Origin of the sequence: Candidatus Halobonum tyrrellensis G22, assembly GCF_000495475.1 — an archaeon.
In the GTDB taxonomy this organism is placed as follows: Archaea; Halobacteriota; Halobacteria; order Halobacteriales; family Haloferacaceae; genus Halobonum; species Halobonum tyrrellense.
This window is the reverse complement of the sequence record NZ_ASGZ01000057.1, coordinates 1-81,229: the sequence shown is the minus strand read 5'-3', so window position 1 is coordinate 81,229 and position 81,229 is coordinate 1. Positions and strand designations below refer to the sequence as shown.

Sequence of the window (81,229 nt, the reverse complement as noted above, 5' to 3'; positions counted from 1 at the left end):
CGGCGGGTCCCCGCCCCGCCACCGCGCGCTCGCGGCGCGCGAGCACCGCCTCCGGGTCGCCCGGGTCGGACACGGCGCGCTACCGCGTCCCCGTCCCGGGTTCGGTTCCCGCCCCGGGGTCGGGTCCGGCCGCCGGCGTCGACGCCGACACCGACACGGCCTCCCCCCGTTCGGGCGCGTACGCGTCGTAGCCGTCGTCGCGGAGTTTCGCCGCGAACTCGCCACAGCGGTCGCCGTGGTTGACGAGCACCGCGGCGTCGCGGTAGGCGTCGAGGAAGTCGAGCAGTCCCTCGCGGTCGGCGTGCGCGGAGAAGTCGTACTGTTCGACGCGGGCGCTGACGGGCATCACGCGCCCGTCTATCTCCGCGCGGCCGGTCTCCAGCAGGCTCCGCCCGGGCGTGCCCTCGACCTGATAGCCGGTCATCGCCACCTTGTTCGTCGGGTTCGCGCGTATCTCGGGGATGTACGTCATCGCGGGACCGCCCGAGAGCATCCCGCTCGTGGTGACGATGGCGGCGTTCTGCTCGGCGATCCGTCGCCGCTGGCCGTTCCGGCCGGTGACGAACCGGGCGTGCGACTTCGCGCGCGCGAACGCCTCCGGGTCGCGGAGGAACGCGGGGTAGTTCGCGAGCATCCGCGTCACGTCCTTCCCCATCCCGTCGACGTAACACGGGATGTCGTACGCCTCACACACCATGAGCATCTCCTGGGTGCGGCCGATACCGAACGCGGGGACGACGGCGGTACCGCCCTCCCACAGCGTCTCCTCGACGCTGCGGGCGAACCGCGCTTCCACCTCCTCGCGGGGGTCGTGAGCCACGTCGGAGTAGGTGCTCTCACACACCACCGCGTCCGCGTCGGGACGGGCGGTCGTTCCGGGGACGAGCCGCTGGTTCGCCGTGTGGAAGTCCGCGGTGTAGAGCAGTCGCGCGTCGCCGTCGTCGACGAGGACGTGCGCGCTCCCGGGGATGTGGCCCGCGTCGTAGAACGTCACCTCGTAGCCGGCGGCCGCGAACGACTCGCGGTAGCCGTGCGTCTCCGACACCTCGGTGACTCGTTTCACGTCCGCCTCGGTGAACGGACACCGGAGGGTGCCGCCGTGGAGTTTCAGCGTGTCGCGCGCGAGCGTGAGCGCGAGTTCCTGCGTCGGCGGCGTCCAGTGGACCGGCGGCGGGTCCCGGCCCGAGAGGAGCGCGGGCACCGCCCCGGCGTGGTCGAGGTGGCCGTGGCTCACCACCACCGCGTCGGGGTCGGGCGACCCCACGGGGTACTGGGGCGGGTTCTCGGCCAGCGAGCCGAAGTCGAGGAGGAGCGAGTCGTCGACGAGCAGCGCCGACCGTCCCACCTCGCGCGCGCCGCCGAGGAACTCGATGTTCATACCCCCCGTCGTCGCCGCGGCCGCTTGCCTCCGTCGGTCGGAGGTGTCGGCCACACCACATAACTGTGAGCGGACTCAATCGCCCCCGTGACCGCCGAACGCGCAGACAGCGACGCCGAACCGTCGCCGGGTCGACGCGGGTTCCTCCGCGCGGCCGCGGGTGTGAGTGCGGGCGCACTGGGTGTCGGTGCGGCGACGACGGGCACCGCGAGCGCCCAAGAGGATACGATCACCGACGAGGGGGCGTTCCCGGCGGACGCGCCGACGCTCGGCAACTCCGACTACACCGGGATGTTCGTCCACGTCGGAGGGATCAACCAAGAGGCCTCGACCGCCGACGTGAGCGGCTGCGAGTTCGTCGAGAGCGACGACGCCGTCGTCGCGTACGACGTCACGCTCATCGACCGCGCGTCGCCCGACACGCCGCAGGCGGACACGATCATGTTCGCGTCCGTCGGCAGCGACGCCGTCGAGTTCGGCCGGCTGTTCATCGTCACCGGCCAGCAGTCGTGCAACTCCGACCGGGTGCAGGTCGCACTCGAGCAAGTGGGGTCGGCCGACATCCGCGACGTCTCCGAGAACCAGAGCGCGCCCCGGACCGACACCTCCGACGGCGGCGCGACGAACACCACCGGTCCCGGCTTCGGGCTGGGCGCCGCGGCCGCGGGGCTGCTCGGCGCGGGCGAACTCCTCCGCCGGCGCGGCTGAGAGCCGAACGACGGGACTTATGCCGCTCGCCGCGACAGCGGTGGGTGATGCGACCTGCCCTCCCGCTCGCCCTCCTCGTTGTTCTCGCGGCGCTCGCCGGCTGTGGCGCGGTCCCGGGGCTGGGCGCCCCGCCGAGCGACGAACGCGCGGTCGCCGTCCGCGCCGACGCGAGCGAGTACGTCGCCACGGCGGGGAGCTACCGCTTCAAGCTTGACGGACGCGTCAGCGCCGCCGACGGCGCCGCCTCGCGGACGGTCCGGGTCGGCGCGGCCGGGAACGTCTCGCTCGCCCGGCGGGTGCTGGGCACGAACGCGACGACCGGGGGGCGGAGCCGCCGGTCGGTCGTCGACGGCTACACCGCCTACACCGAGTGTGCGCCGCCGTGGGACGGCTGGGCGGTCGAGACGCTCGACCGCGAGCGGTCGTGGCGCACCCACACCCCGCTCGGCCGACAGCTGGCGCTGTTGAACCGGACGAACGTCTACTGGAACGGGACCGAGACGGTGGACGGCACCGAGGCCCGCGTCATCGTCGGCTACCCGTCGGCGCGGGCGCTCCGCGGGGTGGCGAGCGAGCGCGGCGGCGCGAGCGACCTGCCCACGTCGGGCGTACGGAACGTCACCGTCCGCCTGTGGGTCGCCGACGACGGCCGACCCGTGCGGTCGGTCGTCGACGTCGAGGTGCGCGCGGACGGCGCGAGCGCGAACGCGCGGCTCGCGACCGACTACCGCGGGTTCGGCGCGCCCGTGTCGGTGTCGGTACCGAACCCGACCGGTGACGACCGGTACGAACTCGGCTGTCCGGGGTCGTGAGCCGCGCTGCTCGCGCCGCCCGCGTCGGCCCGGAGAGCCGAGCGTGCTCCGGCGGACGACCCTCCGGCTACTCGGGGTTGAACTGCGCCATCGCCGAGCGAACGTCCTCCCGCTGCCCGATGAGGGTGACGCGGTCGCCGACCTGGAGCGTGAAGTCGGCGTCGGGGACGTTGACGTCGCCGTCGCGCGCGACGAGCGCGATCAGGCTCCCGCCGGGGAGTTCGGGTCCGATGTCGCGGACGGTCAGGCCCGCCATCTCCTCGGAGGTGACCTCCACCTCCTGGACGTCGCCGGTGCGGCCGACCTGGCCCATCCAGTTGGCGAGCGCGGGCCGCTCGATGTAGTCGTCGAGCGTCTGGGCGGTGGCGAGCACCGACGAGACGGTGGTGACGCCGAGCTCCTCGAACGCGTCGACGTTGTTCGGGTTGTTCACCCGCGCGAGGATCGTCTCGGGGTCGAACGACGAGTCCGACAGCTGCGCGATCAGGAGGTTGGAGTCGTCGTCGCCGGTCGTGGCCACGACGACCCGCGACTTCTCCCCCCCGGCGGCGCGCAACACGTCGACGTCCGTCCCGTCGCCGATGTGGACGGTGTGGCCCTCGTTGCGGGCGGTCTGTACCTGTGTCTCGTCGTTCTCGATGATGACGACGTTCTCTCCGCGGTCTTCGAGGCGTTCGGCGAGCGTGCGGCCCACCTTCCCGCCTCCGACGATGATTACACGCATGGGTATGACGTCGAGCGCTTCCGCGATGCGGCGGGCGAACCCGCCTTCGAGGACGACCGTCACTAGGATGACGAGGAACACCGTCCCCACGAGGGCGTCCGCCGCTTCGGACATCCCCGCGTTGGTGAGTTCGACGGCGAACAGCGTCGCCACGGACGCGGGGATGATCCCGCGCGGGCCGACGAACGACATGAACAACTTCTCGTTTCTGGTGAATCGGTCGCCGACAGCCGAGACGAACACCAGAGCCGGACGGATGACGAAGACCACCGCGACGACGACCGCGATTCCGCCGAGTCCGAGCGCGAGGAGGTCCTCGAACTGGAGCAGCGCCGCGAGCGCGATGAACACGAACGAGAGGACGAGCAGCGTCACGTCGCCCTTGAAGTCCGTGATGTCCTCCTCGTAGGGCACGTCGGCGTTGCCCAGGATGATGCCCGCGGTCGCACACGCCGCGATGCCCGCCTCGCGGACGATGATCTCCGCGCCGCCGTACGAGACCAGCGCGCCCGCGAGTACGAGCAGGCGGGCGTTCTGGGGGGCGTTCCCGGGCGAGAGGTCGACGTACCGGAGACCGTAGTAGACGAGCGCCGCGACGGCGATGCCGACGACGACGCCCGTGCCGAGCCGTTCGACGAACAGCGTCAACAGCGCGCCCGGGGCGCGCGTCCCGGTGATGATCGCCTCGTAGATGACGACCGCCATGATCGCGGCGGTCACGTCGTTGACGATCCCTTCGGTCTCCAGCGCCGCCTCCACCCGGTCGCGGGCGGGGACGACTTCGAGGATGGGCGCGATCACCGTCGGCCCGGTGGCGACGAGGAGCGCGCCGATCAGTCCGGCGACGAACCAGTCGACGCCGAGCGCGTAGTAGACGACCGCGGTCGTGCCGACGAACGCGATGGCGGCGCCGACGGTGACGAGTTTGAGCGTCGCGGTCGGCGCCTCGCGTATCCGGTCGGCGCGGAGGTGGAACGCCCCCTCGAAGACGATGATCGCGACGGAGAGGCCGACGATGGTCGACAGCCCGGTCGCGCCGAACGTCTCGGCGGTGATGACGCCGAGCACCTCCGGTCCGAGGAGAATCCCCGCGGTGATCAGGAAGATGATACTCGGGACCTGAAACCGGTCCGAGAGCACCTGAGCTGTCACGCCGACGCCGAGGATGGCGGCGACGAGCGCTATCAGCTCACCCGCACCCGCTGCCATCGGGGACCGTAGCCTCCATGCCCGGGCCTGCGTCGGGAACCGATAAAAGTCCGGCTACTCCGGTTCGGTACACGAAGAATTCAGGGTTCGTAAAACATCTCTACCTCGTCGGCGTAGCGATCGAGAATATTTCGGCGCTTCTTTTTCATCGTGGGTGTCAACAGTCCGTTTTCCTCGGTGAACTCCTCCGGGACGACTCGGAACTGCTTGATCCGCTCGTGTTCCTCGAAGCCGGCGTTCACGCGGTCGATCTCCCGCTGGACCAGTTCGCGCACCCGGTCGTCGCGACAGCGCGCGCGCCGGTCGTCGGGGAGGTCGTACCCCTCGCGGTCGGCCCACGCCTCGACGGCGGGGAACTTCGGGACGACGAGCGCGCTCACGAACTTCCGGGCGTCGCCGAGCACTATCGCCTGCTCGACGTACTCCGAGTCCGCGAACGCGTCCTCGATGGCACCCGGGGGGACGTACTTACCCGTCGAGAGCTTCAGCAACTGCTTGGCCCGTTCGCGGAACGCGACGTAGCCGTCCGGGCGAAGTTCCACGACGTCGCCCGTCCGGAACCAGCCGTCGTCGTCGAAGGCGGCGTCCGTCTCCGCCGGGAGGTTGCGGTAGCCCCGGAACACGTTCGGTCCCTTCACGAGCAGTTCCCCGACTTCACCCGCCGCGTCGTCGGGGTCGCCCGCGACCGTCGAGTCGACTCGCACGTCGACGCCGACGACCGGCGGGCCGATGGTGCCGACCTTCGGCTCCTCGGGCGGGTTGACCGCGAGGACGGGCGACGTCTCGGTCAGCCCGTAGCCTTCGAGGATGGGAACGCCCATCGCCTGGTACAGTTCACACAGGTCCGCCGACAGCGACCCGCCGCCGGAGATGAAGAACGCTATCTCGCCGCCGAGCGCCTCCTTCACCGACGAGAAGACCAGACGGTCCGCGAGCGCGTAGCGCGCGCGCAGCGACGGCGAGGGGTCGTCCGCCCGGTAGTGTTCGCGGCCCACGTCGGTCGCCCACTCGAACACCCGCTTCGTGAGCCGCGAGCCGCCCGCCTGCTCGCGGATGGCGTCGTACAGTTTCTCGTACACCCGGGGGACGCTCGTCGCCGTCGTCGGGCGGACCAGCCCGAAGTCCTCCCGGAGCGTGTTGGGCGACTCGGCGTACGCGACGGTCGCCCCCGCCGCGAACAGCATGAAGTGACCCGCCAGCCGCTCGAACACGTGTGCGAGGGGGAGAAACGACAGTGCGGTGGTCGACTCGTCGATGACCGGCGTCTCCCGCGCCGCCTTGTCGGGGCGGTCGCCGAACCGCCTGAGACACTGGTCGACGTTCGCGAGGAAGTTGCCGTGGGTGAGTTCCGCCCCCTTCGGCGTCCCGGTCGTGCCGGAGGTGTAGATGAGGCTCGCGAGGTCCGTGCGGTCGCGGTCGACCACCCAGTCGTCGGCGTCCGCGTCGGGGTCGGCGCCCGCGGACGCGCCCAGGTCGTACAGTTCCGCGAGCGTGTACACGTCGTCGCGGTCGTGGGGGTCGCCGTCGACCAGGACGACGAACTCCAAATCGAGGTCGTCCTCGACGGCGAACACCCGGTCGAGTAAGTCGCGGTTCTCGACGACGACGCCCGTCGCCCCGGGGTCGCCGAGCAGGTGGCGGACCTGCCGCTCGGAGGAGGAGGTGTAGACGGTGGTCGTCACCGCGCCCGCGCCCAACACCGCGAAGTCGGCGTGCGCCCACTCCATCCGGGTGTTCGAGAACAGCCCCACCCGGTCGCCGGGGGCGACGCCCAACTCGCGGAAACCCGCCGAGAGGCGGCGGACGACCCCCCGCATTCGGCCGTACGTCACGTCCGCGTAGTCGCCGTCGGGCGCGGCGTCGAGAACGCCGCCGGCGACGAGCGAGCGGTCGTACACGTCCCCCTTGTACCGCTGGGCGACTCGGTCGGCGTGCCGCCGGGCGGCCGCGTCGAACGTCGCCGCGAGCGACTCCCGGGTGACCCCCGGGTCGTACTCCCGTTCGGCGTCGCGCCAGTCCATGGCGTACGGGAGACGGTCGGAGCATAAAAGCGCAAGCTACCCGTTACACGTTGCTCGGCGTTGTTTTCGACGCCCCGCGTCACTCCTCCTGGCGGTCGAGGTAGTCGAGGTAGGCGAGCACCCCCCGGGTGTTCAGCCGCTCCTCCTCGCGGGCCTTCTCCTCGCCCCAGACGTCGATCAGCCGTTCGGGCGCGTTGGCGGCGAAGTGGTCGAGCACCGCCGCGTCGTCGAGGTCCGCGCGCCTCCGCTTGACCGCCTCCACCCACTCGACCAGCGTGCGCTTGTAGCCCGCGAGCAGGTCGTCGTCGAACTCCCGGGGACCGAAGTGGCCGAAACAGAGCACCCGCGGGTCCAACTCGCGGATCGTGTCCACGTCCTCGTTGCAGCCGTGGAGGTCGAACCGCGCGGGCGGCGACGTCTGGTGGATCAGGTCGTACCTCGGGACGTAGAGCCCCGCGGCGTCGCCCGTGAACACGACGTCGTCCCCCCGGTCGTGGTACACCACCTGGTGGGGGGCGTGACCCGGCGCGGCGTGGACGTCGACCGTGCGGTCGCCGAGGTCGACCGAGTCGCCGTCGACGAGGCTCTCGACCCGACTCTCGGGAATCGGTTTCGGGTCGACGTAGTGGCGCCACTGGTCGCCGACGGCGCGCTTGGTGCCCTCGACCAGTTGTGCGGGGTCGACCAGGTGGGGCGCGCCCGCCTCGTGGACGTACACCTCGGCGTTCGGGAACTCCTCGGCGAGGAAACCCGCGCCGCCCGCGTGGTCGAGGTGGACGTGCGTCAGGAGGACGGCCGCGGGTCGGACGCCCAGGTCGTCGAGGGCGTCGGTGAGGTACTCGCGGTTCGTCCCGAGACCGGTGTCGACCACCGCGGGACGGTCGGCGTCGACGACGTAGACGGAGCCGTAGCCGGCGGTGTCGTACAGGCCGAGGTCGACGTAGTAGAGGTCGGTACACTCCGGGACCGGTTCGACGTCGCCGGGGTCCATACCCGGAGACCGGCGCGTCGCTCCAAAAGCGTTCTCACGGGCGTTCGGGTTCGGGTTCGGGTCCGGGTTCGACCCGAACCGGAGGTGTTCGGCGGGGCGACCACATCGGGGACCGGGCGGAGGGCGGACGGCGGACGCGGGGTGCGGCCGTCGCCCGACTACGCGTTCACGTCCGGGCCGTCCTGGACGAACCGGATGGTGAATCGGTCGTAGCCGCCGTAGGCGGTCTCGAGCGAGCCGAGCCACCAGTTCCACCGTTCGATGGGGTCGTAGTCGTCGGGCGCGTCGGCCATGTTCTCGATGACGTCCTCGACCGAGAGTTCGTGTTCGCGGTCCGCCTCCACCTTGCCGGAGTCGGCGAGGTCCCTCGCCTGTCGCGTGATCACCCGGCGGTCGGAGTCGTCGCCGCCGAACTCGCGTTCGAGCGCCGCCATCAGTTCTCGACTGTCCACGTGACCCTTTCGCACTCCACGCTTTTTAGTTCGCCGGCTCCGTGTCGGACGTTCGCACGACCGCCGTCCGACGCGGGCGCCGGGGAGAGCGAAACCGGCCGTCGAGCGGGTTCAGGCGTCCGATTCGGACACGTCGGGGAGGGCGGCGGGCGTCGCCTGCCGGAACGGGGCGGGGCGGTCGGCGCGGGTCTCCGTCCCGAGCGCGTACGAGAGCCAGTCACCGACGCGCCACGCGACGGTGTCGGTCGAGGCGTCCTGGAGGCTGATCGTGAGCCGGCGGTACTTCTCGGGCGCGCCGTCGCGGTCGGGGTCCGGGCCGCGGAGCCGGAAGCACGAACAGCCGTCGGGGTCGGGGTCGTCGCGGACGCGGACCACCACGTCCGCGTCGGCCTCGTCGTCGATGCGGCGGAACGACACCGACGGGAGTTCGTCGGCCGCCTCGACGTAGCGGAGCGCGCGGTCGACCGCCGCGTCCGTCGCCTCGGCCTCAGCGGTCCCGCTCGTGTCGACGTAGACGGCGAGCGTCCGGTTCGCCCAGGGGTACGCGCGCTCGGTCGCGTTCGGTTTCGGCGTGGTGGCGACGGCCATCTCGGGCTGCATCACGTCCAGCGGCGCGTCGCCGTGACGGAGACCGAGCGCGTGGCCCAACTCGTGTTTCAGCACGCGCACGGTCGAGTCCTCGTCGAGACCGGCGCGTATCTTGACGGTCGCGGGGCGCCGCACCCGGTCGGCGGCGATGGGCGCACAGCCGACCGCGTGTTTCGTGCCGGCGCACGACTCGATGGCGCCGACGAACCGGACGACGATGTCGGGGTCGTCCGCGTCGGGGTCGACGCGGAGGTCGGCGGCGTAGCCGACGTACGGCTCGGCGTTCTCCGACCAGAACGACGCCGCCTCCCGTACCGCCGGCGTCATGTTCGCGTCCGTCCCGGGCGTCTCGACGGCCACGGTGAGGCTCCGCTCGCCCCACGGACTCGGCCGGTCGGGCACGGGCACGTCGGGCGCCGCCGTCGCCGTCGCGTTCCCGGTCGGCTCGGTCGCCGTCGCGGTCCCCAGTTCCGCCGGTGCGCGGGTGGCGACACACCCGGCTGTCACCAGCAGGAGGGCGAGGACGGCTGCGAGCGCCCGGGAACGGCTCATTCGACTCGAATCTAGCCAACCGGTATGAAAACGCTGCTGTCTAGAGAATCAGTACCGATATTCGGCGTGTATCAAGAGGCGTCAGTGGAGGTCGCGGCCCGTCGTCGCGAGCGCGGCCGCTCGCGGGGGTGAGCGGCTGAGGGGAGTAAGCCCCCTTCGGTTCGGCCCGACATTCGGCTGAGCGTCCGCGCCGTCCCCGGACTACCTTCGGGGGCGTGCGCCGCCCCCTGGCGCGGACTTGCACCGGCGAGGATTCGCCGTTCCACCCGTCCCCGGCGGTCGACCCTCGGCGGGTTAGCTCCCTCCCCTCGCGGGTCGGTTCGCACGCCTCATCGGTCGCGCCGGGCGGTCTCGTTTCTGTTCCAGAGCCGGCCGTCTCCGACCCCGGACTTGCGTCCGGTCGCCCGTCCGGTTCGGTGGGGGGACTTTCCTCATGCCCCGTCGCTGTCGGTCGGGGGCACGGGGGTCGGGCTCCCTCTGCCGGTCCCGCTACGCCGGTCGACGGGTTAAGCGGTTCGCCCCGGACCGGCGGCCGTGGCTCGCCACCCGCCCGCCACGGGGCGTCACCGCCCGGCTACCCCGGTCGGTCCCCGCGAGATTCGGATCATCACGGTCCCTAACGCCGAGGGAAGGGTTGAAGTTTCGGCGGACGTTGGTACGTCTATATGTCCGAGGCACAGGCCGTGCGACTGACGTACGACGACGGGGCCCGTGCGGTCGAACTCGCCCGGGAAGCGGTCGAATCGTACGTCATGCACGGTCAACGAGAACAGCCCGGTAGCATGCGCGACGCCTTCTACGCTCGGACGGGGGCGTTCGTGAGACTCCAGTCGACCCGCGGACGCGGCCGGATGCGCGGCTGTGCGGGGTCGTACCAGGGGTCGGACCAGCTCGGTCACGCCATCGTCGACGCCGCGATCAAGGCCGCCTCCGCCGACACCGGCGGCTCGGAGGTCGAACGGAAGGAACTCGACTCGATCACGGTGTCGGTCTGTATCGTCTCGGAGGTCACGCTGACCGCCGACCCCGCCGCCGACCTGGAACTCGGCCGGCACGGGGTCGCCATCGACAACGCCGGCAACCACGGCTGGCTCTACCCGACCATCCCGGTCGAGAACGGCTGGAGCAAAGAGCAGTTCCTCTCGCGGGTCTGCCGGAAGGCGAAGCTCTCGCCGACCGCCTGGCAGGACGACGACACCATGGTGACGCTCATCGACGGCCAGGTGTTCCGCGAGCGCGCCGACGGCGGTAGCGTCGAGCAGGTCTGAGCGGCGGGTCGGACCGACGGCGAGCGACGGGTTCTCGCGCGGTTCCGCGGCGACCAGCGGAGCGTCCGCCGGCGGCGCGGCGGCCGTCGCCGGCCGGTTCCGCGAGCGCGGTGACCGCCGACGCCGGGCGGTGCGTCCCGTTCGACCGCCTACCGCGCGACGAGGAAGACGCCGAGGACCGTCAGCCCGATACCGACCACCTTCGTCGCCGACAGCGACTCGTCGAGGAAGGCGACGCTCAAGAGCGAACTGAACACGAGAAACGAGCCGTACACCGGCGTGACGACGCTGACCGGGCCGGTCGCGAGCGCGCGGTAGTACGCGAGGATGCCGACCGAGAGGGCGACGCCCGCGCCCGCGACGTACACCGCGTACTCGCCGGTGAGACCGCCGACCACGTCGTCGCCGCGGACGAGAGTCACCGCGAGCGCCGTGACGGCGAGCATCGTGTTCGCGCCGAGGGCGACGACGTTGCTCGGGAGGTGGTTCGTCGCGACGCTGGCGAGCGGGGTGAACACCGAGTAGCCGACGAGCGCGACCAGCGCCCAACCGAGGTAGTTCATGCACCGGCTTGGGGAGTCGGACCCAGGGGGGTTGCGGTAGCGGCGAACGGTCATCGAAGTGGGGTGGTACCGAGGCCCACGCTCGGGGTAGCGTTTTTCCCGTCCGCCGCGTAGCCGTCGTCGATGTCGTCCGCTCCCGGGTGGCCGTGGCGCGCCCCCCCCCGGGAGCGGCGGGTCCCGCCCGCGGCGGCGCCGTACCGCCTCCGCGGCGACGAGCGCGAACGCCTCCGTGCGGGGCTGTGACGCGATGGCGCGCGCGTTCCGAGGGAACGCTTAAAACTGTCCGGCGGGAATCGGACACCATGCAACACGTGAAGGTGCCGCAGGACCGCATCGGTGCGGTCATCGGGGAAGGGGGTGAGACGATGCGCGAGATCGAGGAGCGCGCCGACGTGCGCCTCGACATCGACTCGGAGTCCGGGTCGGTCGCCATCGACACCGTGGGCGACCCCGTCGCCGGGATGGTCGCGCCGGACATCGTCCGCGCGATCGGTCGCGGCTTCACCCCCGAGTCGGCGCTGTCGCTGCTCGAACACGACCTCCGGCGGTTCGACCTGATCGACCTGGCGAGCGAGACGCGCAACAAGAACGACCTCCAGCGGCAGAAGGGCCGGCTGATCGGCGAGAACGGCCGGACGCGACAGCTCATGGAGGAGCTGTCGGGCGCGGAAGTCGTGATCAAGGGGTCGACGCTGGGCATCATCGGCCAGTCCGAGGAGGTCGACGCGGTCCGGCGCGCGGCCGGGATGATCCTCGACGGCGCGCCCCACGGCGCGGTGTACAGCTTCCTCGAACGCAAACACAACGAACTCCACGGCGCGCCCGACCTCGCGCCGCCGAACGCGGACGAGACCCGGTAGTCGTCCCGTCGCCCGCCCTCGGGTCGCCTCCGTTTTCGGGGCGGACCCGGACGGTCCGGCGCCGCGGCGCCGACTTCCGAGCTCGACTCCCGCCGCTACCCGAACCCCTCGCCGTCGATGTGCTCGCCCGGGACGCCGATCCGCTTTGCGGTCCGGGTGATCCCGTTGACCATCGCGGTGACGCCGCAGGCGTACACCTCCAGGTTCCCGGGGTCGATCCGCGCGTCGATGTCGTACGCAGGCTCCGACTGTCGGTACTGTGCGAACCGCCCGAGGTCGTCGTCGTCGACGGCGTCGGCGTCGAGGTACTTGACGAACGTCCGCTGGACGTACTCGGTCTCCCCCTTCCACCCCGACAGCAGCGTCTCCCGCGAGAGCGTCGGGACGAAGTGGAAGTTGTCGTGTTCCGCCTCCAGCGACTCGAACGCGTCGCGGTACGACAGGTCGTCCTCCCAGCCGGCGCCGAGGAACAGCCAGTAGTCGCGCTCCTCGCCGTCGACCGTGTCGCGGCCCTCCTCGAACGCGTACCGGATCATGCTGTGGAGCGGCGCGACGCCGGTGCCGGTGGCGAGCATCGCCACGTCCCGCTCGGAGGGTTCGTTCGGGACGAACTCGCCGTTCGGCCCGCGGACGGTCAACTGGTCGCCCACCGACAGGTCCTCGAACAGGTCGGTCGTGAGGTCCCCGCCGGGTACCCGCCGGATGCACAGTTCCACCTCGTCGTCGTTGGGCGAACTCGCGACCGAGTAGGGCCGGGGGGTGCCCGCGAACCGGACCGTGAGGTACTGGCCGGGGACGAAGTCGAAGTCGGGGTCGTCGACGGTGAAGCGGATCCGGAGCAAGGAGGGGTACGACCGGTCGTGCCGGCCGGCGAGCGTCGAGAGCTTCGCCGCGCGCAGCCCGTGCGACTCCTCCAGCAGGCGTCTGACCCCGTCCCAGTCGACGGCGGGGTCGCCCTCGGGGTCCGAGACCAGGTCGGGGTGGTCGGCGTCCATCAACAGCAGCGCGGCGCGTTCTTCGACCTCGGCGGTGCGGTCGCGGTCGACCGGTTCGACCGCCGTGACCTCGGCGGTGTCGGTGACGAGCGGGAGCGCCTCCGCGGCCTCGTGGGCGGAGTTGTGTTCGCGAACCGGCATTCGTACGGTCCGCTAGGCGCCTACCGACGGGTCACTCTTCCGGCCCTACCGGCGCCGCTCGTGGCCGGGACCGCCGAACGTCCGGACGCTCGGACGCTCGGGCAGGTGGGCAGTCGGACAGCGGGCCGGCGGGCCTGTATATAAACCACCGTGGGACACGTTGCCACGAGTCGACAGCGGGTGCGTGCGGGTCGCTCGCGTTCCGGCTACGACAGGTTTTTATAGAACCGAGAACAATCACCGACCGTCATGTCTCAACGCCAGCGGATGGGCAATCAGCCCATGATCGTACTCTCGGAGGAGAGCCAGCGCACGTCCGGCAAGGACGCGCAGTCGATGAACATCACGGCCGGCAAGGCCGTCGCCGAGTCCGTGCGGACCACGCTCGGTCCGAAGGGGATGGACAAGATGCTCGTGGACTCCTCGGGCGGAGTCGTCGTCACGAACGACGGCGTCACCATCCTGAAGGAGATGGACATCGACCACCCCGCCGCCAACATGATCGTCGAGGTCAGCGAGACCCAGGAGGACGAGGTCGGCGACGGCACCACGACCGCCGTCGTCATCGCCGGGGAACTCCTCGACCAGGCCGAGGAACTCCTCGACTCCGACGTCCACGCGACGACGATCGCTCAGGGGTACCGACAGGCCGCCGAGAAGGCCAAAGAGACCCTCGAAGACAAGGCGATCGACGTCTCCGCGGACGACCGCGACACGCTCGAGAAGATCGCCTCCACCGCGATGACGGGCAAGGGCGCCGAGTCCGCCCGCGACCGTCTCGCGGAGCTCGTGGTCGACGCGGTCCTCGCGGTCCGCGACGACGACGGCAGCATCGACACGGACAACGTCTCCGTCGAGACGGTCGTCGGCGGTAACATCGGCAACTCCGAACTCGTCGAGGGCGTCATCGTCGACAAGGAGCGCGTCAACGAGAACATGCCGTACATGGTCGAGGACGCCAACGTCGCGCTGTACGACGGCGCCCTCGAGGTCAAGGAGACGGAGATCGACGCCGAGGTCAACGTCACCGACCCCGACCAGCTCCAGCAGTTCCTCGACCAGGAGGAGAAGCAGCTCCGCCAGATGGTCGACCAGCTCAAGGACGCGGGCGCGGACGTCGTGTTCGTCGGTGACGGCATCGACGACATGGCCCAGCACTACCTCGCGCAGGAGGGCATCCTCGCGGTGCGGCGCGCGAAGGACTCCGACCTCAAGCGGCTCGCCCGCTCGACGGGCGCCCGCGTGGTCGCCAGCCTCGACGACATCGAGAGCGACGACCTCGGCTTCGCCGGCTCGGTCGGCCAGAAGGACATCGGCGGCGACGAGCGCATCTTCGTCGAGGACGTCGAGGACGCCAAGTCGGTCACGCTCATCCTCCGCGGCGGCACCGAGCACGTCGTCGACGAGGTCGAGCGCGCGGTCGACGACTCGCTCGGCGTCGTGCGGACGACGCTCGACGACGGCCAGGTGCTCCCCGGCGGCGGCGCGCCCGAGGCCGAACTCGCGCTCGAACTCCGCGACTTCGCGGACTCCGTGGGCGGCCGCGAGCAGCTCGCGGTCGAGGCGTTCGCCGACGCGCTGGAGGTCATCCCGCGCACGCTCGCCGAGAACGCCGGTCTCGACCCGATCGACTCGCTGGTCGACCTGCGCTCGCAGCACGACGGCGGCGCGTTCGGCGCCGGTCTCGACGCGTACACCGGCGACATCATCGACATGGAGAGCGAGGGTGTCGTCGAACCGCTCCGCGTGAAGACGCAGGCCATCGAGTCGGCCACCGAGGCGGCGGTCATGATCCTCCGCATCGACGACGTCATCGCCGCGGGCGACCTCAAGGGCGGCGGCTCCGACGACGGCGGCGACGAGGAGATGCCGCCGGGCGGCGGCGGCGGCATGGGCGGCATGGGCGGCATGGGCGGCATGGGCGGCGCGATGTGAAGCAGGCGACGACGTAGCTCACACCACCCACACCGACCTCCCGTCGCACAGCCTCGATCCGAACGTCCGCGAGCCTCCGAGAACTCGCGTTTTTTACGAAGTCCGACGACCGGCGAGCGGCGGCGCCGACCCGACCGTTCAGCCGCCGAACAGTCCGCCGAGCCACAGCACCACGAGGGCCGACTGGACGAACAGCCCCGCGACGAACGCGAGCAGCCGCGCCCGCCGTCCCGCGCCGGGGGCGGGCGTCTCGTCGGAGAGCGCCGCGCGCACCTCGGGTCCGCTCCGTCGCTCGGTTCCCGATCCCCGCTCGCCCCCGACCCGCCCGCCCGTCGCGCCGCGGCTCCCGCCGGTGAGGAACGCGACGGTGAGCACGCCGGCCGCCAGCGTCGACGCCGCGAGGACGCCGACGCCGGGACCGACGCCCACGGCCCAGCCGACGCCGGCGGCGGCGCAGACCCCGACCGCCGGGTAGGCGACGGCGTCGCGGGCGTACCCGAGGTAGCGCGCGCGGCGTCGGTTCACGTCCCCGCCTGCGGGCGGCGCGGGCAAACCCCTTCCCCTTTCCTCCGCCCCGACCCTCCCTCCGGATCCGCGACCGTCGCCGCTTTGCCCCCGCGACGACACCGGCTGGTATGAGCGACTCATCACGGTCCGTAGCCGAGTTCGACCGGGCGGACGCGACGGCGGTCGCGGCCGACCACGCCGCCGCGCTCGACCGCCTCGCGGCCGACCTCGACGGCGGGACGCCGGCCGACGACGGGTCGTGGCGGCCGGTCGTCGCGGGTCCGCTCGTCCGCCCTACCGCCGACGACTACGACGACGCCCGCCGGGTGTGGAACGGGACGGTCGACCGCCACCCCGCGGCGGTCGCGTACGCGGGCGACGCTCGCGACGTGATGCGGGTCGTGGCGGCCGCCCGCGAGACGGGACTGGGCGTCGCGCTCCGGGCGGGCGGCCACTCGGTCGCCGGCACCTCCGTCGCCGACGGCGCCCTCGTCCTCGACTGCTCGCGGCTGGACCGGGTCGCGGTCGACCCGGACGACCGAACCGCGGTCGTCGGCCCGGGAGCGACGTGGGGTGACCTCGACGCCGCGGCGGACGAGTTCGGTCTCGCCACGCCGGGCGGCGTCGACCCCGATACGGGCGTGGCGGGCCTGACGCTCGGCGGCGGGACGGGCTATCTCACCCGCGGGTACGGTCTCGCCTGCGACCGCCTCCGCCGGGTCGACCTCGTGACCGCCGACGGCGACCGGGTCACCGCGGCCGCCGACCGGAACCCCGACCTGTTCCGCGCGCTCCGCGGCGGCGGCGGCAACTTCGGCGCCGCCGTCGAGTTGGAGTTCGACCTCGTTTCCCTGCCGGGTCCGCTCGCGATGTGTGACACCTGGTACCCGTTCGCGGCCGCCGGCGACGTGTTACGGGAGTACCGCGCGCTCACCGCCGACGCCGACCGCGAGACGAACGTCTCGCCGTACGTCGCGCGCGTTCCCGACGACCCCGACTCCGCCTTCCCGGCCGACGCCGCGGGCGACCTCGCGGTCTGCGTCCTCGGCGCGTACGCGGGCGACGCCGACCGCGGGCGCGCGCGCCTCCGACCGTATCGGAACCTGGGGTCGGTCGACCCGCTGTACGACCACGCCGCGACGGTGCCGTACCCCGAACTCCAGTCGTACCTCGCCGACGAGGGCGGCGCGGGCGAGCGCCACTACTGGAAGTCGCTCGCGGTCGACCGCCTGACCGACGGCCTCGTGGACCTCGTACTCGAGCGCTCGCGCGCGCTCCCGAGCGACCGCTCCACCGTCGTCGTCTGGCCGCTCGGCGGCGCGGTGGCGGACCTGTCGCCCGACGAGACCGCGTTCCCGCGGCGGGACGCGAACTACGTCCTCAACTTCGAGGCGGCGTGGAGCGACCCCGCGGCCGACGACCGCCACGTCGCGTGGGCGCGCGAGAGCGTCGCCGCGGTCCGCGAGTCGGGGGGGAGCGGCGTCCTCCCCAACTTCCCGGGGAGCGGCACCGGCGACGACGCGGCGCGGGCGCTGTACCTCGACAACTACGGCTGGCTCCGCGACGTGAAGACCGACCGCGACCCCGAGAACGTGTTCGGGCCGAGCGGGCGTCTCGACCCGCGACCCCGGTAGTCCGCGGTCGACGGCGGCTGACGACGCAGGCCCGCGGTCGAGAGCGGGTCGGCGTCGCTCGCGGCCGGAAACGCCCGCGGACGGCTACGGGGTCACCGACGTATGCGGCGCGACCCGTCGCGCGGCGGGCACGGTCGAGTCGTCGTCCGCGTCGGGCAGGCCGACCGCGATGGTGTGCTCGCCCGGCCCGTACGTCCCGGTCGTCGCGTCGAGGAGTTCCTGCTGGTCGACGGTGTCCACCGAGAACGTCGCGCCGGGCATCGAGTGGACCGCGAGCGACAGCGTCACGTTCGAACAGCCGTCGGCGACCGCGAACGACACCGACGCGGTGCCGTTCTCCTCGACGACGTGCCCGTAGTCGACGCACTCGCGGACCTCCGCGCTCGGCCACGCGGAGCCGCGGTCGGTGACGCCCGCGCCGGCGACGCCGAACGCGAACCGGAGCAGGCGGTCCTGTTTCGCGTACAGGCGGTCGGCCGAGAGGTTCTCGATGGGGTGGCCGGCGACGAAGTCGACTTGGTAGCGGGTCGCCTCGGCACCCGCGACGACGAGGTCAGCCGTCACGCGCTCGTCGGCGGCGAAGACGCCGTGCGTGTACGTCCCCGGGTCGAGCCCGTCGGTGGGGAACTCGAAGGCGACCTGTCTGCTCTCGCCGGGTCCGAGCGTCACCGTCTCGTTCACCCCGACCGGTTCGGGGGTTCCGTCGCCGTCGGCGTCGATCCGGTACTCGACGGTCCACGTCCCCGTCAAGTCGCCCCAGTTCGAGACGTTCGCCTCCGCCGTGACCGTCTCCCCGCGCACGACGACCGACGGCGAGTCGAGCGCGAACACCGACAGGTCGGTCGCGGGCGGGTCGGGCTCTCTCACGTCGAGTTCGAACGTCAGACTGCTGTTCCGGGTGAACACGCCGTGGACGTACGTCCCGGGGTCGAGGTCGGCGGTCGGGTAGTCGAACGCGACCCGCCGGTGTTCACCGCGAGCGAGCGTCACGGTCCGGTTCAGCCCGACCGACTCGGGGGTTCCGTCCCGGTCGACGTCGAACCGGTACTCGACGGTCTGTGTTCCCGTGGCCTCGCCTTCGTTCCATATCGTCGCCGTCGTCGTCAGCGTGTCGCCGCGCACGACGGTCGCGGACGTGCCGGCGGTGGTGACCGTGAAGTTCGTCTCGGGCGGGTCTTCGACCGAGAGTCGCCCCCCTACGCGCTCGTCGTCGGTGAACGCCGCGTACCGGTACTCCCCCCGCTCGACGCCGGCGGTGGGGAACGCGAAGGTGAGGTTCCGCCGCTCGCCGGGCGCGAGCGTCATCGTCTCGTTCAGCCCCACGGGGTCGGGCGTCCCGTCGGCGTCGACGTCGACCCGGAACCCGACGGTCTGGGTGCCCGCGGTCTCGCCGGTGTTCGTGACGTTCATCCGCACCCTCGCGGTCTCGCCGGGCGCCACTCGCCGGGGGACGTCCAGCCTCACGATGTCGAAGAGGGGCGGCGACGGGACGTCGCGGATCGGGTCGACCAACGGGTGGGAGTCGGTGTTGTTCTCGGCCAGTTCGTACGGGGAGTCGCAGAGTCCGTCGCCGTCCGCGTCCTCGCAGGTCCGGCTGAACCCGTCGTCGTCTCCGTAGAAGTTGCCCGCGACGGTGTCGCCGCCGACGACGTTCTCGCCCGGCCGTGGCGTGACGTTCCACCGGTTCGCCCCGACCGACTCGTTCGGGCGCGCCTCGACGGTGACCGGGTCGTCCGCGCGGACCAGGTTGTCGTAGATCAGGTTCGACGCCGACCCGTAGAGACCGATCCCCTCGGACCCGACGCGGTTCCCGCGGACGACGGCGCCGTCGGTGTCGAAGAGGGCGAGTCGGTACGCGGGGTCGTTGTCGACCACCTCACTGTCGTCGCTGTCGACCAGGACGACGCCGCCCGTGTTCGCTCGGACCACCACGGAACTGCTGTTGGCGAACCGGACGGAACCGCGGGAGCGGACCGTGTTGTTCACGAACCGGGTCTCGGGCGCGTCCGTGAAGTTCGCCGGAGGGCTGTAGATGCCGCCGAACGTGCTGTTGTGGACGACCGTCGCGCGCCCGGAGACCCGGAGACCGGGATCGCCGAGGCTGGTGAGGTTCTCGACCCGGTTCCGGTCGCCGGTGATAGACGTAGCGTACCGGATATCGTCGCCGGTTCCCGCGACGCTGTCGACGAGCAAGTTGTCGTCGCCGACGACCTCGAACACCCCCCTCACGCGGGTGACGTTCCGGACGGTGTTGTTCGAGCCGACCACCTCGACGGTCGGCCAGACCCGCGAGGTGAGGTGGACGTCCGCGAGCGTGCTCCGCGAGACGTTCCGGAACGCGACTCCGCGCGTGGTGACCTCGCCCGACCCCAGACTCTCGACGCGGACCGTGACGTTCGTCACCGTGACGTTCGTCAGAGACTCGGTCCCGCCGACCAGCACCGCCGCCGACTCGCGGTACCCGGGCGGCAGCGACGAGGAGTCGTCGGGGGACGTCCGCTCGACCGCGTACCCGTTCCCGTCGAGGGTCACGTCGCTCGCTTCGACGGTGAGACACGTGGAACCCAAGACGCTGAGGTTCGCGCGCAACTCGTACGCGCCCGGTTCGACGATGGTCGTACACGCGGTGACCCCCGTCGGCGCCGCGCTCGCGGTCCCGACCGCGGTCAGGCTCACGCCCGCAGCGGCCGCCGAGACGACGAGGACGACCGACGCCGCGAGTGCGAGCGCGCCGCGCGCCCGGCTCGTGTCGTGTGTCACCATGTCGTAGTCGACGGGAACTCGTCGTATTAACTAGCTAGACTGTTCCTCCGCACCGCGGGCAGTCGGCCGGGTCGACGCTTACCTGTGCATCGTTAACGTACCAACTAGATGAGTCCTACCGTTCGGATGCGTCCGCCGGACGCGGTCGGCGACGGGGACGACGGACGGCGTCACTTCCACGGCGGTCCGAACGGGCACCAGAACTACGGTGTCGAACGTCCCCGAGGGAGTATGGACACCAACGTGCTCGTCACCGGCCCGGCGGGTCCCGTCGGCACCGCCGTCACCGACCACCTCGCGGGCGACGACTCGCCGTACGAGTTCACGCTGCTCGACGTGGAGGAACTCGACGACCCGCCGGCCGGAGCCGAGACGGTCGTCGCGGACGTCCGCGAGTACGACGAGATCCGACCCCACTTCGAGGGACAGGACGCCGTGGTCCACCTCGCGCGGGTGCCCGGGATGGGCGGGTCGGGGGCGCGCGACGTCGGCTGGTCGGAACCGTTCGCCGACAACCTCGAAGGGATCTCCAACGTCTACGAGGCGGCGGTCGACGCCGGACTCGACAGCGTCCTCTGGGCCTCCTCGAACCACGCGGTCGGCATGGTCGAGGTGCGGAACGAACCCGACTGCTATCACGACGGCGAGGTGCTCGCGGGCCACGACGAACCCCACCGCCCCGACTCGCTGTACGGCGTGACGAAGGCGTACGGCGAGGACCTCGGCCGCCTCGCGGCGGAGGCGCACGGCGTGTGCTTTTACGGGCTCCGGATCGGCGCGGTCCGCGACCCCGAGTACGACCACCCGTACGGCGACGCCGAACGCGGCGTCGATCGGGGCGACTGGGAACGGGGGAGCGACGAGTACGACGAGCAGGTCGCGCGGATGAAGGCGCTCTGGCAGTCCCGGCGCGACCTCGCGCATCTGGTCGACCGCTGTCTCCGCGACGAGTCGGTCGAGTGGGACCACTTCTACGGGCTGAGCGGTAACAGCCGACGGTGGCTCGACGACGCCGACCACGCCCGCGAGACCATCGGCTACGAACCCGAAGACGACGGCGAGGAGTGGGACGGGCCGCCGGAGTGAAGAACCTCGCTCGTCGGCCCTCAAACTCTTAAGCTACCATATGTGATATCGGGGAGAGTGGTATTATTTACCATCTAATATCTATCTACGCTCATATGGCCAAGCGAGAAATCGCCCAAGAGATCGGCGAACAAGTCTCGGGGATCGCTGTTGAGGTGGGGAAGGATATAGGAAGCGAAGTGAAGGACGAAGCGAAGAAAGCCGGGAAGGAGGCCGGGCGCGAAGTAGTCAGAGAGACAATCAAAGTAGTTCAGCCGCGCATTGAAGAGGGGGTAAAAGAGTTCATCAACACCCGGATCGGGAAGGAGGAAGAGTAGTGCTGAGCGGAGTTGTGGTGGCTGGCGGCAAATTTCTCGCAAAGGAAGCGGTGAGACAGCTCGCGATAACCACGCTGACCTCTGTTCGTGCCAGCGTCTTTGATGCATCGGAGACAGCCAGCAACAAGGAACAACTATCTGGAAAGGAGGAAGAGCCGAATGTTTCGGTTGACCAGGCAGTAGCGACCGTCCGAGCGCAGGCTGAATCACTCCCCCCACTCTCGGAGACGGAGTGGTCCGAAAAGGAGTTGAATAGTCTTTCTGAGGATTTATTCGCAGAGTACCTATCTAAGTCCATTTATGCAGATGATGACCTCGACGATATAACACCTCTTCATAATATGATTCCTCCGAATGAGTATCAGATCAAATCGGATGAATTCACTGCGTATGTAAGGATACAGAAACGAAATAGCTCCGTGGCCCAACTGAAGTGGTCCAACCTTCAGACAGATATTGCTACCTCATTACAGGCGTTTGAGATAGATCCAACATTTACGATACTATTCACTACGTCTTCGGTGGACGAACTCGACCGGGTTGAGTGTCTGGCCAACTACGGGGTACTGATATTTGATGGCGACACAGTTCGACGACTTCTCACCGATGACGGTCTACTTCCACCGCATCGAAACAAGAGGTAACGGCCAGCGAGGGATTCGAACGACCCGAACGTCGCCCGCCGGCGCTCGCTCGTTCCGTCGTTCAACGCCCGCGCGAGTCTGCTTGCTCGCGGCGCTCGTCGCTCCGCTTGTCGCGCGAGAGTTCGCGAAAACCGGGCGGCGAGGGATTTGAACCACGGTCGTTCCGCTCGCTGGCGCTCGCTCCACTCCCTACCTCAAATCCCTCTTGCAGAACGGCTTCGGTCGCTCACTCCGTTCGCGACACGGAACACGGGCGGCGAGGGATTTGAACCCCCGACCTTTTGGTCCGGAACCAAACGTTCTGTCCGCTGAACTAGCCGCCCTCACGTCCACGTATCACACCTCCCGGGTTAAGCCTTCGGAAAACTCACCTGCCCCTCGCGACCGACCGCTACGGGAGCGGGGAGCGACAGTCCGGCGGCTCGGAGGTCACATCGAGCGGCGACGAATGGTCGAGAAGGAACCGGGGGAGCGGGAGCGAAGCGAACCGCGTCAGGGCGCCTCGCCGGTCTCGATCGAGAAGTCGGCCTTCGGGTACGCGACGCAGGTCAGCGTGTAGCCGTCGTCGAGTTCGGTCTCGTCGAGCATCTGCTGGTTGTCGTGGACGACGTAGTCCTCGGCGTTGCCGCCGGAGGTGATCTGACCGGCACACGAGACGCACTGGCCCTGCCGGCAGGCGTACGGGAGGTCCCAGCCCTCGTCTTCGCCCTGGTCGAGGATCGGCTCGTTGTTGGCGAGTTCGACCGTCTCGCCCTGTTTGGCGAACTCCACCTCGAAGTACTCCACCTCGTCTTCGGGGATGTCCGCGGGACTCGACGACCCGCCGTCGCCGCCCTCCTCGCCCTCTTCGAGTTCGCCCTCCTCGCCGCTCGGGACCGCGCCCGCGGCGGCGCCGCCGCCGATCGCGCGGTTACCGGGTTCGGGGAAGTCCGTCTCGGGCACCGTCGAGGCCCGCCGCTCGAGCACCTCGTTCGAGACGTCCGCGGTCGGCTCCCAGCCGGTCCCGCGGGCGAAGTGCAGGGCGGCGAACCCCAGCGCGAGGCCGGCCCCGAACACGACTGCCACCGGGTCTACCATGAAGCCGGCTACGAAGTGGGGGATAACAAGGGTTGTGATTCCCCCGGCGACCGAGGGCGGGCGACCGCCGACCGGGGGACCGGATGGCGGTCACGCCGTCGAAGCGGCCGCGGGATCCTGCGGGGCTCCGAGCGACGAACAGTCGCCGTCGATACGGCCGGTGTAACTCGACGAACAGTGCCACTGGTCGCCGTCGACGACCCAGACGACGCGCGTTCCGTACGCGTCGAGACCGAGACCACCCCTGGCCCCGCCGCTCGGTTCGACCGCGAGTCGGTAGCGGACGCCGGTTCGACACGTCCCGTTCGTCGGGCCGTCGCTCTCGACGTCGACGTGGACGCGGAAGGTGCTGAGGTCAGCCCCCTCCGGGGACGTCCGCTCGACCCACGCCGAGAGGGTCGCGTTCGCGGTTCGCGTCGGAACGAACCCCTCGGTTTCGTACATTCCGCCGACCCCGCCGGTGTCGAGGTTCGAGGCACAGCCGGCGGCCAACACCTCGAACTCGACGACCCGGAGGTCGGTAGCGCCGGTCCGGTCGGTGACGCCCGGGAGAGCGGTCGCGGCGGGCGCGACGACCGGACCCGCCGCGACGCCGACGATCAGACAACAGCAGGCGACGCCGAGGAGCCGCGGTATCGAACTGGAAGCCACACCGGGGTGTGGCTCACCGTCCCGAAAGCACTGTCGTCCCGCGGCGGCTACTCCGTCCGCTGAACCTCGTGGCGGCCGAACCCGTAGCGCAGGCGGTTCGCCAGCCGCCGGGCGAACCGGTCGTCGCGCGAGCCGAACCGCTCGGCGAGCGCCTGGTACACCAGCGGCATCGGCACCTCCTGTTCGAGCGCCTCCTGTACCGTCCACGTCCCGGTCGACCCGCCCTCGACCCGGTCGGCCACGTCGCCGAGGTCGGTACCCTCCTCGCGGAACGCCTCCTCACAGAGTTCGAGCAGCCACGACCGGATGACGGCGCCGTTGTTCCACGTCCGCGCGACCGACTCCAGGTCGAGGTCGTACTCGCCGCGGTGGAGGAGTTCGAACCCCTCCCCGTACGCCTGCATCAGCGCGTACTCCACGCCGTTGTGGACCATCTTCACGTAGTGACCCGACCCCGCCGGTCCCATCCGGTCGTGACCCTCGGGTCCGGTCGCCACCGCGTCGAAGACGGGCGTCATCGCCTCGTACGCCCACTCGGGGCCGCCCACCATCAGCGAGAAGCCGAGGTCCGCGCCCGCGGGGCCGCCCGAGGTGCCGCAGTCGAGGTACGCCGCCGGGCACGACTCCGCGCGCCGGACCGAGTCGGAGAAGTGGGAGTTGCCGCCGTCGACCACCACGTCCCGGTCGGTGAGGTGGGGTTCGAGCCTCGACAGCGTCGTGTCCACCGCGTCGCCCGCGGGCACCATCATCCAGATCCGCTTGCCCTCGGCGTCGGCGGCGTCGTCGCCGTCGGCGGATTCGCCGACCTCGTCGTCGAGGCGGTCGCAGACGTCGCCGATGGAGTCGGCGGCCATCGCGCCGCTCTCGACGGCCGCGGCGGTCGCCTCGGGGTCGAGGTCGTACGCCACCACGTCGTGACCCGCCGCCAGCACCCGGTCGACCACGATCCGCCCCATCCGGCCGAGACCGACCACGCCGAGTTGCATGCTCATACCCGCCGGGTCGGTGAGGCGGCCCGTAGCCGTTGCGGTTCGGGCGCTCGCCGGCCCCGACGGGAGCGTGTGAGTCGCGAGTCGCGCCGTCACGCCCCCTCGAACTCGTCCTCCCACCGGAAGACGCCGTCCCGTTGGAGGGTCTCGCCGTCGACGAGCAGTCGACCGCCGTCCGACACGTCGGCGATCATGTCGACGTGGACCGCCGAGTCGTTGCCCGCCTCGCCGTCGGGCAGGCAGGCGTCGTACGCCCGGCCGAGCGCGAGGTGGACCGTCCCGCCCATCTTCTCGTCGAACAGGACCGAGTCGGTGAATCGGTCGATGCCGCGGTTCATCCCGACCCCGAGTTCGCCGAGTCGGCGCGCACCCGCGTCGGTGTCGAGCACCGACGCGACGGCCTCCTCGCCCCGGTCGGCCGCGAAGTCGACCACCTCGCCGCCCTCGAAGGTGAGGCTGACGCCCTCGACGCGCCGGGCGTCGATGGTCATCGGCACGTCGAAGTACACCTCGCCCTCGGGGTCGGCGGGCGCGGTGAACACCTCGCCCGACGGCAGGTTGTGCGAGTCGTACGCGACCGACGCCGCGGAGTTGACCGCGGTGCGCCCCTCGATGGACATCGTCAGGTCGGTGCGCTCCGTCTCGATCCGGACCTCGCTCCCCCCGTCGAACGCCTCCTTCACCCGCGCCATCTCGTCGGCCAGCGACTCCCAGTCGCGGAGGACGGCGTCGTAGACGAACTCGCGGTACGCCTCGTAGGACATCCCCGCCCGTTGGGCGGCCGCCCGCGTCGGGTGGACCGTGCTCACCCAGTCGGTGTCCATCCGCGCCTCGCGGACCGCCTCGCCCACACGCCGCGCCGCCCGCCGGGTCCCGTCGGGTACGTCCGCGGTGGCGGCCGTGTTGCGCGACCCCCCGAGGCGCAACACCGCGTCGGCGGTCTCGTACAGCGCGAGTTCGTGCTCCGGCGTCGCGAACTCGCCGTCGTGCGCGCGGAGGTACGCCCGGTCCATCTCCGCGGAGTCGTACGTCGTGACGACGTTCGCGCCGACCGCGCCGAGTTCGGCCGCGACCGCCACCCCGAGGTCGTGTGCGCCCTCGCCGACGCTCACGACCACGTCGTCGCCCGCCTCGACCCGTGCGCTCCACCCCACGAGCACCGCCGCGTGCTCCCGTACGCGCTCGTCCATACCCGCGGGTCGGCGTGCCGGCCGGTAAACCCGCCGGTCGCGGCGGTCGTCGGTCGGTTCCGTCGGGCGTCCCCGCGTCCGCTACGACGCCGGCGCGTGGACCGCGTCGAGTTGGCCCGCTGTCGGCGCGTTCGTGATCACCACGGTCCGCCCGCGCCGCTCCACTCGGAACGCGTCGGCGAACGGCCCGTCGGGCACCTCGAACACGCCCGCGCGCACCCGCTCGGCGCCGAGCGACCGGAGCGTCGCGCGGTAGCCGTCGGCGAACTCGGTCGCGTCGGCCGCGGTGTCCCACCGGAGCGCCCAGACGTAGCCGTACTCGGCCGACTCGCCCGTCCCGCTGCGGTAGGGGACGAGTCGGTCGCCCGCCCACCCGGTCGACAGCGGGTGGGAGTAGTTGTACGGCGAGTAGGCGACGTCGTCAGTCCGGAGGTGCGACCGGTTTATCGTCGCCTGCGCCCGGAACATGGCGTACACGCCGGTCTCGCCCAGCCGCTCGGTGGTCCGCGGCAGGTCGAACCGCGACCAGCCCGCGGCCGAGCGGTCGGCGACCGACACCGCCGCCACCCCCTCCTCCGGGTAGCGCTCGGGGTGGATCGTCTGTTCGGTGCTCGCGGGGGGGTCGGCGTACGCCTCGTTCACCGCTGCCCACCCGCCGCGCTCGCGCAGACGGTGGACGAACCCCGGCCCGTCGGCGTACGGCTGGTAGATGTACGTGAACAGCCCCCGGTCGACCGAAGCGGTCGAGCCGTCGGAGCCGTTCGAGTTGTCCGCATCGGCCGACGCGGGCGTCGCGATACACGACCAGTTCGCCTCACAGCGCTGTTCGTACAGCGTCTCGACGTAGCGCGCGTCGCCCTCGGTCAGCCCGTCGTGTGCGAGGGCGGCGTCGCGCGACCCCGCGCCGGCGATCCCGAACCGCTGGTCTTGAAGCGCGTGGACGAGTTCGTGCGCGAGCGTCCCGCGGTCCATCGACGGCCGCGCCGAATCGGAGACCACCACGATCCGGTCGTTCGCGGGCGTGTAGTAGCCCGCGACCGACCCGCCGTAGAGCGCGTCGAACGCGCCGCTCACGTTCTCCCCCTCGCCGACCACGAGGGCGGCCTCCCACACCTGGTTGTGCCAGGCGTGGTACGCGCCCGACCGCCCGCCGGTGAACACCGAACGGGTGCGGTACTCCTCGCGGCCGATCACCTCCACGGGCACCCGCCGGTCGAACTCCAGGCCGCGTATCCGCTCGACGCGCGCCATCGTCCGCGCGACGAACAGCCGACGCTCGCGCGCGGTCAGCCCGTCCGACTGGTCGACGTCGATGCTCTCGTTGTACCAGACGCCGTCCTCGAAACCGATCCGGTCGGTCGCCGGGTCCTCGGGCCACTGCCACCCGTCGCGGAGCGACGGCTGGGCCGCGGGGGCGGCACAGCCCGCGAGGACGAACAGGAGCGCCGCCGCGACGGCTGCGGCTGCGTGTCGCACGGACGACTCGACGGGAGCGGACGGAAAAGCGTTGTCGGCGTATCGTCGGGGCCGCGGGGCGGCGCGTCCGCGGCGTCCGCGTTCCGGCGGCGTCCGTGCGGGAGGTCGGTCTCGTGTCGGTCCGACGCTCAGCGGAAGCGCGCGAGCAGGCCCGCGAGCGCGACCGCAAGCGCCGCGACGGCGAACCCGAACCCGGCGCCGGTCGTGGTCGTCTCGGCTCCGGTCGGCGTCTCGCTGGTCGTCGGGTCGGCGGTCGTGGTCGGCTCCGTCTCCGTCGGCTCCCGGGTCGCCGTGTCGTCCGCCGCGGTCGTCTCCGTCTCCGTCGGCTCTCGGGTGGTCGTCGTCGCGTTCGTCGGCGAGAGCGACGGCCGGATGTCGCTCACCGCCGCGGCGTCGGGGCCGTTGACGACCGTGACGCGGGTGCCGTTCTGCTCGATGGCGAACGTGTCGGCGAACGAGCCGTCGGGTATCTCGTAGTACCCCTCTTCGGTCTCCTCGACGTCGTGAGCGTCGAGTATCCGCACGTACGTCTCCCGGAACTCGGTCGCGTCCGACTCGGTGTCCCACTCGGTCACCCAGACGTAGCCGTGCCCCGCGTCCTCGCCCGTCCCGTTGTGGTACGGGAACACCCGGTCGTTCCCCCACCCCGCCGAGGGCGCGGCGTCGTAGTTGTACGCGTCGTACTCGGAGGTGGTCTCGAACAGCCCCGACGGGTTCACCGTGTCCGCGCCGTACTCGCGCGCCTGGTACCAGAACATCGCGTAGATCGACGCCTCACCCGCCGTGTCGGAGCCGTTCTCGCCGAGGCTCGAGTAGGTCTGCCAGCCGTCGCGCGCCGTGCTGTTGAACGCGATGGGAACCGGCTCCTCGTCGGTCACGTGGATGACCTGCTCGGTCGAGTTCGGGGGGTTGCGGAACCGCCGTTCGAACCCGTCCCACCCCCTCTCCTCGACGACGTCGGCGACGTACACCGGCCCGTCGGAGTAGGGGTTGAAGATGGTGAGGTAGACGCCGAGGTTGAAGTCGGCGCCGCTCCCGCTCCCGCCCGACTCGGCCGGTTTGACGCACGACCACTCGTCGCCACAGCGCTGGGAGTAGCGCGCCTCGATGTAGTTGGCCTCGCCCTCGACGACCCCGTCGACCGCGAGTTCGCCGTCCTGGGTGTCGGCGCGGTAGGCGGCGTCGGTCAGGTCGTACCGCTGGTCTTGGAGCGCGTGGACGAGTTCGTGGACCAGCGTGGCGTTGTTGACCGTCGGCGTGTCGGGGTCGTCCGTGATCACCTTGATCTCGTCGTCGACCGGCGAGTAGTAGCCCGCGACCGACGACCCGGTGGTCTCGCCGAGCGCGGACGACGACCCGGTCGACTCGCCGACGATGAACAGCGCCTCCCACACCTGGTCGTTCCAGTGGTCGAACTCGGTCGTGTTCGTCGACTCCGACCCGGAGCTATTCCGGTACTCGTCGCGGGAGATGACCTCGACCGGGACGGTCTGGTTGAACTCCGCCTCGCGGAGGTACTCGACGCGCGCCATCGACCGCGCGACGAACGCCTCGGTCTCCGCCTCCGAGAGACCGTCCGACTGGTCGACATCGATGCTCTCGTTGTACCAGTAGCCGTTCTCCCAGCCGATCACGTCCTCCTCGGGGTCGTCCGGCGCGTTTACCTGTGGCGCCTCACCCGCCGACGCCGTCGCGACCGCGGCGGACCCGTTCGCGGACACCGACGCCGCGAGCGCCGCGGGGAACGTCGCCGAGAGAACCAGCGAGACGACGACGACGAACGAGAGGGCACGTACCACCGAACGGGACGGGGCCGAGCGTCGCATATCCGCGAATGGCACCGGGGGTGTAAGTACCTTGTCCGACGGGCGTGCGATGGTGGTACGCCGACCGCAGCGTCGTCGCGTGCGTCGGACGACGACCCCAAGGCCGTCGACCGGGGAGCGTCGTCGCGGACCGCCCGCCCGCACTCACCATGCCGGACGCACGGACGTTTACGGGAGCGGCCGACGTACGCCCGCGTATGTCCGACGCAGCGTCGCCCCCCGCGGCGTTCGACCCCGACCGCACCGCCGTCGTCGTCGTCGACATGCAGAACGGGTTCTGTCACCCCGACGGGAGCCTCCACGCGCCCGCGAGCGAAGCCGCTATCGACCCGGTCGCCGCGCTCGTCGGCCGGGCGCACGACGCCGGCACCCCCGTGATATACACCCGCGACGTCCACCCGCCCGGGCAGTTCGACGACACCCACTACTACGACGAGTTCGAGCGGTGGGGGGAACACGTCGTGGAAGGTACGTGGGAGGCGGACCTCGTCGACGACCTCCCGACCGACGACGCGGCCCACGTCGTCGAGAAACACACGTACGACGCCTTCTACCGCACCGACCTCGACGGCTGGCTCGACAGCCACGGGGTCGACGACCTCCTGATCTGCGGCACGCTCGCCAACGTCTGCGTCCTCCACACCGCCGGCTCCGCGGGTCTCCGCGACTACCGACCCGTGGTGGTCGCGGACGCCCTCGGCTACATCGAGGCGGACCACCGGGCGTACGCGGTCGACCACGCCGACTGGCTGTTTGGCGAGACGACGACGCTCGACGAGGTTCGGTTCGAGTAGCGCGGGACGGCCGAGGGTTCAAACGGGAGGGGGCGACCACCGACCGCGTGCGCTGACTCCCGCCGCGGGGCGCGCCGCCGTAGTGCGACGCCCGCGCCCCGCGTGGAACCGCGTTTCGAGGCGGACGGATCGACGGCGTCGCCGTGTCAGCCCCCGAGAACCGCGGACCGACCGGCCCCCGCTCACTCCTCGGAGTCGGCCCTCGACTCGGAGTCGCCCCCCGACTCGGCGTCGAACCCCTCGGGGAGGAGGTTCTCCGGGTCGCGGTGGGTGAACACCACCCGCCGGTCGTCGTCGAGCGGCCGGACGTACGTCCGCATCTCGCCCGCCTCGGCCGCCCGCCGGAGCATCGTCCGCGCCTCCGAGCGGGCGTAGTACAGCGGGAAGACGACCGCCGCTCCCGCCTCGGCGGCCGTCATCGCGACGACGAGGAACACCACGTCCGCCTCCTCCGCGCGGTAGGCGTCGTACCCGTCGAACGTCGCGTCCGCGACGAGGTCCTCTACCGCGTCGAACTCGTCGTTCGGGACGAGCACGTCGAGACCGACCCGGTCGGACTCCGCGTCGGCCGACGCCGTCGGGAGCGCGGTCACGTCGCCCGGGTGGAGCGTCACCACCTCCCAGCCGGCGTCGCGGTACTCCGCCGCCGTCGCCTCCGTCTCGTCCGTGACCTCCTCCCAGAACTCCTCGACGCCAACGAGCGGGTGACTGCCGGCCATACGCGTCGTCGCGTCGCCGCGGAGGAAAAGCCGTCGTCCCCGGCGCCGCGGGGACGGACCGTCCGACTACCGACCGCCGGGCGCCGACCGGACGTTCTCGCCGACCGGGTCGCCGAACGCCTCGTCGTCGCCGCGGCCGTCGTAGGCGACGCGCCCGCGGACCAGCGTCAGCGACGGGAACACGCCGTCGCGCCCCTCGAACGGCGTCCACCCGCAGTTGGAGTGGAGGTCGGAACCGCGTATCGGCCGGGGATCGTCGAGGTCCACGAGCACCAGGTCGGCGTCCCGGCCCGTCTCGACCCGGCCCTTCCGCGGCAGGTCGAACACGTCGGCGGGGGTCGCGGCGGTCAGGTCGCGCACCCGCTCGACCCCGAGACGGCCCTCGCGCGCCTCGTTCAACAGCAGCGGCAGCATCGTCTCCACGCCGGGGACGCCCGACGGCGCGCTCCAGACGTCGGCGTCCTTCTCGGCGCGCGTGTGGGGCGCGTGGTCGGTGGCGACGATGTCGACGGTGCCGTCGGCGACCCGGTCGAACAGCGCCTCCCGGCGCGCTTCGTCGCGCAACGGCGGGTTCATCCGGCCGAGCGTTCCGAGTTCGCTCAGGTCGTCCCGCGAGAGCAGCAGGTGGTGCGGCGTCACCTCGCAGGTGGCGCCGCCCGCGCTCGCCGCGTCGACTCCCTCGGGCGTCGAGGTGTGGGCGATGTGGACGTCCGCGGCCGCGTCCGAACTGACGTCGAGCGCGTGTTCCACCGCCGCCGCCTCCGCCTCGGGGGTGCGGTAGGCGCTCCACGCGTCGGCGTCGTCGCCGTCGCGCGCGGACTGGTCGAACAGGTCGGCGTCCTCGGCGTGGACGGTCACCGTGACGCCCTCGGCGCCCGCGCGTTCGACGGCGTCGGCGAACAGGTCCGCCTCGATACCCATCTCGCCGGTCGAGTCGGCGAGGAACACCTCACCGAGCGCGAACAGCGGCCGGTCGAACAGCGAGTCGGGGTCCCACTCGGGCGTGACGCCGCCGTTGATACCGTAGTCGACCAGCGAGTCGGCGGCCAGACCGGCCTTGTCGTCGAACGCCGCGCCGGTCACCGTCGGCGGGTCGGTGTTCGGCTGGTCGACCACCGTGGTCACGCCGCCCGCGGCGGCCGACCGCGAACCGGTGGTCCAGTCCTCCTTGTGGGGGTAGCCGGGCACCCGGAAGTGGACGTGCGCGTCGACGGCGCCCGGGAGGAGGTGGTGTCCCCCGACGTCGACGACCCGTTCGTCGCCGTTCGGGTCGAGCCCCGACTCGACGGCGGCTATCTCCCCGCCGTCGACCCGGACGTCCCGGACCCGCCCGTCCGCGAGCGTGGCGTCTCGAAAGAGCATCTGTCTCTACCCGCCGCTCGCCGCGACGGGCCGTAAGTGTCGCGGGTCGCGGCGGCCGTACGCAGCCGCCGGTGTCGCCCGCGTGGTCCCGCCGGGCGCCACCTCACCCGTCGGACGCCGTCTCGTCGCCGCCGTCGCTGCTGTCGCCGCCGGCACCGCTGTCGCCGTCGACACCAGCCGCCGACCCCTCGCTCGCGTCGAGCGGAACCTCGCGTACGTCCGCCCGCTCGACCGTCCGCCCGGCGACGAACGCGCGTTCGATAGCGTCGCGGACCCGCTCCGGCTTCCGGGGGCCGCCGGCGTCCGCGACCGAGTCCACGGAGTCGGGGTCGAGCGGGACGCCGAGCGCGCCGTACACCGGCACCAGCACGTCCCGGAGCGCCGCCCGCTCGGCGACGACGACGCAGCCCGCGACCAGCGCCGCCCCTCGCCGCACCCGCTGGGCGACGCCCGCGACCTTCCCGCCGCCGACCGCACGGACCGAGTGGGCGCCCGGACAGAACGAGTCGGGCGGCTCGCCCGCGGCCACGTCGGCGCCGACGCCCGCGAGCGCGTCGACGAGCGTGTCGACCGCCGCCGTGTAACGGTCGTCCAGCCCCGACCGCGGGTCGGCGAGCGGGACCGCGTGCGCGAACGCCAGCGTCGTTCCGGCGTACGCCACCGCGCGCCCGCCGACCGAGCGCTCGACCGGCGGGAACCCCCGCTCGCGCGCCGCCCGCTTCGCGCGCTCGTAGCCGGGTTCGGTCGCGTCCCGCCGACCGAACGCGAGTTGTCTGCCCGGCGCCCAGACGCGCAGCGCCGGGACGCCCGTCCCCGCGGCCGCCGCGAGCACCGCGGCCGTGGCTTTCAGGTCGGCGTCGCGGGTCGCCCGCCGGCCGCGGTACACCCGGATCACGGCCGCGGGTCGGACCCGCGGAGCCTAAGCGCTTCCGTCCCCCACCGGACGCATGGACGACCGGACGGCCGCGAGCGGGCCGACCGACGCCACGGACGGCGGTCGTGGAGCCGGTGCCGGGGGGTCCGACGCGGCGGACGCGACCGTCGGGGACGCGTCGGCCGGCGCCGACCCGGTCGGGCTCCCGGCCGACGCGCTCGCGCCGTTCCCCCGCTTCTCGCTGTACAACTCGCCGTACCCCGCTCACGACCGCGGGCGCGCGGTCGACCTCTACCCGACCGACGGGGTGGGCCACTCGCCGGTCGCGGGCGAGGTGCTCGACACGCGGACGGTGCGGTGTCCCGACCGGTCGTACGCGGTCGACCACGACCACCTGATCCTGCTCGACGCGGGCGCGTACACCGCTCGGGTGCTCCACGTCGACCCCGCGGTGTCGGCGGGCGACCGGGTCGGCGTCGGCGACCCGCTGGGCGAGACGGTGCGTTCGGGCTTCTTCGGCGCGTGGGTCGACGACCACGTCCACGTCGAGTTCCGCGACCCGGCTCTCGACCCGTACCGCGCGTCGGGGTCGCTCCCGCTCGCGGTCGACGTACCCGTCCGGCCGGTCGCGTGGGACGGCCGGGGGACCGTCGTGGAGACGGGCGACAGCTACGCCCTGCTCGACGCGCCGGGTCCCGACGGGGCGGCGAGCGACGCCGACCCGGCGTACGCCGCGCTGGCGTCGGCCGACGGCCGCCCGCTCGACGGCGGCCTCGCCCACTACGGCACCGGCGGGACGTTCGGGCCGCCCGCGGCGTCGGACCGCGAGGCGGCCGGCGGGGACGGCCCGGCCGGTTCGGAGCCCGACGGCGTCGAACTCCTCGGCGAACGGGTCGGAACCGCCGACGGACGCGACGTGGCGTGGGGGGACGTCGCGGTGTGTGCGAACGGCGAGCGGGTCACGGGGCTGTCGCTGTTCGCCGCGCGCGGCGACTGGGGGACGAAACTCGTCACGCGCCCGGAGGCGGGCGACCCGGAGTTCGCGGTCGGCGACGAGGTCCGGGTGTCGGTCGAGCGGGTCGACGACCCGGTTCGACTGGCGTGAGACGGCGTTACGCCAGCAGGAACGCCCCCAGCAGGACGCCCCCGAGACCGGCCGCGACCCCGGCGAGCGAGGTCCGCGCCATCCGGTAGAGCGTCGCCCCGGGCGGTCGGTCGGAGACGACCACCGGGTCGACGCCCGCCCCGTCGGCGCGCCCCACGACCGTCACCTCGTCGCCCGGCGACGCCCGGCGTTCGGTGTACCGGCGCGTCCCGAGCGAGAGCGCGCGGGCGAGCGGTGCGAGCGGGCGGGGCGGGTCGCGCCAGACGGTCGAGGCGGGGACGGCCGTCACGGCGCGTTCGCACCGGGCGACCCGTTCGGGCGGGTCGTCGTCCGGGCCGACCGTCGCGACGGTCCGTTCGTCGAGCACGACCGACCCCGCGGGCGCGGTGACGGGGACGGCCGCGGCCGCCGTCCGCACGCGGAACCCGTCGCCGCCGGCGGTCTCGTGGACGGTCACGTACCACGGGAGCAGGACGGGCGAGAGTCGGCGCTCCTCGACGGCGTACCGGAGCGCGACGCAGTCGACGCCGCTGAACGGCGCGACGAGCGGGTCGGCGTCGCCGCGGCGGGTCTCGCCCGCGACGCGGACGAGCGTCCCGTCGGCGACGCCGTCGAGCGAGTCCGCGTCGCTCGCACGAACCACCGCGCTCGCGCGCCAGACGTACCGGGCGCAGACGGCGAGGACGACGGCGCCGACGAGGACCATCGCGGCGCCGAACGGCACGGCGGGGTCGGACTGGAGCGCGGGGAGGGACACACCTCGGGTGGGCCGACGGGGGAGGTAAAACCCCGGTCCCGCCCGCCTCGCCCGCGCTGGCCCCCCGCCCCCCGGCTCAGACGAACCGGATCCCGCCTTCGCTGTCGAGCACGCGCCGGACCGACCCCCACAGCGACACGAGCGTGTAGTCGCCGGTCACCCCCTCGATGTCGCTCTCGCGGGTTATCTCCAGGTCGAACCCCTCGCCCGACGCGGAGATGACGTGGGTCGCCCCCTCAGCCTCGGGGTCGGCGACGAGTCTCGACCGGGTGTCGTCCAGCCCGAGCGACGCGAGCGCGACCGCGGCGTGGGAGTTGAAGTTGCGGGGGAACCGCTCGCAGAGGCCGCGCGTCGGTCCCTCGTAGATGACGGTCCGGCCGTCGACGTCGTCGGGCGAGCCGTCGGTGTAGCTCCAGTCGAGGTGGTCGGGCGCCTTCGTCGCGTCGACGGCCACCGAGTCGAGTTCGTCGCGGGCGTCGTAGAGGCCGTCGATGCCGAGCAGCGCCGCGTGCGGCAGGTACACCCGGGTGCCGTTGGCCGCCGCCGCGTCGGTCAGCCGCGCCTCGACGTCGGGGTCGACGAACGCCGACCCCGACAGCACCAGCAGGTCGGCGGCTTCGAGCGCTCGCTCCCCCAACTCGCCGACCGCGGCGGGGGTCGCCCCCTCGACCACGAGGTCGACCGGGCGGTCGGTCAGAACCGCCGGGTCCGTCGTCTCCACGCCGTCCGGGAGGTCGCCGGTCGGCGTCCGCACGAGGACGTACTCGACCTCGAAGTCGGGCGCGTCCGCGACGTACGCCGCGAGCGCGCGGTTGATCCGCCCGTACCCGACCAGCCCCAGCGTGTGCGGCCGTGACACACACACGGGTTTCCGGCGGGCGGCTTAGCCGTGTCGCCTACGTGCCGCCGGCGCGTCGTCGGTACCCGCCCGCGACCGTGCGCCGGCGGACGTGCGTCGGCCAGGGACCGCTTTTGTCGGTCCGCGCCCATCTCGTCCCTCATGGACCGCCGTCTCCGACTCGTCGTCGTCGTCCTGGTCGCCGTCGCTCTCGTCGCGGTCGGGGCGTTCGGGGTCGCCGTCTACGGGTTCCTCCGGCCGAACCCCGACTCGTACGCCCACACCTACGAGTACCGCGCGTACGTCCAGCCGACCGCGACGCTGTCGAACGTCACGCTGTACCTCCCGTTACCCGTCGAAAACGGCACCAGCCCCGCGGGCGACGCGCTCGCGGGCGGGTCGGCCGCGGTGACCGACGCGCCGCCCGACTGGGAGTTCGCCGTCGAGAACACCACCTACGGGCCGATGCTCGCGTTGCGGTTCGACGAGTTGGAGCCGAACTACGACACCCGCCCGCCGCCCCGTCCCCTCACCCCCGGCGAGGGGACGGCGACCCCCGGACTCGGACCCGCGAGCGGGACCGGAACCCGAACGCCGGTCACGACGCTCGACTACTACCTCGTCGGGGTGCGGTGGGCGAGCGACGACCCGGTCGACACCCGCGACCCGGCGGGGAGCGAGCCGGTGCTGTCGCCGCGGCTGAACGCGACGACCGTGGAGTGTGGCGAGTTGGAGGCGCCGGGCGCCACCTGCCGGCGGTTCGGCACGCGGTACTTCCTCTCGTACGACGCGCCCGCGAACGCGACCGCCGACCTGCTCGTGACCTACGAGGGGCGCAACGAGTGGTTCGCCGGCGGCTGGACGGGCAACTCCTTCGAGGAGTCGGCCGGCGTCGCGGTCCGCGGCGGCGGTCCCGGGTGGGTCGCCGCGACGGGCAACGAGACGGTCGGCGTCGGGGCGTACCGCGGCGCGCCCGACCCGGCGGTCGTCGCCGGCGGCGCGGACGCGGTCGGCGGGACGGACGCCGCCCACGGCGCGAGCGCCGCCCGCGAGGCGGCCGTCGACGGTCCCGGGAGCTAGCGGCGGCGCGTACGCCCCGGAGCGGGGCGCGAACGCGCCTGCGAGCTTTCGACGGCCTTTTCTCCCGCGGCCGAGTCCGTCCCCGTAATGGCAGAGTTCATGGTCGTCGCCGGCGACGAAACCGGCGACACCCGGCAGTTCGACGTGGACGGACAGGACGCGAACCGCTTCCTCGGCCGAGAGATCGGCGACGAAGTCGACGGCACGGCGATCGGCGCCGACGGCCTGACGCTCGAACTGACGGGCGGCTCCGACACCGCGGGCCGACCGATGCGCGAGAACGTCCCCGGCACCAGCCTGAAGGAACTGCTGCTCGACGGCGGCGTCGGCTACACGCCCGCCCGCGACGGCGAGCGCAAGCGCGTCACCGTCCGCGGCCGCGAGGTCAGCGAGGAGACGGTCCAGATCAACGCGCGCGTCGGCGGCGGGACGCTCGCGGACGCCCTCGACGACGAGGAGTCCGAGGGCGACGCGGATGCGGACGCGGACGACGACGACGAGTAAACTTTCCTCGCCGCCCTCCTACCACTACCCGTGCCAGACAGGATCGCCAGCGACGCCGACGGCGTCACCACCCACCGCGCACGGCTCGCCCGCTCGGGCGGCACCCGCCTCCCGTGTCTCCGCCTCCCCGACGGTCTCGGGGTGGAGGCGGGCGACGAGATACGCCTGGTGCTCGACGGGACGCGCTATCACGCCCGCGTGGCCGGCGACGCCTCCGGTCTGCTGGTTCGCGGGGCGTACGACAACCGCCGGCTCGTGCGCGAGAACACCGGAGAGGGGGAGAACCGCCTCGTCGAGTGGTGCCGCGAGCACGACAGGGAACCCGACGACGCCGTCGACCTCGACGCGGTCGACCCGGGCCACCTCTACGGCCTGCGCGTCCCGGGCGAGCGGACGGTGTACGAGGTGTCGAAGCGGCCGAACAGTAGCCTCCAGGACATCGCCGACTCGCTGTACGACGACTCGGGGTAGCGACGCGCGGTGACGCGGGCGTCACCGGCGGTCCGACGAGCAGTCCTTTTAGGGCTCGACGCACCATCCGCGGTATGAGCGACAGCGAGAGCAAACTCGACGAGTTCCTCGCCGGCGAGCGACTCGACGACGTGGCCATCTTCCTCACCCACGACTTCCTCGACGCGCAGGGGAAGATAGCCAACATGGGCGAGAGCGTCGACAACGGCGTCGTCCTCGTCGTCCCCGGCGACGACGGCCGGCAGGCGTTCGCCTCCGGCACCGGGATGGACCCGATGGCGTTCGCGCGGGAGGCGATGGACGAGGAGGGCGTGATCCACCCCGACCTCGGGGGCGGGGAGTGCCCCAACGCGGTCGAGGACCCCGAGGCGGACCACGACGTGGAGTTCCTGTTCGCGTTCGGAGAGGCACGGAACGAGGAGGTCGGCGGCCTCTACGAGGAGGGCGACGTGATGCACGCGTACGCCCACTGTTCGTGCGGCACCGACTACTCGCACAAGTGGCTGATGGGGACGCGCGAGCGGGGCGATACCGCCGGCGACGCGGCGTAACGACCGGCGGAGAGCCGGCCGTCCGAACCCGTTCCGTCCGCGCCGTCAACTCGTCCGGTCGGCGCGGCTACTCCCTCCCGCGGCGCTCGTCGTCCGAGCGGTCCGCGTCGGTCCCGCCGTCGACCGGGTCCGTCCGGTCGTCGCCCCGGCTACCGGCGGCGTCGCCGGTCGATCCCTCCCGGGGCGAGTCGACCGGGTCCGACGAGTCTGCCGGGGTCGCCGAGTCCGACGAGTCCACGGAGTCCGCCGCGTCGGACGCCGCCGGGTTCTCACCCACCTCCGGCGCGCCGTCGTCGGCGGCGGGCGGCGCGCCCGGCGTCTCGTCGGACGGGAGCCCCGCAGTGTCGCGCGTCGCGGGCGACACCTCCCCGCCGCGGACGAGGTCCGGCAGGACGAGGCGGGCCGCCTGCACCACCAAGACCAGCAGCAGCGGCGCGAGGAACAGCCCGTACCACCCGAAGAGGACCGGGCCGAGGATGTACGCGAACATCACCATCCCGACGTGGAGACCACGGCCCGAGATGTACGGCCGCAAGACGAGTTCGGGTACGGTGTCGACGACGACGAACGCGACGACGAGAAACAGCACCGGGAACCACAGCAGCGCCGGGTCGTCCAGCGCCGCCTGCACCCCGAGGTACAGCCCGATGGGGACGTAGACGACCTTGATCCCGACGACCGGGATGAGGCTGCCGACGCCCGTCAGCAGACCCAGAAGCGTCGCCGCGGGGAACGCGATGCTCGCCGGCGCGACCAGGTCGACCGCGTTGTAGGTGATGGCGGCGACGATGGCGATGGCGAACGCGGTGAGGATGTTGCCGAAGTACAGCGTCTGGAGGTCGCGGTCGACCGCGGTCGCGTACGCGTGGGCGGTCGAGTCGCGGCCGACGAGCGAGCGGAACCACGCCGCCGCCCGCTGGTCGTCGCGCAGCAGGAAGAACGCGAGCGCGAGCACGACGAACAGGTAGATGAGCCCCGCCGCGAGCGCGCTGACGTAGCTCGCGGCGGCGCCCACCACCGAACTCACCGACCCCGCCGACACCTCGGATAGCTGGCTCGGCAGCGACGAGACGAGCGACCCGAGGTCGCTGGTGATCACCGTCTCCCCGAGGTACGGCTGGAGGAACTCGACGTACGCGGGGCTGTCGGCGAGCAGCCCCTGTAACTGGTCGACGCCCACCAGCACCGTGTACCCCATCAACAGCAGTATCGGGAGCGCGATGGCGACGAGCGCCCCGGCCGCCGTGAGGGTGGGGGAACTCGACCGACGGGCGATCTGACGGTAGATGGGCCTGGTCGCGTAGTAGACGAACAGACCGAGGAGGAACACGCCGACGAACGCGTAGAGCACGTACGCCACGACGGCCGCGAGCAGGGCGACGACCAGCCACCACGCGACGCGCGACCGGTCGAACTCCGTGTCGACTGGGATACTCATCGGACGGACGAGGGCGCGGAGCCCCTCAAATCCCCCGGCCGTCGCGGCCGACCCGACGTTTATGTAACTCCGCCGACGAAATCGGCCGATGGTCAGGTGGAACGCCGCCGTGTTCGAGGCGAGTACCCGACGGCTCCTCCGCGACCTCGCGGTGACGGCGCTCGTCTCCCTCGTCCCGGTTCTCGACGCCGCCAACGGGCTGTCCGTCTCGTGGCCGGCGGTCGGCGCCGGCGTCGCCGTCAGCGGCGTCGCGGCCGGACTGGTCGCCACCTCGACCGGCCGCCGACTCGACGCGTGGGGCGGGCGGACGACCCTGCCCGAGCGAACCCCGCTGGTCGGCGTCCTCGCCCTCCCCGTCGTCGCCTGAGCGGTGGTCCGGCGGCTGGGGGTCCCGCTCGGCGTGCTCAACAGTGTCCTCCTCGGAACCGCGGGGGCGATGCTCGCGATACAGGCCGGCCGGGTCCTCCGCCGAGTCGCAGGCGGTCGGTCCCGCGTCGCGGCGTGACCCGCGCCGGTCGCCGAGCGCGGGTCCGGGCGTCGGTGTGACCCGCCGACTACGACTCCCGGAGCGACGCCGAGAAGTACGCGCCCGCGTCGGCGTCCGACCCGCGCGAGAGGGGCCGGAGGGCGTCGGCGCCGCAGTCGCCGCAGGCGGGCGGCCGCTCCGGGGCGGCGTGGACGGTTCCGCACGCCTCACAGACGAAGAAGTTCGGGACGAGCACGACCGGGAGTCGGCGCCGGTCGGACAAAACGTCGCGCCGTCGTCGGTCGACCGGTCGACCGGGCGCCGGCGACCGTCGGTCGTCGGGTCCGCGCCGACCCCGAACTCAGGGTTCGAGGACGACCCGGAACCGCGCCTCGTTGTCGACCATCCGGTCGTACGCCTCCTCGACCTCCGAGAGGGGGAACGTCTCGACCTCGGGGGTGATCTCGCGGAGCGCGCTGAACTCCAGCGTGTCCTGGGAGTCGCGTGCGTCGCCGGACGCCCACCCGGAGACCGACCGGCGAGCCCCGATCAACTGCTGGACGTCGGCCTCGACGGGGTCGCCGGGGACGCCCACGATGACCACCTCGCCGTCGGTGCCGAGACCGCCGACCGTCGCCTCGATGGCGTCCGCGACCGGCGCGGTGGCGAGCACGACGCTCGCGCCGCCGAGTTCTTCGAGCGCCTCCGCGGGGTCCGTCTCGGCGGTGTCGACGAAGTGGTCCGCGCCGAGGTCCGTCGCCAGTTCCTCCTTGTCGGCCGAGTGAGACAGCGCGACCGTCTCGAAGCCGGCGGCGTGTGCGTACTGGACGCCGAGGTGGCCGAGTCCGCCCACCCCGAGCACCGCGACGAGGTCGCCCGGATCCGCGTCGGTGTTCCGGAGCGCGTTGAACGTCGTGATCCCCGCACACAGCAGCGGCGCGGCGTCGACGGCGTCCAACTCGTCGGGGATCGCCGCGACCGCCTCCGCGGGCGCGGTGGTGTACTCGGCGTAGCCGCCGTCGAACGTGATCCCGGTGATCTCGGCGTTCTCGCACTGCTGGAAGTCGCCGCGGCGGCACGCCTCGCAGGTGAAACAGTGGCCGCCGTGCCAGCCGACGCCCACCCGGTCGCCCTCGGCCCACTGGTCGACGTCGTCGCCGACCGCGTCGATACGGCCCGCGATCTCGTGGCCGGGGATCCGGGGGTAGTCGATGCCGGGGTAGCCCGTCTCCTTGACGAACACGTCGCTGTGACAGATCCCGCACGCCTCCACCTCGACGCGAACCTCCCCCGCCTCCGGGTCGGGCACGTCGCGTTCGACGTGTTCGAAGTCGCCGCCCTTCTCCGGTACTTCCACTGCCCTCATGCGTCGCTCACCTCTCGTCGGGTCGACATAACGAATACGGGTACGGGCGTGAGCCGGATAGCTCTGCGGGCCGCGGAACCGACACCGGGTCAGTCGAGTCGGTCCCGTCCGGCGGGATCGTTTCGAGTCGGTCCCGTTCGGCGGGGTTACTCCGCGCCGGCGTCCGCAGTCTCGGCGGCGGCCTCGTCATCGGCCTCGGCTTCGGCTTCGGCCTCCGCCCGTTCGGCGACCCGTTCGAACGCCGCGAGGATGACGCGCTTGGTGGCGCGACCCTCGGAGGTCCAGTGGCGGGCGTAGTCGAGCATGTCGTCGTACACGTCGGGCTTACAGCCCGAGGCTTTGGGGTGGCCGCCGCCGTCCACCTGCCGCGCCACCTCGTGACACCGCTCGAACGACTCCGACCCGCGGATCGAGGCGCTCCCCGACGGTTTCACGACCACCGCGGCGTCGGCTCCCCGCTCGCGGAGTTCGTCCGCCACCTCGTTCTGCGAACACCGACCGTAGGTGACGCCGACCGTCCACGCGCCCACCTCGTGGCTCTCGGCGCGTTCGACCGCCTTCGCGATCAGCCGCTCCTTCTCGACGCGGCGCTCGGCGACGTACGCCTCGGCCGCGGGCGGGAGGTCCGCGCCGTACGCGCCGACGACGGCGGCGTACTCCTCGGCGTCGGTCCAGTAGGCGTAGTCCGCGAGGTCGTCGCTCCGGTCGTCCTCGTTGAGCCAGAGGTCGTGGTCGCGGGTGACCGCGGCGAGTTCGCGGAACCGGTCGGGGAACTCGTAGTCGAGCGACCGGAGCGTCACGTCGGTCGAACACTCCTCGTCGCTCTCGCCCACCACGAGGTCGATATCCAGCCCCGCGACCCCCGCCGCGAGGTCGTCGTCCCACTGGTGGTGGTCGAACCACCGCACCGCGCCCGCGCGCTCGACGACCGTCCGCAGGTCGGCCTCGACGTACTCGAACTCGTCGGGGCAGATGTCACAGACGAACACGTCGGTGCCGGGGTCGAGATACTCCGCGACGTAGCCGAGGTCCTCCTCGAACGAGTGGGGTCCCGACGGGAGGAGCGCGACCGACGACTCGGGCAGGTCCTCGTCCGTCCCGTCGTCCCCGTCCGCCTCGGCGGCTTCGACGGCTCCGCTCGCCTCGGCGGCGACCGGGTCGTCCCCGTCGCCACTCTCGTCGTCCGCGTCCGTCACCGTCCGTTCGAGGCGGGCGAGGAACGGGTCGGGGTCGAGCGCGGCGCCGTACGCCTCCCGGATCAGCGCGATACAGCCCAGTCCGTCGGCGTCGGAGTCGGTGACGACGACCGCCTCCGCGCCCGACAGCGCCTCCCTCGCGCGCTCCTCCGCGCGGTCCTCGTCGAGCGAGTCGGGGTAGAAGAATCCCTTCCCGGGGAGCTTCGACCGTCGCTCCAGCGAGAGGGTGTCCGTGTCGATGAGTGCGTCGTCCATACCGGTCGGACGCGACCGGGCGTGAAAACTCCGGTGTTGTGGGTCGTCTCGGGCGCTCGCCAGGGTCCGACCGCGCTCCGTCCGAGCCGACCCCGGACCGGCCGCGGTCCACCCCGCTCAGGCGCCGCGGGTCGTCGGCTCGCCGTCCCCCTCCAACTGTCGGACGGTGAGCACCGGAACCGGACAGGTCCGGACGACCCGTTCGGCGACGCTACCGATCAGGAAGCGGTTCTCGCCGTGCCGCCCCCGGGTGCCCGTGGCGACCAGGTCGGCGTCGATCTCGCGGGCGTAGTCGCCGATCTCGTTGGGCGGCCGACCCTCGCGGACGACCGCGGTCACGTCGCCCGCCGAGCGCTTCTGTACGTCGACGATCGCCGACCCGCCGCGCTCCTGGAGTGCGTTGCGCATGTCCGTCCGGACCGCCTCCGGCGAGGAGTCCACCTCGCCCGAGTCGACGACGTACAGCGCGTGGACCGCGGCGTCGAACTTCTCCGCCAGATCGAGCGCCACGTCCACCGCCCGCCCCACGCTGTCGGACCCGTCCGTGGCGATGACGATGGTGTCGAACACGCCGATCCCTTCCGGCGGTCGACGCTTAAAGCTCCCCGTCCGTTCGGCCGCGTCGCCGCGGGCCGAGTGAGCGACTCGGGCGGCCGCCGCCCCCGGATCGGCTCCGGGACGAGGGGAACACCTTTCACTCACTCCGACCCAGTGGCGGTCATGAGCATCGAAGTCGAACGCGTGCTGGTCCCCGTCGACGGGAGCGACGAGTCGCTCGACGCCGTCGACTACGGGGTCGCCATCGCCGACCGCTACGGCGCGGAGGTGCACGCGGTGTACGTGCTCGGTGAGGAGGTGGTCCGCGCCATCGAGACCGACGCGGTCGACGAGGGTGAGGTCGCCGACGACACCGAGTCGTTCACCGACACCGTCCGCGAGACCGGCGCGGCGGCGGGCGTCGAGGTGGTCACCTCCATCGCGTACGGCTTCTCCACCCAGCGGAAGTCCCGCCACCCCGGGTCGGTGATCCTCGACACCGCAGACGCCGTCGAGGCCGACTTCCTCGTCGTCCCGCGGGAGCCCACGAGCGGCGGACCCGCCGAGGTGCTGGAGAAGGCCGCCGAGTACGTCCTGCTGTACGCCAGCCAACCCGTCCTCTCGGTGTGAGACCGACCCACCGGTTTGGACACCGTCTCCGTCCAGTCGGAGTACAGGGGTGTCGTGCTCGCCAACGCGACGGGGGCGACGTTCGCCGACTCGGGGTTCAACGGTCTCGTGACTCGGTTCCGGTCGAGCGACGACAACACGATCCGGAACAGCACCGGCGTTCGGGTCTCCATCGACGCGGAGTCGAGCGAGAACACGATCCGCGGCAACTCACTCTACCCCGAGCGAACGAGCATCGCTGGCGAGTCGAACCTCGTCTACGACAACCGGATCACCGTGCCCGCCAACGAGTCGCTCGGCGACTCCGTCTCGGGGAACAACACGTGGAACGTCTCCGCGCGGTCCGGCGAGAACATCGTCGACGGCGACAGCCACGGCGGCAACTACTACGTCAACGAGGCGGGGACGGGCTACAGCCAGACGTGTGCGGACGCCGACGGCGACGGGTTCTGCGACGAGCCCCTCCGGATCAACGACAGCAACACGGACTACCTCCCGCTCGCGGAGCCGAGTAACGACACCGCACAACCCGGCGACGGCGGCAACGACTCGGGGACGAACGACACCTACTACCAGGTCGACTTCGTCGCGGGTCAGCCCATCGACGAACTCGGCGAGGAGGGGCTGTACGCCGACGAGGACCGCCTGCTGCGGTTCGCGTTCGGCGAGACGGGCGAGGCCATCAGCGAGAAGGACTCCGCGTGGGCCAACGAGTCCATCCGGTCGGCCGTCGAGTACGGCCACGTCGTCGAACGCGACGACGGCACCGCGAGCGTGACGTTCACCGTCGCCGACGGCGAGAGCGTGACGCTGTCGCTGGTGACCTACTCGATGCCTGCTGATGAGTTCTCGATGGACACCGTCGACCAACAGGTTCTCCTCGACGCCACCACCGAGACGTACGGTCCCGGCGAGCACACCATCACGGTGAGCCTGCCCGACGACGCGGACGACTCGGAGAGCGACGAGGAGACGGGAAGACGAAAGGACGACTCGGAGAGCGACGAGGAGACCGGGAGACGAGGAGGGGACTCGGGGACCGACCCCCTCGCGGACTCACTCCTCGTCTTCGACCGAGTCGACCAGACGCGCCGTCATCTCCAACTCGAACGACTCGGCGTCGCTGGTCTCGAAGCCGACGTTCTTGTACAGCGCGACCGCGGGCCGGTTCCACCGCTCGACGGTGAGCCACACCTTCTCGACGCCCGTGGCCGCGCCGTGTGCGAGCAGCGCCTCGATCAGTCGGGTGCCGATGCCGGCGCCCTGATACGCCTGGAGCACGAAGATCGCGAGTTCGAACGAGCCGTCGTCGCGGACCAGCGTGGCGTGGCCCGCGGCGTCGTCGCCGTCCCACGCGACGACGTTCCGGCAGTCGCCGCCGAGGATCGTCTCCAGCCACGACCGGACCGCCGACTCGCCGTTCGGCGGGATACCCTGCGCGCGGTCCGTCGGGTCGAACGCCTCGTACATCGCAACGAGCGCCTCGAACTCCGCCTCGTCGCCGGTGTACGCGCGCACCTCGATATCGCGGCCCTCGGCGTCCTCGAACCGCACCGGCGGCTCCGGGAACCGACCCGTCGGCTCGTCCGGATAGACGCGCTCGCTCATCTGACGAGGGTCACCGAGACCTGCGAGTTGAGCAGGACGAACTGGGCTATCTGGCCGAGCGATATCTTCCCCATCGGGCTGCGCCGCCCGCCCCCGAGGGCGATCCGGTCGAACCCCTCCGACTCCGCGATGTCGACCAGTCGGCTACCGGCGTCGCCCTCGACGCGGCGCACGTCGGCGTCGAGGTCCGCCTCGGCGAGGACCGACCGGACGCGCGCCTCGACGTCGTCGTACGTCCGGTCGGCGCTGGGGTTGTCCACCACCGCGACCGTGAGGTCGTCGCCGGCCGTCCGCGCGCGCTCCACCGTGGTTTCGAGCGCGGTGAACGAGTCGTCGCTCCCCCCGATCCCCAGCAGGATTTTCATGCCGGTCGGTGGGAAGCGCCGGACAAAAAGCGTGCCGCCGCTCGCCGCCCCCGGCGCGGCGACCGGGCGGCCGCCTCCGACGCCCGGGAACGGGTTTTTGAGGGCGGGCCGGGTACGGCTCTCCATGGCAGACGACGCCGGGGACGACCCCGCGACGGAGCGGACGGGCGAGACCCCCGACGACGCGACACCCGCCGACGGCGAGGCGGACGCCGGCGCGGCGGGGGCGGACGGAGACGAGACCACGGCGACGGGGGCGAGCGCGGCCGCGGAGCCGAGCGACGGGGCGGACGCCGAGGCGGCCGACGACCGGTCGGGGGCGGACGCGGCGAGCGACGGCTCCCCCCCGGGACCGGACGTGGGCGCGGACGCGCCGGGGGACGTCCCCCGCGACGTCCGGAAGTACGACCGGTTCCAGAAGATGGACCGCGCGGAGTACGACCGGGTCAACGAGTTCCTCCGCGACCGGACGTACGTGACCGCGCGGGAGTGGGCCATCGCACGGCTGTGTGCGGACTTCCGGACGGAGACGGGCGTCGAGATGACCAAGATCGGCGAGAACCTCCCCCGACTGGTGCCGTTCATGACCGACACGTACACGCCCCAAGCCGTGAACCAGGCGCGCGCCTCCTTCGAGGAGAAGGTGCGGAAGGCTGGCGCGACGTTCCTCTACGGCGCGATGTGCGGCTTCTTCACCGCCGAGGACCTCGACGACATGATGTACGAGGTGACCGAGGTGGCGAAGTTCCTCCTGGAAGTCGAGGGTGTGGACCTCGCCGTCGAGGAGGAACTCGCCGCCGAGGACCGCATCTCGACGGTGATGCGCGACGTGCGCGAGGCGAGCGCGGAGGTCCGCGGCGAGGAGGTCAAGTGCCCCGAGTGCGGGCACGTCCACGAACCCTGACCCGCCGGCCCGGACGCCGGGGCGGTCGCTCCGGTCACCGCCCCTGCCGACCCGCACGCCGGGACGGCCCGCGGGACGCGCCACTTTTCACTCCGGCCGGTAACCGACTGTAGTATGGCCGCCCCCGAGTTCGACATCGTCCCGCCGGAGACCATCCGCGACGGCTCCGCGACCGACGCGTACTTCCTCCGGACCGAGGAGACGCTCCGGCACGCCGAGCGGAACCCGACCGTGGTCGCCGAGGTGACCGCCGACCAGTTCCCCGCCGGCGAGTTCGAACTGCTCGCGGGCGTGAAGGACGCCGCGGCGCTGCTGGCGGGGCTCGACGACGCGGTGACGGTCGACGCGCTCCCCGAGGGGACGCTGTTCGACGGCGGCCCGGTGATGCGGCTCGAGGGACCGTACCGCTCGTTCGCCCGGTTCGAAACCTCCCTCCTGGGCTTCCTCTCGCACGCGTCGGGGGTGGCGACCGCCGCCCTGAACTGTCGCCGCGCGGCGCCCGAGTCGGACCTGCTGTCGTTCGGCGCCCGGCACGTCCACCCGAGTATCGCGGGGATGATCGAGCGGAGCGCGCTGCTGGCGGGGTTCGACGGCTTCTCGCACGTCGCGGCGGGCGAACTCCTCGACCGGGAGGCGTCGGGGACGATGCCGCACGCGCTCGTCATCTGCTTCGGCCGGGGCGAACAGGAGGCGGCGTGGCGCGCGTTCGACGAGGCGGTGCCCGCCGACACCCCGCGGGTCGCGCTGTGTGACACCTACTCCGACGAGAAGGACGAGGTCGTGCGGGCGGTCGAGACGCTCGGCGACGACCTCGACGGCGTCAGACTCGACACCACCGCCTCGCGCCGCGGCGACTTCCGGCACATCCTCCGGGAAGTCGAGTGGGAACTCGACGCCCGGGAGATGGACGGCGTCGACGTGTTCGTCTCCGGCGGGCTGGGCCCCGCGGAGCTCCGCGCGTTGCGCGACGTGGCCGACGGCTTCGGCGTCGGCGGCTACGTCTCGAACGCCGACCCGGTCGACTTCGCGCTCGACATCGTCGAAGTCGAGGGCGAACCCTGTGCGAAACGCGGGAAGCTCTCGGGCGCGAAGGAGGTGTACCGCACCGCCGACGGCGGCCACGCGGTCGGCCTCCGCGACCGGGACGGACCCGACGGCGCGGAGGCGTTGCTCGAACCGCTGGTGCGCGACGGCGACGTGGTACGGGAGTTCTCCATCGAGGCGGCGGCCGACCGGGCGCTCGCGGACGCCGAGCGGACGGGGTTCGGGTCCGGGGCGGCGGAGTGAGGCCGGGGAGACGGACCGCCGGCCGCAGGCCGCCGCGACGCCCCGCTACTCCTCGCCCGTCGCGTCCGTCCCGGTCGTCGACCCCGCCGAGTGGGTCGACTCCGCCTCGACCGACTCGGCGTCCGCGGACGGCTCCGGCTCCGGGCGGGTAACGTACTCGTGGAGGTCGTCGCCGGTCACGTCCAGCCCCTGCCGGGAGAAGAACGAGGCGACGTTCCGGCAGTCGCGGTCGAGGAAGTCGTCGGCGTTCGGGTGGTGGACGGTGATCGCCTGCCCGAGGTCGATGACGAACAGTTCGCCCTCGTGGATGATCAGGTTGTACTCCGAGAGGTCGCCGTGGATCAGCCCCGCCGAGTAGAGCCGACGCATGTACTCGCGGACCACCTCGTACGCCGTCTCGGGGTTCTCGACGGTCACCTCGGCCAGCCGGCGCGCGCGGTCGTCGGCGTGGCCGACGAGGTCCATCACGAGCACGTTCCGCTGGACCGCGATCGGTTCGGGGACGCGCACGCCCGCCCGCTTCGCCCGCCGGAGGGTGGCGAACTCCTTGCGGACCCACGCGAGCACGACCGCCTTCTTGTCGCCGCCGATCCCCTCGAACCGGGGGTCGCCCTCGAGGTAGTCGCGCATCTGCCGGAAGTTCGAGGTGTTGATCCGGTACACCTTCACCGCGAGTTCGTGGTCGTCGTCGCCGAGCGCCTCGTAGACGTTCGCCTCCTTCCCCGTCGAGACTGGTCCGCCGAACGCGGCGATGTGGCCGTCCTGGACGAGTTTGTACAGCGCAGCGAGCGTCGCGTCGTCGAACACCGCCGCCTCGACTTTGAACTGCTCGGTGTTCTTGATCCGCTCGCGGAACTGGTTGAACGCGTGGTCCTGGCGGCGGGCGATGCGGTCGGCCTCGTCGTCCGAGACGTCCAGTTCCTCCCACTCGTCGCCGGGGACGTCCGACTCCTCGGGGTCGGTCAGGCCGAACTCGCCGCGTTCGCCGCTCATCGTCGCACCTTCGACCCCCGGCCATGAAAAGCCTCGCCAGTCCGGCCGCGGGTCGCGCTCCCGACTCCACGGCGAGCGCCCCCGCTCACGGCGACCGGCGCTCGCGGCCCGGACGGCCGTCGCTCGGCGTCGCCCCGCGGCTCACCGGAGGTGGCCTGCGTCGCGGAGCTGTTCCGCCTCGCTCTGCTCGTAGCGGCAGGTGATGTCGCCCTTCTCGTCTTGCCAGTCCCACGGCTCGACGAGCACCACGTCGCCCTCGCGGATCCAGACGCGCTTCTGCATCCGGCCGGGGATGCGCGCGGTCCGCTCGGCGCCGTCGGCACACCGGACCTCGACGCGGTTCGCCCCGAGCATCTCCGTCACCTCGGCGAACACCTCGTCGTCGTCGGGCATCCGGAGTTCGGTCGTCCGGGAGTCGTCGTCGCCCATACCCGCCGGGTTCGACGCGTCCGATGTAAAGTCAGCGCATGCCGCCCCCGTCGTCCGTCCCACGCTCCGCGCGCCCGCCGCCCGACCGCCGCACGCCCGCCGCCCGACCGCCGGCGTTTTCACGCGTCGGGGGTACCGCCGAGTATGTTCGAGAGACTCGGAACGGCCGGCGTGGGCGGTCTCGTCCTGCTGCTGGCGGGACTGGTGGTCATCGCCGTCGACTCGCTGATAGTCGCCGGCGGGATGGCGCTGATGCTGATCGGACTCGGGCTGGTGGTCAAGGGGTTCGCGAGCAACCTGATGCAGCAGTTCGGCTTCGCGTGACCGGGTCGCGGTCCCGGTCGACGCGGGCGCGGGGCCGCGCCGCCCGGCGGTGAGCGCTCGGTCCCGCAGTTTCCGTCACTCGTCGCCGGCGTCGGTTCCGGCCGCCCGGAGCACCTCGCGGCCGGGCGCGATCAACTCGTCGAGGTACTCCGCGAGCGCGCCCTTCGCGTCGGCGGGGTGGAGTTCGCCGGACTCGAGGTCGCCGGCGAGCGCCTCGTAGTCGTCGTACTTCAGGTCGCCGCCGTACTCCTCGGGGCGTTCGACCACGACGGTCTCGAACCGCGGGAACACGTGGTAGCGGAATATCTCCAAGACGGGGTTCTCGCGGTCGTTCCCCTCGCCGTCGGGGTCGGGGTCGCGCGTCGGCGGACAGAACGCCGCGTTCACCTTCTCCTCGATGGCCTCCGTGGAGTCCTCCATCGACAGCGAGACGCCGGACGACGACGACATCTTCCCCACGCCGGTCGTGAGGTCGGCGATGATCGGCGTGTGGAGACACGGCCGCGCCTCGTAGCGGTGGTCGCTCTCGCCGTCGTCGATGCCGGAAACGACTTCGCGGTGGAGCATGTGGACCTTCCGCTGGTCGGTCCCGCCGACCGCGAGGTCCAGATCGAGGTAGACGATGTCGAGCGCCTGCATCAGCGGGTAGACCACGTGGCTCACCTTCGCGGTGTCGCCGCCCTGGATCTCGGCCATCGCGCGCTGGGCGCGGTTGAGCGTGGTCGACAGTTCGAGTTCGTGGAGGTCGAGGGCGTACGGCTCGTCGAGTTCGAACTCCGAGCCGAGGACGAACTCGGTGCGGTCCTCGGAGAGCCCGTACGCGACGAACTGCTCGCGCATCCGCTCGGCGGTGTCGCGGATCTCCGCGAACGTCCCCTTGTCGTTGAGGTAGGCGTGAACGTCGGCGAGCAGGACGACCACCTCGAAGCCCAACTCCTGGAGGTCGATCAGCTTGTTCGCCGTCAGCATGTGCCCGATGTGGAGGACGCCCGACGGCTCGTACCCGACGTACACCCGCTTGCCCTCGGGGTCGTCGGCCAGCGCGCGTACCTCCTCCTCGGTGACCACCTCGGAGACGTTCCGGGTGAGCCGCTCGTAGGCGTCCGTACTCATACTCGGAGATCCGCCGTGCGCCGATTACGTCTTTCGGATGTGTGTGACGGCGCCCGACGGACGACCCGGGGCGCCCCACGCCGGCGGGACGGCCGGCCGCGGACGCGAGCGAGTAGCGCCCGACGAGCCGGCTCACCTCGTCGTTTATCGGGTTCGTACTAATCCGCCCCGCAACGTCGGTTCGGGCACCCATGTCCTCCGCCACCGCCGCACCGCCCCTCCTCGGCGCGGTGCGGGGGGTCGCCTTCCGGCTCGCCGTCGCGATGGCGCCGGCGAATCTGCTCGTGGTGGCGGTCGGTCCGCTGGCGCCGGCCGACCTGCCGCTGGTCGCCGCACTCGTCGTCGGCAACGTCACGGCGCTCGTGGTCGGGCACGACTACGCCGCCGAGGAGTGAGCGTCGGAACACGGCTGCGGAGCGGCCGAACGGGCGGCCTACTCCAGCCGGTCGACCACGGCGTCGGCGTCGTACGCCAGCGTGAGCGACCGCGAGCGTCCCCTCCCGTCCACCTCGGCGTACTCCGTCTCGATGATGCCGAGTTGGTCGAGTTTGTTGACGATCTCCGAGTAGCGCGTGTAGCCCAGGTCGGTGCGCTCGTGGAACGCCTCGTACACCGCGCCCGCCTGCTCGCCGTCGTTGTCGGCGATGACGGCCACGAGCGCGCGCTCGGAGTCCGAGAGCCCCCGGAGGCTCCGCGAGAGGTGGACGTACTTCGACTTGTCGTACGCCGACTCGACGTCGTCGACGGACACCGTCTTCGACGCGCGCATCTCGGCGTTCAGCCCCGCGCGGTGGAGCAGGTCGATCCCGACCCGGAGGTCGCCCGACTCCGCGGTGAGGTCGGCCACCCGGTCGAGTTCGGGCGCGCCGAGCACCCCGTCGTGGAAGCCGCGGTCGGCGCGCTCGCGGAGGATGTCGACGATCTCGTCGACGTCGTACACCGGGAAGTACACCTCCTCCGGGCGGAACACCGACTGGACGCGCGAGTCGAGACCGTCGACCACGTCGAGCGCCAGGTCCGACGAGATGCAGATCACGCCGATCTTCGCGCCCGGGTGGGCCTCGTGGGCGCGCAACAGCGAGTAGAGCGTGTCCGACGCCTCGTTCTCGTAGAAGAGGTAGTTCACGTCGTCGAGCGCGACCACGAGCACGTCGTCCCGTTCGACCAGGCGGTCGGCGATCTGGCCGAACAGTTTCTTGAACGAGATGCCCGACGAGGGCGGCTCGTAGTCGAACAGCCCCTCGAACACCCGCGAGAACACCGCGTAGCGCGTCGAGTCCACCTGACAGTTGACGTGGACCGCCCGCACGTCCGTCTGGGCGCGCAGTTCCGAGAACAGTTTCTGGACCGACGTGGTCTTGCCGGTGCCGGGCGGCCCGCGCACCACGGTGTTGAGCGGGCGCGACCCCCGCGCGGCGGGCCGGAGCGCGTACTTCAGCGACTCCAGTTGGGTCTCCCGGTGACGGAACGTCTCGGGGACGTAGTCCACCTCGAAGACGTGTTCGTCGCGGAACACCGACTCGTCCCACGACAACATCCCCTCGTCGTCTCCGGGCATCGTACCTGAGAGGTGTCGCGTCCGGACACTTAACGATTCCCCGACAGCGCACCGGAACTGAAAGTGGTCGTATCGCCGCCCCTTCGGCGGGTCTCTTCGAGTACCAGTTTCAGTTTCGCACCGGTCGATCCCGGGTCGGCCCGGCTAGAACTTCCCCAACAGTCGGTCGTAGAACCCCGCCCGGCCGGGCGACTCGCCCGCCTCGCCCGCCCCGGGGTCGCTCGCGCCCGCCGAATCGCCGGAGCAGGCCGGGTCGGCCCGGTCCTCGCCGTCGCGCGCCTCCCGCGCCAACTTCTCCACGATGAGTTCCGGCGTCGACCGCGCGAGGTGGCCCTTCCGCGGCGAGCGGTTCACCACCAGTTCGCCGTCCTCCAGCCCGACCGCCTCGATGCCGTCGACCGCCACGTCGAACGCCGCCGCCTCGCGGATCTGTCGGGCGAGGTGGGAGACGAACACCGCGGTCGCCCCCTGGTCGTCGAGCGCCTCCAGAATCCCGGCGATGATCTTCGCGGACGCCCCCGGCTCGGTGATCGATTCGAGTTCGTCGACGAGGACGAGCCGCCCCGCCGCGCCGTCGACCAGGTCGCCGAAGTCCCGCAGCGTCGACTCGAACGCGCCCGCGTCGAGCGTCCCCTGCGACTTGGCGTAGTAGTGGAGCTCCGAGACGCGCCGCAGCCGGAGCGACTCGGCCGGGACGGGCAACCCCATGTGCGCGAGCGTGACGACCAGCCCGACGAGGTCGAGCGTCGACGTCTTCCCGCCGGAGTTGACGCCCGACAGCAGCGTCACCCCCGACACCTCGTAGTCGACCGGGTCCACCTCCTCGAACGGCACGTCGAGCAGCGGCGACCGCCCGCCCTCGATCCGGAACCCCCCGCGACCCCGTCCGTCACTCTCGGTCGCCACGCCGGGTTCGGCGGCCGCCGGCGCGTCCGCACGCTCCGAAGCCGTGGTAGCGGCCTCGCTCTCGACGAACTCGGGGACGACGCAGTCGAAGTCGTCGGCGAACCGAGCGACGGCGAGCTCCACGTCGAGTTCGAGCGCCTCGCGCACCAACTCGTCGACGTCGCCGCGGAGCGCCCCCAGGTCGGCCGCGAGGTCGGACTTGAGCTTCGCGGCCCGGCGGTCGCGGGCGGCCTTGAGTTCGGTCCGCAGCCGCGAGAGGGGTTCGTCGTTGTACTCGACGGGGAACGTGGGTTCGCCCGCGAACACCCGCTCGGTGAACTCCGCCTCCCCCTCCGCGAGGTCGAGCGCGTCGGCCATGTGCGTGCGCGCGTCGCCGATGGCCTCGTCGTACTCGTCGGAGAGCTCCCGCGAGAGCAGCGAGTCGACGCGCGCCCCCTGTTCGACCAGCGAGAGGAAGTCGCGACCCTCGATGGTGACGTTCCGCTCGCCGATGGCGTCCCGCAGGCGGTCGTTGGCGACCGACGCCGCGGTCGACGCCGCCGCGTCGAGGTCGTCGACCGCCGTCGACAGCCGGTCGAGTTCGCCGTCGCCGACCACGCCGCCGTCGTCGGTCACGCGCGCGAGCGCGTCCCGCAGGACGTCGAGGTCGCAGGCGGGGTCGAGTCCGGCGGCCTCGTGGGTGTCCGCCGCGGCGTGGAGGCGGTCGCGGTTCGTCGCGAAGAAGGCGAGCAGCCGCTCGGGCACCACCTCCTCGGGGTGCTCCTCGGCGTCGGGGAGCACCCGCACGTCGCCGTCGACGTCGACGCCGGCGAACGCCTCGTCGAGCGCGACCACGGTGGAGTACGACCGCGCGAGCTCCGCCAGCCCGCGGCGGTCCTCGACCACCTCGACCGACAGTTCCGGGAAGGCCGCTTCCGCCTCGGCGTACCGCTCGGCGTCGGCGGTGGCGACCGCCCGCTCGCGGACCCGCAGCCCCCGCGGCTCCGTCAGCGGTTCGACGCCGCCGAGCGCCGCGAGGACGGCCTCGTCGGGGTCGCGCTCGACCGCCCGGGCGGCCCACTCGCGCACCTCCTCGATCCGCGAGCGGGTGGGGCTGGGGTACAGCGTTTCCAGCCGCTTGGCCGCGTAGTCGGTGACCGTCCGCTCCTGGAGCAGGCCGAGCGCGTCGGCGGCGAGTTCCTGCGCGCGGTCGGTCGCAGCCCACCCCCCGGGGTCGTCGTGGCGGCGGCGGATCGCGCCGCGGGCGATGGCGGCGGCTCGCCCCTCCGAGAGCCCCTCCGCCCGCGCGAGCCGAGCGACGTCCCCGTCCCGGAGCGCCGCCTCGGCCCCGTCGAGGTCGGCGAGCGCGGCGGCCGTCTTCTCGCCCACGCCCGGAACCGACGTGAACTCCATTCACCACCGCGTTCGCCGCTCGGCTAGAAAAACGTTCGCGCCCCGCAGCCCGTTCCGAGCGCGGGACTTTTGCGCCGCCGGACCCACCGGACGGTCATGGACGACGAGGTTGCGGCGAAGGCGGCGGCCGCGCGGGAGGCGCTCGCCGAGCGCGACGGCGTCCTCGTCGCGTTCTCCGGCGGCGTGGACTCGAGCGTGGTCGCCGCGCTCGCACACGACGCGCTCGGCGACGACGCGGTGGCGTGTACCGCACGCAGCGAGACGCTCCCCGCGGAGGAACTCGACGACGCGAAGCGGGTCGCCGCCGACGTCGGGGTGCGCCACGAACTCGTGACGTTCTCGGAACTCGACGACCCCGACTTCGTGGCCAACGGCGACGACCGGTGTTACCACTGCCGGACGATGCGGCTCTCGCGGATGTACGAGGCCGCGCGCGAGCGCGGCCTCTCGACGGTGTGTGACGGCACGAACGCCTCCGACCCCGGCGAGGGGCACCGCCCCGGTCTCCGGGCGGTCGACGAACTCGACGTCTACTCGCCGCTGCTCGACGCCGGCATCACGAAAGCCGAGGTCCGACAGATCGCCGCCGACTACGGGCTGGACGTGGCGGAGAAACCCTCGATGGCGTGTCTCTCCTCGCGGATCCCGACCGGGCTCGAAGTGACCGAAGAGCGGCTGACCCGGATCGAGAAGGCCGAACGGCTCCTCCGGACGTGGGGGTTCTCGCAGTTCCGCGTGCGCGACCACGACGGGCTCGCGCGGATCGAGGTGGGCGCCGAGGAACTCGACGCGGCGCTGAACCCCGACTTCGCCGCCGCCGCCCGCGAGCACCTGAGCGACCTGGGGTTCGACCACGTCACCCTCGACCTGTCGGGCTACCGGACGGGGAGCGTCTCGCCCGCCGACGCGAGCGCCGAGGCCGACGACGACACCGACGGAGCGACGGGTCCGACGGCCGGCGGCGACCCCGACGCGGGCGGGGACGGAGAGACGAACGACCTGTTCTCGCGGGAGTACCCCTCCCCGTCGTCGGACGACTGACCGGTTGGGCAGGGCGCCGACGCCCGAGTCGGGTGCGGGCCGGTCTCAGTTCCCGGTCCACCGCAGGATGAGCAGCGTCGCCTCGAAGAGGACGATCATCGTCGCCGCGACGATGATGGAGGCGAACCCGGTCGGGTCGGCGGCGATGAACGTGAACGCCAGCCCGAGGAACGCGCCCCAAAAGAGGAGGCGGCGCTGTTCCATCCACACCCGCGAGACGACGTTCATCATCACCGCCAACTGCATGAACAGCGGGATCTGGAACACGATGGCGAAGTAGCCCATCATCAGCAAGATCAGGTTGAACGTGTCGTTCAGCCCGAACGCGAGGATCGCGCTCTGGCGGGTGTAGCTGATGAAGTAGTCGAAGACGAACGGCAGGACCGCGACGTGCGCGAACGCCGCGCCGACGACCCCGAGGACGAAACTCGTCGGGATGGCCGCGAGGTAGTAGCGGCGCTCGTTCGGGAACAGGCCGGGGCGCATGAACAGGTACGTCTGGTAGACGAACACCGGCAGTCCGACGAGCAGGCCGGCCAGGCCCGCCACCTTGAGTTTGGCGAGGACGAACTCCAGCGGGCCGTACACGTGCGGCGTGTACTCCTGAAAGCCGATGTGGGTGTCCCAGAAGAAGCGGATGATCTCCGTGGCGCTCGGCACCGTCGGCGACACCGACCCGACGAACAGCACGGCGAGCGAGACGACGGCGCCGATGACGAACACGACGCTGAGCCGGCGCATCATCTCCTCGATGTGCTCGGTCAGCGGCATCTCCTCGTCGGAGTCGGGGCCGCCGCCGCCCAGCGAGTCGAACCCCTCGTTCACCGCGTCCATCCCCTTCTGGGCGGCCGTGGTCGCGGTCTGTTCGATGCCGCCGTCGCCCGTGGCGGTCGGCTGGTCGGCCGGCGCCCCCGCGTCCGCGTTCGTGTTCGCCGGACGAACCACCTCCTCGGGTCCGCGGTCCGCCCGGCCGGGCGCGCGCCCGGTGTCGCCCTCGACGGGCGACGGCGCGTCGACGCCGGTCGGCGCGTCGCCGACGCCCGCGTCCGTCGCCGTATCCGGGTCCTCGGTCGGACCGACCGCGGGCGGGTTCGCGTCGCCGTCGGCGTCCGTGTCGTCGGCGTCCACGGTCGGCTCCGTGTCGGTGGTGTCCGTCTCCCCGTCCGCCCGCGGGTCGCCACTATCGTCGGCGTCCGGACCGACCACCTCCCGCGGGTCGATGACGGCGTCCGGGTCGTCGTGGGCGGTAGTCCACTCCTCCGTTCCCGTCGGGTCCTCGTCGTCTTTGTCGGAGTCCGACGGATCCGGGTCGTCGTCTCCGTCGGCGTCGTCTACGTCCTCCGCGGCGTCCGTATCCTCCGCCGCGTCGGGGTCCGACGGGTCCCGGTCTCGCTCCTCCTCGGGTTCGGGGGTGGACGACGCCTCCCGGTCCGCGTCCGCCTCGTCCGACCCGGACCCGCCGTCGGCGCCGTCGCTGGGCGTCGGCTCCTCGGCGGGGTCCGAGTCGTCGCTCATCTACCCGACCTACACCCGCGGGTAGTTATAGGCCTTTTCCGATGCGGCGACGCCTGACTGTGGGACGGCAACGTACCGCACGGCCCGGCGGGGTGAAAAGGTTGATAACTGCGAGGCGTCCGCTGTACACGTATGTCGAGCGCGCTCGACGAGGACACCCAGCAGACGCTGGCGGAGGGGCGGGAGACCGCCGGCGCGATGCTCCGCGCCGCCCAGAAGGACCTCCAGAAGGTGTTCATCGTCTTCGTCGTCGGGCTCATGGGCTCGTTCTACTTCCTCCGGGAGATCGGCTGGGGGTTCCTCAAGCGCGTCACGAAAGCGCGGCTGGACGCCGTCGCCGCCGGCGAGGTGAACATCATCGCACAGACCCCCTTCGACGTGGTCCTCCTCCAAGCGAAGATCGGACTCGCGGTGGGGATCATCCTCGCGTTACCCCTCTTCATCTACTTCGCCCGCGACGCGCTCCGCGAACGCGGCGCGTGGCCGCAGACGCCGGTCGCGCGGTGGAAACTCGCGCTGATCTTCCTGGCCGCCGTCGGCCTGTTCGCGGTCGGGGTCGCGTACGGCTACCTCGTGTTCTTCCCGTTCATGTTCGCGTTCCTCGCGAACAACGCGCTGTCGGCGGGGATCCAGCCCAACTACTCGATCGTGAAGTGGGCGCAGTTCATCCTGCTTCTCACCTTCTCGTTCGGCTTCGCCGCCCAGATGCCGCTGGCGATCACCGCGCTGTCGTACGCCGAGATCATCCCCTACGAGACGTTCCGCGAGAAGTGGCGCTACGCGGTCGTGCTCATCTTCGTCTTCGGCGCGTTCTTCTCGCCGCCCGACCCGTTCACGCAGATCATGTGGGCGGTGCCGCTCCTCCTTTTGTACGGCGCGTCGCTCTACTTCGCGAAGGTGGTCGTCACCGCCCGCCGGGGGAGCGAGCGGATCGACGCCGGCGCGACGTTCCGCCGCCACTGGAACGTCATCTGTGCGGTCGCGGTGGCCGCGGCCGCCGCCGTCTATCTGTTTTACGCCTACCGGGGACCGGGCGTCGTCAACCGGTTCGCGCGGTACGTCACCGCCTACCGGATGCTCCCGGTGACGGAGACGTCGCGGTACCTCCTCGCGGCGGTCGCGGCGCTGGTGGTGGCCCTGCTCGCGCTGGCGTACTTCGTCTACGCGGAACTCGACGCCGCGGCGGGTGCGACCGGCCGGGCGGGCGACCCGACCGCGATCGACCTCTCGGCGCTCGACGCCGACGGCGTGCGCGCGGCGCCGTCCGAGGCGTTCGAGACGATGAGCGAGGAGGAGTCGCTCGCGGCCGCCGAGTCCGCCATCGAGGCGGGCGAGAAACCGAAGGCGCGGGCGATCCTCGACCGCTGGGACGAGGTCCACGCGGGCGGCGACGCCGACCCGACGGGCGACGCCCCCGCGGACACCGGCCCGCCGAAGGACCTCCTCGACAGCGGCGGCGGTCTCGCCGCGGTCCGACGCGGGGCGGGGTTCGTCGACTGGCGCGGCCGGTTCGGCTCGCTGTGGAACGTCCTGCTCGGGATCGCCGTCGTCGTGTTCGCCGCGGGCTACGCGCTGGTCGAGCGGCCGGGACTCGCCGACCGACTGCTCGCGGAGTTCGGCACCAGCGCGGCCGCCCTCACGGCCGCGCTCCCCGTCGCGGGGACCGCCGCGCTCGGACTGTTCGCGGCCGCGGGGCTGGCGCTCGCGGCGCTACTGGGCGGCGGGCTGGCGCTCTACTTCGCGTACGTCGCCGGCACCGACCCCGACGCCGTGGATATCGAAGCGCTGTCGGCCGACGAGGTGCGTCGCGCGCCCGACGCCGTCTTCGCGGGCGTCTCCGAGCGGCGGGCGAGCTTCCTCGCCGACCGCGCCGCGAGCGCGGGCGACTCCGCGAAGGCGCGAGCGGTCCTCGACCGGTACGACGACGCCGAGGCGGCCCGGGGCGCCCGGTCGGAGGAGGGCGGGTCGGCGGCCGGCGGCGAGGGCGTCCCCGGCGCCGCCGACGACATCGGCGACCGCACCTCCCGCGCCACCGGGACGCTGTTGGAGGGGCTGACCGACGGCGACTCCGACGAGGACGACATCGGCGGCTACTACGAGGACCTGGCGTTCATCGCCGCGGCGCTCCGCTCGCGGGCGTTCGTCCTCGTGGCCGTCTTCGGTATCGTCCTCGTCGCGGTGTTCGCGTCGCTGTACCTCGGCGGCATCGGCGTCGTCCGGCAGGCGTTCGTCGGCCGCCTCCCCGAGCAGGTGGTCGGGCCGGAGGCGGAGAACTTCGCGGTGATCGTGCTCCACCCCGTGGAGGCGCTCATCTTCGAGGTGAAGATATCGACGCTGTTGGCCGGCATCGCCACGCTCCCCGTGGCGGCGTTCTTCGCGTGGCCCGCGCTCCGCGAACGCGGATTCGTTCGCGGGCGGCGCGGCGTCATCTTCGGGTGGGCCGCCGCGCTCCTCGTGGGGCTTGTGGGCGGACTCGCCTTCGGCGCCTACTACGTCGCCCCCGCGGTCATCTCGTGGCTGGTCGGCGACGCGCTCCGCGCCGAGATGGTGATCAGCTACCGCATCAGCGACTTCTTCTGGCTCGTCTTCTTCACGACCGCCGGGATCGGTCTGCTCGTCGACATCCCCGTGTTGATGGTGCTACTCAACACCGCGGGGGTCCCCTACCGGGTGATGCGCTCGCGGTGGCGGGAGGTCACCGTCGGCCTCCTGCTGGTGGCGGCGCTGTTCACCCCCGCGGACGTGATCACGATGTTCCTCGTGACGGTGCCGCTGATGGCGGCGTACGGCGTCGGTCTCGGCGCGCTGTTCGTACTCACGCTGGGCGGTCGCCGCGACCTGGCCGAACCGACGGTCGGCGCCGCACGCGACTGACCGACTCGGCGCCCCGCTCGCGCCTTCGAACCTGCCTCCCGGCGCCGGTACCGGCCACGTTCCGTCGTCTCCCCGACCGATTCGTCCGGTCGGCCGGGAACGATCCCGGTATGTAACCTAGAACGTGTGTTTAAGCTGTCGTACACGATCGTTCACTCGGGAGAGGCGCGCGCCGGTCGGTCGGTCGGCTCGGCACCGGCGCTTCGACCCCACGAACCCATGTCACCAGACCAATCGGGAGCCACCGACGGTGCGGCGGATCGGACGGACCGCGCGGAGCGAACACCGCGGACGGCGGACGCGGAGGCGGTGACGGACGCGGAAGCGGCGACGGACGCGGCGCGAACCGAGTTCGACGGGTCGGCCCTGGTCGAGGCGGTCGAGCGACTCAGCGTCGGCCGGCGGTCGATACTGAAGGCGGTCGGCGTCGGCGCGGCCGCCTCGCTGGCGAGCGGAACCGCGACGGCCGAGTCGGAACCCGCCGCCAGGGGTGTCGCCGCGAGCCACACCGACGGTCACGAGCGGCGTATCGACCCCTACTACGGCTACAGTTCCCCCAACGGCGACGAGGAGTTGCCCGCGGAGTTACAGCCCGACCACGAGGTGTCGTGTCTGATCAGTTTCCCCGGCGAGGGGGAGATGCGACCGCCGTACTTCTACTTCGACCCGGTCGGCCTCCACGTCCAGCCCGGAGACATCGTCCGGTTCAACCTCGTCACGCCCGACCACGCCGTCACCTTCTACCACCCCGGGTTCGGCCGCCAACAGCGGGTTCCCGACGGCGTTCCCCCCGTCTCGTCGCCGATCATCAGCGGCGGCGGCTTCTGGCTGTACGAGTTCACCGAACCCGGGCTGTACGACGCGAACTGCCCGCCCCACGAGATATTCGGGATGGTGGTCCGCATCCTGGTTGGCGACCCCGACCCCGTCCCCGACTGGGAGGGGTCGTTCGAGGGGCCGGGCCGGCCGCCGGAGACCGGTCCCAGCCTCGGCGAACTCCTCGGTATCGACGAGTGGCCGATGCTGTCGCCCGCGCAGGTGCTCGACGCGGACGCGCTCGACCCCGCGAACGTCGCCGCCGAGGGGAGCGTGGCGTGGAGCGACGTGACCGCGGAACTCCTCTCCGGCGGCGGAGACGGCGGAAGCGAGCCGACGAGCTACCAGGTGGACTTCGTCGCGGGCGAGCCAATCGAGGAACTCGGCGAGGAGGGGCTGTACGCCGAACAGGACCGCCTGCTCCGCTACGCCTGGGGCAACACCGACGAGGGGGTCACCGACCGCGGGTCGGCGTGGGCCAGCGAGGACGTACGGGACTGTCTGGAGAGCTACGGCCACGTCGTCCTCGACGACGGGCGGGCGCACGTGACGTTCACCGTCGCCGACGGCTGTGAACTCACGCTGTCGCTCGCGGTCCACTCGCTGCCCGGCGGCGAGTTCAGCGAGGCGACCGCGGACGAACAGGAACTGCTGGACTACACGACCCGGACGTACGGGCCCGGCGAGCACACCGTCTCGGTCGACCTGCCCGAGTAGCGCGGCCGCCCGCGCTCTCCTTTCTCTCCGCCCGTCCACCTCCCTCACCGGTACGCCGCGTCCGTGGCCGTCGACACCCCCGCGTGCGGCGGCGGACGGCCGTTCGCCGCGTTCGATAAGATTCAACTAGTCGCGGGGGAATCTCCGGGTATGCCCAAGATAAGCGTCGAGATCCCCGCGGAACTGCTCGCGGACCTCGACGACCACGTCGGCGACGACGGCAAGTTCGTCAACCGCAGCGACGCGGTCCGCGCGTCGGTCCGGAAGACGCTGGATATGCTCGACGAGATAGACGCCCGCCACGGCCGTCTCGACGGCGACGACGAGGGCGGGGCGTGAGCACCGCACGCGCCCCCCGACCGCTCGGGGTGCCGCTGGCGGCGGTAGTGCTGACCGCGCTGTTCGTCACCGCGCTGGTGACCGCGCAGGTCATCTCCGCGAAACTCCTCTCGGTGGGGCTGCCGCTCCTCGGGGCGGTCACCGCCCCCGGCGGGACGCTCGCGTACGCGGTGACGTTCTTCGCCTCCGACTGCCTGTCGGAACTGTACGGCAAGCGCTACGCCCAGCAGGTGGTCAACGTCGCGTTCGCGATGAACTTCGTTCTCCTCGGCTTGGTGTTCGCGACCATCGCGATCCCCGCGGCGCAGGGGTCGGTCGACCCCGACGCGTTCGCCACCGTGCTCGGTCTCTCGGGCAACGTCGTGTTGGGGTCGCTCTGTGCGTACGTGCTGAGCCAGAACTGGGACGTGATCGCCTTCCACCGGATCCGCGAGGCGACCGACGGCGCGTCGCTGTGGCTCCGTAACGTCGGGTCGACGGCCACCAGCCAACTGATCGACACGGTCGTGTTCACGCTGGTCGCGTTCGTCGTCGCGCCCGCCGTCTTCGGTGTCGGGACGGCGCTCCCGACGAGCGTGGTCTGGTCGCTGATCGTCGGGCAGTACGCCCTCAAACTCCTGATCGCGGTGATCGACACGCCGCTGGTGTACGCCGCCGTCGGCTTCGTCCGGCGGGACGACGGGTCCGACGTCGCCGCCGCGAGCGACTGAGCGTCAGTCGCGGTCGACCCGTTCGGCGAAGCCGAACCGCGGTTTCAGGTCCGTCACGCGCGCCTCGACGGTCTCGCCCGCCTCGGTGCCGGCGACGAACAGGGTGTAGCCGTCGACCTTCGCGATGCCGTCGCCCTCGTCGCCCGTCTCCGTCACCTCGACCGTCAGCGTCTCGCCCTCACGAACGGGCGCGTCGGTCCGGCCCTTGGCGATGAGGTAGCGCTCGGACGACTGTTTCCGGCTGGCGTCGGGGGTGTACGCGCGGACGTACTGGAACTCGCGTCCGACGTCCTCGCGGAACGCCTCCAGGTCCGGCCCGTCGAACACCTTGACGACGAAGTCGCCGCCCGGCTTCAGGAGGTCGAGCGCCGTCTCGAACGCCTGCCGGGCGAGGTGGACCGACCGCGCGTGGTCGAGCGAGTACTCGCCGGTCATGTTCGGCGCCATGTCAGAGACGACGACGTCGGCGGGCCGGTCGCTCTCGCTCGCGCCGAGTTCGGCGCGGAGGCGCGCGCGGGTTCGCTCCTCCGTCATGTCGCCGCGGACGGTCGACGCCTGGTGGTCCTCCAGGTCGTCGATCCGCTGGAGGTCGACGCCGACGACTCGGCCCGAGGCGCCCGCGGCTTCGGCGGCGACCTGGAGCCACCCGCCGGGGGCCGCCCCCAGGTCGACGACGGTGTCGCCCGCCGAGAGCACGTCCGCCTCGGCGTCGATCTGTTTCAGCTTGTACGCCGACCGCGCGCGGTAGCCCTGCTGTTTCGCCTTGTTGTAGTACTCGTCACGTCCGGACATGGTCTCCCCCCGACGTCCCGAACGGGCGCGCGAGCGCCGCGCACGGAGACGAAATCGGTCGCATACCCCGTCGAACGCCGCCCACCGGGATAGACGTGACGCACCCCGTCGACGACCGGGTGTCGCTCCCGCCGTTCGAGACGCTCGAGTCGCTCGCGGCGACGGCGATGGCCGAGAGTCTCCCCGCGCCGTCGGCGACGAGAGCGCCGTGGGACGGACCGCCGGCCGGGCGTGACGGGCGGGAGAAACCGGACAGCGGCCGACCGACGCGCCCGCGAACGCCGAGAACCGGGTATCTTTTTACCGGGACAGCCGTAGCCGCGTCCATGTTCAAGGCCATCGTGAGCGCGTCCACCCTCCGGGACGCGCTCGACTCGGTGAGCGTGCTGGTCGACGAGTGCAAGCTCCGGCTCGAGGAGGACGAACTCGCCATCCGGGCGGTCGACCCGGCGAACGTCGGGATGGTCGACCTGGCGCTCGAAGCGGCCGCGTTCGAGTCGTACGAGGCCGACGGTGGCGTCATCGGGGTCAACCTGAACCGACTCGAAGACATCGTCGGGATGGCCAACTCGGGCGACCTGGTCCAACTGGAACTCGACGAGGAGACCCGCAAGCTCCACATCCAGATCGAGGAGCTGAGTTACACGCTCGCGCTGATCGACCCCGACTCGATCCGCGAGGAGCCGGACATCCCGGATCTGGACCTGCCCGCCGAGATCGTCCTGGAGGGCGCACAGATTGGCCGCGGGATCACCGCCGCGGACATGGTGAGCGACCACATCCGCCTCCGCGTCGACACCGACGCGGAGGCGTTCTTCATCGAGGCGGAGGGCGACACCGACGACGTCGACCTCAAACTGGAGCGCGACGACCTGATCGACCTCCAGTCGGGGCCCGCCGACTCGCTGTTCAGCCTCGACTACCTCAAGGACATGAACAAGGCCATCCCGAGCGACGCGGAGGTGCGGGTCGAACTCGGCGAGGAGTTCCCCGTCAAACTCCACTACGAGTTCGGCGAGGGGATGGGCCAGGTCACGTACATGCTCGCACCGCGGATCCAGAGCGACTGACGCCGCGGGCGCCGCCGACCGGGTGACCGGCCCGCACACCGACGCCACGCTTTTGCCGTCGCCGGCCGCCCGGCCGGCGTGGCCGACAGCCGCGACCCGTCCGCCGCCGTCGAGTTCGACACGGCGGTCTGGTTCGACCTCGACGGCACGCTCGTGACGGTCGGCGACTACGCCGCGGTCGTCGACCGCGCCTGCGTCGAGGCGGGCGTCGACCCCGACGCGCCGGGGAGCGCGTACGACGACCGCTTCGTCGCGGCGTTCGAGGCGCTCGCGGACGACCCCTACCGGCGGGCGGCGACCGGCGCGCTCGCCGAACTCGACGCCGACCCCGACGCGTTCGTCGCGGCGCTCCGCGAGGCGGAGTTCGCGGCCGCCGAGACGTCGCCCGCGCTCCGCGAGCGACTCGCCCGGCTGGCGGCCGACGACCGCTACGCGGTGGGCGTGCTCACCGACGGTCTCCCCGGGTGGCAGGCCGGGAAACTGGAGCGGGTCGGGCTGGCCGGCTACGTCGACGCGACGCTCGCCAGCTACGAGGTGGGCGCGCACAAGCCCGACCCCGCGGCGTTCGTACGCGCCGAGGAACGCCTCCCCGCCGACGACCGGGTGATGGTGGGCGACGACCCCGAGGCGGACGTGGCGGCCGCGCGCGCCCGCGGCTGGCGCGCGTTCGAAGTCGACGGTCCCGACGCGGCGGCGGCAGTGCTCGACGCGCTCGACTCACTCTGAGGGCGGCCCGCGGTCGGCGGAGCCGGCGCCGCGCCGCCGCTCGGCGGCGAGCCACGCGAGCACCGGGAGGAGGACCACCGCGCCCGCGACGAACGGCGACCAGTAGGCGAGGACGTACGCGACGCCCGCGAGCGGCGGGCCGACCGTCCGGCCGAGGCTACCCGCCCCCTGGGTGACGCCGAAGGCGGCGCCCTGCGTCTCGTCGCTCGCGCGCGTCGACACCAGCGTCGACAGCGAGACGGAGAGCGCGCCGTTGCCGAACGACAGCAGGAACCCGGCGAACAGCAGCGCGACCAGCCCGCCGGTGAGCCACGCCGGCCCGCCGACGGCGGGGAGGAGCCGCCCCACGTCGGGCGAGAAGGGGAGGAGTGCGAGCGCGGCCGCCAGCGAGACCCCGCCCGCGAGCGCCAGGCTGACCGCGCCGAGTCGGCGTTCGAGTCGCCCCACGAGCACTCCCTGATTCACCGTGCCGAGGACGCCGATGTAGGTGAGAAACAGCGCGGCGCCGGTCGCGTCGTAGCCGTAGAAGTCGGCCGCGAACGGGATGAACATCACCTGAATCCCCGCGAACGCCAGCGAGACGAGGAAGAACGCGGTCACGAGCGGCCGGAGGTCGGCGTCCGCGAGCGCGCTCCGGAACTGGCCGACCAGCGAGACGCGCTCGGCCGCGGGTCGCGTCCGCTCCGGCTCCCGGAGGACGACCGTCGCGGCGACGGCCGCCGACACCGACAGCCCCGCGGCGAGGAAGCTGGGCAGCGAGAAGCGCGTCGCCGGGACGAACGACGGGAGGAACTCGCGCGCCGCGGCGACGACGGGGTCGCTGGCGGCGACGCCGCCGAGCGCCGGCCCGAAGACGAACCCCAGCGAGAACGCCGCGCCCACGAGGCCGAGCGCGCCCGCCCGCCGCTCGCGCGGTGTGACGTCGGCGACGTACGCCTGCGCGGCGGCGATGTTGCCGCCCGCGGCGCCCGCGAGCGTCCGCGAGGCGAACAGCGTCGCCAGCGCGGCCGTCGTGCCCGCGACCGCCTCCACCTCCGCCGCCAGCCCGAACACCGTCCACGCGACCGCCGCGACGACGACCGACAGCGTGATGACGGGCCGGCGGCCCCGACGGTCGGAGAGCCGTCCGAGCGTCGGCGCGGCGAGGAACTGCGCGAGCGAGTACGACGCGGCCAGCAGACCGATGAACACGTCGCTGACGCCGAACGACCGGACGTAGAAGGGGAGCACCGGGATGACGACGCCGAATCCGAGCAGGTCGAGGAAGACGACGCCGATCACGACCGCGACCGCGCGGCGCGACCCGGTCGGGACCTCGGCCTCGGATGCGGTCGCGGCGCGGGGAGTCGACACGGGTGGACGTGGACGCTCGCGGCCGTATCGCTTCCGGTCGGGGAGGTCGGGTGGAGCGGCGCACGGGCGACCCGGTACCTCCGCGGTGACGGGGCGACCGCGGAGTGAGCGGCCGCGAGCCGCGCCCGTCGGGCTACCGGTGGCGGTCGATGACGCGCTTTGCGGCCTGCGCCTTCTCCTTCCAGCCGTAGCCCGCCTCGTACACGTGGCGTTTGCTGTCGACGAGCGCCTCCGGACTCGCCTCCTCGAAGCCGCCGCGGTCCCACGCGCCCGACTGCCGGAGCCACTCGACGGCGTGTTCGCGCGTCTCCTCCCACGAGAGCCCGACCATCTCGTACCACGCCACGACCGCGAACAGCGCGTTGTCGTGACAGCCGGGGTACGACCCCTCGCGGTAGATGGTCGCCATCGGCTCGCGCGTGGGCTCGGACACCGACTCGCGGTACGCCTCGGCGGTGAGGAGTTCGAGCCCCGCGTCGGTCTCGCGGACCCGCCCCTCCCGCGTCAGGAGGTCGAGCGCGGCGCGGTGGAGCCCCGACCACTCGTCGTGGACCGCGTGTCTGAGCGCCTCCTCGGTGACGGTCTCGTCGGTCAACACGACCAGGAGGTCCGTGTACGCCTTCTCGACGCTGTTCCACTCGGTCCCCTCGAACTCGCAGTCGGCGTCGTGGAGGCTGTTGGTGGTGCGGCAGCCGGGACAGGGGTACGCGAACCGGGGCACTGCTGGGTTCGATCCAGGGCGTACCGGACCTTATCTCCCGTGGTCTCCGCGCCGCGCCGCACGGCTCCGCGCCGTTCTACTCCGCGCCGCTCGGGCGGCCGCCGTCGCGGACGAACCCCCACGCCGCGGGTCGACGCGGGTCGCCGCCGGCGCGGCCGACCGCCGGGGGGACCGTCGCGCTTAACCGAACCGCTCACACAGGGACAGACAGCTATGGACCCGCTGTCGGCGCGGTACCCGTTCCTGTCGAGCGCCCGCGACGCCGTCCGCGGGGCGGACGTCGACCTGACGGAGCTCGTCGCGGCGGGCGACCCCGCGGTCGACCGCGGGCGCGAGCGGGTCGAGCGGGCGCTCGTCGAGGGGACGACCGAACCCGAGACGCCCGACGCGTGGGACGACCGCGAGGAACTGCTGTCGTACCCCATCGCCCGGATCCTCGTCTCGCTGCTCGACTCGCCCGCCGCCGTCGAGAAGTACGCCGGCGCCGAGGCGCGGACCGCCCACGCGCGGTTCACCGCCGACGCCGAACGCGAGCGACGCGAGGGCCGCGCGCGCACCGCGGGCGAGGCGAGCGCGTCGGACGCCGTCGGCTCCGCCGACTCGGCGAACGCGACGCGGGCGAGTCCCGACCTCGACACGTTCCTCCGGGAGTTCGACCTCGCGGGGACGACCCGCGCGGAGGAGGGGTACGGCGGTCCCGTCCCCCGGTGGTTCCGGCTGGGCGTCGGGTCGTACCTCCGGTACGTCGACGCCGACTGGGGCGACGGCTGGCGGCTGGTCAACCGCGAACTGTTCGACGGCGAGGTGCGGGTCGAGCGCGAGGAACTGTACCGCCTGCTCCGGGAGGCGGTCCGCGAACGGGTCGCGGAGGGACTGCCGTTCGAGGGCGTCGACGACGCCGTCGCGGCCGACCTCGAAGCCGAGATATCCGACCTGCGCGACCTGCTCGCGGACCGGACCGCGCGCGTCGACGTGAGCGTGGTCGCGCCCGAGCAGTTCCCGCCGTGTCTCGCCCGCCTGCTCGACCGGGCGCGGGCGGGCGAGGAACTCGACGCCGTCGGCCGGTTCGCGCTGCTGTCGTTCCTCGCGGAGTTGGGTCTCACCGCGGCGGAGACGACCGAGTTGACCGGCCTCCCCGCCGACGAGGTGGCGGGGCGGTTCGGCTTCCTCCGCGACGAGTCGGGCGCGCAGTACCCCGCGCCCTCCTGTGAGACGCTCGGCGCGTACGGGCTCTGCGAGAACGAGGGGAACCACCGCGCGGTCGCCCCCCACCCGCTGTCGTACTACGCGAAGCGGGTCGCCGAGACCGATACGGTCACCGACTGGCGCGACCGCGCGGAGCGGACGGACGACGGCCGCGCCGACGCCTGAGACGGCGGAAGCGACCGAGACGACGGAAACGACCGAGACGCGAGAGACGACCCGGAGAGCGACCGCCGAGAACGGGGCGAGAGCGGAGCACGACGCGGGCGAGCGGACCCCGAGCGGGCGGCGTCGACCGGATCGACGCCCCCGCCGCGTCAGCGCCGGTCGATGAACAGCCCCGCGGCCGCCATCATGACGACGAACAGCGCGACGATGCCGACGATGAGGTACGCACCGGGCAGCGAGAGGAGATGGTCGGTCGTGTAGGTGATCCCGACCGCGACGAGGAGGGCGATGTACACGACGACGGCGCCGAGGGAGACGAGTATCTTCCGGCGCATCTCCGCGTCGATATCCATGCCGACGGCTTCCGCAGGCCGTGGCAAAAGCGCTTCGAAGCACCCACGCGCCGCGCCCGTTCCGTCCGGTGCCGGTCACTGCCCGGGAGCGGCCCGCGAGACGGCCGCCGCGGGTCGTTCGCTGGCCGCCGTCGTGGCCCCGCAGAGCGGCCGTATTCGGGGGCCGAGGCCCGGCCGAATCCGACCCCGACCGCCTCTGCGTTCGACCGCTATACCCGCCCGAGCCGCCCGATATCCGCCGTTCTACCTTCGACCCGAAACGAGGGTTTAGGTAGCTCGGGCGCGTAGTATCGGTCGATACGGGATGACGCACTCAGCATACACATCCGCGTCCGCCGCCCGTAGGAGCCTGCCCGCCGACGGCCTCACCGGCCGCGCGGAACGGGCCCGCCGGGAGCCGATGACGGTGCGGGCGCTCCGCGACGACACGTACCTCGTGGACACCGACGGCGCCACCTACGTCGTCGACCTCGACGACCGGTCGTGCACCTGCCCGGACCACGCGCTCAGGGGAGCGCGGTGTAAACACCTCCGCCGGGTCGCCATCGAGGTGAACGAGCGACTCGTCCCCCCGCCGGGCAAGCGGGCGGGCGCCTGCGCGGTCTGTGGCGCCCGCGTGTTCGTCCCCGTGGGCGATGACGGCAGTCACCTCTGTCGGATCCACCGCCCCGACCGCGGCGAGTTCGTTCGCGACCGCGAGACGAGCAAACTCCTGCTCGTCACGCGCGTCACCGACGAACGCGCCGACGAACGGCGGACCGAGAGCGGACGGCCGATCGACGAGTTCGAGTCGAACGCCGACTACGGCGGGCACGAACCCGTCGTCGAGGCGGTGTACGTCGCCGGCCGGCGGCCGGTCGACGGCCGCCTCGACGTGGCGGGCGAGCGGCGATACGGCTTCCCCGCCTCGCGGCTCCGTCGGCTTCCCGACGGCGAGGCGCCCGACTACGCGGTCGTCGGGGTCTGAGTCGGGCGTCCAGGGGGGACGTACGCGCCGAGGCGCCGACGCGGAGACTCACAGCATCTCGGCCGCCTCGTCCGCCGAGAGCACGCCCTGTTCGACCGCGTTGAGCACCTCCGCCGCCGAGCGGTCGCTCTCGGACTCCTCGCTCGCGACCTTCAGGTCGTCGATGGTCTCCCCCGAATCGAGCGCGAACTCCCGCTTCACCCGGTAGTTACCGCCGTCGGTCACGTGGAGTTCGTCGGGGTGGAAGAAGTACCAGTCCTCGCGGTCGAAGCGGACCCCGATCTTGGGGTTGGCGCCGAAGTTGCGCGCGAAGTAGACGAGCGCCTCCACCTCCTCCCCCCGGAGGTAGATGGGGTCGCCCGACGACGACTTGGCCTCCACCGCGTAGAACGTCCGGCCGTCGCCCGCGAGCACGTCCGGCAGTTCGCGGTCGGTCGACGACCCGCTGGCGGGCGCGCGCATCACCGCGAACCCCGCGGCGTCGAGCCTGTTGACGAGTTCGCGCTCCCGACGGTCGCCCTTCGGATTGCCCGGCATCGTGCGTCTACTCGCGGTGGGGCGGCGACGGCGATAAAGGGGACGGAAGCGGGGCGAAAGTGAACCGCGTCGGCCGCCCGGGCTACTCCCCGCCGACGAGTTCGTCCACGAGCGCCTCGGGGTCGAACCGCCGGAGGTCGTCGTACCCCTGTCCCGTACCGAGGAACAGGACGGGCTTGCCCGTGACGTACGCGATGGAGATGGCGGCGCCGCCCGAGGAGTCGGCGTCGGCCTTCGTCAACACCGCGCCGTCGATGGCGGCCGCCTCGTCGAACTTCTTCGCGCGCTGGACCGCGTCCTGGCCCGCGACCGCCTCGTCGACGAACAGCGTGAGGTCGGGGTCGACGACGCGGTCGATCTTCTCCAACTGCGCCATCAGGTCGTTCGAGGTGTGGAGCCGACCCGCTGTGTCGCCGAGCACCACGTCGACGTCGTGCGCCTCGGCGTACTCGACGGCGTCGTACAGCACCGCGGCCGGGTCGCCGCCCTGCTCGTGGGAGATAAGTTTCCCGTCGAGGCGGTCGGCGTGCTCGCGGATCTGCTCGTTCGCGCCCGCCCGGTAGGTGTCGCCGTTCGCCATCACCGACGAGTAGCCGCGTGCGTCGAGCCACCGGGTGAACTTGGCGATGCTCGTCGTCTTGCCGACGCCGTTGACGCCGGTGAACACGACGGTGACGGGTTTCTCCGCCTGCGCCAGTCGCTCCTCGAAGTCGAACTGCCCGACGCTGATCACGTCGAGCAGCGCGTCGTGGAGCGCGTTCGTGACGAGTTCCTCGGTGGTGTCAACCTGCGCGCGCGCCTCGCCGAGCATCTTCTCGCGGATGGTCGCGAGCATCTCCTCGGCGACGCTCAGCTCCACGTCGGATTCGAGCAGGGCCATCTCGAGGTTCCACAGCGGCTCCTCCAAGTCCTCCTCCTCGATGATGATCCGGCCCGTCGCGAACGCCTTCGCCCGCTGGAACCGGCTCGCGGCCGACTCCTCCTCCTCCGGCTCCGACTCGGACTCGTCGGCGTCCGAGCGGTCGGTGACCGCCGAGGCGGCCGCCGGGGTGTTCGCGGTCGACTCCTCGTCCCCCTCGGCGGGGGCGCTCCGCTCGTCGGGCTGACGGCCGGACTCGTCGGCCGCGTCGGACGGCGCGTCCGAGCGGTCGGTCTCGACGGCGCCCGCGCCCACGTCGGGACCGGCGGAGCCCGGACCCGAATCGGGCGTCGACTCCGCCGACGCCGGGGAGGACTCGTCGGTCGCCGGCGACGCCGCGTCCGTCTCGGCGTCCGCGCTCGCGTCGGCGTCGGTGTCCTCCTCGTCGGCCCGCTCGGCCTTCTCCTCTAGGTCCTCGGCGGTGTCCTTGCGGAACGAGGAGAGCTTGTCCTTCAGCCCGTCGAACATCGCGTTACTCGCCCTCGTCGCCCTCGCCGCTCATCTGCTGCATCTGTTGCATCTGCTGTTGCTGCATCTGCTGTTGCATCTGCTGGGCCTGCTGTTCGAGTTCGTCGCTCTCGGCTTCCAGCTCCGACTTCTCCTCGCGGAGCTCCTCGATCCGGTCGTCGAGCGCGTCGCGCTTGCGTTCGAGCGTGTCGACGGCGTCGTCCTCCTCCTGTTCTGCGGCGTAGCCGCCGCCGAGGGAGACGACCACCTCGTCGATGTCCTCCAGTTCCGCGCGGACGTACGCGCCGCCGCCGAGCGGCACCTGCACCGTCGACCCGGTGTCGAGCGTGCCGAGCGCCTCGATGGCGTCGTCGATGTCGCGCTGCTCCTGGCGGACGTCCTCGATGTCGCCGTCGACCGCCTCGATCTCCTCGTCGAGCGCCTGCAGTTCCTGCGAGAGCTGCTGGAGCTGCTGTTGACCCGGACCGCCGCCACCCATGCTCATTCGGCGGTCACCTCGTTGAGCGTCACCTGGGTGCGCTTGAGGCCGTGCTCCGCGCCGAACCGCGAGAGCACGTGCTCGCGTGCCACGTTCTCGTTGGTCGCATCGACGACCCGGGAGAACTCCCGGGGTCCGTCGCGCGTCTGGAACTCGCCGCTCACGGTGAACTGGCTCATTGGCCCGAATTCGACCCGGGAGCCGGAAGTACCTTCCGACTCGGCTATCCGCGCCGCGGGCGCCGGTCGGGGAGTCGGACCCGTCGAAAACCGCGGGTACCGGGCGCGGGCGGCGGGGAGACTCAGTCGATGAAGCCGAGCGTGTCCTCGATGCGGCCGATCTCCGGGCCGGTGGTGTCCTCGCCGACGACGTAGCCGCCGTCGTTCGCGAGGAGTCCCGACCCGACGAGCGGCGCGCCGTAGTTGACCGTGCCGAGGTCGGCGTACACGTCGAGGTGGTCCTCGACCGCCTCCAGTTCGGGTTCGCGCGACTGGGGGTGACACAGCACGCCGCCGTTGTTCGCCACCGCGGCCGTACCGACGGTGTTGACGTCGGCGAGCGACCCCCGCTCGACGGGCACGTCGAGCGTCTCCGCGACCACGGAGACGGCCTCGTCGGTCGCCTCGGGGTGGACGTACGCGCCGTAGTCGTTCGCGAGGACGACGTTGCCCGCGGCGTTCAGCCGCCCGGGCAGGCGCGCGACGGCGTCGCCGGTCGCGTCTTCTATCGTGTCGATCTCGCGGTCGGTCGCCTGCCGGGAGACGAGCGTGCCGTTCTCGTTACCCGCCGCGAGCGCGCCCACGGTGCCGGAGCCGCCGACGGTGGTGCGCGTCGGCTCCAGTCCGAACTCGGCGGCGAGCGACTCGACCAGGTCGTCGTCGGCGTCCGGCCGGACCAACAGACAGTCGCCCGAGACGTGCGCGTAGACGCCGACGTACGACGAACCAGTGAAGGAAGCGCGGAGCACGCGAGACCGCTTACGCGGGTTCGGCCTCGACGACGACGTCGCCGTCCTCGTCGAAGCGCGCCGCGCGGAGGCGGACCTTGCTCGGCGGGTTCTGTCGGCCGCGTTCCCAGACGGTCTCGTTGACCGCGGGGTCGAGCCGTACCTCGTCCTCCTCGACGGAGAAGTGCTTGGCGAGGTGCCGGCGGACCAGCGCCATCGCGCGGTCGCCGCGTTCCTGTTTGGGCGCCTGCTTGGCGTCGCGGAGGGGGACGGTGACGACCCGCTCCTCGAAGTCGTTGGCGCTCATCTACTCGTCGGTGTTCGAGCGCCGCCAGTGGCGTCGCTTCGGGTTGCGCGTGACTTCCATGTCGGTCTTCATCATCACCCACGCCGGGACGCGGCTGTTCTGCCGCTCCAGTTTGGCGAGCCGCTTCTTCTTCGACTTCGTCTTCTTGGTCATGGTATCGGTCGAGTTAGCCGTCGGGGCATAAATTCTTGTCCATCCGCCCGTGTCCGGCCGCGCCGGGCCGTCGACCCTCCCGCTCGTCGACGCGAGCGCCGGCCCGGGGGACGCCGACCCCGTCTCGGGCGCGAGCGGGGCGGGCGGTTCGACCCGACGGTGACTGGCCGCTCCGACGCGGACGACCGGCCGGTCGGAACGGCGACTCAGTCGCCGAACGGCCCCATCCCGCCCATGCCGCCGCCACCGCCGCCCTGCTGTTCGAGCTTCTTCATCATCCGCTGCATGTCGCCGTCGCCCATGCCCGAGAACTGTTCGAGCGTGCGCTTCATCATCCCGTGCTGTTCGAGCAGTTCCTCCAACCGGTCGGGGTCGACGCCCGACCCGCGGCAGATCCGCGCCTTCCGCTCGGCGCCGATGACGCTCGGCCGTTCCAGCTCCTCGTCGGTCATCGAGTCCATCAGCACCTCGAACTTGCGCATCCGGTCTTGGGTCACGTCCATCGCGTCGTCCGGAAGCTGGTCCATCATCCCGCCGCCCAGCCCGGGGATCATGTCGAGCACCTGGTCGAGCGGACCCATCCGGTCCATCGCGCGCATCTGGTTGCGCATGTCCTCGAGGGTGAACTCCCCCTCCATCATCTCCTCGGGGTCCCAGTCCTCCTCCGCCTCCTGGGTCTCCTCCATCGCGCGCTCGACCCGCTCGGAGAGCTGTTTGAGGTCGCCCATCCCCAGGAGTCGGGAGATGAACCCGTTGGGTTCGAACCGCTCGATGTCCTGGACCGTCTCGCCCGTTCCGAGGAACGCGATGGAGGAGTCGGTCTCGTTGACGGCGGTGAGCGCCCCCCCGCCTTTCGCGGTCCCGTCGAGCTTGGTGATCATCACGCCGTCGATGCCGATCGACGACTCGAACTGCTTGGCCTGGTCTTTCGCCCCCTGGCCGATCGCGGCGTCGAGCACGAGCAGCGAGCGGTCGGGGTCGACCACGCCGTCGATCTCCTCGATCTCGGCGATCAGGTCGTCTTCGAGCGCGTGTCGGCCCGCGGTGTCGACGATGTGGACCTCCGCGTCCGCGGTGGCCTCCAGCCCGTCGCGGGCGATCCGGACGGGGTCGTCGGCGTCGGGGTCGCCGTAGAAGTCGACCTCCGCGCGCTCGCACATCTGCTTGGCCTGGTCGTACGCGCCCGGCCGGAACGTGTCCGTCTGGATCACCGCGGGGCGGAGCCCCTTCTTCGAGAACCACCACGCCATCTTCGCCGCCGAGGTGGTCTTGCCCGACCCCTGCAGTCCCGCGAGCAGGATCGTCTGGTTCTCAAGCGGGATCTCGGTGGACTCGCCGATCAGGTCCACCATCTCCTCGTAGACGATCTTGAGCACGTGGTCGCGCGCCGTCGTGCCGCCCGGCGGCTCCTCCTCTAAGGCCCTGGTCTCGATGCTGTTCGACAGCTCCATCACGAGCGAGGTGTCGACGTCGGCCGACAGCAGCGAGCGCTGGATCTCGCGGACTACCTCTTCGACGTCTTCCTCGGAGAGGCGGGACTTCCCGCGGAGTTTGTCCATCGTCCCCCGGAGGGAACTCCCGAGGTCGTCGAGTACCATTTGCCCGGGCTACGCGGTCCGCCCGGTAAAGCCTTTGTTCGTCCGGCCGCTCCGCCGGGGGCGCGACCCGACCGGTCGGATCTGGACCGAGCCGGCCGAGCCGAGCCGGACCGACACGGACCACCGCGGAGGGCGACGACCCCCGCCGGACCGACGAGTTCCACCGGAACCGAAGGGGTTCGGGCGGCCGGACGGCGCCGACGGCGGACGCGACGGCGCGCGGCGACCGCCGGGACCAATACGCCCCGGGCCCGATCGCACCCATGGGCATCTTCGACTCCGTGAAGGCGGCACTCGGCATCCGCGCCGAGACCGACGCCGCCCGCGAGGCGGACCCCGAGGACCTCTTCGGGATGAGCACGGCGTACGTCACGATGGAGGCGGACCTCGGCTTCCGCTCGGTGGGCGAGGCGGCGCTCTGTTTCTCCTCGGTCGACTCCACCGACTTCGCCGACACCGTCGACGCCGTCGAGACGATCCTCGACGCGGGCGCGGAGGAGACCGGCACCGAGTTCCGCCGGTACGCCGACGACCACGGCTACCACTGGGTCGTCCTCGCCGACGACGACCCCGAGGACCTGGTCACCTCGGTCCACTTCGCCGCCGACGAGTTCGTCGAACGCGGGTACGGCTCGCGGCTGCTCGCGGCCGTCTTCGGCTTCGAACGGGGTCGCACCGGCGGCGATGCGGCCGGAACCGCCGACCACGCCTACTGGGTGTACTCGTTCCGGCGCGGCGCCTACTACCCGTTCGCGCCGGACGGGGGCGAACACGACCAGAAACTGGAGTTCAAACTCGAATCGGTGCTCGACGGCGAACTCGATCTCGAACCCGACAAGGAGTACTGGTACCCGCTGTGGCCCGACAGCCGCGGCGGACATCCGTGGGGGTGAACCGAATCCCTATCCTCTCCTCGCTCCCGCATGGATGGGACGCTCGTACGGCCCCCCGCCGGGAGGGAACGCACGGGGTCGGCGAACCGTCCCCCGACGCCTACGTGCGCGCCGCGGTCGTGTGGCGCGACGTCGTCGCCTCCCGCCCGTCGACGTGATTCCGTAGCCACGCCTCGACGGTCGAGACCGATGCGAGCGCGGAGACGTGGTTCGCCTCGCCCGCGAGGTGTTCGCGCCGGAGGTCCCGTATCGTCTCCGGGTCGAAGAAGGGGCGTTCACCCGCGCCGCACAGGAGGTCGTCGACGTAGGTGCGGAGGTCCGGGTCGGTCCGGTACCAGACCGCGCCGAGACTCCGGTTCCGGTCGGTCGCCCGGTCGACGAGGCGCCGGAGCCCGGTCGTGACGACGAACCCGCCGACGTGGGCGGGGTACGGGTACCGCGGCGGGAGACGGGTCCGCTCGTAGGGGATCGCCGCGAGTTCGGGGTTCAGCGTCCGGCTCAGCAGGAGCTTCGGCTCGCTCGCGCCGTTAGGCACGCTCCCGTCGGTGAGCGGGACCGTTCCCATCCGATAGGCGGTCGGGAGCCCGGCGACGTGGTCGAGGAACGCGCCGTTCGCGAACGGCGTCCGGGTTCCGACCGCGCGCCGGGCCATCGGGTTGCTCGCGAGGACGAAGCGCGCGTAGTGGTTCCGGAAGTGGGCGTCGAGCATCCTGCGCCGCATCGTCGGCTCGTCGCTCTCGCGCGCCGACCGCTCGAACGGCGCACGCGGGTCGACGTCCGCGTCGAGGAGGTCGTCGAACGTCTCCCGCGGGAGGGCGCGCTGGCGGTGGTAGAGCCCCTCGGCCGCAGTCTCGAACTCGGTGAACTGGTAGCGGGTGAGGTGCTCGCCGAGGAGTTCGCCCTGGCCGGCGGCTTCGACGACGACCCCCGGGGCGTCGGCGTCGAGGTTGTGGACCGCCGAGAGGTTGAGCAGCGTGTTCCACCGTACCATCCCGTCGGTCGCGTCGATCGCCGACTCCATGACGTCGGCGAACCGCCGACCGTCGAGGGGGACCTGTTGGTTCGCGACGCCGAGTGCGTCGGCGACGCGGCCGGCGAGTTCGGGGTTCCCGCCCGCGGCCGGGTTGGAGTCGTACGTGTACGTCCGGAGCGCGTCGACGCCGCCGTCGCTCCCGACGGTCCGTTCGAGTTCGGTCGCCATCGCGCGGCTGTCGAGGCCCCCGGAGAGCCACAGTCCGACCTCGCCGTCGACCGTCCCCGCCATGTCGGCGACCGCGTCCCGGTAGCGGGTCGCGAGGTCGGAGACGTAGCCGTCACCCGGCTCCGCCTCCTCGAACGAGGGCGTCCAGTAGCGTGTCCGCTCCACCTCGCCGGCCTCGTGCTCGAGGATGGTCGACGGGGGGAGCGCACGGACCTCCTCCACGAGCGTCTTCTCCCCCCAGACGTGGCCCAGCATCACCATGTCGCCCACCGCCGCCACGTCCACCGTCGGGTCGTCGACCCGCACCAGCGGGGCCTTGACCTCGGAGCCGAACACCACTCCCCCGTCGCCGACCGTGTAGTAACACGGCCGGGCACCGATCTTGTCGGTCGCGAGCACGACCCGGCCGACCGCCCCGTCGTAACACGCGATCAGGAACGGTCCATCGAGAGCGGGGACCACCTCCCGGGGGCGCTCCAACGCCGCCTCCAGCAGTTCGTTCGCGTCGAGCCCCCACCCGTTCTGGTTCGACACCACCCCGTGGACGGCCCCCGCCCGCTCCCCGTCTCGCCAGCTCACGTGACCGGCCGGGTCCCGGTCGCCGTGGTGGACGAACCCTATCGCACAGCCGCCGCTCTCGAAGCGTTCCGTCTCGTACCACTCCTCGTGTTCGATCGACCCCGTCATCGCGTCGAGAGCCCCACTGGGAACCGTGCCACCGGCGATTCCAGTCATATACGGCATCGGATGGAAAGCAACCGGTTAAATTAGTTGTATTTTTGAATAATATTCTAGATTGAACTTTTCCGTCGACCGACGCGACAGTCGTGACGCCCTCTCACAGGAGCGCGACCGCCAGTGTACGTTCGACGCGGTCCCGCCCGATCGTCGACGCCGGGCGAGCGTCCCCGTCGGTCGTCCGCTCGACCCGTTCGACCGACACCGAACACCCCGGGTTCCTCCGCTCGTTCCCGCTTGAACCCTCGCCAACGCCGGACGAACGCGTCGTCGCCCGCTGCGTGTTATACTTCCACCACGCTGTTAACGAGGGTTTATGTGCGGAGGAGCACAAGCGTGGAGTACATGGCAGAAGACGACCTCGAGAGTCTCCCGGGCGTGGGACCGGCGACGGCGGACAAACTGGTCGAGGCGGGGTTCGACAGCTACCAGGCGATCGCGGTGGCCAGCCCCGGCGACATGGGGAACACGGCGGACATCGGCGACTCGACGGCGGCCGACATCATCAACGCGGCGCGCGACGCCGCGGACGTCGGCGGGTTCGAGACGGGCGCGGCCGTCCTCGAACGCCGCGAGCAGATCGGCAAGCTGTCGTGGCAGATCGACGAGGTCGACGACCTGCTCGGCGGCGGGCTCGAGACCCAGTCGATCACCGAGGTGTACGGCGAGTTCGGCTCGGGTAAGTCGCAGGTGACCCACCAGATGGCCGTCAACGTCCAACTCGGGCGCGAGCAGGGCGGCCTGGAGGGCGGCTGCATCTTCATCGACTCCGAGGACACGTTCCGCCCCGAGCGGATCGACGACATGGTCCGCGGACTCGACGACGAGATCCTCGCCGCGGAGTTCGACCGGCGCGAACTGGACGTCGAGGGCGGCGTCGGCGACGAGGAGGCGATGGAGGCACTGATCGAGGCGTTCCTCGACCAGATCCACGTCGCGAAGGCGTTCAACGCCAACCACCAGATGCTGCTCGCGGAGAAGGCGAACGATCTGGTGGGCGAACACGCCGACAGCGAGTACCCGATCCGGCTGATGTGCGTCGACTCGCTCACCGCGCACTTCCGCGCGGAGTACGTCGGCCGGGGCGAACTCGCCGAACGGCAGCAGAAGCTCAACAAACACCTCCACGACATCGACAAGGTCGGCAGCCTCCACAACGTCGCGGTGCTGGTGACCAACCAGGTCGCCTCCAACCCCGACTCGTACTTCGGCGACCCGACCCAGCCCATCGGCGGCAACATCCTCGGCCACAAGTCGACGTTCCGGATCTACCTCCGGAAGTCGAAGGGCGACAAGCGGATCGTCCGACTCGTGGACGCGCCGAACCTCGCGGACGGCGAGGCCGTGATGCGCGTCCAGGACGGCGGCCTGAAGCCCGAATAGCGCGCGCTCTCCTCCCCGCGAGGGAGCGTGCGACCGAGCGGACCGACGAGCGAGCGGCGCGCTGGCGGAGCCAGCGCGAAGCGAGCGAGGAGCGTTTTTGATCCACCGTTTGTCGAGTGAGCGAGCGACGCGAGCGAACGCAGCACAAAAGGTGGCGCCGAACCTCGCGGACGGCGAGGCCGTGATGCGCGTCCAGGACGGCGGCCTGAAGCCCGAGTAGTCTCGGGAAGCGAGGCGGTCGGCGCGGTCGGCGGTTTCTCTCCCCTCCCCTTCTCTTCTCGCTTCGCTACGCCGCGTCGGGCCGCCCGACGGCGAGCGTGAGCACGACCCCGCCCGCAAGCAGCGCGAACACGGCGAGCGGCGACCCCTCGCCGACCGCGAGCGTGGCGAGGTACGCCCCGCCGCCGGCGACGAGGACGACCACGAGCGCGAGCAGCGACCCGGTCGCCTCGGCGTCGCGCGTGTCGGTCGTCGGCCGCGACCCGGCGCGGAGCGTCGCCGCGCGGTCGGCGGCGTCGTACGCGAGCGCGCCCGCGCCGGTCGCGACCAGAAGCGGGAGCGCCGACGCGCCGAGCAGACCCGCGAGAACGACTCCGAGACCGAGCGCCAGCCCGCCCAGCGAGACGGGACGGCGCGCCGGTCGGGCCGCGCCGACCGCGAGCGACCCCGTCGCGACCACCGAGAGGAGCGCGGGCGGGACGAACCCCGCCGCGGCGAGCGTGCCCGCGGCGAGTCCGCCGGCCGCGAGCGCGACGAGGAGTCCGAGTCGACCCGGTCGACCCTCCGAACTCACGGCGCCCACCCCCGGAGCGCGGCGACGGGGTCGGCGTCGAATTCGAGGTCCGCGACGGCGAGTCCACGGCCGCGGAGCGCCGCCAGCCGACGGTCGCGCTCCGCGCTCGCGAACCGTTCGTGCGGGTCGCCGTCGGCCGCCGCGCCCGCCGTCGGGTCGGGCGAGACGACCGCGACCCGGTGACCGTGGGCGGTCAGCCGTCGGACCGCCGCCGCGGCCGCGTCGTCGGTCAGGGGCGAACAGACCACGACCCGGGCGTCCCCGGGGAGCC

The 81,229-nt window shown here is 71.7% G+C and carries 80 protein-coding genes, 1 tRNA gene, 1 other RNA gene and 2 pseudogenes; 33 read left to right on the top strand and 51 right to left on the bottom strand.

The features are described 5' to 3' along the window. Positions 1-79: 79 nt before the first annotated feature. A complete protein-coding gene (locus K933_RS13720; RefSeq protein ID WP_023395344.1) occupies positions 80-1,378 on the bottom strand; it encodes an MBL fold metallo-hydrolase in 1,299 nt (432 codons plus the stop codon). Positions 1,379-1,465: 87 nt separating this feature from the next. Here K933_RS13720 and K933_RS13715 point away from each other — a divergent pair, with 87 nt between their 5' ends. Together K933_RS13715 and K933_RS13710 are read left to right on the top strand one after the other, a co-directional pair. Beyond that, entirely contained in the window at positions 1,466-2,086 is a 621-nt protein-coding gene (locus K933_RS13715; protein WP_023395343.1) for a hypothetical protein, read from the top strand. 47 nt (positions 2,087-2,133) lie between these two features. Next, positions 2,134-2,898, top strand: coding sequence for a hypothetical protein (locus K933_RS13710; RefSeq protein ID WP_023395342.1), 765 nt, complete (start codon positions 2,134-2,136; stop codon positions 2,896-2,898). A 67-nt stretch (positions 2,899-2,965) separates the two neighbouring features. On the opposite strand, the gene K933_RS13705 is transcribed toward K933_RS13710, so the two are convergent. From K933_RS13705 to rnpB, 6 genes are all read right to left on the bottom strand, one after another. After that, positions 2,966-4,831, bottom strand: coding sequence for a cation:proton antiporter domain-containing protein (locus K933_RS13705; protein ID WP_023395341.1), 1,866 nt, complete (start codon positions 4,829-4,831; stop codon positions 2,966-2,968). Between the two features lie 80 nt (positions 4,832-4,911). Further along, positions 4,912-6,852 (bottom strand): AMP-dependent synthetase/ligase, encoded by a 1,941-nt coding sequence (locus tag K933_RS13700; RefSeq protein ID WP_023395340.1) that lies wholly within the window; start codon positions 6,850-6,852, stop codon positions 4,912-4,914. Positions 6,853-6,931: 79 nt separating this feature from the next. Beyond that, positions 6,932-7,843 carry an MBL fold metallo-hydrolase gene (locus tag K933_RS13695; RefSeq protein WP_023395339.1) on the bottom strand — a complete coding sequence of 304 codons (912 nt, stop codon included), beginning with the start codon at positions 7,841-7,843 and terminating at the stop codon, positions 6,932-6,934. Positions 7,844-8,001: 158 nt separating this feature from the next. Next, positions 8,002-8,277, bottom strand: a complete 276-nt coding sequence (locus K933_RS13690) for a hypothetical protein (RefSeq protein WP_394295680.1) — start codon at positions 8,275-8,277, stop codon at positions 8,002-8,004. Between the two features lie 129 nt (positions 8,278-8,406). Continuing rightward, the gene (locus K933_RS13685; protein WP_049947880.1) at positions 8,407-9,435 is read right to left on the bottom strand and encodes a matrixin family metalloprotease; all 1,029 of its coding nucleotides are present in this window, start codon (positions 9,433-9,435) and stop codon (positions 8,407-8,409) included. Positions 9,436-9,569: 134 nt separating this feature from the next. Further along, an RNA gene (gene rnpB, locus K933_RS13725) (RNase P RNA component) lies at positions 9,570-9,917 on the bottom strand. Positions 9,918-10,100: 183 nt separating this feature from the next. Here rnpB and K933_RS13680 point away from each other — a divergent pair. Further along, positions 10,101-10,703, top strand: a complete 603-nt coding sequence (locus tag K933_RS13680) for a TIGR00296 family protein (protein ID WP_023395336.1) — start codon at positions 10,101-10,103, stop codon at positions 10,701-10,703. Between the two features lie 149 nt (positions 10,704-10,852). Here the strand turns inward: K933_RS13680 and K933_RS13675 are convergent, their stop codons facing one another. After that, positions 10,853-11,266, bottom strand: a complete 414-nt coding sequence (locus K933_RS13675; RefSeq protein WP_023395335.1) for an EamA family transporter — start codon at positions 11,264-11,266, stop codon at positions 10,853-10,855. A 302-nt stretch (positions 11,267-11,568) separates the two neighbouring features. On the opposite strand from K933_RS13675, the gene K933_RS13670 reads away from it, so the two are divergent. Next, on the top strand, positions 11,569-12,126 hold the full coding sequence (locus K933_RS13670) for a KH domain-containing protein (protein ID WP_023395334.1): 558 nt from the start codon (positions 11,569-11,571) through the stop codon (positions 12,124-12,126). 95 nt (positions 12,127-12,221) lie between these two features. Here K933_RS13670 and K933_RS13665 read toward each other — a convergent pair whose 3' ends face one another. Then, the gene (locus K933_RS13665; protein ID WP_023395333.1) at positions 12,222-13,262 is read right to left on the bottom strand and encodes an FAD-binding oxidoreductase; all 1,041 of its coding nucleotides are present in this window, start codon (positions 13,260-13,262) and stop codon (positions 12,222-12,224) included. A gap of 282 nt (positions 13,263-13,544) precedes the next feature. On the opposite strand from K933_RS13665, the gene thsA reads away from it, so the two are divergent. Further along, positions 13,545-15,197, top strand: a complete 1,653-nt coding sequence (gene thsA, locus K933_RS13660; RefSeq protein ID WP_049947879.1) for a thermosome subunit alpha — start codon at positions 13,545-13,547, stop codon at positions 15,195-15,197. A gap of 138 nt (positions 15,198-15,335) precedes the next feature. Here thsA and K933_RS13655 read toward each other — a convergent pair whose 3' ends face one another. Beyond that, positions 15,336-15,722, bottom strand: coding sequence for a hypothetical protein (locus K933_RS13655; protein ID WP_023395331.1), 387 nt, complete (start codon positions 15,720-15,722; stop codon positions 15,336-15,338). A gap of 110 nt (positions 15,723-15,832) precedes the next feature. Here K933_RS13655 and K933_RS13650 point away from each other — a divergent pair, with 110 nt between their 5' ends. Next, positions 15,833-17,338 (top strand): FAD-binding oxidoreductase, encoded by a 1,506-nt coding sequence (locus tag K933_RS13650; RefSeq protein WP_023395330.1) that lies wholly within the window; start codon positions 15,833-15,835, stop codon positions 17,336-17,338. Between the two features lie 84 nt (positions 17,339-17,422). Here K933_RS13650 and K933_RS13645 read toward each other — a convergent pair whose 3' ends face one another. Further along, entirely contained in the window at positions 17,423-20,101 is a 2,679-nt protein-coding gene (locus K933_RS13645; RefSeq protein ID WP_023395329.1) for a NosD domain-containing protein, read from the bottom strand. A 231-nt stretch (positions 20,102-20,332) separates the two neighbouring features. On the opposite strand from K933_RS13645, the gene K933_RS13640 reads away from it, so the two are divergent. From K933_RS13640 to K933_RS18030, 3 genes are all read left to right on the top strand, one after another. Continuing rightward, positions 20,333-21,187, top strand: coding sequence for an NAD-dependent epimerase/dehydratase family protein (locus tag K933_RS13640; RefSeq protein ID WP_023395328.1), 855 nt, complete (start codon positions 20,333-20,335; stop codon positions 21,185-21,187). A 95-nt stretch (positions 21,188-21,282) separates the two neighbouring features. Continuing rightward, positions 21,283-21,504 (top strand): hypothetical protein, encoded by a 222-nt coding sequence (locus K933_RS13635; RefSeq protein ID WP_049947878.1) that lies wholly within the window; start codon positions 21,283-21,285, stop codon positions 21,502-21,504. After that, positions 21,504-22,148 carry a hypothetical protein gene (locus tag K933_RS18030; RefSeq protein WP_152529836.1) on the top strand — a complete coding sequence of 215 codons (645 nt, stop codon included), beginning with the start codon at positions 21,504-21,506 and terminating at the stop codon, positions 22,146-22,148. Before K933_RS13635 ends, K933_RS18030 begins: the two co-directional genes overlap by 1 nt. 250 nt (positions 22,149-22,398) lie before the next feature. On the opposite strand, the gene K933_RS13630 is transcribed toward K933_RS18030, so the two are convergent. The 7 genes from K933_RS13630 to K933_RS13600 all read right to left on the bottom strand — a co-directional run bounded on the left by K933_RS13630 (position 22,399) and on the right by K933_RS13600 (position 29,330). Next, positions 22,399-22,471 (bottom strand) — tRNA-Arg (locus K933_RS13630). A gap of 169 nt (positions 22,472-22,640) precedes the next feature. Further along, on the bottom strand, positions 22,641-23,225 hold the full coding sequence (locus K933_RS13625) for a 2Fe-2S iron-sulfur cluster-binding protein (RefSeq protein WP_023395327.1): 585 nt from the start codon (positions 23,223-23,225) through the stop codon (positions 22,641-22,643). A gap of 90 nt (positions 23,226-23,315) precedes the next feature. Then, complete coding sequence (locus K933_RS13620; RefSeq protein ID WP_023395326.1) at positions 23,316-23,876, bottom strand: hypothetical protein; 561 nt, start codon at positions 23,874-23,876, stop codon at positions 23,316-23,318. A 47-nt stretch (positions 23,877-23,923) separates the two neighbouring features. After that, complete coding sequence (locus K933_RS13615; RefSeq protein ID WP_023395325.1) at positions 23,924-24,862, bottom strand: decarboxylating 6-phosphogluconate dehydrogenase; 939 nt, start codon at positions 24,860-24,862, stop codon at positions 23,924-23,926. 95 nt (positions 24,863-24,957) lie between these two features. Further along, positions 24,958-26,055, bottom strand: a complete 1,098-nt coding sequence (locus tag K933_RS13610; protein WP_023395324.1) for an aminopeptidase — start codon at positions 26,053-26,055, stop codon at positions 24,958-24,960. An 81-nt stretch (positions 26,056-26,136) separates the two neighbouring features. After that, entirely contained in the window at positions 26,137-27,531 is a 1,395-nt protein-coding gene (locus K933_RS13605) for an Hvo_1808 family surface protein (RefSeq protein ID WP_023395323.1), read from the bottom strand. 128 nt (positions 27,532-27,659) lie between these two features. Continuing rightward, the gene (locus K933_RS13600; protein ID WP_023395322.1) at positions 27,660-29,330 is read right to left on the bottom strand and encodes an Hvo_1808 family surface protein; all 1,671 of its coding nucleotides are present in this window, start codon (positions 29,328-29,330) and stop codon (positions 27,660-27,662) included. Positions 29,331-29,554: 224 nt separating this feature from the next. Between K933_RS13600 and K933_RS13595 the strand changes: the two genes are divergently transcribed. Further along, on the top strand, positions 29,555-30,151 hold the full coding sequence (locus K933_RS13595; protein ID WP_023395321.1) for a cysteine hydrolase family protein: 597 nt from the start codon (positions 29,555-29,557) through the stop codon (positions 30,149-30,151). Positions 30,152-30,333: 182 nt separating this feature from the next. On the opposite strand, the gene K933_RS13590 is transcribed toward K933_RS13595, so the two are convergent. From K933_RS13590 to K933_RS13580, 3 genes are all read right to left on the bottom strand, one after another. Further along, complete coding sequence (locus K933_RS13590) at positions 30,334-30,870, bottom strand: DUF7529 family protein (RefSeq protein WP_023395320.1); 537 nt, start codon at positions 30,868-30,870, stop codon at positions 30,334-30,336. A gap of 66 nt (positions 30,871-30,936) precedes the next feature. Then, positions 30,937-32,232, bottom strand: a complete 1,296-nt coding sequence (locus K933_RS13585) for a dihydroorotase (RefSeq protein ID WP_023395319.1) — start codon at positions 32,230-32,232, stop codon at positions 30,937-30,939. 103 nt (positions 32,233-32,335) lie between these two features. Next, the gene (locus tag K933_RS13580; protein ID WP_235063451.1) at positions 32,336-33,124 is read right to left on the bottom strand and encodes a lipoate--protein ligase family protein; all 789 of its coding nucleotides are present in this window, start codon (positions 33,122-33,124) and stop codon (positions 32,336-32,338) included. Positions 33,125-33,179: 55 nt separating this feature from the next. On the opposite strand from K933_RS13580, the gene K933_RS13575 reads away from it, so the two are divergent. After that, positions 33,180-34,211 carry a hypothetical protein gene (locus tag K933_RS13575; RefSeq protein ID WP_023395317.1) on the top strand — a complete coding sequence of 344 codons (1,032 nt, stop codon included), beginning with the start codon at positions 33,180-33,182 and terminating at the stop codon, positions 34,209-34,211. A gap of 7 nt (positions 34,212-34,218) precedes the next feature. On the opposite strand, the gene K933_RS13570 is transcribed toward K933_RS13575, so the two are convergent. Together K933_RS13570 and K933_RS13565 are read right to left on the bottom strand one after the other, a co-directional pair. Beyond that, positions 34,219-34,968, bottom strand: coding sequence for a hypothetical protein (locus K933_RS13570; RefSeq protein WP_023395316.1), 750 nt, complete (start codon positions 34,966-34,968; stop codon positions 34,219-34,221). Positions 34,969-35,044: 76 nt separating this feature from the next. After that, a complete protein-coding gene (locus K933_RS13565; protein ID WP_023395315.1) occupies positions 35,045-35,827 on the bottom strand; it encodes an aspartate dehydrogenase domain-containing protein in 783 nt (260 codons plus the stop codon). Between the two features lie 141 nt (positions 35,828-35,968). Between K933_RS13565 and K933_RS13560 the strand changes: the two genes are divergently transcribed. The 4 genes from K933_RS13560 to K933_RS13545 all read left to right on the top strand — a co-directional run bounded on the left by K933_RS13560 (position 35,969) and on the right by K933_RS13545 (position 38,412). After that, positions 35,969-36,886 (top strand): hypothetical protein, encoded by a 918-nt coding sequence (locus tag K933_RS13560; RefSeq protein ID WP_023395314.1) that lies wholly within the window; start codon positions 35,969-35,971, stop codon positions 36,884-36,886. An 87-nt stretch (positions 36,887-36,973) separates the two neighbouring features. After that, on the top strand, positions 36,974-37,390 hold the full coding sequence (locus K933_RS13555) for a 30S ribosomal protein S6e (protein ID WP_023395313.1): 417 nt from the start codon (positions 36,974-36,976) through the stop codon (positions 37,388-37,390). A gap of 30 nt (positions 37,391-37,420) precedes the next feature. Next, a complete protein-coding gene (locus tag K933_RS13550; protein ID WP_023395312.1) occupies positions 37,421-37,861 on the top strand; it encodes a DUF7112 family protein in 441 nt (146 codons plus the stop codon). 74 nt (positions 37,862-37,935) lie between these two features. Then, entirely contained in the window at positions 37,936-38,412 is a 477-nt protein-coding gene (locus K933_RS13545; protein ID WP_023395311.1) for a DUF5807 family protein, read from the top strand. Positions 38,413-38,479: 67 nt separating this feature from the next. Here the strand turns inward: K933_RS13545 and K933_RS13540 are convergent, their stop codons facing one another. Then, positions 38,480-39,850, bottom strand: a complete 1,371-nt coding sequence (locus K933_RS13540) for an AI-2E family transporter (protein WP_023395310.1) — start codon at positions 39,848-39,850, stop codon at positions 38,480-38,482. A gap of 88 nt (positions 39,851-39,938) precedes the next feature. On the opposite strand from K933_RS13540, the gene K933_RS13535 reads away from it, so the two are divergent. After that, on the top strand, positions 39,939-40,217 hold the full coding sequence (locus K933_RS13535) for a hypothetical protein (protein WP_023395309.1): 279 nt from the start codon (positions 39,939-39,941) through the stop codon (positions 40,215-40,217). Between the two features lie 187 nt (positions 40,218-40,404). Here the strand turns inward: K933_RS13535 and K933_RS18815 are convergent, their stop codons facing one another. The 4 genes from K933_RS18815 to K933_RS13520 form a co-directional block, all read right to left on the bottom strand. Further along, positions 40,405-40,572 (bottom strand): hypothetical protein, encoded by a 168-nt coding sequence (locus tag K933_RS18815; protein WP_200862328.1) that lies wholly within the window; start codon positions 40,570-40,572, stop codon positions 40,405-40,407. 105 nt (positions 40,573-40,677) lie between these two features. Continuing rightward, entirely contained in the window at positions 40,678-41,682 is a 1,005-nt protein-coding gene (locus K933_RS13530; RefSeq protein WP_049947876.1) for an alcohol dehydrogenase, read from the bottom strand. Positions 41,683-41,828: 146 nt separating this feature from the next. Then, positions 41,829-43,133 carry a DHH family phosphoesterase gene (locus K933_RS13525; protein WP_023395306.1) on the bottom strand — a complete coding sequence of 435 codons (1,305 nt, stop codon included), beginning with the start codon at positions 43,131-43,133 and terminating at the stop codon, positions 41,829-41,831. A 117-nt stretch (positions 43,134-43,250) separates the two neighbouring features. Continuing rightward, positions 43,251-43,703, bottom strand: a complete 453-nt coding sequence (locus tag K933_RS13520; RefSeq protein WP_023395305.1) for a universal stress protein — start codon at positions 43,701-43,703, stop codon at positions 43,251-43,253. A 150-nt stretch (positions 43,704-43,853) separates the two neighbouring features. On the opposite strand from K933_RS13520, the gene K933_RS13515 reads away from it, so the two are divergent. Next, positions 43,854-44,300, top strand: coding sequence for a universal stress protein (locus K933_RS13515; protein ID WP_049947875.1), 447 nt, complete (start codon positions 43,854-43,856; stop codon positions 44,298-44,300). Positions 44,301-44,354: 54 nt separating this feature from the next. After that, positions 44,355-44,636, top strand: a pseudogene (locus K933_RS19495) (hypothetical protein); the annotation flags it as partial. 720 nt (positions 44,637-45,356) lie between these two features. Here the strand turns inward: K933_RS19495 and K933_RS13505 are convergent. Together K933_RS13505 and K933_RS13500 are read right to left on the bottom strand one after the other, a co-directional pair. Next, positions 45,357-45,908, bottom strand: coding sequence for a GNAT family N-acetyltransferase (locus K933_RS13505; RefSeq protein ID WP_023395302.1), 552 nt, complete (start codon positions 45,906-45,908; stop codon positions 45,357-45,359). Beyond that, the gene (locus tag K933_RS13500) at positions 45,905-46,273 is read right to left on the bottom strand and encodes a universal stress protein (protein WP_023395301.1); all 369 of its coding nucleotides are present in this window, start codon (positions 46,271-46,273) and stop codon (positions 45,905-45,907) included. The genes K933_RS13505 and K933_RS13500 overlap by 4 nt, the downstream gene beginning before the upstream one ends. A gap of 124 nt (positions 46,274-46,397) precedes the next feature. On the opposite strand from K933_RS13500, the gene K933_RS13495 reads away from it, so the two are divergent. Then, on the top strand, positions 46,398-47,177 hold the full coding sequence (locus K933_RS13495; RefSeq protein WP_023395300.1) for a DUF5806 family protein: 780 nt from the start codon (positions 46,398-46,400) through the stop codon (positions 47,175-47,177). A gap of 114 nt (positions 47,178-47,291) precedes the next feature. Next, entirely contained in the window at positions 47,292-48,464 is a 1,173-nt protein-coding gene (locus K933_RS13490) for a nicotinate phosphoribosyltransferase (RefSeq protein ID WP_023395299.1), read from the top strand. A gap of 45 nt (positions 48,465-48,509) precedes the next feature. Here the strand turns inward: K933_RS13490 and rio1 are convergent, their stop codons facing one another. Together rio1 and eif1A are read right to left on the bottom strand one after the other, a co-directional pair. After that, positions 48,510-49,457, bottom strand: a complete 948-nt coding sequence (gene rio1, locus K933_RS13485; protein WP_023395298.1) for a serine/threonine-protein kinase Rio1 — start codon at positions 49,455-49,457, stop codon at positions 48,510-48,512. A 141-nt stretch (positions 49,458-49,598) separates the two neighbouring features. Then, a complete protein-coding gene (eif1A, locus tag K933_RS13480) occupies positions 49,599-49,886 on the bottom strand; it encodes a translation initiation factor eIF-1A (protein WP_023395297.1) in 288 nt (95 codons plus the stop codon). Between the two features lie 144 nt (positions 49,887-50,030). Between eif1A and K933_RS13475 the strand changes: the two genes are divergently transcribed. Beyond that, on the top strand, positions 50,031-50,210 hold the full coding sequence (locus K933_RS13475) for a DUF7470 family protein (protein ID WP_023395296.1): 180 nt from the start codon (positions 50,031-50,033) through the stop codon (positions 50,208-50,210). A 75-nt stretch (positions 50,211-50,285) separates the two neighbouring features. On the opposite strand, the gene K933_RS13470 is transcribed toward K933_RS13475, so the two are convergent. Next, positions 50,286-51,323, bottom strand: coding sequence for a tyrosine--tRNA ligase (locus K933_RS13470; protein ID WP_023395295.1), 1,038 nt, complete (start codon positions 51,321-51,323; stop codon positions 50,286-50,288). Positions 51,324-51,514: 191 nt separating this feature from the next. On the opposite strand from K933_RS13470, the gene K933_RS13465 reads away from it, so the two are divergent. Beyond that, positions 51,515-51,718 carry a hypothetical protein gene (locus K933_RS13465; protein WP_023395294.1) on the top strand — a complete coding sequence of 68 codons (204 nt, stop codon included), beginning with the start codon at positions 51,515-51,517 and terminating at the stop codon, positions 51,716-51,718. 38 nt (positions 51,719-51,756) lie between these two features. Here K933_RS13465 and K933_RS13460 read toward each other — a convergent pair whose 3' ends face one another. Both K933_RS13460 and K933_RS13455 read right to left on the bottom strand, forming a co-directional pair. Then, complete coding sequence (locus K933_RS13460; protein ID WP_023395293.1) at positions 51,757-52,881, bottom strand: ORC1-type DNA replication protein; 1,125 nt, start codon at positions 52,879-52,881, stop codon at positions 51,757-51,759. A 144-nt stretch (positions 52,882-53,025) separates the two neighbouring features. Next, positions 53,026-55,179, bottom strand: coding sequence for a DNA mismatch repair protein, muts family (locus K933_RS13455; protein ID WP_023395292.1), 2,154 nt, complete (start codon positions 55,177-55,179; stop codon positions 53,026-53,028). 96 nt (positions 55,180-55,275) lie between these two features. On the opposite strand from K933_RS13455, the gene larE reads away from it, so the two are divergent. Then, on the top strand, positions 55,276-56,220 hold the full coding sequence (gene larE / locus K933_RS13450; RefSeq protein ID WP_023395291.1) for an ATP-dependent sacrificial sulfur transferase LarE: 945 nt from the start codon (positions 55,276-55,278) through the stop codon (positions 56,218-56,220). Positions 56,221-56,265: 45 nt separating this feature from the next. Here larE and K933_RS13445 read toward each other — a convergent pair whose 3' ends face one another. After that, on the bottom strand, positions 56,266-57,735 hold the full coding sequence (locus K933_RS13445) for a twin-arginine translocase subunit TatC (protein WP_023395290.1): 1,470 nt from the start codon (positions 57,733-57,735) through the stop codon (positions 56,266-56,268). 132 nt (positions 57,736-57,867) lie between these two features. Between K933_RS13445 and K933_RS19315 the strand changes: the two genes are divergently transcribed. The 4 genes from K933_RS19315 (at position 57,868) to K933_RS13425 (ending at position 63,191) form a co-directional block, all read left to right on the top strand. Then, the gene (locus tag K933_RS19315) at positions 57,868-60,609 is read left to right on the top strand and encodes a twin-arginine translocase subunit TatC (protein ID WP_023395289.1); all 2,742 of its coding nucleotides are present in this window, start codon (positions 57,868-57,870) and stop codon (positions 60,607-60,609) included. Between the two features lie 219 nt (positions 60,610-60,828). Then, a complete protein-coding gene (locus tag K933_RS18810; protein WP_200862327.1) occupies positions 60,829-62,142 on the top strand; it encodes a cupredoxin domain-containing protein in 1,314 nt (437 codons plus the stop codon). A 150-nt stretch (positions 62,143-62,292) separates the two neighbouring features. After that, positions 62,293-62,481 (top strand): ribbon-helix-helix domain-containing protein, encoded by a 189-nt coding sequence (locus K933_RS13430; protein WP_023395287.1) that lies wholly within the window; start codon positions 62,293-62,295, stop codon positions 62,479-62,481. Continuing rightward, positions 62,478-63,191: a queuosine precursor transporter gene (locus tag K933_RS13425; protein ID WP_049947873.1), complete on the top strand. Its 714-nt coding sequence runs from the start codon at positions 62,478-62,480 to the stop codon at positions 63,189-63,191. Before K933_RS13430 ends, K933_RS13425 begins: the two co-directional genes overlap by 4 nt. A 3-nt stretch (positions 63,192-63,194) precedes the next feature. Here the strand turns inward: K933_RS13425 and K933_RS13420 are convergent, their stop codons facing one another. Further along, positions 63,195-63,983, bottom strand: coding sequence for a 23S rRNA (uridine(2552)-2'-O)-methyltransferase (locus tag K933_RS13420; RefSeq protein ID WP_023395285.1), 789 nt, complete (start codon positions 63,981-63,983; stop codon positions 63,195-63,197). A gap of 326 nt (positions 63,984-64,309) precedes the next feature. On the opposite strand from K933_RS13420, the gene K933_RS13415 reads away from it, so the two are divergent. Both K933_RS13415 and K933_RS13410 read left to right on the top strand, forming a co-directional pair. After that, positions 64,310-65,053, top strand: coding sequence for a DNA polymerase sliding clamp (locus tag K933_RS13415; RefSeq protein WP_023395284.1), 744 nt, complete (start codon positions 64,310-64,312; stop codon positions 65,051-65,053). A gap of 78 nt (positions 65,054-65,131) precedes the next feature. After that, positions 65,132-65,779 carry an HAD family hydrolase gene (locus K933_RS13410; RefSeq protein WP_023395283.1) on the top strand — a complete coding sequence of 216 codons (648 nt, stop codon included), beginning with the start codon at positions 65,132-65,134 and terminating at the stop codon, positions 65,777-65,779. Here K933_RS13410 and K933_RS13405 read toward each other — a convergent pair. Next, complete coding sequence (locus tag K933_RS13405) at positions 65,771-67,132, bottom strand: MFS transporter (protein WP_023395282.1); 1,362 nt, start codon at positions 67,130-67,132, stop codon at positions 65,771-65,773. The two genes, K933_RS13410 and K933_RS13405, sit on opposite strands and share 9 nt — an antisense overlap. A 133-nt stretch (positions 67,133-67,265) precedes the next feature. Next, complete coding sequence (locus tag K933_RS13400; RefSeq protein WP_023395281.1) at positions 67,266-67,853, bottom strand: DUF7474 family protein; 588 nt, start codon at positions 67,851-67,853, stop codon at positions 67,266-67,268. A gap of 213 nt (positions 67,854-68,066) precedes the next feature. Between K933_RS13400 and K933_RS13395 the strand changes: the two genes are divergently transcribed. Further along, positions 68,067-69,224: a DNA primase large subunit gene (locus tag K933_RS13395; RefSeq protein WP_023395280.1), complete on the top strand. Its 1,158-nt coding sequence runs from the start codon at positions 68,067-68,069 to the stop codon at positions 69,222-69,224. A 149-nt stretch (positions 69,225-69,373) separates the two neighbouring features. Here K933_RS13395 and K933_RS13390 read toward each other — a convergent pair whose 3' ends face one another. Then, the gene (locus tag K933_RS13390) at positions 69,374-69,577 is read right to left on the bottom strand and encodes a DUF7472 family protein (RefSeq protein ID WP_023395279.1); all 204 of its coding nucleotides are present in this window, start codon (positions 69,575-69,577) and stop codon (positions 69,374-69,376) included. 304 nt (positions 69,578-69,881) lie between these two features. Here K933_RS13390 and K933_RS13385 point away from each other — a divergent pair, with 304 nt between their 5' ends. After that, a complete protein-coding gene (locus K933_RS13385) occupies positions 69,882-70,544 on the top strand; it encodes an SWIM zinc finger family protein (RefSeq protein ID WP_049947872.1) in 663 nt (220 codons plus the stop codon). 48 nt (positions 70,545-70,592) lie between these two features. Here K933_RS13385 and hjc read toward each other — a convergent pair whose 3' ends face one another. The 8 genes from hjc to K933_RS13345 all read right to left on the bottom strand — a co-directional run bounded on the left by hjc (position 70,593) and on the right by K933_RS13345 (position 75,950). Further along, the gene (gene hjc / locus K933_RS13380) at positions 70,593-71,081 is read right to left on the bottom strand and encodes a Holliday junction resolvase Hjc (protein WP_023395277.1); all 489 of its coding nucleotides are present in this window, start codon (positions 71,079-71,081) and stop codon (positions 70,593-70,595) included. A gap of 82 nt (positions 71,082-71,163) precedes the next feature. Further along, a complete protein-coding gene (ftsY, locus tag K933_RS13375) occupies positions 71,164-72,468 on the bottom strand; it encodes a signal recognition particle-docking protein FtsY (RefSeq protein ID WP_023395276.1) in 1,305 nt (434 codons plus the stop codon). 4 nt (positions 72,469-72,472) lie between these two features. Next, positions 72,473-72,946: a prefoldin subunit alpha gene (pfdA, locus tag K933_RS13370; protein ID WP_049947871.1), complete on the bottom strand. Its 474-nt coding sequence runs from the start codon at positions 72,944-72,946 to the stop codon at positions 72,473-72,475. A gap of 2 nt (positions 72,947-72,948) precedes the next feature. Continuing rightward, a complete protein-coding gene (rpl18a, locus tag K933_RS13365; RefSeq protein ID WP_023395274.1) occupies positions 72,949-73,125 on the bottom strand; it encodes a 50S ribosomal protein L18Ae in 177 nt (58 codons plus the stop codon). Positions 73,126-73,247: 122 nt separating this feature from the next. After that, on the bottom strand, positions 73,248-73,913 hold the full coding sequence (locus tag K933_RS13360; protein ID WP_023395273.1) for a translation initiation factor IF-6: 666 nt from the start codon (positions 73,911-73,913) through the stop codon (positions 73,248-73,250). Between the two features lie 10 nt (positions 73,914-73,923). Beyond that, on the bottom strand, positions 73,924-74,199 hold the full coding sequence (locus tag K933_RS13355; protein WP_023395272.1) for a 50S ribosomal protein L31e: 276 nt from the start codon (positions 74,197-74,199) through the stop codon (positions 73,924-73,926). Beyond that, on the bottom strand, positions 74,200-74,352 hold the full coding sequence (locus K933_RS13350; protein WP_023395271.1) for a 50S ribosomal protein L39e: 153 nt from the start codon (positions 74,350-74,352) through the stop codon (positions 74,200-74,202). Between the two features lie 206 nt (positions 74,353-74,558). After that, positions 74,559-75,950, bottom strand: coding sequence for a signal recognition particle protein Srp54 (locus tag K933_RS13345; protein WP_023395270.1), 1,392 nt, complete (start codon positions 75,948-75,950; stop codon positions 74,559-74,561). 263 nt (positions 75,951-76,213) lie between these two features. Here K933_RS13345 and pspAB point away from each other — a divergent pair, with 263 nt between their 5' ends. Beyond that, on the top strand, positions 76,214-76,843 hold the full coding sequence (gene pspAB / locus K933_RS13340) for a PspA-associated protein PspAB (RefSeq protein WP_023395269.1): 630 nt from the start codon (positions 76,214-76,216) through the stop codon (positions 76,841-76,843). 100 nt (positions 76,844-76,943) lie between these two features. Here the strand turns inward: pspAB and K933_RS13335 are convergent, their stop codons facing one another. Continuing rightward, the gene (locus tag K933_RS13335) at positions 76,944-78,779 is read right to left on the bottom strand and encodes an asparagine synthase-related protein (protein ID WP_049947870.1); all 1,836 of its coding nucleotides are present in this window, start codon (positions 78,777-78,779) and stop codon (positions 76,944-76,946) included. 348 nt (positions 78,780-79,127) lie between these two features. On the opposite strand from K933_RS13335, the gene radA reads away from it, so the two are divergent. Further along, positions 79,128-80,165 carry a DNA repair and recombination protein RadA gene (radA, locus tag K933_RS13330; protein ID WP_023395267.1) on the top strand — a complete coding sequence of 346 codons (1,038 nt, stop codon included), beginning with the start codon at positions 79,128-79,130 and terminating at the stop codon, positions 80,163-80,165. A 286-nt stretch (positions 80,166-80,451) separates the two neighbouring features. On the opposite strand, the gene K933_RS13325 is transcribed toward radA, so the two are convergent. Both K933_RS13325 and K933_RS13320 read right to left on the bottom strand, forming a co-directional pair. Continuing rightward, complete coding sequence (locus tag K933_RS13325; RefSeq protein ID WP_152529835.1) at positions 80,452-80,958, bottom strand: DUF7519 family protein; 507 nt, start codon at positions 80,956-80,958, stop codon at positions 80,452-80,454. Continuing rightward, positions 80,955-81,229: pseudogene (locus tag K933_RS13320) on the bottom strand (DUF58 domain-containing protein); the annotation flags it as partial. The pseudogene K933_RS13320 and the gene K933_RS13325, both read right to left, overlap by 4 nt.

Bases quoted from the DNA above. Each gene is read 5' to 3' on its own strand.
- K933_RS13720 (WP_023395344.1), bottom strand. From the start codon at position 1,378: ATGAACATCGAGTTCCTCGGCGGCGCGCGCGAGGTGGGACGGTCGGCG.
- K933_RS13710 (WP_023395342.1), top strand. From the start codon at position 2,134: ATGCGACCTGCCCTCCCGCTCGCCCTCCTCGTTGTTCTCGCGGCGCTC.
- K933_RS13705 (WP_023395341.1), bottom strand. From the start codon at position 4,831: ATGGCAGCGGGTGCGGGTGAGCTGATAGCGCTCGTCGCCGCCATCCTC.
- K933_RS13700 (WP_023395340.1), bottom strand. From the start codon at position 6,852: ATGGACTGGCGCGACGCCGAACGGGAGTACGACCCGGGGGTCACCCGG.
- K933_RS13695 (WP_023395339.1), bottom strand. From the start codon at position 7,843: ATGGACCCCGGCGACGTCGAACCGGTCCCGGAGTGTACCGACCTCTAC.
- K933_RS13690 (WP_394295680.1), bottom strand. From the start codon at position 8,277: ATGGCGGCGCTCGAACGCGAGTTCGGCGGCGACGACTCCGACCGCCGG.
- K933_RS13685 (WP_049947880.1), bottom strand. From the start codon at position 9,435: ATGAGCCGTTCCCGGGCGCTCGCAGCCGTCCTCGCCCTCCTGCTGGTG.
- K933_RS13680 (WP_023395336.1), top strand. From the start codon at position 10,101: ATGTCCGAGGCACAGGCCGTGCGACTGACGTACGACGACGGGGCCCGT.
- K933_RS13675 (WP_023395335.1), bottom strand. From the start codon at position 11,266: ATGAACTACCTCGGTTGGGCGCTGGTCGCGCTCGTCGGCTACTCGGTG.
- K933_RS13670 (WP_023395334.1), top strand. From the start codon at position 11,569: ATGCAACACGTGAAGGTGCCGCAGGACCGCATCGGTGCGGTCATCGGG.
- K933_RS13665 (WP_023395333.1), bottom strand. From the start codon at position 13,262: ATGCCGGTTCGCGAACACAACTCCGCCCACGAGGCCGCGGAGGCGCTC.
- thsA (WP_049947879.1), top strand. From the start codon at position 13,545: ATGATCGTACTCTCGGAGGAGAGCCAGCGCACGTCCGGCAAGGACGCG.
- K933_RS13650 (WP_023395330.1), top strand. From the start codon at position 15,833: ATGAGCGACTCATCACGGTCCGTAGCCGAGTTCGACCGGGCGGACGCG.
- K933_RS13645 (WP_023395329.1), bottom strand. From the start codon at position 20,101: ATGGTGACACACGACACGAGCCGGGCGCGCGGCGCGCTCGCACTCGCG.
- K933_RS13640 (WP_023395328.1), top strand. From the start codon at position 20,333: ATGGACACCAACGTGCTCGTCACCGGCCCGGCGGGTCCCGTCGGCACC.
- K933_RS13635 (WP_049947878.1), top strand. From the start codon at position 21,283: ATGGCCAAGCGAGAAATCGCCCAAGAGATCGGCGAACAAGTCTCGGGG.
- K933_RS13625 (WP_023395327.1), bottom strand. From the start codon at position 23,225: ATGGTAGACCCGGTGGCAGTCGTGTTCGGGGCCGGCCTCGCGCTGGGG.
- K933_RS13615 (WP_023395325.1), bottom strand. From the start codon at position 24,862: ATGCAACTCGGCGTGGTCGGTCTCGGCCGGATGGGGCGGATCGTGGTC.
- K933_RS13610 (WP_023395324.1), bottom strand. From the start codon at position 26,055: ATGGACGAGCGCGTACGGGAGCACGCGGCGGTGCTCGTGGGGTGGAGC.
- K933_RS13595 (WP_023395321.1), top strand. From the start codon at position 29,555: ATGTCCGACGCAGCGTCGCCCCCCGCGGCGTTCGACCCCGACCGCACC.
- K933_RS13590 (WP_023395320.1), bottom strand. From the start codon at position 30,870: ATGGCCGGCAGTCACCCGCTCGTTGGCGTCGAGGAGTTCTGGGAGGAG.
- K933_RS13585 (WP_023395319.1), bottom strand. From the start codon at position 32,232: ATGCTCTTTCGAGACGCCACGCTCGCGGACGGGCGGGTCCGGGACGTC.
- K933_RS13575 (WP_023395317.1), top strand. From the start codon at position 33,180: ATGGACGACCGGACGGCCGCGAGCGGGCCGACCGACGCCACGGACGGC.
- K933_RS13560 (WP_023395314.1), top strand. From the start codon at position 35,969: ATGGACCGCCGTCTCCGACTCGTCGTCGTCGTCCTGGTCGCCGTCGCT.
- K933_RS13555 (WP_023395313.1), top strand. From the start codon at position 36,974: ATGGCAGAGTTCATGGTCGTCGCCGGCGACGAAACCGGCGACACCCGG.
- K933_RS13545 (WP_023395311.1), top strand. From the start codon at position 37,936: ATGAGCGACAGCGAGAGCAAACTCGACGAGTTCCTCGCCGGCGAGCGA.
- K933_RS13540 (WP_023395310.1), bottom strand. From the start codon at position 39,850: ATGAGTATCCCAGTCGACACGGAGTTCGACCGGTCGCGCGTCGCGTGG.
- K933_RS13535 (WP_023395309.1), top strand. From the start codon at position 39,939: ATGGTCAGGTGGAACGCCGCCGTGTTCGAGGCGAGTACCCGACGGCTC.
- K933_RS13530 (WP_049947876.1), bottom strand. From the start codon at position 41,682: ATGAGGGCAGTGGAAGTACCGGAGAAGGGCGGCGACTTCGAACACGTC.
- K933_RS13525 (WP_023395306.1), bottom strand. From the start codon at position 43,133: ATGGACGACGCACTCATCGACACGGACACCCTCTCGCTGGAGCGACGG.
- K933_RS13515 (WP_049947875.1), top strand. From the start codon at position 43,854: ATGAGCATCGAAGTCGAACGCGTGCTGGTCCCCGTCGACGGGAGCGAC.
- K933_RS13505 (WP_023395302.1), bottom strand. From the start codon at position 45,908: ATGAGCGAGCGCGTCTATCCGGACGAGCCGACGGGTCGGTTCCCGGAG.
- K933_RS13500 (WP_023395301.1), bottom strand. From the start codon at position 46,273: ATGAAAATCCTGCTGGGGATCGGGGGGAGCGACGACTCGTTCACCGCG.
- K933_RS13495 (WP_023395300.1), top strand. From the start codon at position 46,398: ATGGCAGACGACGCCGGGGACGACCCCGCGACGGAGCGGACGGGCGAG.
- K933_RS13490 (WP_023395299.1), top strand. From the start codon at position 47,292: ATGGCCGCCCCCGAGTTCGACATCGTCCCGCCGGAGACCATCCGCGAC.
- rio1 (WP_023395298.1), bottom strand. From the start codon at position 49,457: ATGAGCGGCGAACGCGGCGAGTTCGGCCTGACCGACCCCGAGGAGTCG.
- eif1A (WP_023395297.1), bottom strand. From the start codon at position 49,886: ATGGGCGACGACGACTCCCGGACGACCGAACTCCGGATGCCCGACGAC.
- K933_RS13475 (WP_023395296.1), top strand. From the start codon at position 50,031: ATGTTCGAGAGACTCGGAACGGCCGGCGTGGGCGGTCTCGTCCTGCTG.
- K933_RS13470 (WP_023395295.1), bottom strand. From the start codon at position 51,323: ATGAGTACGGACGCCTACGAGCGGCTCACCCGGAACGTCTCCGAGGTG.
- K933_RS13465 (WP_023395294.1), top strand. From the start codon at position 51,515: ATGTCCTCCGCCACCGCCGCACCGCCCCTCCTCGGCGCGGTGCGGGGG.
- K933_RS13460 (WP_023395293.1), bottom strand. From the start codon at position 52,881: ATGCCCGGAGACGACGAGGGGATGTTGTCGTGGGACGAGTCGGTGTTC.
- K933_RS13455 (WP_023395292.1), bottom strand. From the start codon at position 55,179: ATGGAGTTCACGTCGGTTCCGGGCGTGGGCGAGAAGACGGCCGCCGCG.
- larE (WP_023395291.1), top strand. From the start codon at position 55,276: ATGGACGACGAGGTTGCGGCGAAGGCGGCGGCCGCGCGGGAGGCGCTC.
- K933_RS13445 (WP_023395290.1), bottom strand. From the start codon at position 57,735: ATGAGCGACGACTCGGACCCCGCCGAGGAGCCGACGCCCAGCGACGGC.
- K933_RS19315 (WP_023395289.1), top strand. From the start codon at position 57,868: ATGTCGAGCGCGCTCGACGAGGACACCCAGCAGACGCTGGCGGAGGGG.
- K933_RS18810 (WP_200862327.1), top strand. From the start codon at position 60,829: ATGTCACCAGACCAATCGGGAGCCACCGACGGTGCGGCGGATCGGACG.
- K933_RS13430 (WP_023395287.1), top strand. From the start codon at position 62,293: ATGCCCAAGATAAGCGTCGAGATCCCCGCGGAACTGCTCGCGGACCTC.
- K933_RS13420 (WP_023395285.1), bottom strand. From the start codon at position 63,983: ATGTCCGGACGTGACGAGTACTACAACAAGGCGAAACAGCAGGGCTAC.
- K933_RS13415 (WP_023395284.1), top strand. From the start codon at position 64,310: ATGTTCAAGGCCATCGTGAGCGCGTCCACCCTCCGGGACGCGCTCGAC.
- K933_RS13395 (WP_023395280.1), top strand. From the start codon at position 68,067: ATGGACCCGCTGTCGGCGCGGTACCCGTTCCTGTCGAGCGCCCGCGAC.
- K933_RS13390 (WP_023395279.1), bottom strand. From the start codon at position 69,577: ATGGATATCGACGCGGAGATGCGCCGGAAGATACTCGTCTCCCTCGGC.
- K933_RS13385 (WP_049947872.1), top strand. From the start codon at position 69,882: ATGACGCACTCAGCATACACATCCGCGTCCGCCGCCCGTAGGAGCCTG.
- hjc (WP_023395277.1), bottom strand. From the start codon at position 71,081: ATGCCGGGCAATCCGAAGGGCGACCGTCGGGAGCGCGAACTCGTCAAC.
- ftsY (WP_023395276.1), bottom strand. From the start codon at position 72,468: ATGTTCGACGGGCTGAAGGACAAGCTCTCCTCGTTCCGCAAGGACACC.
- pfdA (WP_049947871.1), bottom strand. From the start codon at position 72,946: ATGGGTGGCGGCGGTCCGGGTCAACAGCAGCTCCAGCAGCTCTCGCAG.
- rpl18a (WP_023395274.1), bottom strand. From the start codon at position 73,125: ATGAGCCAGTTCACCGTGAGCGGCGAGTTCCAGACGCGCGACGGACCC.
- K933_RS13355 (WP_023395272.1), bottom strand. From the start codon at position 74,199: ATGAGCGCCAACGACTTCGAGGAGCGGGTCGTCACCGTCCCCCTCCGC.
- K933_RS13350 (WP_023395271.1), bottom strand. From the start codon at position 74,352: ATGACCAAGAAGACGAAGTCGAAGAAGAAGCGGCTCGCCAAACTGGAG.
- K933_RS13345 (WP_023395270.1), bottom strand. From the start codon at position 75,950: ATGGTACTCGACGACCTCGGGAGTTCCCTCCGGGGGACGATGGACAAA.
- pspAB (WP_023395269.1), top strand. From the start codon at position 76,214: ATGGGCATCTTCGACTCCGTGAAGGCGGCACTCGGCATCCGCGCCGAG.
- K933_RS13335 (WP_049947870.1), bottom strand. From the start codon at position 78,779: ATGACTGGAATCGCCGGTGGCACGGTTCCCAGTGGGGCTCTCGACGCG.
- radA (WP_023395267.1), top strand. From the start codon at position 79,128: ATGGCAGAAGACGACCTCGAGAGTCTCCCGGGCGTGGGACCGGCGACG.